The organism is Synechococcus sp. NB0720_010, assembly GCF_023078835.1.
GTDB lineage: Bacteria > Cyanobacteriota > Cyanobacteriia > PCC-6307 > Cyanobiaceae > Vulcanococcus.
Map to the genome: position 1 here is coordinate 1,830,531 of NZ_CP090898.1, position 108,894 is coordinate 1,939,424.

118 protein-coding genes and 1 tRNA gene (2 of these 119 running past the window's edge) are annotated in these 108,894 nt (G+C 64.6%); 56 read left to right on the forward strand and 63 right to left on the reverse strand.

All coding sequences use genetic code 11. From position 1 onward, the window contains the following. The 3 genes from LY254_RS09580 to LY254_RS09590 all read right to left on the reverse strand — a co-directional run. On the reverse strand, positions 1-194 hold the 5' portion of the coding sequence (locus LY254_RS09580; protein WP_247476852.1) for a cyclic nucleotide-binding and patatin-like phospholipase domain-containing protein. 1,531 nt of this gene lie to the left of the window's left edge; the window shows 194 of its 1,725 coding nt (coding positions 1-194); the start codon lies at positions 192-194; the stop codon falls past the left edge of the window. 173 nt (positions 195-367) lie between these two features. After that, on the reverse strand, positions 368-790 hold the full coding sequence (locus LY254_RS09585) for a DUF2752 domain-containing protein (protein WP_371820458.1): 423 nt from the start codon (positions 788-790) through the stop codon (positions 368-370). Then, entirely contained in the window at positions 780-1,964 is a 1,185-nt protein-coding gene (locus LY254_RS09590) for an NAD(P)H-quinone oxidoreductase subunit H (RefSeq protein ID WP_010313409.1), read from the reverse strand. Before LY254_RS09590 ends, LY254_RS09585 begins: the two co-directional genes overlap by 11 nt. Positions 1,965-2,059: 95 nt before the next feature. On the opposite strand from LY254_RS09590, the gene rsmH reads away from it, so the two are divergent. After that, positions 2,060-2,929 carry a 16S rRNA (cytosine(1402)-N(4))-methyltransferase RsmH gene (gene rsmH, locus LY254_RS09595; protein ID WP_371820541.1) on the forward strand — a complete coding sequence of 290 codons (870 nt, stop codon included), beginning with the start codon at positions 2,060-2,062 and terminating at the stop codon, positions 2,927-2,929. Here rsmH and LY254_RS09600 read toward each other — a convergent pair whose 3' ends face one another. Together LY254_RS09600 and LY254_RS09605 are read right to left on the reverse strand one after the other, a co-directional pair. Continuing rightward, positions 2,930-3,700, reverse strand: coding sequence for a hypothetical protein (locus LY254_RS09600; RefSeq protein ID WP_247476853.1), 771 nt, complete (start codon positions 3,698-3,700; stop codon positions 2,930-2,932). Between the two features lie 74 nt (positions 3,701-3,774). Next, complete coding sequence (locus tag LY254_RS09605; RefSeq protein WP_247476854.1) at positions 3,775-4,923, reverse strand: cysteine desulfurase family protein; 1,149 nt, start codon at positions 4,921-4,923, stop codon at positions 3,775-3,777. An 8-nt stretch (positions 4,924-4,931) separates the two neighbouring features. On the opposite strand from LY254_RS09605, the gene LY254_RS09610 reads away from it, so the two are divergent. The 4 genes from LY254_RS09610 to LY254_RS09625 are packed head-to-tail and all read left to right on the forward strand — an operon-like array spanning position 4,932 to position 7,162. Beyond that, positions 4,932-5,483 (forward strand): hypothetical protein, encoded by a 552-nt coding sequence (locus LY254_RS09610; RefSeq protein ID WP_247476855.1) that lies wholly within the window; start codon positions 4,932-4,934, stop codon positions 5,481-5,483. A gap of 9 nt (positions 5,484-5,492) precedes the next feature. Next, positions 5,493-6,224: a response regulator transcription factor gene (locus LY254_RS09615; RefSeq protein WP_247476856.1), complete on the forward strand. Its 732-nt coding sequence runs from the start codon at positions 5,493-5,495 to the stop codon at positions 6,222-6,224. Next, positions 6,217-6,888 carry a pseudouridine synthase gene (locus LY254_RS09620; protein ID WP_247476857.1) on the forward strand — a complete coding sequence of 224 codons (672 nt, stop codon included), beginning with the start codon at positions 6,217-6,219 and terminating at the stop codon, positions 6,886-6,888. The genes LY254_RS09615 and LY254_RS09620 overlap by 8 nt, the downstream gene beginning before the upstream one ends. Positions 6,889-6,892: 4 nt before the next feature. Next, entirely contained in the window at positions 6,893-7,162 is a 270-nt protein-coding gene (locus LY254_RS09625; RefSeq protein WP_247476858.1) for a hypothetical protein, read from the forward strand. Here the strand turns inward: LY254_RS09625 and bchM are convergent. Continuing rightward, entirely contained in the window at positions 7,133-7,858 is a 726-nt protein-coding gene (bchM, locus tag LY254_RS09630) for a magnesium protoporphyrin IX methyltransferase (RefSeq protein WP_247476860.1), read from the reverse strand. The two genes, LY254_RS09625 and bchM, sit on opposite strands and share 30 nt — an antisense overlap. Before the next feature lie 32 nt (positions 7,859-7,890). Continuing rightward, positions 7,891-9,042 carry an N-acetylglucosamine-6-phosphate deacetylase gene (locus LY254_RS09635; protein WP_247476862.1) on the reverse strand — a complete coding sequence of 384 codons (1,152 nt, stop codon included), beginning with the start codon at positions 9,040-9,042 and terminating at the stop codon, positions 7,891-7,893. Between the two features lie 32 nt (positions 9,043-9,074). On the opposite strand from LY254_RS09635, the gene purE reads away from it, so the two are divergent. Both purE and LY254_RS09645 read left to right on the forward strand, forming a co-directional pair. Continuing rightward, a complete protein-coding gene (purE, locus tag LY254_RS09640) occupies positions 9,075-9,596 on the forward strand; it encodes a 5-(carboxyamino)imidazole ribonucleotide mutase (RefSeq protein WP_010313389.1) in 522 nt (173 codons plus the stop codon). Between the two features lie 30 nt (positions 9,597-9,626). Then, positions 9,627-10,700 (forward strand): AI-2E family transporter, encoded by a 1,074-nt coding sequence (locus LY254_RS09645; protein ID WP_247476864.1) that lies wholly within the window; start codon positions 9,627-9,629, stop codon positions 10,698-10,700. Here the strand turns inward: LY254_RS09645 and cysC are convergent. Next, on the reverse strand, positions 10,687-11,328 hold the full coding sequence (gene cysC, locus LY254_RS09650) for an adenylyl-sulfate kinase (protein WP_247476865.1): 642 nt from the start codon (positions 11,326-11,328) through the stop codon (positions 10,687-10,689). The two genes, LY254_RS09645 and cysC, sit on opposite strands and share 14 nt — an antisense overlap. Before the next feature lie 50 nt (positions 11,329-11,378). Further along, entirely contained in the window at positions 11,379-11,705 is a 327-nt protein-coding gene (locus LY254_RS09655) for a translation initiation factor (RefSeq protein WP_010313383.1), read from the reverse strand. A 47-nt stretch (positions 11,706-11,752) separates the two neighbouring features. Here LY254_RS09655 and LY254_RS09660 point away from each other — a divergent pair, with 47 nt between their 5' ends. Both LY254_RS09660 and trpB read left to right on the forward strand, forming a co-directional pair. Then, positions 11,753-11,965 (forward strand): hypothetical protein, encoded by a 213-nt coding sequence (locus LY254_RS09660; protein ID WP_247476866.1) that lies wholly within the window; start codon positions 11,753-11,755, stop codon positions 11,963-11,965. 15 nt (positions 11,966-11,980) lie between these two features. Further along, positions 11,981-13,228 (forward strand): tryptophan synthase subunit beta, encoded by a 1,248-nt coding sequence (trpB, locus tag LY254_RS09665; protein ID WP_247476867.1) that lies wholly within the window; start codon positions 11,981-11,983, stop codon positions 13,226-13,228. On the opposite strand, the gene LY254_RS09670 is transcribed toward trpB, so the two are convergent. The 3 genes from LY254_RS09670 to LY254_RS09680 are packed head-to-tail and all read right to left on the reverse strand — an operon-like array spanning position 13,221 to position 16,821. Next, the gene (locus tag LY254_RS09670; RefSeq protein ID WP_010313379.1) at positions 13,221-14,207 is read right to left on the reverse strand and encodes a heat-inducible transcriptional repressor HrcA; all 987 of its coding nucleotides are present in this window, start codon (positions 14,205-14,207) and stop codon (positions 13,221-13,223) included. The genes trpB and LY254_RS09670 overlap by 8 nt on opposite strands. 38 nt (positions 14,208-14,245) lie before the next feature. Beyond that, complete coding sequence (locus LY254_RS09675; protein WP_247476868.1) at positions 14,246-16,429, reverse strand: ABC transporter transmembrane domain-containing protein; 2,184 nt, start codon at positions 16,427-16,429, stop codon at positions 14,246-14,248. A gap of 47 nt (positions 16,430-16,476) precedes the next feature. Beyond that, the gene (locus LY254_RS09680; RefSeq protein ID WP_247476869.1) at positions 16,477-16,821 is read right to left on the reverse strand and encodes a rhodanese-like domain-containing protein; all 345 of its coding nucleotides are present in this window, start codon (positions 16,819-16,821) and stop codon (positions 16,477-16,479) included. A gap of 80 nt (positions 16,822-16,901) precedes the next feature. Here LY254_RS09680 and LY254_RS09685 point away from each other — a divergent pair, with 80 nt between their 5' ends. From LY254_RS09685 to LY254_RS09725, 9 genes are all read left to right on the forward strand, one after another. Further along, positions 16,902-18,491 carry a DUF3352 domain-containing protein gene (locus LY254_RS09685; RefSeq protein WP_247476870.1) on the forward strand — a complete coding sequence of 530 codons (1,590 nt, stop codon included), beginning with the start codon at positions 16,902-16,904 and terminating at the stop codon, positions 18,489-18,491. Between the two features lie 2 nt (positions 18,492-18,493). After that, complete coding sequence (sixA, locus tag LY254_RS09690) at positions 18,494-19,054, forward strand: phosphohistidine phosphatase SixA (protein ID WP_247476871.1); 561 nt, start codon at positions 18,494-18,496, stop codon at positions 19,052-19,054. 26 nt (positions 19,055-19,080) lie between these two features. Continuing rightward, the gene (locus LY254_RS09695; protein ID WP_247476872.1) at positions 19,081-20,241 is read left to right on the forward strand and encodes a citrate synthase; all 1,161 of its coding nucleotides are present in this window, start codon (positions 19,081-19,083) and stop codon (positions 20,239-20,241) included. Positions 20,242-20,306: 65 nt separating this feature from the next. Beyond that, positions 20,307-21,425: an NADH-quinone oxidoreductase subunit NuoH gene (gene nuoH, locus LY254_RS09700; RefSeq protein WP_010313366.1), complete on the forward strand. Its 1,119-nt coding sequence runs from the start codon at positions 20,307-20,309 to the stop codon at positions 21,423-21,425. Positions 21,426-21,501: 76 nt separating this feature from the next. Next, a complete protein-coding gene (ndhI, locus tag LY254_RS09705; protein WP_247476873.1) occupies positions 21,502-22,098 on the forward strand; it encodes an NAD(P)H-quinone oxidoreductase subunit I in 597 nt (198 codons plus the stop codon). Then, complete coding sequence (locus LY254_RS09710; protein ID WP_247476874.1) at positions 22,098-22,697, forward strand: NADH-quinone oxidoreductase subunit J; 600 nt, start codon at positions 22,098-22,100, stop codon at positions 22,695-22,697. Before ndhI ends, LY254_RS09710 begins: the two co-directional genes overlap by 1 nt. Further along, complete coding sequence (gene nuoK / locus LY254_RS09715) at positions 22,697-23,026, forward strand: NADH-quinone oxidoreductase subunit NuoK (protein WP_010313359.1); 330 nt, start codon at positions 22,697-22,699, stop codon at positions 23,024-23,026. The genes LY254_RS09710 and nuoK overlap by 1 nt, the downstream gene beginning before the upstream one ends. Before the next feature lie 30 nt (positions 23,027-23,056). Next, the gene (locus LY254_RS09720) at positions 23,057-23,968 is read left to right on the forward strand and encodes an NAD(+) kinase (protein ID WP_247476876.1); all 912 of its coding nucleotides are present in this window, start codon (positions 23,057-23,059) and stop codon (positions 23,966-23,968) included. Between the two features lie 9 nt (positions 23,969-23,977). Beyond that, positions 23,978-24,481: a CYTH domain-containing protein gene (locus LY254_RS09725; protein WP_247476877.1), complete on the forward strand. Its 504-nt coding sequence runs from the start codon at positions 23,978-23,980 to the stop codon at positions 24,479-24,481. Positions 24,482-24,663: 182 nt separating this feature from the next. On the opposite strand, the gene LY254_RS09730 is transcribed toward LY254_RS09725, so the two are convergent. Continuing rightward, complete coding sequence (locus LY254_RS09730) at positions 24,664-24,933, reverse strand: response regulator transcription factor (RefSeq protein ID WP_010313351.1); 270 nt, start codon at positions 24,931-24,933, stop codon at positions 24,664-24,666. Positions 24,934-25,026: 93 nt separating this feature from the next. Between LY254_RS09730 and LY254_RS09735 the strand changes: the two genes are divergently transcribed. Further along, the gene (locus LY254_RS09735) at positions 25,027-25,911 is read left to right on the forward strand and encodes a methylenetetrahydrofolate reductase (RefSeq protein WP_247476878.1); all 885 of its coding nucleotides are present in this window, start codon (positions 25,027-25,029) and stop codon (positions 25,909-25,911) included. On the opposite strand, the gene LY254_RS09740 is transcribed toward LY254_RS09735, so the two are convergent. The 6 genes from LY254_RS09740 to LY254_RS09765 all read right to left on the reverse strand — a co-directional run bounded on the left by LY254_RS09740 (position 25,895) and on the right by LY254_RS09765 (position 33,043). Continuing rightward, positions 25,895-27,076: an NDP-sugar synthase gene (locus LY254_RS09740; protein ID WP_247476879.1), complete on the reverse strand. Its 1,182-nt coding sequence runs from the start codon at positions 27,074-27,076 to the stop codon at positions 25,895-25,897. The genes LY254_RS09735 and LY254_RS09740 overlap by 17 nt on opposite strands. A gap of 22 nt (positions 27,077-27,098) precedes the next feature. Then, on the reverse strand, positions 27,099-27,986 hold the full coding sequence (locus tag LY254_RS09745; RefSeq protein ID WP_247476880.1) for a segregation/condensation protein A: 888 nt from the start codon (positions 27,984-27,986) through the stop codon (positions 27,099-27,101). Between the two features lie 121 nt (positions 27,987-28,107). Next, complete coding sequence (locus LY254_RS09750) at positions 28,108-28,467, reverse strand: LapA family protein (protein ID WP_010313342.1); 360 nt, start codon at positions 28,465-28,467, stop codon at positions 28,108-28,110. Positions 28,468-28,554: 87 nt separating this feature from the next. Next, positions 28,555-30,159, reverse strand: coding sequence for an NAD(P)H-quinone oxidoreductase subunit 4 (locus tag LY254_RS09755; protein ID WP_247479853.1), 1,605 nt, complete (start codon positions 30,157-30,159; stop codon positions 28,555-28,557). A gap of 117 nt (positions 30,160-30,276) precedes the next feature. Next, positions 30,277-32,295: an NAD(P)H-quinone oxidoreductase subunit 5 gene (locus LY254_RS09760; RefSeq protein ID WP_247476881.1), complete on the reverse strand. Its 2,019-nt coding sequence runs from the start codon at positions 32,293-32,295 to the stop codon at positions 30,277-30,279. Between the two features lie 46 nt (positions 32,296-32,341). Further along, positions 32,342-33,043 (reverse strand): NnrU family protein, encoded by a 702-nt coding sequence (locus LY254_RS09765; protein WP_247479854.1) that lies wholly within the window; start codon positions 33,041-33,043, stop codon positions 32,342-32,344. Between the two features lie 142 nt (positions 33,044-33,185). On the opposite strand from LY254_RS09765, the gene LY254_RS09770 reads away from it, so the two are divergent. Next, the gene (locus LY254_RS09770) at positions 33,186-34,151 is read left to right on the forward strand and encodes a LysR family transcriptional regulator (protein ID WP_010313335.1); all 966 of its coding nucleotides are present in this window, start codon (positions 33,186-33,188) and stop codon (positions 34,149-34,151) included. Positions 34,152-34,157: 6 nt separating this feature from the next. Here the strand turns inward: LY254_RS09770 and LY254_RS09775 are convergent, their stop codons facing one another. Both LY254_RS09775 and ndhM read right to left on the reverse strand, forming a co-directional pair. Further along, on the reverse strand, positions 34,158-34,781 hold the full coding sequence (locus LY254_RS09775) for a DUF3172 domain-containing protein (protein ID WP_247476882.1): 624 nt from the start codon (positions 34,779-34,781) through the stop codon (positions 34,158-34,160). Beyond that, complete coding sequence (gene ndhM, locus LY254_RS09780) at positions 34,778-35,125, reverse strand: NAD(P)H-quinone oxidoreductase subunit M (protein WP_010313331.1); 348 nt, start codon at positions 35,123-35,125, stop codon at positions 34,778-34,780. The genes LY254_RS09775 and ndhM overlap by 4 nt, the downstream gene beginning before the upstream one ends. 149 nt (positions 35,126-35,274) lie before the next feature. Here ndhM and pds point away from each other — a divergent pair, with 149 nt between their 5' ends. From pds to LY254_RS09795, 3 genes are read left to right on the forward strand one after another with little or no spacing between them, the layout of a single operon-like run. Continuing rightward, a complete protein-coding gene (gene pds, locus LY254_RS09785) occupies positions 35,275-36,663 on the forward strand; it encodes a 15-cis-phytoene desaturase (RefSeq protein WP_247476883.1) in 1,389 nt (462 codons plus the stop codon). Next, a complete protein-coding gene (locus LY254_RS09790; protein WP_247476884.1) occupies positions 36,663-37,595 on the forward strand; it encodes a phytoene synthase in 933 nt (310 codons plus the stop codon). The genes pds and LY254_RS09790 overlap by 1 nt, the downstream gene beginning before the upstream one ends. 59 nt (positions 37,596-37,654) lie before the next feature. Continuing rightward, positions 37,655-39,169 (forward strand): TolC family protein, encoded by a 1,515-nt coding sequence (locus LY254_RS09795; RefSeq protein ID WP_247476885.1) that lies wholly within the window; start codon positions 37,655-37,657, stop codon positions 39,167-39,169. Here the strand turns inward: LY254_RS09795 and LY254_RS09800 are convergent. Beyond that, positions 39,147-40,274: a HAMP domain-containing protein gene (locus tag LY254_RS09800; RefSeq protein ID WP_247476886.1), complete on the reverse strand. Its 1,128-nt coding sequence runs from the start codon at positions 40,272-40,274 to the stop codon at positions 39,147-39,149. The two genes, LY254_RS09795 and LY254_RS09800, sit on opposite strands and share 23 nt — an antisense overlap. A gap of 301 nt (positions 40,275-40,575) precedes the next feature. On the opposite strand from LY254_RS09800, the gene LY254_RS09805 reads away from it, so the two are divergent. The 4 genes from LY254_RS09805 to LY254_RS09820 are packed head-to-tail and all read left to right on the forward strand — an operon-like array spanning position 40,576 to position 43,149. Next, positions 40,576-41,343 carry a MinD/ParA family protein gene (locus tag LY254_RS09805; protein WP_247476888.1) on the forward strand — a complete coding sequence of 256 codons (768 nt, stop codon included), beginning with the start codon at positions 40,576-40,578 and terminating at the stop codon, positions 41,341-41,343. An 11-nt stretch (positions 41,344-41,354) separates the two neighbouring features. Beyond that, complete coding sequence (locus LY254_RS09810) at positions 41,355-41,615, forward strand: hypothetical protein (protein ID WP_247476890.1); 261 nt, start codon at positions 41,355-41,357, stop codon at positions 41,613-41,615. Positions 41,616-41,641: 26 nt separating this feature from the next. After that, entirely contained in the window at positions 41,642-42,691 is a 1,050-nt protein-coding gene (locus LY254_RS09815; protein WP_247476891.1) for an aromatic ring-hydroxylating dioxygenase subunit alpha, read from the forward strand. Positions 42,692-42,720: 29 nt separating this feature from the next. Then, positions 42,721-43,149 (forward strand): VOC family protein, encoded by a 429-nt coding sequence (locus LY254_RS09820; protein WP_247476893.1) that lies wholly within the window; start codon positions 42,721-42,723, stop codon positions 43,147-43,149. On the opposite strand, the gene LY254_RS09825 is transcribed toward LY254_RS09820, so the two are convergent. From LY254_RS09825 to LY254_RS09845, 5 genes are read right to left on the reverse strand one after another with little or no spacing between them, the layout of a single operon-like run. Further along, positions 43,139-44,326, reverse strand: a complete 1,188-nt coding sequence (locus tag LY254_RS09825) for an MFS transporter (RefSeq protein WP_247476894.1) — start codon at positions 44,324-44,326, stop codon at positions 43,139-43,141. The genes LY254_RS09820 and LY254_RS09825 overlap by 11 nt on opposite strands. Next, a complete protein-coding gene (locus tag LY254_RS09830; protein WP_247476895.1) occupies positions 44,323-45,270 on the reverse strand; it encodes an alpha/beta fold hydrolase in 948 nt (315 codons plus the stop codon). Before LY254_RS09830 ends, LY254_RS09825 begins: the two co-directional genes overlap by 4 nt. Then, complete coding sequence (locus tag LY254_RS09835; RefSeq protein ID WP_247476896.1) at positions 45,267-45,968, reverse strand: ATP-binding cassette domain-containing protein; 702 nt, start codon at positions 45,966-45,968, stop codon at positions 45,267-45,269. Before LY254_RS09835 ends, LY254_RS09830 begins: the two co-directional genes overlap by 4 nt. Positions 45,969-45,985: 17 nt before the next feature. Continuing rightward, the gene (devC, locus tag LY254_RS09840; protein WP_247476897.1) at positions 45,986-47,182 is read right to left on the reverse strand and encodes an ABC transporter permease DevC; all 1,197 of its coding nucleotides are present in this window, start codon (positions 47,180-47,182) and stop codon (positions 45,986-45,988) included. Continuing rightward, positions 47,179-48,075 (reverse strand): HlyD family efflux transporter periplasmic adaptor subunit, encoded by an 897-nt coding sequence (locus tag LY254_RS09845; protein ID WP_247476898.1) that lies wholly within the window; start codon positions 48,073-48,075, stop codon positions 47,179-47,181. Before LY254_RS09845 ends, devC begins: the two co-directional genes overlap by 4 nt. Positions 48,076-48,183: 108 nt before the next feature. Between LY254_RS09845 and LY254_RS09850 the strand changes: the two genes are divergently transcribed. Both LY254_RS09850 and LY254_RS09855 read left to right on the forward strand, forming a co-directional pair. Then, positions 48,184-48,702: a cyclic nucleotide-binding domain-containing protein gene (locus LY254_RS09850; RefSeq protein WP_247476899.1), complete on the forward strand. Its 519-nt coding sequence runs from the start codon at positions 48,184-48,186 to the stop codon at positions 48,700-48,702. 61 nt (positions 48,703-48,763) lie between these two features. Beyond that, positions 48,764-48,940, forward strand: coding sequence for a hypothetical protein (locus LY254_RS09855; protein WP_247476901.1), 177 nt, complete (start codon positions 48,764-48,766; stop codon positions 48,938-48,940). 87 nt (positions 48,941-49,027) lie between these two features. Here LY254_RS09855 and LY254_RS09860 read toward each other — a convergent pair whose 3' ends face one another. Beyond that, positions 49,028-49,456 carry an RNA-binding protein gene (locus LY254_RS09860; protein WP_247476903.1) on the reverse strand — a complete coding sequence of 143 codons (429 nt, stop codon included), beginning with the start codon at positions 49,454-49,456 and terminating at the stop codon, positions 49,028-49,030. A 164-nt stretch (positions 49,457-49,620) separates the two neighbouring features. Next, positions 49,621-50,838: a CCA tRNA nucleotidyltransferase gene (locus LY254_RS09865; protein ID WP_247476905.1), complete on the reverse strand. Its 1,218-nt coding sequence runs from the start codon at positions 50,836-50,838 to the stop codon at positions 49,621-49,623. A gap of 28 nt (positions 50,839-50,866) precedes the next feature. On the opposite strand from LY254_RS09865, the gene LY254_RS09870 reads away from it, so the two are divergent. Genes LY254_RS09870 through LY254_RS09880 form a run of 3 tightly spaced genes read left to right on the forward strand, consistent with a single transcriptional unit; the run spans position 50,867 to position 52,385 of the window. Then, entirely contained in the window at positions 50,867-51,118 is a 252-nt protein-coding gene (locus LY254_RS09870; protein ID WP_029626020.1) for a Ycf34 family protein, read from the forward strand. Next, a complete protein-coding gene (gene tsaB / locus LY254_RS09875) occupies positions 51,115-51,747 on the forward strand; it encodes a tRNA (adenosine(37)-N6)-threonylcarbamoyltransferase complex dimerization subunit type 1 TsaB (RefSeq protein WP_247476907.1) in 633 nt (210 codons plus the stop codon). The genes LY254_RS09870 and tsaB overlap by 4 nt, the downstream gene beginning before the upstream one ends. Further along, positions 51,744-52,385 (forward strand): YdcF family protein, encoded by a 642-nt coding sequence (locus tag LY254_RS09880; RefSeq protein ID WP_247476908.1) that lies wholly within the window; start codon positions 51,744-51,746, stop codon positions 52,383-52,385. The genes tsaB and LY254_RS09880 overlap by 4 nt, the downstream gene beginning before the upstream one ends. Here LY254_RS09880 and LY254_RS09885 read toward each other — a convergent pair. The 5 genes from LY254_RS09885 to rpaB are packed head-to-tail and all read right to left on the reverse strand — an operon-like array spanning position 52,327 to position 57,132. Beyond that, positions 52,327-53,079, reverse strand: a complete 753-nt coding sequence (locus LY254_RS09885) for a 1-acyl-sn-glycerol-3-phosphate acyltransferase (protein WP_010313314.1) — start codon at positions 53,077-53,079, stop codon at positions 52,327-52,329. The two genes, LY254_RS09880 and LY254_RS09885, sit on opposite strands and share 59 nt — an antisense overlap. Beyond that, positions 53,076-53,966: an ACP S-malonyltransferase gene (gene fabD / locus LY254_RS09890; protein WP_247476910.1), complete on the reverse strand. Its 891-nt coding sequence runs from the start codon at positions 53,964-53,966 to the stop codon at positions 53,076-53,078. Before fabD ends, LY254_RS09885 begins: the two co-directional genes overlap by 4 nt. 28 nt (positions 53,967-53,994) lie before the next feature. Beyond that, positions 53,995-55,020, reverse strand: a complete 1,026-nt coding sequence (locus LY254_RS09895) for a beta-ketoacyl-ACP synthase III (protein ID WP_247476912.1) — start codon at positions 55,018-55,020, stop codon at positions 53,995-53,997. 29 nt (positions 55,021-55,049) lie between these two features. Next, entirely contained in the window at positions 55,050-56,402 is a 1,353-nt protein-coding gene (gene plsX / locus LY254_RS09900; protein WP_371820459.1) for a phosphate acyltransferase PlsX, read from the reverse strand. After that, positions 56,383-57,132, reverse strand: coding sequence for a response regulator transcription factor RpaB (gene rpaB, locus LY254_RS09905; protein ID WP_247476915.1), 750 nt, complete (start codon positions 57,130-57,132; stop codon positions 56,383-56,385). Before rpaB ends, plsX begins: the two co-directional genes overlap by 20 nt. Positions 57,133-57,256: 124 nt before the next feature. Between rpaB and radA the strand changes: the two genes are divergently transcribed. Further along, positions 57,257-58,699: a DNA repair protein RadA gene (radA, locus tag LY254_RS09910; protein WP_247476916.1), complete on the forward strand. Its 1,443-nt coding sequence runs from the start codon at positions 57,257-57,259 to the stop codon at positions 58,697-58,699. 15 nt (positions 58,700-58,714) lie between these two features. On the opposite strand, the gene LY254_RS09915 is transcribed toward radA, so the two are convergent. Continuing rightward, positions 58,715-59,236, reverse strand: a complete 522-nt coding sequence (locus LY254_RS09915; protein ID WP_010313302.1) for a photosystem I assembly protein Ycf3 — start codon at positions 59,234-59,236, stop codon at positions 58,715-58,717. Positions 59,237-59,399: 163 nt separating this feature from the next. Between LY254_RS09915 and LY254_RS09920 the strand changes: the two genes are divergently transcribed. The 3 genes from LY254_RS09920 to LY254_RS09930 are packed head-to-tail and all read left to right on the forward strand — an operon-like array spanning position 59,400 to position 63,274. Beyond that, a complete protein-coding gene (locus LY254_RS09920) occupies positions 59,400-61,688 on the forward strand; it encodes a cation-translocating P-type ATPase (protein ID WP_247479856.1) in 2,289 nt (762 codons plus the stop codon). Further along, positions 61,681-62,325, forward strand: coding sequence for a dTMP kinase (tmk, locus tag LY254_RS09925; RefSeq protein WP_247476918.1), 645 nt, complete (start codon positions 61,681-61,683; stop codon positions 62,323-62,325). Before LY254_RS09920 ends, tmk begins: the two co-directional genes overlap by 8 nt. After that, positions 62,318-63,274, forward strand: coding sequence for a DNA polymerase III subunit delta' (locus LY254_RS09930; protein WP_247476920.1), 957 nt, complete (start codon positions 62,318-62,320; stop codon positions 63,272-63,274). Before tmk ends, LY254_RS09930 begins: the two co-directional genes overlap by 8 nt. Here LY254_RS09930 and LY254_RS09935 read toward each other — a convergent pair. The 4 genes from LY254_RS09935 to LY254_RS09950 form a co-directional block, all read right to left on the reverse strand. Then, a complete protein-coding gene (locus LY254_RS09935; RefSeq protein ID WP_010313292.1) occupies positions 63,271-64,041 on the reverse strand; it encodes a response regulator transcription factor in 771 nt (256 codons plus the stop codon). The two genes, LY254_RS09930 and LY254_RS09935, sit on opposite strands and share 4 nt — an antisense overlap. A 303-nt stretch (positions 64,042-64,344) precedes the next feature. Continuing rightward, positions 64,345-64,416: transfer RNA gene (locus LY254_RS09940), tRNA-Asn, on the reverse strand. A gap of 33 nt (positions 64,417-64,449) precedes the next feature. Further along, positions 64,450-65,145, reverse strand: coding sequence for an ABC transporter ATP-binding protein (locus tag LY254_RS09945; protein WP_247476921.1), 696 nt, complete (start codon positions 65,143-65,145; stop codon positions 64,450-64,452). Continuing rightward, positions 65,138-65,365, reverse strand: coding sequence for a hypothetical protein (locus LY254_RS09950; protein WP_247476922.1), 228 nt, complete (start codon positions 65,363-65,365; stop codon positions 65,138-65,140). The genes LY254_RS09945 and LY254_RS09950 overlap by 8 nt, the downstream gene beginning before the upstream one ends. A gap of 208 nt (positions 65,366-65,573) precedes the next feature. Here LY254_RS09950 and psbD point away from each other — a divergent pair, with 208 nt between their 5' ends. Beyond that, positions 65,574-66,629 carry a photosystem II D2 protein (photosystem q(a) protein) gene (gene psbD, locus LY254_RS09955; RefSeq protein ID WP_185186856.1) on the forward strand — a complete coding sequence of 352 codons (1,056 nt, stop codon included), beginning with the start codon at positions 65,574-65,576 and terminating at the stop codon, positions 66,627-66,629. 70 nt (positions 66,630-66,699) lie between these two features. Here the strand turns inward: psbD and LY254_RS09960 are convergent, their stop codons facing one another. From LY254_RS09960 to LY254_RS09980, 5 genes are all read right to left on the reverse strand, one after another. Further along, positions 66,700-68,298, reverse strand: a complete 1,599-nt coding sequence (locus LY254_RS09960) for a multicopper oxidase family protein (protein ID WP_247476923.1) — start codon at positions 68,296-68,298, stop codon at positions 66,700-66,702. Positions 68,299-68,649: 351 nt separating this feature from the next. Continuing rightward, a complete protein-coding gene (locus tag LY254_RS09965) occupies positions 68,650-69,597 on the reverse strand; it encodes a lysylphosphatidylglycerol synthase transmembrane domain-containing protein (RefSeq protein WP_247476924.1) in 948 nt (315 codons plus the stop codon). Continuing rightward, positions 69,597-70,991: a glycosyltransferase gene (locus tag LY254_RS09970; RefSeq protein WP_247476925.1), complete on the reverse strand. Its 1,395-nt coding sequence runs from the start codon at positions 70,989-70,991 to the stop codon at positions 69,597-69,599. Before LY254_RS09970 ends, LY254_RS09965 begins: the two co-directional genes overlap by 1 nt. Beyond that, entirely contained in the window at positions 70,988-73,384 is a 2,397-nt protein-coding gene (locus tag LY254_RS09975; protein WP_247476926.1) for a glycosyltransferase family 39 protein, read from the reverse strand. The genes LY254_RS09970 and LY254_RS09975 overlap by 4 nt, the downstream gene beginning before the upstream one ends. Next, the gene (locus tag LY254_RS09980; protein ID WP_247476927.1) at positions 73,351-74,868 is read right to left on the reverse strand and encodes a glycosyltransferase family 39 protein; all 1,518 of its coding nucleotides are present in this window, start codon (positions 74,866-74,868) and stop codon (positions 73,351-73,353) included. Before LY254_RS09980 ends, LY254_RS09975 begins: the two co-directional genes overlap by 34 nt. Before the next feature lie 179 nt (positions 74,869-75,047). On the opposite strand from LY254_RS09980, the gene LY254_RS09985 reads away from it, so the two are divergent. The 4 genes from LY254_RS09985 (at position 75,048) to LY254_RS10000 (ending at position 81,609) form a co-directional block, all read left to right on the forward strand. Continuing rightward, the gene (locus tag LY254_RS09985; protein WP_247476928.1) at positions 75,048-76,835 is read left to right on the forward strand and encodes an iron uptake porin; all 1,788 of its coding nucleotides are present in this window, start codon (positions 75,048-75,050) and stop codon (positions 76,833-76,835) included. Between the two features lie 240 nt (positions 76,836-77,075). Beyond that, a complete protein-coding gene (locus LY254_RS09990) occupies positions 77,076-78,929 on the forward strand; it encodes an iron uptake porin (protein WP_247476929.1) in 1,854 nt (617 codons plus the stop codon). A 255-nt stretch (positions 78,930-79,184) separates the two neighbouring features. Next, complete coding sequence (locus LY254_RS09995) at positions 79,185-80,837, forward strand: iron uptake porin (protein WP_247476931.1); 1,653 nt, start codon at positions 79,185-79,187, stop codon at positions 80,835-80,837. Positions 80,838-80,922: 85 nt separating this feature from the next. Then, entirely contained in the window at positions 80,923-81,609 is a 687-nt protein-coding gene (locus LY254_RS10000; protein WP_247476933.1) for a J domain-containing protein, read from the forward strand. On the opposite strand, the gene ndhO is transcribed toward LY254_RS10000, so the two are convergent. Continuing rightward, on the reverse strand, positions 81,606-81,830 hold the full coding sequence (gene ndhO, locus LY254_RS10005; RefSeq protein WP_247476935.1) for an NAD(P)H-quinone oxidoreductase subunit O: 225 nt from the start codon (positions 81,828-81,830) through the stop codon (positions 81,606-81,608). The genes LY254_RS10000 and ndhO overlap by 4 nt on opposite strands. A 90-nt stretch (positions 81,831-81,920) precedes the next feature. On the opposite strand from ndhO, the gene LY254_RS10010 reads away from it, so the two are divergent. Then, the gene (locus LY254_RS10010; protein ID WP_247476937.1) at positions 81,921-82,850 is read left to right on the forward strand and encodes a TIGR01777 family oxidoreductase; all 930 of its coding nucleotides are present in this window, start codon (positions 81,921-81,923) and stop codon (positions 82,848-82,850) included. Here LY254_RS10010 and LY254_RS10015 read toward each other — a convergent pair. Genes LY254_RS10015 through LY254_RS10030 form a run of 4 tightly spaced genes read right to left on the reverse strand, consistent with a single transcriptional unit; the run spans position 82,819 to position 85,176 of the window. Beyond that, positions 82,819-83,094 (reverse strand): hypothetical protein, encoded by a 276-nt coding sequence (locus LY254_RS10015; RefSeq protein WP_247476939.1) that lies wholly within the window; start codon positions 83,092-83,094, stop codon positions 82,819-82,821. The genes LY254_RS10010 and LY254_RS10015 overlap by 32 nt on opposite strands. Next, positions 83,087-84,310, reverse strand: a complete 1,224-nt coding sequence (locus LY254_RS10020) for a lipid-A-disaccharide synthase-related protein (RefSeq protein ID WP_247476941.1) — start codon at positions 84,308-84,310, stop codon at positions 83,087-83,089. Before LY254_RS10020 ends, LY254_RS10015 begins: the two co-directional genes overlap by 8 nt. Continuing rightward, positions 84,310-84,732: a hypothetical protein gene (locus LY254_RS10025; RefSeq protein ID WP_010313241.1), complete on the reverse strand. Its 423-nt coding sequence runs from the start codon at positions 84,730-84,732 to the stop codon at positions 84,310-84,312. The genes LY254_RS10020 and LY254_RS10025 overlap by 1 nt, the downstream gene beginning before the upstream one ends. A gap of 48 nt (positions 84,733-84,780) precedes the next feature. Further along, positions 84,781-85,176 (reverse strand): iron-sulfur cluster assembly accessory protein, encoded by a 396-nt coding sequence (locus LY254_RS10030; protein WP_010313238.1) that lies wholly within the window; start codon positions 85,174-85,176, stop codon positions 84,781-84,783. A gap of 95 nt (positions 85,177-85,271) precedes the next feature. Between LY254_RS10030 and zds the strand changes: the two genes are divergently transcribed. The 3 genes from zds to LY254_RS10045 are packed head-to-tail and all read left to right on the forward strand — an operon-like array spanning position 85,272 to position 87,689. Beyond that, positions 85,272-86,747: a 9,9'-di-cis-zeta-carotene desaturase gene (gene zds, locus LY254_RS10035; RefSeq protein ID WP_247476943.1), complete on the forward strand. Its 1,476-nt coding sequence runs from the start codon at positions 85,272-85,274 to the stop codon at positions 86,745-86,747. A 5-nt stretch (positions 86,748-86,752) separates the two neighbouring features. Continuing rightward, on the forward strand, positions 86,753-87,208 hold the full coding sequence (locus LY254_RS10040) for an SRPBCC family protein (protein ID WP_247476944.1): 456 nt from the start codon (positions 86,753-86,755) through the stop codon (positions 87,206-87,208). Next, positions 87,189-87,689: a hypothetical protein gene (locus LY254_RS10045; protein ID WP_247476946.1), complete on the forward strand. Its 501-nt coding sequence runs from the start codon at positions 87,189-87,191 to the stop codon at positions 87,687-87,689. The genes LY254_RS10040 and LY254_RS10045 overlap by 20 nt, the downstream gene beginning before the upstream one ends. On the opposite strand, the gene LY254_RS10050 is transcribed toward LY254_RS10045, so the two are convergent. From LY254_RS10050 to LY254_RS10070, 5 genes are read right to left on the reverse strand one after another with little or no spacing between them, the layout of a single operon-like run. Beyond that, positions 87,679-88,464: a uroporphyrinogen-III synthase gene (locus LY254_RS10050; protein WP_247476948.1), complete on the reverse strand. Its 786-nt coding sequence runs from the start codon at positions 88,462-88,464 to the stop codon at positions 87,679-87,681. The two genes, LY254_RS10045 and LY254_RS10050, sit on opposite strands and share 11 nt — an antisense overlap. Before the next feature lie 3 nt (positions 88,465-88,467). Further along, a complete protein-coding gene (locus LY254_RS10055) occupies positions 88,468-89,661 on the reverse strand; it encodes a glycosyltransferase (protein ID WP_247476950.1) in 1,194 nt (397 codons plus the stop codon). Between the two features lie 53 nt (positions 89,662-89,714). After that, the gene (locus LY254_RS10060) at positions 89,715-91,304 is read right to left on the reverse strand and encodes a glycoside hydrolase family 3 N-terminal domain-containing protein (protein ID WP_247476952.1); all 1,590 of its coding nucleotides are present in this window, start codon (positions 91,302-91,304) and stop codon (positions 89,715-89,717) included. Then, positions 91,291-91,701, reverse strand: coding sequence for a 30S ribosome-binding factor RbfA (gene rbfA / locus LY254_RS10065; RefSeq protein ID WP_247476954.1), 411 nt, complete (start codon positions 91,699-91,701; stop codon positions 91,291-91,293). Before rbfA ends, LY254_RS10060 begins: the two co-directional genes overlap by 14 nt. Positions 91,702-91,703: 2 nt before the next feature. Continuing rightward, complete coding sequence (locus tag LY254_RS10070) at positions 91,704-91,910, reverse strand: DUF751 family protein (RefSeq protein ID WP_010313223.1); 207 nt, start codon at positions 91,908-91,910, stop codon at positions 91,704-91,706. 80 nt (positions 91,911-91,990) lie between these two features. Here LY254_RS10070 and LY254_RS10075 point away from each other — a divergent pair, with 80 nt between their 5' ends. After that, positions 91,991-92,701, forward strand: coding sequence for a glutathione S-transferase family protein (locus tag LY254_RS10075; RefSeq protein WP_247476956.1), 711 nt, complete (start codon positions 91,991-91,993; stop codon positions 92,699-92,701). On the opposite strand, the gene LY254_RS10080 is transcribed toward LY254_RS10075, so the two are convergent. Then, complete coding sequence (locus LY254_RS10080; protein ID WP_247476958.1) at positions 92,698-93,342, reverse strand: DUF6816 family protein; 645 nt, start codon at positions 93,340-93,342, stop codon at positions 92,698-92,700. The genes LY254_RS10075 and LY254_RS10080 overlap by 4 nt on opposite strands. Before the next feature lie 49 nt (positions 93,343-93,391). Here LY254_RS10080 and LY254_RS10085 point away from each other — a divergent pair, with 49 nt between their 5' ends. Beyond that, positions 93,392-93,661: a chlororespiratory reduction protein 7 gene (locus LY254_RS10085; RefSeq protein WP_247476960.1), complete on the forward strand. Its 270-nt coding sequence runs from the start codon at positions 93,392-93,394 to the stop codon at positions 93,659-93,661. Here LY254_RS10085 and LY254_RS10090 read toward each other — a convergent pair. Continuing rightward, positions 93,658-94,281: a shikimate kinase gene (locus LY254_RS10090; protein WP_247476961.1), complete on the reverse strand. Its 624-nt coding sequence runs from the start codon at positions 94,279-94,281 to the stop codon at positions 93,658-93,660. The genes LY254_RS10085 and LY254_RS10090 overlap by 4 nt on opposite strands. A gap of 58 nt (positions 94,282-94,339) precedes the next feature. On the opposite strand from LY254_RS10090, the gene LY254_RS10095 reads away from it, so the two are divergent. Further along, on the forward strand, positions 94,340-95,296 hold the full coding sequence (locus LY254_RS10095; protein ID WP_371820460.1) for a 6-carboxytetrahydropterin synthase: 957 nt from the start codon (positions 94,340-94,342) through the stop codon (positions 95,294-95,296). Beyond that, positions 95,283-95,915, forward strand: a complete 633-nt coding sequence (locus LY254_RS10100) for a dihydrofolate reductase family protein (protein ID WP_247476962.1) — start codon at positions 95,283-95,285, stop codon at positions 95,913-95,915. Before LY254_RS10095 ends, LY254_RS10100 begins: the two co-directional genes overlap by 14 nt. Here LY254_RS10100 and LY254_RS10105 read toward each other — a convergent pair. Beyond that, positions 95,900-96,229 (reverse strand): hypothetical protein, encoded by a 330-nt coding sequence (locus LY254_RS10105; protein ID WP_247476964.1) that lies wholly within the window; start codon positions 96,227-96,229, stop codon positions 95,900-95,902. The genes LY254_RS10100 and LY254_RS10105 overlap by 16 nt on opposite strands. Positions 96,230-96,343: 114 nt before the next feature. On the opposite strand from LY254_RS10105, the gene LY254_RS10110 reads away from it, so the two are divergent. Next, positions 96,344-97,528 carry a GNAT family N-acetyltransferase gene (locus LY254_RS10110; protein WP_247476965.1) on the forward strand — a complete coding sequence of 395 codons (1,185 nt, stop codon included), beginning with the start codon at positions 96,344-96,346 and terminating at the stop codon, positions 97,526-97,528. A 9-nt stretch (positions 97,529-97,537) separates the two neighbouring features. Continuing rightward, complete coding sequence (locus LY254_RS10115; RefSeq protein ID WP_247476966.1) at positions 97,538-97,924, forward strand: DUF4346 domain-containing protein; 387 nt, start codon at positions 97,538-97,540, stop codon at positions 97,922-97,924. Here LY254_RS10115 and LY254_RS10120 read toward each other — a convergent pair. Then, positions 97,921-99,528, reverse strand: coding sequence for a B12-binding domain-containing radical SAM protein (locus tag LY254_RS10120; protein WP_247476967.1), 1,608 nt, complete (start codon positions 99,526-99,528; stop codon positions 97,921-97,923). The two genes, LY254_RS10115 and LY254_RS10120, sit on opposite strands and share 4 nt — an antisense overlap. 141 nt (positions 99,529-99,669) lie before the next feature. On the opposite strand from LY254_RS10120, the gene LY254_RS10125 reads away from it, so the two are divergent. Further along, a complete protein-coding gene (locus tag LY254_RS10125; RefSeq protein WP_010313192.1) occupies positions 99,670-99,762 on the forward strand; it encodes a hypothetical protein in 93 nt (30 codons plus the stop codon). On the opposite strand, the gene LY254_RS10130 is transcribed toward LY254_RS10125, so the two are convergent. Continuing rightward, positions 99,749-100,993, reverse strand: coding sequence for an MFS transporter (locus LY254_RS10130; protein WP_247476968.1), 1,245 nt, complete (start codon positions 100,991-100,993; stop codon positions 99,749-99,751). The two genes, LY254_RS10125 and LY254_RS10130, sit on opposite strands and share 14 nt — an antisense overlap. Continuing rightward, the gene (gene rimO / locus LY254_RS10135; RefSeq protein WP_247476969.1) at positions 100,990-102,387 is read right to left on the reverse strand and encodes a 30S ribosomal protein S12 methylthiotransferase RimO; all 1,398 of its coding nucleotides are present in this window, start codon (positions 102,385-102,387) and stop codon (positions 100,990-100,992) included. The genes LY254_RS10130 and rimO overlap by 4 nt, the downstream gene beginning before the upstream one ends. Positions 102,388-102,484: 97 nt before the next feature. Between rimO and LY254_RS10140 the strand changes: the two genes are divergently transcribed. Next, positions 102,485-103,426, forward strand: coding sequence for a vitamin K epoxide reductase family protein (locus tag LY254_RS10140; RefSeq protein ID WP_247476970.1), 942 nt, complete (start codon positions 102,485-102,487; stop codon positions 103,424-103,426). Between the two features lie 3 nt (positions 103,427-103,429). On the opposite strand, the gene nadB is transcribed toward LY254_RS10140, so the two are convergent. The 3 genes from nadB to LY254_RS10155 all read right to left on the reverse strand — a co-directional run bounded on the left by nadB (position 103,430) and on the right by LY254_RS10155 (position 106,392). After that, positions 103,430-105,067, reverse strand: coding sequence for an L-aspartate oxidase (nadB, locus tag LY254_RS10145; RefSeq protein WP_247476971.1), 1,638 nt, complete (start codon positions 105,065-105,067; stop codon positions 103,430-103,432). A gap of 105 nt (positions 105,068-105,172) precedes the next feature. Then, positions 105,173-105,550: a photosystem II complex extrinsic protein PsbU gene (gene psbU, locus LY254_RS10150; RefSeq protein WP_010313181.1), complete on the reverse strand. Its 378-nt coding sequence runs from the start codon at positions 105,548-105,550 to the stop codon at positions 105,173-105,175. Between the two features lie 116 nt (positions 105,551-105,666). Next, a complete protein-coding gene (locus LY254_RS10155) occupies positions 105,667-106,392 on the reverse strand; it encodes a DUF3120 domain-containing protein (RefSeq protein WP_247476972.1) in 726 nt (241 codons plus the stop codon). A gap of 97 nt (positions 106,393-106,489) precedes the next feature. Here LY254_RS10155 and LY254_RS10160 point away from each other — a divergent pair, with 97 nt between their 5' ends. The 3 genes in view from LY254_RS10160 to LY254_RS10170 are tightly spaced (at most 47 nt apart) and all read left to right on the forward strand, a layout consistent with a single transcriptional unit that may run on beyond the window. Next, positions 106,490-107,356, forward strand: coding sequence for an undecaprenyl-diphosphate phosphatase (locus LY254_RS10160; RefSeq protein ID WP_247476973.1), 867 nt, complete (start codon positions 106,490-106,492; stop codon positions 107,354-107,356). A 44-nt stretch (positions 107,357-107,400) separates the two neighbouring features. Next, positions 107,401-108,777: a TIGR03279 family radical SAM protein gene (locus LY254_RS10165; RefSeq protein ID WP_247476974.1), complete on the forward strand. Its 1,377-nt coding sequence runs from the start codon at positions 107,401-107,403 to the stop codon at positions 108,775-108,777. A 47-nt stretch (positions 108,778-108,824) separates the two neighbouring features. Then, positions 108,825-108,894 carry the 5' portion of a TolC family protein gene (locus tag LY254_RS10170; RefSeq protein ID WP_247476975.1) on the forward strand. The gene runs 1,655 nt beyond the window's last position, so only the first 70 of its 1,725 coding nucleotides appear in the window; the start codon lies at positions 108,825-108,827; its stop codon lies off the right edge, out of view.

The window sequence follows — 108,894 nt, forward strand, 5'->3', positions numbered from 1 at the left end:
CGTGAGTTGGATAATTCATAAAGGCTGATAATGCCTTCCAGTACGACATAGGCTTTTCCGCCTGTGTCGCCCTGTTGAAAGATCAACTCATCGGGTTCGAAATGCTCGACTTTGAACAGTTCGCCTTTGATGTCGGACGGATCAATGCAGTCAAAGAACGGTGAGATACTGACCAGCTTCTCGATGATTCTCATGCGGGTCAGGCTTGGCCTTCTGCCTACCGTATGAAGGCAGTCGTGGCTCGTCAAGGAGAGCGCCTTACAGTCTGCTGGTCCTCGCGAAAGATTCCGTTTAGAGATTGTGTGAGGTTGGTGAGTCTATGCGCTCTATCTGTGTCGGCCTCACCTCTGATTGCTGTTAATAGCAACTAACTCAAGAGCGGGAAGTGAAGCCATGCGGGTGCTGCCATGTCTCCAATGTTGACGACAATGCGCATGAGCCAGTAGGCAAGCAAACCGACGGCGAAGCTCCCCAGGGGCCAGGCCGGGATCCCCCGCGGCAGCAGGCGCCTTTGGCGGATCGAGAACACGGACCAAGCCAGTAGGGCCCCCGCCACCACTGGGCCAAAAGCATGGAGCTGCAGGGCCCCATCAAGATTGCCGGTCAAGCTGGCGGCGGTGGCGCGGGTCAGATAGCAGGTCGGGCAGGGAACGCCCGTGAGTGCCCGCAGCGGACAGCTCCAGCCGGGCAGGCCCGGGTGCAGGCCCTTCAGCCAGAGCGCGCCGGTGAGTCCGGCAGGCAGCAGATAGCCGCTGAGTTGAATCCGTTGAAGAAACCGATTAGCGGTCAACCGAGCCCATGATCACGTCGATCGAGCCCAGGATCGCCATGATGTCTGCCACTTTGGCCCCCTTGAGGATGTGGGGAAGGATCTGCAGGTTGGTGAAGTCGGCCGCGCGGATCTTGAAGCGCCAGGGGGTCACATCGTTGTTGCCCTGCAGGAAAACACCGATCTCTCCCTTGCCTGATTCCAGACGGGTGTAGAGCTCGCCGTTGGGGATTTTGAAGGTGGGCGCCACTTTCTTGGCCACGATCTGATAGTCGAAGCCAGCGAATTCACTGCCCTTGCCCTCGGCCATGCGGCGGGCTTCCAGGTTTTCGGTCGGGCCGCCCGGGATCATTTCGCAGGCCTGCCTCAGGATCTTGAGGGACTGGCGCATCTCCTCGATGCGCACGCGGTAGCGGGCGAAGCAGTCGCCTTCCTTCTCCCAGGCCACGTTCCAGTCGAAGTCGTCGTAGCACTCGTAGTGGTCGACCTTGCGCAGGTCCCAGGGCACCCCGGAGGCGCGCAGCATTGGGCCCGACAGGCTCCAGTTGATCGCCTGCTCGCGGGTGATCGTGCCGAGACCCTCAATCCGCTTGCGGAAGATCGGGTTGTTGGTGATCAGCTTTTCGTATTCATCAATCTTGGGGCCGAACCAGTCGCAGAAGTCCAGGCACTTGTCCAGCCAGCCGTAGGGCAGGTCTGCGGCTACACCACCAATACGGAAGTAGTTGTTGTTGATCAGACGCTGACCGGTGGCTGCTTCCCAGAGGTCGTAGATCATCTCCCGCTCGCGGAAGATGTAGAAGAACGGCGTCTGGGCGCCCACGTCCGCAAGAAAGGGGCCAAGCCAGAGCAGGTGGTTGGCGATGCGGTTGAGCTCAAGCATCAACACGCGGATGTAGCTGGCCCGCTTGGGCACCGGCACGTCGGCCAGGCGCTCCGGGGCGTTGACCACGATCGCCTCGTAGAACATTCCGGCCGCATAGTCCATGCGGCTGACGTAGGGCACGAACATCACGTTCGTGCGGTTCTCGGCAATCTTTTCCATGCCGCGGTGGAGGTAGCCGATGACCGGCTCGCAATCCACCACGTCCTCCCCATCGAGGGTCACCACAAGCCGCAACACCCCGTGCATCGAGGGGTGGTGGGGCCCGAAGTTGACCACCATCGGCTCCGTGCGCGTTTCCAGCTGCGTCATGGGGCCGAGGAAGAGGGCTCGCTGGCGGGATCTTAGGAAGGAAGGGCCCGTTGCTTACACCTCCGCTGGGACAGGCCTTTGATCACGTGCCTGTGCTGGCCGCGCAGGTCTTGGCCAGTTTCACTGCGCTGGAACCCCTTTTGCAGGAGCGCGGTGGTGGCCTGCTGATCGATTGCACCCTCGGCGGGGGCGGCCACAGCGCCCTGTTGCTCGAGGCGCACCCCAGCTTGAGGCTCGTGGGCTTGGACCAGGACCCCACGGCTCGCCAGGCTGCGGCGGAGCGCCTGGAGCCCTTTGGAGACCGGGTCAGCATCGTCGCGACCAACTTTGCGGACTACCAGCCCCAGGAGCCGGCCCTGGTGGTCATGGCGGACCTGGGGGTGAGCAGCCCCCAGTTGGATGTGGCGGAGCGGGGCTTCAGCTTTCGCCAGGACGGTCCCCTGGACATGCGCATGAACCCGCAGGCCGGTGAGACCGCGGCGGAGCTCATCGAGCGCCTAGAGGAGACGGAACTGGCGGATTTGATCTACGCCTATGGAGAGGAGCGGCTCTCCCGCCGCATCGCCCGCAAGATCAAGCAGCACCTCGCTGAACAGGGGCCCTTCGCCGGCACCGATGCCCTGGCCTACCTGGTGGCGGGTTGCTACGCCCCCAAGGCGCGCCGCGGACGGATCCATCCCGCGACCCGCAGCTTCCAGGCCCTGCGCATCGCCGTCAACGACGAACTGGGGGCCCTGGATCGCCTGCTCCAGCAAGCCCCCGACTGGTTAGAGCCCGGCGGCCTGATGGGGGTGATCAGTTTTCACTCCCTTGAGGATCGCCGCGTCAAAACCGCCTTCAGCAGCGACGAGCGGCTGCAACGGGTGACCCGAAAACCAGAAACGGCTGGAGAGGAGGAGCAGAGCTCCAACCCTCGCAGCCGTTCCGCAAAATGGCGCGTCGCTAGGCGGCGCGATCTGAGCTGATCAGTTGTTGTTCATGATCCCGGTGTGGTCCTGGCTGCCGAACAGCTGGCGGTAGGCCGCGGTGCTTACGCAGATCAGCACCGGAGCCAGCACCAGCAGGCCACCGGCGTTGAACAGGTAGGCGACGCCAGCGACGACGCTCTCGACGATCACGAACCAGAGCACGGTCCACCAGCTGGGGTTGACCCCGTCGATGCCGGCCTGCAGGGTTTCGACCGGGCGCTTAGTGCCATAAAGCGACATCGGCACCAGGAACTGCTGGGTCACGACCAGCCAGATCTTGAAGATCGCAAAGGCGATCACGGGGATCCAGAACAGCACGGTGTTGACCTTGCCGAGGCCGAAGCCGATGCCCCAGGCGACGGCGCCCACGACCGCCAGCACGATCACCAGCAGCAGGCTGGAGCCGAAGAGGCGGCCGCTGGCATCGCTATCCCAGCGGGTGAAGCTGCTGAAGCTGGGTTTCTGGCCTTCGAGGCTGGTCCAGGCACCGCGGGTCAGCCCCACGGCGGCCCAGAGGGCCACGATGATGTAGCCGATGATTCCGACCACCAGGCCGATCTTGGTGGCGACGGGATGAAGCAGGGCCGGAGCGCCAAGGGCCAGGTGCAGCAGGCCGCTGGTGATCAGGCCGATGAAGGGGGCCATGATCACGAGCACCAGCACCTGGAACAGCACGAAGGGCCAGGGGGCGCGGCAGAAGGCCTGCCAGCCATCCTCAATCGCTCGCAGGATCGAGAGCTTGTTGGTGCCTGGGGTGGGCAATCCCATCGAAAAAGCAGGTGTTTGGCCGGAAAGTAGCGACCGCGACAGCGCCTGCCTACCAATGTTGAGCTTTTGAAGCGCTAGGCCCGGCGAAGGGTCTTGAGCGTTTCCTCCAGGACGTCCCCCGCCCGCTCCACATCGGCGCCGCTACTCGAGCGCCCCAGGCTGAAGCGCACCGAGGCGGCGGCCTCCAGGCGGCTGCGGCCCAGGGCTTGGAGCACGTGGGAGGGTTCGCCCGCGGCGCAGGCGGAGCCGCTGCTGACCGCCAGGCTGCGGCGCAGGGCCTGATGCAGAGCGTTGCCCTCGACGCCCTCGATGCTGATGTTGAGGTTGTGGGGCAGGCAGGGGGCTCCGGCGCCGTTGCGTTGGATGCCGCCCAGGGCCTGGCAGCGCTCCCAGAGGGCATCCCGCAGCCCGGCGAGCCGCAGCCCCCGCGCCTCGCGATCCGCCTCGGCCAGCTGCACGGCCTTGGCGAGGCCGACGATCAAGGGCACCGGCAGGGTGCCCGCCCGCAGGCCGCGCTCTTGGCTGCCCCCGTGCTGTTGCGGCGCGAGATCGACCCCAGGGGCGATGGCCAGGGCGCCGATGCCTTTGGGGCCATAGAGCTTGTGACCGCTGAAGCTGAGCAGGTCGATGCCGAGCGCGCGCGGCTGCAGGGGCAGATGGCCGACTGCCTGGGCGCCATCGCAGTGGAACAGCACCTGCTGCTGGCGGCAGAGCTGGCCGATGGCCTCGAGCGGCTGGAGAACGCCGATCTCGTTATTGGCGGCCATGACGCTGACGAGCAGTGTCTCCGGGCTCAGGGCGGCCTCGAGCTGCTGCAGGTCGATCAGTCCATTGGCCTGGGGGGCCAGGCAGACCAGCTCAAAGCCATGCCCCGCCAGATAACGCATCGGATCGAGCACGGCCCGGTGTTCGGTCGCCAGGCAGATCAGGCGCCGGCGGGTGCCGCCGCGACGCAACTCCGCCTCCGCCACCCCCTTGATCGCCAGGTTGTTGGCTTCGCTGGCACCGCTGCAGAAGATCAGCTCTTCAGCCGTCAGACCCAGGGCGCCGGCGATGGCGGTCCTGGACTGCTGGACCACCGCAGCAGCGGTCAGCCCGGGTCGATGCAGGCGACTGGCGGGGTTGGCGAACGCGTCGCTCCACCAGGGCGCCATCGCTTCCACCACCGCCGGATCGCAGGGGGTGGTGGATTGATAGTCGAGATAGGTGACGCCGGAGGCCATGGACGCCCATGCTGGCAACCATGCTGCCGAACTCGGGCGCCATGGGCCGTCGCATTCCACTGCTGTCGTTGCTGCTGGGCGCCGCCGCCGCTGCAGGGCTGGGCGCCCAGGCCCAGGAGGTGCGCGATGGCGTTTTCTTCAAGCCCTCGGAGCAGCGCCCGGCCGATCTGGTGGTGCTGCGGGAATGGGGAACGATCGAAGGGGGGCACCTGATTGGGGTGCACGGCGTGAAGCCCGATCCCAATGACCCCACGGCGCGAACCATCGTCGTCTGGGTGGAATCCCCGACCGGGGTGGAGCTGGCCGTGGACAACCTGCGCTGCAGTGCCAGTGCGCCCATGCGCCTGACCAAGCGCCGCAACGAACTCTTGATCAAGGAGCTCAACCCCGGCGGCCAGGTCACCGAGGCCAACCGCTTGGATCACAAGATCTGGTGGGCCGCCTGTTTCCCCGAGCAGGCCGGTAAGGATCCCGCCACCCTCGCGGCCCTGGCTAAGCATTTGGGCTACTCCGGCCAGCTGATCGAGCAGCAGCAGGTCCTGCCTGGAAACCCTCGATAGATTGCGGCGATGAGCCTCGAACCTGATACCCAACAAGACGTCACGCCAGCGGCACCAGCCCGTTTGCTGTTGGTGGATGACGAACCGGGGTTGCGCACGGCCGTGCAGGCCTACCTCGAAGACGAGGGTTTTGTCGTCACGACAGCCGTCGATGGAGAGGACGGTTGGGCTAAGGCCCAGGAGCTGCTGCCCGATGTGGTGATCAGCGACGTGATGATGCCCCGCCTGGATGGCTACGGCCTGCTGCGCAAGCTGCGGGAGGACGAGCGCCTGGGCGGCACCCCCGTCATTTTCTTGACGGCCAAGGGCATGACGGCCGATCGCATCGAGGGCTTCCAGGCCGGCTGCGACGACTACATCCCCAAGCCGTTTGACCCCGACGAGCTGGTGGCCCGGGTGCACAACGTGGTCAAGCGTCAGGAGCGCCTGTTGACCGAGGCCGCCCGCTTCGCCGATGCGGACATCGGGCAGATGGCCAAGCAGATCACCGAGATCCGCTCCCTGCTGGCCACCGGTGGCAGCAAGCAGCCCACTGCGGCGGTGAAGCATGAGTTCACCCCCCGGGAGGCCTCGGTGCTGCAGCTGGTGGCGGAGGGAATGATGAACAAGGAGATCGCCCGGCGTCTGGAGACCTCGATCCGTAACGTCGAGAAGTACGTCAGCCGGCTGTTCACCAAGACCGGCACCGCCAGCCGCACGGAGCTGGTGCGCTACGCCCTCGAAAACGGCCTGGTTGAGTAGGGCCTGGCTGCCGGCGGCCCTCAACCGCGGTCACCGCTACCGGGACCGGGTCCAGGCGGCCGCCCAGAGCACGGTTGGCTATTACGCCGAGCGCTATGGCCATTCCGATCCGTCGGTGTGGAGGGAGCGCCTGGCCGCCGGTGAGATCTGGTGCAACGGCCAGCAGCTCCGGGCCGATGCAGCGTTGGCAGCCGGGGATCAGTTGATCTGGCATCGGCCCCCCTGGGAGGAGGCCGCCGTGCCGGTGCTGAGTCAGCGCGCGGTCGTCTTCGATGACGGTGATCTGCTGGTGCTGAACAAACCCAGTGGCCTGCCGGTGTTGCCCGCCGGTGGATTCCTGGAGCACACCCTGCTGACGCAGCTCCAGGCCTGGGCGCCCGAGGCTCGGCCCGTGCATCGCCTGGGGCGATTCACTTCGGGCCTGCTGGTCTGCGCGCGGCAGCGCGAGACCCGGGCGCAGCTCAGTGCCCAGCTGCGGGAGCGCACCGCAGCATCAGCCGTCGTCTCGTGGGGTCGGTGTTGTGTATATGAGACAGGCGGCCGACTGGCGCTGCGGCGAGAGCCGAGCGATCACGGTTCCCATTGGCCGGCGGCCCCATGTGCTGCTGGGGCAGTTGTGGTGCGCGGCCCTCCCGGGCGATCCCTCAGCCCTGGAGTCCCGTAGTGCCTTGACCCTGCTCGAGCGCCGGCCGGTGGGCTGTTTGGTGGAGGTGGAGATTGCGACGGGACGGCCCCACCAGATCCGGATTCACACCGCCGCCTTGGGCGCTCCACTGCTGGGGGATCCCCTGTATCTGCCGGGCGGAGCGGCGCGCCCTGAGGTGCTGCCCGGAGCCGGTGGCTACCAGCTCCATGCCCATCGCCTGCTTTTGGAGCCGAGGGGTTTGGCGCTGGAGGCGCCCCTGCCCTCAGGCCTTCTCGAAGGCCAGCAGCCGTGAGAAATAGAAGGGGGCTTTGTTCAGGCTGCGGCGCTTGAGCACGAAGCCCGCCGCTTCAGCGGCCTGGACAATTCCCTTCTCGCGCAGGGTGTAGGCGCGGGTGGTTTTGCTGGGTCCAGGGAAGAGCTGGCCGATCTTCTTGAGCACCGCCAACACCGGTGTGTAGGGGGCAAAGCTGACGATCAGGTGCTTCTCGGCCATGGAGGCGAGGTGGCGCACCATGTCCTCGGCGGGTTCCTGGGGGTAGTGGATGAAGACATCCAGGCAGACCACGGTGTCGTAGCTGCCGCTCAGGCTCTCCAGGTCGGAGGCCAGGTAGCTGACGCGCCCTGGGGCGATGCCGGCTTCATTGGCCCGGCGCTCGGCTTCCTGGACCATGGCCCCCGAGAGGTCGGAGGCGGCAATTGAGCCGGCGCCCAGCTGCGCCAGCGGCAAGGTCAGGCTGCCGACGCCACAGCCGGCATCACAGAAGCTGCGGCCGCCCAGGTTCCCCTGCTCTTGGAGCCAGGCCAGCACGTTGTCGACGGTCTTTTGGTGGCCGATGCGGATGTTCCGCTGCACCTTGTTGACGTCACTGGACTCGCTGTAGATGCGGTTCCAGCGATCGAAACCGGTGGTTTCGAAGTAGCCCTTCACCTCTTGCTTCTCGGCCTGCTTCTCGGCGGCCTTGTCGTTGAGGAGCTGATCGGCGGGCATTCGGCGCAGGGGGGAGGTGGGGCGGATCCTATTCAGGCGGCCCGGCTCCAGCGCAGCTCAGCACTGGTCCCGCTCCAGCGCAGGGTTTCGCCGAGGGGCAGGGCCTGCAGTTGCTCCCGCACGCGGGTTGGCGCACCCAGCAGGCGCCGGGGCAGGACGGTGGCCGCGGCGATGGCGCGATCGGCATCGCCACTCCAACGGGCCAGGCGCCTGACCGCCTCGAGCAGGGGCAGGGTGACCCCGGCCAAGGTGCCGTCTTCGAGTCGGCAGCTCCCCTGTTCGACGATCAGGGTGCGCTCATCCCAGCGGTGCAGCCCGTCGGCCAGGCCATAGGGAGCGAGGGCATCGCTCACCAGCACGACCTGCTCGGGTGCCAGCCGCTGCAGCAGGACCGCCATGGTCGGATCCACATGGACGCCATCGGCGATCAAGCCCAGGGCCACGTCCCCGCGTCGGACGGCGGCGCCAATCGGTCCAGGACTGCGGTGCTGCAGTCCTGCCATCGCATTGAAGCTGTGGGTGAGCATCCCCACCCCCTGATCGAAGGCATGGGAGGCCTGCTCCGCCGTGGCCTCGCTGTGCCCGAGGCTGACCACAATCCCTCGGCTGCGCAGGGCGGCAATCACCGCATCGGAACCCGGTAATTCCGGCGCCAGGGTCACCAGGGCGATGTCCTCTTCGAAGCCGCCGATGCGGGCATCGAGGGCCTCCAGGCTGGGGGTTGCGAGGTGCTCGGCCGGGTGGGCTCCGCGTTTGCCATGGGCGAGAAACGGGCCCTCCAGGTGCGCCCCCAGCAGCCGGCAGCGGCCGCGTTGGTGCTCTGCGCGCGCGTCCCTCAGCACCCCCAGGGCTTGGCGCAGGGGGGCGACCCCGCAGGTGACCAGCGTGGGACTGATGGCTTCAACCCCATCGCGCCAGAGCAGCTCGAGCAGCTCCAGCAATTTGGGCAGATCGCTGGGTTGCAATTCGGGGAAGGCCAGTCCCAGGCCACCGTTGATTTGCAGATCGATGCCGGCGGGACTGAGCCAGTCGCCAGACCAGTTCTCACCAGCGGCGGCGCTTCCCTGGGGCAGCGGCTGGATGGCGGCGATCTGCTCCTGGGCGAGGCCAATGCGCCAGAGCCCCGGCTCTCCAGGCAGGCGAACGTGGCTCAGCCAGCGCATTCGATGCGAGAACGGAACCATGTCATCCTCGCTGCGAATGCTGAAACGTGCCGATGTCTGACGCTGCGCTGGTGGCCGTGGTGATGGGGAGCGACTCTGATCTGCCCACCATGCAGCCCGCCGTGGAGATGCTCAACCGCCTCGGGGTGCCCGTGGAGGTCCGCGTGCTCTCGGCGCACCGCACGCCCATGGAGATGGTGGAGTTCGCCCAAGCCGCCGCCGGCCGCGGTTTCAAGGTGATCATCGCCGGGGCCGGCGGGGCGGCTCACCTGCCCGGGATGGTGGCGTCCCTGACGGTCTTGCCGGTGATCGGCGTTCCGGTCCAGACCCGGGCCCTCTCCGGGGTGGATTCCCTGCATTCGATCGTGCAGATGCCCGCTGGTATTCCCGTGGCCACCGTGGCGATCGGCAACGGGGCGAACGCTGGCCTGCTCGCCGCGCAAATTTTGGCGACGGCCGATGGGGCCCTCTCCGCTCGCCTGGCGGAGTACCGCCAGTCCCTCCACGATCAGGTGGTGGCCAAGGACGCCCGCTTGCTGGAGCTGGGCAGTGCCGCTTACTTGGCACAGATGTGATCGGTTGGGGCGGTGTTGTTGGGGTGACCCATGCTTGAACGTCTGGTTCTGCCGCCCTGGTTGCGCCTGAGCCTGGCGCTGCCGCTGTTGGCCTTGAACCTGTGGGTTCTGCGGCAACTGCTTCTGCCGCTGGCCCCCTTCCCCGCCCTGTTCGTCGGGGCTGCGCTGATTGCGTTCCTGCTGGATCTCCCCACCCGTTGGTTGGCTCGCCGTGGCCTCCCCCGCGGGTTGGCGGTGTTGCTGGTGGTCGGCCTGTCCCTGACCCTGTTGGTCTTGGCTGCCCTCTGGTTGGTGCCCCGCCTGATTGAGCAGCTGGGTGAGCTGATCAATTCCCTGCCCTCTTGGTTGGTTGAGGCGGAGGGCGTGCTGGATCGCCTGGAGGTCTGGGCTGCCGATCGGGGATTGCCGACGGAATTCACGGACCTCAGCAGCACCCTGTTCGCCCGGGCCAGTCAGCTGGCCAGCCAGCTCAGCCAACGGGCCCTCGGGATCCTGGGGGCCACCGTCGGTTTGACGGTCAATGTGGTGATCGTGGCGGTCCTGGCCCTGTTCCTGTTGCTGGGCGGCGACCCGATCGTGGCGGGCTTGGCCCGCTGGCTTCCCGAGGGAACGCGGGCGTTGGTCACCGGCACCTTGAACCGCACCTTCCGGGGGTACTTCGCCGGGCAGGTGCTGCTGGCCTTGATCCTCAGCGCCCTGCAGATCGTGGTGTTCACCCTGCTGGGGATTCCCTATGGGGTGCTGTTCGCGGTGGCGATCGGCTTCACCACCCTGGTGCCCTATGCCAGCGCCCTGACAATTGTCTTGGTGAGTGTGTTGCTGGCCTTGGATGACCCCCGCACCGGCATCGAGGTGCTGGTGGCGGCCATCAGCGTCGGTCAGGTGGTGGATCAGGTGATCCAGCCCCGCTTGATGGGCAGCATCGTTGGTCTGCAGCCCGCTTGGCTCCTGGTCTCCCTGCCCGTTGGCGCCCGCGTGGGCAGCTTGATGGGCTTCGGCGACCTGCTGGGCCTGTTGCTGGCGGTTCCGGTCGCCAGCTGCTTGAAAACCTTTTTGGATGCCTGGGGGCAGCAGCCTGCCCCCGACGTGATCACTGGGGAATGACGCCCGCTTCCCGCAGGTGGTTGATCACCAGCTCCACGCAGGCCTCGAGGCTCTGGCTACCGGTGTCCACCCGCAGTTCGGGCTTTTCAGGGGCCTCGTAGGGGCTGGAGATGCCGGTGAATTCCTTGATTTCACCCGCGCGGGCTTTGGCGTAGAGCCCCTTGGTGTCGCGCTCTTCGCAAACGCTCAGATCCGCGGCGCAGTGGATCTCGACAAAGTCGCCGTTCTCCACCAGGGAGCGGGCGCGGTCCCTGTCCGCCTTGAAGGGGGAGACAAAGGCCGTCAGCACCACCACGCCGGCGTCCAGGAACAGCTTGCTGACCTCGCCAATCCGGCGAATGTTCTCCTCGCGATCGGCATCGGAGAAGCCCAGGTCCTTGCAGAGCCCATGGCGGATGTTGTCGCCGTCCAGCACGTAGCAGGCCAGGCCGCGCTCAAACAGCGCCTGGTTGACCGCGTTGGCGAGGGTGCTCTTGCCGGAACCACTCAGGCCGGTGAACCAGAGGATGGCGCTGCGATGGCCGCGCTGCTCAGCCCGGGCGGCGCGATCCACCGATGCGTGGTGCCAGGCGATGTTGGTGGAGGCGCCCTTGTTGGTGAGCTCTCCGTAGGTGGGAGATGCGGTCATGGCGGGCCTTGGAGCAATGTCGGGCCATTGTCGCCGCCGACCGCTCCGGCTCAGCCGCCCGCTTGCTTGGGCCGGTAGCCCGCTTTCTCTAGGGCCGCCAGGGCGGCGCTCACCTGGTCTCCCTGTAGTTCGATCACTCCATCCTTCACCGTCCCGCCTGTTCCGGCGGCGGCCTTGAGCTGTTTCAGCAGGGCCTTGAGATCGCTTTCGGCGGCCTCCAGCCCCGTGATGGCCGTCACCATCTTTCCGCCCTTGCCGGCCTTTGTGCGCTGCACTCGCACGCGCTGTTGGGCCTTGGCCGTCGATTCCGCAGGGGCACTGCTGGCCCGTTGCAGGCTTTCAGGCCGTGTGAATTCTTGCCAGCCTCCCTTCGGCATCGCTTTGGATGTGTCTTGGTTCCAGTTCAGCGCAACGGAGGTCCGCGATGGATTTGCCGGCCGTTCAGGTGGAGGTCTGGCGCCTGGGTCTCCAGGGGCAACCCGCCCAGGAGGTCTGCCGTCCTGGCCCAAGTGGCGCTGCCTTGTCCACCTCCGTGAGCGGCAGTGATCCCTGCACTGCAGGCGGTCAGCGCATCCGCATCGATCAGCCCGCCGGCTGGCCAGTCCTGCCGCCCCCGCCAGTTCCTAACCTTGACTGACTCCGCGCGCACCTGGTGACCAGCACCGTTCCTTCGATGACGTCGGCATTGGCGCTGGAGTCACGGCCCAACAGCCTGGGTCGCTACGGCCAATTTGGCGGTCAGTACGTTCCCGAGACCCTGATCCCTGCCCTGGCGGAACTGGAGCGGGCCGCTGCAGAAGCCTGGCAGGATCCCGCGTTCACGGAGCGGCTCAATCACCTGCTGCGCAACTACGTCGGCCGGCCGAACCCCCTCTACGAAGCGGAACGGCTGAGCGAGCACTACCGCCGCGCCGAGGGCGGCCCGCGCATTTGGTTGAAGCGCGAAGACCTCAATCACACCGGCGCCCACAAGATCAACAACGCCCTGGGCCAGGCACTCCTGGCCCTGCGGATGGGCAAAAAGCGGATCATTGCCGAAACCGGTGCGGGCCAGCACGGTGTGGCCACCGCCACGGTCTGTGCGCGCTTTGGCCTCGAGTGCGTCGTCTACATGGGCGCCGAGGACATGCGCCGTCAGGCCCTGAACGTCTTCCGGATGCGTCTGCTGGGGGCAACGGTTCAGCCCGTCACCGCTGGCACCGCCACCTTGAAGGACGCCACCAGTGAGGCGATCCGCGATTGGGTCACCAACGTCGAGACGACCCACTACATCCTGGGTTCCGTCGCAGGCCCCCATCCCTTCCCGATGCTGGTGCGCGATTTCCATGCCGTGATCGGCGAGGAGACCAAGCGCCAGTGCCATGAAGCCTTTGGCCGTAACCCCGATGTCCTGGTGGCCTGCGTTGGTGGGGGCTCCAATGCCATGGGTCTGTTCCACCCCTTTGTCCAGGACACCGACGTCCGCTTGATCGGCGTGGAAGCGGCCGGCGATGGCGTTCCCACCGGTCGCCATGCCGCCACCATTACCGAGGGTCGCGTCGGTGTGTTGCACGGGGCGATGAGCCTGCTGCTCCAGGACGAGGAGGGGCAGGTGCAGGAGGCGCACTCCATCAGTGCCGGCTTGGATTACCCCGGTGTGGGCCCTGAGCACAGCTATCTCAAGACCATCGGCCGGGCTGAGTACGGCGCCGTTACGGATGCGGAGGCCCTCGATGCCCTGCAGCTGCTCTGCCAGCTGGAGGGCATCATCCCGGCCTTGGAGACCGCCCACGCCTTTGCCTGGCTCGACAAGCTCTGCCCCACCCTGGCCCCAGGGACCGAGGTGGTGCTCAACCTCTCCGGCCGCGGCGACAAGGACGTCAACACGGTTGCCGACCGCCTGGGCAGCGCCCTCAGCTGAGCAGCCGATCGAGGTAGCCCGCGACGCTCTCCACCGCTGAACGAGCGGTGGAGTAGGCCATGCGCATCGGGCCGATCAGGGCGACGTGGCCGTCGTTGCCGTAGCTGGCTTGCACCACTGCGCAGTCCTGCAGGGCGGGATGGGGGTGCTCTGAGCCAATCCAGACCCCGCCCCTGCCGCTGGCGGCCTTGCTGCGCAGAACCTGTTGGGGCTCCAGCTCCACAAGTTGCAGCAGCGGTTTCAGGCTGGAGCTGCGTTGGAATTCCGGTTGGCCAAGCAGTCCCGCCACCCCGAGGCTGACGGCGCCTTCGCTGCTGTTGCCCCGGGCCAGGTTGTGGCTGCTGAGGCCCTGCCGCAGCAATTCGCCGCTGCTTCCCAGTTGGCTGGGGAGTGCCTTCCAGTTCAGGCGACCAGTACCCCCCTGGAGTTGATCGCTGGCCCAGCGCTCCAGGGCTGGCACCTGGGCACCCAGTTCCTCGGGCATCCGCAGGTTGAGACAACTGGCGGCGGCCCCCTTTTCCACGAGCAGCACCAGTAACCGGTCGTCGCTTGGGACCAGCCGGACCGTCTCGAGGCGTCCCCCCATCTCCTGGGGCCGGGTGATCAGGCTCATCAGGCCCGTGAGGTCGGCCAGGCGGCGGGCGAGCTGCAGCAGCAGGTCATCCAAGGCGGCCCATTGCAGGCTCAACCCCGTGAGCTCACGGTTGAGTTGATTGGCGGCGGCACCGGGGGCGGGCAGGAGGCAGTCCACGTAGTGGCGATACCCCAGTTGGCTCGGAACGCGGCCGGCGGAGGTGTGCGGTTGGGTGAGCAGGCCCCGCTGCTCCAGGGCTCCCATGGCGGAGCGCACCGTGGCGGGGCTGGCCTGGAGGTCAAAGCGCCGCACCAGGGTTTGGCTGCCCACGGGCTCCGTGGTGTCGACGTAGTGCTGCACCGTCGCCTGAAGCACCTGCTGTTGCCGTCGGGGCAGGGGCTGCAAAACGGTGCACTGATGCCGCTTTGCGGATGCTACGGGGCCTAAACGCTGGCGCGGGCTGAATGCAGGAAAAAGCGGCGGTAGTCCGGGTCCTGATCGAGCAAATCCAGGAAGCGATCCCGGTCGAGCCGCAGCAGCAGTCCGTCTCCCCGCGCCCGCACGGTGACGGCCCGGGGGTGGTCCTCGATCAGGCCTGCGTCGCCGAAGAAGTCCCCCTCCTCCACCAGCCCCTGTTTGATCGGAGTCCCGCCCCAGAGATCGTTCTGCAGCACCTCCAAGGTGCCGGCCACCACCACATAGAAGGCGTCCGGGGCGTCCCCTTCGCGGAAGACCTCCTCGCCATGGCGGATCCGATCGCTGACGAATTCCGAGGCCAGCCAACGCAGCAGCTTGGGATCGACGCCGTGGAACAGGGGGATGGTGGCCAGGCGCTCGGGCGTGATCCGGACCCGTTGCCCCAGCTCCAGGTTGAAGCCGCTCATCTGCCGGTGCCAGAAGGAGGCATAGAGCCCGCCAGCGGCCAACAGATCGTTGTGGTGGCCGAGCTCCACCACTTGGCCTTGATCGATCACGGCGATCTGGTCCATGGCCGCAGCGGCCCGCAGCCTGTGCAGCACGGAGACCACCGTGCGGCCCTCGCTCAAGCGACGCAGGGTGGTGTTGATTGCTTCTTCGGTGCTGGGGTCGAGGGCGCTGGTGGCTTCATCCAGCAGCAAGAGCTGGGGGTTGCGAACGATCGCCCGGGCAATGGCAATCCGTTGCTTCTGGCCACCGGAGAGGCGACCGCCACCGGAACCGACCGCGGTCTGGAGGCCGTTGGGTAGGGACTGAATCAGTTCCCCGAGCTCGGCGGCTAGGGCTGCATCGAGGACCTCCTGATCGGACGCATCGAGCCGGCCTAGGCGGATGTTGTCCGCGATCGAGAGATCGAACAGGACGGTCTCCTGGGGGACCAACGCCACCTGCTCAAGCCAGGCGCCCCGGTCGGTGGTGCTCAGGGGCACGCCATCGACCCGCAGGCCACCGCGCTGGGGCTCGATTTGCCGCAGGAGCAGTCGAAGCACGGTGCTTTTCCCGCCGCCGCTGGGGCCAACCAGGGCGAGGGAGCTGTTGGCGGGGATCGTCAGGTTGAGTCCGTCCAGGCCGCCACCACCCGGGTAGCGGAACTGCACCTGCTCGATCCTCAGCTCCTGCCGCAAGGCCGGGGGGCTGGGTTCAATCCCTCGGGCCAGCGCCGGCCGTTGCTCGGAGCGCTTGGCGGCGGGCAGCTGCTGCTCCAGCAGGTTCAGGGCCGTCGTGGCGGCCTGGAGTGGCAGCAGGGAGGCGCCCAGCTGCCACATGCCGCTGACCATGGCCGTGGCGATCCCCAGGGCGGAGACCAGCTGGCCCACCGTGAGTTGCCCCTGCAGCACCAACCAGGTGCCCAGGGCAAAGACGCTCACCAGCGTGAGCATGGCGGAAGCGGTCAGGGCGGCCTGTTGCAGGCCCGACATCGCTCCGACCCGCTGGGCCCAGCGCATCAGGTCCCGGTTGCGACGGTTGAATTCCGAGCGGGTGGTGCTGCGCAAACCGAACAGGTCCACCAACTCCCGGCTGCGCAGCCGTTCGCCGGCGTAGCTCAGCAGCCGTCCGGCCTGCTCGACCCGAGCCTCTTCCCGCCTGGCCAGGGCCGGGGTGAAGGCCACCTGGCTCACGAGCAGCAGCGGCGTGAGCACCACGGCGACCAGGGCGAGCCGCCAATCGCTGGTGAACAGCAGCAGCACCCCCAGCAAGAGCTGCGCCACCGTCCAGGTGAAGAGGGGGAGCTGGCTGACGACCGCGTTTTCCAGGGTGGGAATCTGCAGCGCCAGCAAGCCCTGTTCCCCTCCCTCGGCGCGGCCATCGGTGGGGTTCGGTTGCTCCAGTAGATGACCGAAGAGCCGCTGGCGAAAGCTCGTGCCCAGTTGGCTACCGAGGGCGGCAAACAACTTGATCGAGAAGCCGTTGCAGACCACCGCCAGCAGGAGCCAGGCGCAGGGCAGCAGCACCAGCACCGCCACCGGTGGCCCGCCGCTGGGGTTGCCAATCACCTGGTCGATCACCAGCTGCAGCAGCACAGGGATGCCCACCATCAGCAGCGGATCGGGCAACACCGTGAGGATCGCCAGGACCGCCTTCAGCCGTTGATTGCCGAAGTAGCGCCACAGTCGTAGGGGCAGCAGCAGCGGAAACATCGGCCGGCTCATCCAGCCAACCGATAGCAATCACAGCGGCGTTTGACCGCCTGGTCGCCTCAGTACCGCGGCACCATTGGGTCGGCTGAGACGCTCCAGGCATCGATTCCGCCCTGCAGGTTCAGCACCTGTTCGTAGCCCTGGGCTTCCATCAGCCAACAGGCGAATTGCCAGCTGCGGATCCCGGCGTGACAGAGCACAACCACGGGTTGATCCCGGTTGATCAAGCTCGAGATCTGCTCAATCCAGGTCTCCGATTGACTCAGGGGGAGATGGATCACCGGTTGCTGCAGTCGAGCCAGGTCCAATTCCAGGGCCTCGCGCACATCCACCAGCTGCAACGCCTCACCGGCGTCGAGCCGATGCTTCAGTTCTGTGGCGCTGATGCTTGCGGGATTGGGCATCACGGAACCCTACCGGCGGTCACGGGGGTGCCAAAGATCGCCTTGATGCATAAAGATGAGGCCAATCCTGTAAGCGACGCATGAAGGCCCGCCCCTTCTTGGCGGCACTGCTGGCGGTGGCGTTGGCGATGCTGAGCTTTGGCTTGGCGGGTTGGTGGCTCCTCCTGCAGCGCAGTCCCCTTGCGTTGCAACACCAGGCCCTCTCCATGCCGCTGGCGGCGCGGTTTGTTCCGCGGACGGCGCCCCTGAGCCTGCACTGGTTGGTGGGCCCGGATGAGCCGGCTGCCTACGCCCGGGCCGTTGCTCCCCCCCGTCAGCGCCGTCAGGCCGCGGCGGCCGCTGATCGCCTGCGGGACGGGGCCTTTGCCGCTGCGGGCCTGGACTACGCCTCGGAGCTCTCCCCCTGGCTGGGGGATGAAAGCAGCTTTGCCCTCTTGACCCCCCCTGGAAGTGGGGAGGCACCCGGTTGGGTGCTGGCGCTGCGCAGCCGTGACAACGAAGGGGCCCGCCGTTTCCTGCAGCGCTTCTGGCAGACCCGAAGCCTTGCTGGGACCGATCTGCAGATCACCAGTTATCGCGGCATGGGGCTGATCAGCGGTCGCGGCGCCCTCTTGGGCCAGGACCCGCAACCCCTGGCGACGGCCCTGATCAACGACGATTTGGTGCTGATTGCCTCGGGTCGGGGCGTGCTCGAACAGGCGCTCGATGTCTCCCAAATCGATGAACTGAACCAAGCGGCCAGTGCGCCCCTGCAAAAGGCCCTGCAGCGACTTGGAGAGGGGGTGGCGCTGCTGACGGCCCGCCCCGAGGCCATGGAGCAGTGGCTCGGCTTGCCCGTTGGGGATGAGTCGGCGGCGGTGGAATTGGTGCTGGCCTTGGCCCCCCAAGGGTCGGGGCTTCAGGTGGATGGCCTGGCCCAGTTGCGTGATGCGCTCCCCAGCCTGGGTCCGGTCAACACGGAGCTGTTGCGCCAGGTGCAGGTCGCTGCCGACAGCCTTGCCTTCTTGACCAATCCCGCTGAGCTCCTCGCCGCCGAGGACGCCAATGTTTGGAGCAACCTGCTTGGCCCGTCCCTGACCCAGGCCCTCAAGCGGGATCAAGGTCCCCTGCCGGCCCTGGTGGCCGCGGCGGATTCGGGGCCCTTGCTTTGGGCCCATCAGAGCGAAGGCTGGTTGCTGGGCACCCGCGGGGATCGTCCGTCGGCCGAGACCCTGCAGCCGGCCCTTGAGGCCGATGGATACAGCGCCTCCCCGCTGGAGAGCCGCGGGCAAACCCTTCAGGCCTGGACGCGCCTCGAGTCCAAGCCGGTCAAGGGCAATCCCGACCAGCTCCAGGCCCAGCTCGCAGGTGCCCGCTCCAGCCAAGGTGGTTTCGCCTGGTGGGGCCAAGGCCTGGCGATCCTCAACCAGCAGTACGAAGGCCGTCGTGCACCCCAGGAGCGCCTCGATCAGCTGGAGCTCTTGGGCTCACCCCAGGCCCCCTTTCAGTGGTCGATGGACGCCCAGGCTGCCCAGGGTCTGCTCAGTCGCTGGAAGCTCTGGCGCTTGGTGGGCACGCTCTCCAGCTCCTCCCTGACCCCCAGGGTGGACGGGGTGGCCTTGAGCCTGGAGCCTGATGCCCCCGACCAACGCAGCTTGAGGCTGCGGGGGCTGCTGCAACTGCACGCCTGACCATGGCCAGCCGCAAGCTTGAGTTGCTGTTGGTGCGCCACGGCATCGCTGAAGAGCGCAGTGAGGGCGTCGATGACGCCCAGCGCAGCCTCACGCCGGAGGGGCGTGAGCGCACCACTCAGCAGCTGGAGCGCCTGCTGGAGTTGGAGTTGGACTGTGATCTGGTGCTCAGCAGTCCGCTGGTGCGGGCCCGCCAGACAGCTGAATTGATCGTGAGCGCAGGGCTGGCGCCAGAACTGGAGTTGGCGGCGGCCTTGGCTCCCCTGGCGGACCCCCTGCCCCTGCTCGAGCGCTGGCTCGGCCCCCTCTCCCCGCGGCCCGGTTGGAAGCGCCTGGCCTTGGTGGGCCATGAGCCGGACCTGAGCACCTTGGCGGCGCTGTTTATTGGAGTGCCGATGGCCCGAGCCCCCCAGGCGATCCGGCTCAAGAAAGCCGGTGCCTTGCTGCTGCAGTGGCCGATCGCCCCAGGCGCTGACTTGCTCGGATCGGCCCGCTTGGAGATGGTCCTGCCGCCTCGGGTACTGCTCGGTCGGCGACAGTCGCGCAGCGAGGGCGGGCCTTAGGTTGCGGTTGACGCAACCCCGATTCCATGGCTGAGGAGGCAACCCCAACGGCAGCGACTCCGGCGTATCGCCCGGGTCTGGAAGGGGTGCCGGCCACGCAGTCGGCGGTGTGCGACATCGATGGACAAAAGGGGCTGCTGACTTACCGCGGCTACCGGGTGGATCAGCTGGCCCAGCAGAGCACCTTCCTGGAGACCGCCTATCTGCTGATCTGGGGTGAGCTCCCCGACGCTGAGCAGCTGGCGGCGTTTGAGCAGGAGGTTCAGATGCACCGCCGGGTGAGCTTCCGCATCCGGGACATGATGAAGTGCTTCCCGGCCAGCGGCCATCCGATGGACGCACTGCAGAGCAGTGCGGCCTCTCTGGGTCTCTTTTATTCCCGCCGCGCCCTCGACAACCCTGAATACATCTATTCAGCGGTGGTGCGCCTGATCGCCAAGATCCCGACGATGGTGGCGGCGTTTCAGCTGATTCGCAAAGGGCAGGACCCGATTCAGCCCAGGGATGACCTGCCCTATGCGGCCAACTTCCTGTACATGCTCACTGAGCGTGAACCGGATCCCCTGGCGGCGCGCATCTTTGATGCCTGCTTGATCCTGCATGCCGAGCACAGCCTGAACGCCAGCACCTTCAGCGCGCGGGTGACGGCCAGCACCTTGACCGATCCCTACGCCGTGGTGGCCTCGGCTGTGGGGACCCTGGCGGGTCCCCTCCATGGCGGCGCGAATGAAGACGTCTTGGCGATGCTTGAAACCATCGGCTCCGCCGATCAGGTCAGGCCCTGGCTGGATCAGGCGATTGCCGAGAAGCGCAAGATCATGGGCTTCGGCCACCGCGAGTACAAGGTCAAGGACCCCCGGGCGGTGATCCTGCAGAAACTGGCGGAAGAGCTCTTCGATCAGTTCGGCCACGACCCCCTCTACGACCTGGCCCGCGAATTGGAAGCCGCGGCAGCCGAGCGCCTGGGCCCGAAGGGGATCTATCCGAACGTCGACTTCTATTCCGGCTTGGTCTACCGAAAACTGGGCATTCCCCAGGACCTATTCACCCCGATCTTTGCGATCGCGCGCACCGCAGGCTGGCTGGCCCACTGGAAAGAACAGCTCGGTGCCAACCGCATCTACCGGCCCACGCAGATCTACACCGGCTCCAGCGGCCGCGATTGGCAGCCGATCGAAGGCCGTTAAGGGCTGCGCCGGCCTAAGTTGCCCCCATCAACAGACCACCCATGGTGATCGCCAATCCCGCTGTCGTGAGTGCCGGGCTCGACCTTGAGGCCAGCTTCACGGACGTGCTGCAGGGCTTCGGCTTGTCGCCGGGGATGGCCCACCTGCTCTGGCTGCCGCTGCCGATGCTGGTGGTCCTGGTGGCTGCCGTCGTTGGCGTGTTGGTCAACGTCTGGCTCGAGCGGAAGATCTCGGCGGCCGTTCAGCAGCGGATCGGCCCCGAATACGCCGGTGCCCTGGGCATCCTTCAGCCCCTCGCGGACGGCCTGAAGCTGCTGTTCAAAGAGGACATCATTCCGGCCCGAGCCGACGGCCTGCTCTTCACCCTGGGCCCGGTGCTGGTGCTGGTGCCGGTGATCCTGAGCTGGTTGGTCGTGCCCTTCGGCCAGCACCTGCTGATCAGCAACGTCGGCGTCGGCATCTTTCTCTGGATTTCCCTGAGCAGCATCCAGCCCATTGGCTTGCTGATGGCTGGCTACGCCTCCAATAACAAGTACTCCCTGCTCGGTGGCTTGCGGGCCGCCGCCCAGTCGATCTCCTACGAGATTCCCCTCGCCTTGGCGGTGCTGGCCGTGGTGATGATGAGCAACTCCCTCAGCACGGTTGACATCGTCAACCAGCAAACCGGCGCCGGGATCCTCAGCTGGAACATCTGGCGCCAGCCCGTCGGTTTCGTGATCTTCTGGATCTGCGCCCTGGCCGAATGTGAGCGCCTTCCCTTCGACTTGCCGGAGGCTGAAGAGGAGTTGGTGGCTGGCTACCAGACCGAATACGCCGGCATGAAGTTCGCCCTCTTTTATCTGGGCAGCTACATCAACCTGGTGCTCTCCGCCCTGCTGGTGGCGGTGCTCTACCTGGGTGGCTGGGGCTTCCCGCTTCCCGTCGAGTGGGTGGTGAACCTGACGGGTCAGCCGATCGACGCTCCCCTGGTGCAGGTGATCACCGCCACCACCGGAATCGTGATGACGGTCCTGAAGGCCTACCTGCTGGTGTTCTTCGCGATCTTGCTGCGCTGGACCGTTCCCCGGGTGCGCATTGACCAGTTGCTGGACCTGGGTTGGAAGTTCCTGTTGCCGGTCGCCCTGGTCAACCTGCTGGTGACCGCTGGTCTGAAGCTCGCGTTCCCGGCCTTCTTCGGCGGTTAATTCCCCACCGCCACCCCCCTTTGCCAGGTCGCCAGGCCATCATGGTGCCGGCGCCACCGCCCCTTCCCACCACTCCATGTTCGGGTTCCTCAAGAAAGTCGGTGACTACACCCGCGATGCGGTGGGTGCGGCCAACTACCTCGCCCAGGGGCTTTCGGTCACCTTTGACCACCTTCAGCGCAGGCCGATCACGGTTCAGTACCCCTACGAAAAACTGATTCCGTCGGAGCGCTACCGAGGCCGAATCCACTACGAGTTCGACAAGTGCATCGCCTGTGAGGTGTGTGTGCGCGTCTGCCCGATCAACCTGCCGGTGGTGGATTGGGTGATGAATAAAGCCACCAAGAAAAAGGAACTGCGCAACTACTCCATCGACTTCGGGGTGTGCATCTTCTGCGGCAACTGCGTCGAGTACTGCCCGACCAACTGCCTCTCGATGACCGAGGAGTACGAGCTGGCGGCCTTCGATCGCCACAGCCTGAACTACGACAACGTCGCCCTCGGCCGTCTCCCCACCAGCGTCACCAGCGACCCAGCGGTCTTGCCCCTGCGGGAGCTGGCCTATCTGCCGAAAGGGGAGATGGATCCCCATGGCGTGGATTCCAATCGTCCGCGGGCCGGCAAACTGCCCGCTGACGTCCTCAAGACCCTGCCGAAGGAGGAGAACGCCTGATGACCATTGCTTCCTCCACGCAGTTCATCTGCTTTGTCTTCCTCTCAGCAGCGGTCGCCATTGGCGCCCTTGGCGTGGTCCTGCTGCCGAGCATCGTCTATTCCGCCTTTCTGCTGGGCGGCGTGTTCCTCTCGGTTGCCGGTCTCTATCTGCTGCTGAATGCCAGTTTCGTGGCGGCCGCCCAGGTGCTCGTCTACGTCGGTGCGGTCAACGTCCTGATCCTGTTCGCGATCATGCTCGTGAACAAGAAGGAAGACCTGGCGGCGATCCCTGGCCTGGCCGTGCGTCGCTTCCTCTCTGGTGCAGTGTGCGCTGGTTTGTTTGCCCTGCTGCTGCGGGTGGCCTTCACGACCCCCTGGGCCCTGCCCGGCCCGACCCCCATTGGCGAAGAGGCCACCATTCGCATCGGTGAGCACCTCTTCAGCGACTACCTGCTGCCATTCGAGCTGGCGTCAGTCCTGCTGTTGATGGCGATGATTGGCGCGATCGTCCTGGCCCGCCGCGATGTCTTCAGCACCGATGTGGTCACCGGCGAACCCGCTGATCAGGGTTTGATCGAGAAATCCCGCACGCCCCTGCTCCTGGAGAAAACCAACTGATGTCCATCGAGCTGCCCACCACCGTTCCTCTCCAGGGCTATCTCGCCTTGGCCGCCATCCTGTTTTGCACGGGTGTCTGGGGACTGATCAACAGCCGCAACGCCGTGCGGGTGCTGATGAGCATCGAGCTGATGCTTAATGCGGTGAATATCAACCTGATGGCCTTCTCCAGCTACCTCGATGGCCAGCTGATTCGCGGACAGGTCTTTGCGATTTTCGTCATCACCGTGGCGGCTGCTGAGGCTGCCGTTGGCCTTGCGATCCTTCTCTCTCTGTATCGGAACCGTGAAACGGTGGATATGGAGCGTTTCAACTTGCTGCGTTGGTAGCCAGGCTGGGCGCGAGCTCAGCTCTGGCTTATGCGCCTTGAGACCGTTTGGTTGATCCATCGAGCGGCCAGCCAGGCTGCCCTGCGCCAAGCCCGGCGTTGTGCCCAGATCTTGCGCGATCAAGGCGTCAAGGTCGCCGTGGCCATGAGTGGGGCCAGTGCGAACCCCTTCCCCGGACTCTTGGCGGATGAGGGGAGTCCGCCCGATTTGGCCGTGGTGCTGGGCGGAGACGGAACGGTCCTTGGGGCTGCGCGGCACCTGGCGTCCCTGGATGTGCCGATCCTCTCGTTCAACGTCGGCGGTCATTTCGGCTTTTTGACCCAGGAGCGCAAGCTGCTGGGCCATGGCCATGAAGCCGAGGGTTCCTTCGATCTCTGGCAGCGACTTCGGGACGATCGCTTTGCCCTCGAGCGGCGCATGATGCTCGAGGCGCGCACCGACAGCAGCGACACGGTGCATACGGCCCTCAATGACCTCTACCTGAGGCCCGGGATCGATGAGGTCACCCCCACCTGTGTCCTGGAGTTGGAGATTGATGGGGAGGTGGTCGATCAGTTCCGGGGGGATGGCTTGATCATGTCGACCGCGACTGGCTCAACGGGGTATTCGATGGCTGCCGGCGGCCCGATCTTGCATCCCGGTGTTGAGGCGATTGTGGTGAACCCGATCTGTCCGATGAGCCTCTCCAGCCGTCCGTTGGTGGTTCCCCCCCGGGCGCAGTTGGCGGTCTGGCCGCTGGGTCCCTCCAACAGTCGGGTGCGCCTCTGGAAGGACGGGGCCTTCGCGGCGGTGCTGGAGCCCGGGGATCGCTGTGATGTGCGCCGCTCCCCCCATCACGCCTTGATGGTGTTGCTGGAGCAGAGCCCCTCCTACTACCGCACCTTGACCCATAAGTTGCATTGGGCCGGCAGTTTGACGGCCGCCGAGCCGTCTCCCAACTAGAGCAAGCCCATGGCCCTCGAGATTGAACGCCGCTTTCTGGTCGCCGGTCAGCAGTGGCGCTCCGTGGTGTCTTGGCAGCGGGACTTCGCCCAGGGGTACCTGCCGAACTCCTCCCAGGCGATGACCTCGCGGGTCCGCCTGGCTGGCGTCGATGAGGCCTGGCTGACGCTCAAATTTCCCGCCGGCGGAATCGCCCGGCAAGAGTTTGAGTACGCGATTCCGGCGGCCGATGCTTCGGCGTTGCTCGAGCGCTGCGAAGCCCAGCTGATCAAGCGTCGCTTCGGCTTGGATTTACCGGGTGGGGACTGGGTTCTGGATGTCTTTGCAGGGGAGAACGCCCCCTTGGTGCTGGCCGAAGTGGAACTTGAGCGGGCCGATCAGGCCGTGGAGATCCCGGATTGGTGCGTGCGGGAGATCACCGGGCTGGGCCAATTCAGCAATGCGGCCTTGGCAAGCCATCCCTGGGCCCGCTGGAGCGAGGCGGAGCGGACCCCCTGGCTGGAGCACAGCTGAGCTGCCTTAGGATTTGCTTAAGGATTGACCAGGTTGTTCGTTGCTCGGCCTTTACGACCAAGACGGAGTGCTCCGCTGCTGTGGGCTGGATCAGGCCGAGTGCCTCGCCTACGCCGAGCTCTTTGCCCTGGGCGAGGGTGCCTTCAGTATTGAGCCGCTGTTCGCGGCGGGGGAGTCGGGAGCTAGTCCTCGTCCCCAGGCAGGTTGCAGCAATTGAAGCCGTCGCGGCAGATCTTGCCGTGATCCATCGCCCAATTCAGTAGCGCCACGCGGTTCTTGGCGCCCGTTTTGGTGAAGACGTTGCTGACGTGGTTGTCCACGGTGCGTTTGCTGATCATCAGGTTCTCGCCAATCTCCTGATTGGTGAGGCCTTGGGCGACGAGTTGGATGATCTCCAGTTCGCGCTCGGAGAGGTCCATGGGGGAATGGCCGAGGCTGCTTCGATCAGTCATCCATGCCCCGAGACGCCTTGTCACTGTAGGCAGCCGATCCCATCTGGGCATGGCAGCGATGGTTAATGATGGGCCCTGTTAAGCAAGGTTGTTTTGCGGCTACAGCAGGCGCTTGAGGCGGGCCAGTTTGCCCTGACGGCAGAGGTGATGCCCCCCCGTGGCGGGGAGATCAAGCGGACCCTTGAGCACGCCGCGTTGCTGAAGGACTGGGTGCACGCCGTGAACGTCACCGATGGCAGCCGCGCCGTCATGCGGATGAGCAGCCTGGCGGTCTGTCGGCTGTTGCTAGACGCCGGTGTCGAGCCGGTCTGGCAGCAGGCCTGCCGGGACCGCAATCGCATTGGTCTGCAGGCCGATCTGCTGGGGGCCCATGCCCTGGGGATCAGAAATATCCTCTGTCTGACGGGGGACCCGGTTCGGGCGGGAGATCAACCGCAGGCCCGGCCGGTCAACGAGTTGGAGTCGGTGCGCTTGCTCAAACAGGTGGCGGCCTTTAACCGCGGTGAGGATCCGGTGGATGGCCCCCTGCCGGATGGTCCAACGGACCTGTTCGCCGGTGCAGCGGCCGATCCGCAAAGCCCCAGTTGGAGTGGCCTGAGCAGCCGAATCCGCCGGAAGCAGCAGGCGGGGGCTCGATTCGTGCAGACCCAGATGGTGATGGATGAGGACTGCCTGAAGCGTTTCGTCGATGAGATCACCGCACCCTTAGGACTGCCGGTACTGGCGGGGGTGTTTCTCCTGAAATCGGCGAAAAACGCCGCCTTCATTAACCGCGTCGTTCCCGGAGCCTGTATTCCTCAAGCGATCATTGATCGACTGGCCGCCGCGAGCAATCCAGCGGACGAGGGAATCACCATCGCCGCGGAACAGGTCCGTCGCTACGCCCAAACCTGTCAGGGGGTTCACCTGATGGCCGTGAAGGCCGAGGAGCGCATTCCCCTGGTCCTGGAGAGGGCGGGATTCAGCTCGCGCTGCTGATCGCTAGATCGGTGCCGAGCAGGTCGGCCATGGCCTTCTGTTGCGCAGAGGGCTTGGCGTAGTCCTGGCGACGGGCGTCGGTGATCAGCCAGTCCAGGGCTGCTTCTTGGAGATCGAAGTGGTCGCCATTGCGGTCTACGCAGTAACGACCAAAGACCAACTTCTCGACCAAACGAACGCCGGGTCCGATGCGGGAGTAGTCAAAGATGATCGAGTTATCGATCGTGGCGCCTTCGCAGATGTGGCAGCTCGGTCCGATCATCGCGGGGCCAATGATTGTGGCGCCGTCTTCGATCTTGGTCATGCCGCCGACGTAAATCGGTCCCTCGACATGGATCTTGTCCCAGTTGGCTGCCACGTTGAGGCCGGCATAGATGCCCGGACGGATTTCCTTGCCGGGGATTTGAACCTGGCGCACTTCGCCCTGCAGAACACTGCGGATGGCCTGCCAGTAGTCGGGGACTTTGCCGATATCGACCCACTCGAAGTCCATCGGCAGGGCGTAGAACGGTGCGCCGTTGGCTACCAGCTGGGGGAAGAGGTCAGAGCCGATGTCGAAGGGAACACCCTCGGGGACAAAATCGAGAACTTCCGGCTCGAAGATGTAGATGCCGGTGTTGATCATGTCGCTGGCGGCTTCTTCCACAGAGGGCTTCTCTTGGAAGGAACGCACCCGGCCGTCGTCATCGGTCACCACGACGCCGTAGCTGCTGACCTGGTCCCGGGGAACGCGCTTGGTGATCAAGCTCGCCATCGCCCCTTTGGCCTTGTGGCGCTTCACGGCTTCGCTGAGATCGAGGTCGATCAGCGCATCTCCGCAGAGCACCACGAAGGTGTCATCAAAGAAGTGTTGGAAGGTCTGAATTTTTTTGAGGCCACCGGCGGAGCCAACAGCATCACCAATGAGCTCGCCGTCTTCAATCCGTCCTTCAAAGCTGTAGGCGATTTCAACGCCAAAGCGTTGACCATCGCGGAAATAGTTCTCGATCTCCTCAGCCAGGTGGGAGACATTCACCATGATTTCGGTGAACCCGTGCTCCCGCAAAAGCTCCAGCAGAAACTCCATCACGGGTTTCTGAAGGATGGGGATCATCGGCTTCGGGATCGTGTGAGTAATGGGTCTCACACGGGTTCCCTTGCCCGCGGCCAGGATCATCGCCTTCATCGCGCCACCCTACGCAAAAGACTTAGGCCGCAATGGGTTCACGAGCCGGCCCCCGAGCTGACCCCAGTTCAGAGGGCAGCGGTAGTTGCACCGATTCCCGCTCATCGAGCAGCCGCTTGAGTTGCAGGGGCCCGAACAAGCCGCCCTGCTGCTCCAACTCCACTTTTCCTTGGGAGCAGAGGAACAGCAGCGCCCAAAACACCCCCACCCGATCGCTGTCCAGATCCTCTGGTGCGACGGCAGCCCAGGCCTCCACGAGACCCTCAAAACCCGTCCACTCCAGGGATTGGGGCCACTGCAGCAGGAATTGACTCAGGGCGGCAGTGGTTTCCGGCAGTTTCTCGCGGTGTGCGAGGGCGGCGACCTGCTCGATCGCGGCCCGGTCGCTGTAGCGGCGGCTGCGTTGGCGGTTGCGGACTTGTCCCTCTTCCTGCTCGAGGCGCTCGGCGATGTCCTCGAGTTGCCGGATCAGTTCGCCCAGGGTCACCGGGCGCTGCAGCGGTGGCGGGGCTACGGGGCGCCGCAGCAGATGGCGCTCCGGTTTGCGGGGGAGCTCCAGCCCAGGGGTGAGGAGCCAACCCTGCCCCTCGGCATCGAAGTCAAAGTCATACCCCTCGTCTAGGTCGGGTTCAGGGGGGAAGGTCTGGGCCTCGAGGACTTCCGCCTTCAGGCTGACCAGCACGGAGGCGGCGAGGAAGGCTTCGCTGGTTTCGGCGAGGTCCTGTTCGTAGCTGCCGCCGCGTCCCTTGTTGAGGGCCGCCACGAGCTTGGGCACTTCAATGCGCTGCCGCAGCTGATCGAGAAAGCCGTCCACGACAGCGATGACATCGACGTCCCAGGGGTCGAGATCACCCCGCTCAGCGGCGTCCTGCAACAGCCGGATCGCAAGCCTGGCGCCACCTTCGGCCACGGTTTCTTGCGGACTGGACTGAAGGTACCGGCTTGAAGCGGGTTAAGCCAGTGCCCAAGAGCGATCTGAGCCCATTCTTTTCATGGGCTTCTTGGCCAATCTTGCGCCCCTAGGCGTGCAATTAAGCGGCCTCGCCCTGGGCGGAGCTTTCGCCAGCGGCTGGGAGCAGGCCCAGCTGGGCATCCACAGTGGCGCGGTAGCGCTGCACGTCTTCCTCAAGCTCGCGAATGCGCACCTGTTGTGCTTCGTACTCGCCTGGATCGGTCTGGCTTTCAACCCGCTTGACCACACCGGTCCAGACGGCAAAGACCCAGGCGGCGGTTGCGCCGACACCGCCCACCACCAGCAGCAGTGCGGCCAGGGGCATGGTGGTGGTCAGCCCGGGCAGAAAGCGCACGGTGGTGGGCGCGGTGTTCTCCAGGGTGAACATCACAGTGGCCAGACCAAAACTGAAGATCAGCAGGAAGTTCAGCTGCTTCATGGCTGCGAGGGGCCGCTGTTGAGCTGTTTTTGAGATTACGAAGATCTTGCACGCGCAGCCGCTGAGAGGCTGCGCTTCGTAATGGTCCTAGGTCAGGGCTGGTGCCTGCAAGGGTGCCTGGCGAATCAGACCGGCTCCGGCAGGAGCGGTCAGGGCCTTCATCGCACTCTCGTTTCGGGCCACCAACTGCTCCATCGACGCCTTGTAGCTGTCGGTCATCAGGCGTGGGTAGAGGCCAATGCCGATGATCGGAACCAGCAGGCAACCGATGATGTAGATCTCCCGCGGCTCGGCATCCACCAGGTTGGTGTGGTCGACGAGCTCGGCCTTCTCCTTCCCGTAGAAGATCTCCCGCAACATCGAGAGCAGGTAGATCGGAGTCAGGATCACGCCAATGGCCGCCAGGCCATCGATGGCCACCCGGAAGGGAAGGGTGTAGGCGTCGTCGGTGGCGAAGCCGACGAAGACCATCAGCTCGCTGACGAAGCCGCTCATCCCCGGAAGGGCCAAGGAAGCGAGGGAGCAGACCGTCCAGAGCGCAAACATCTTGCGCATCTTCTGGCCAACACCACCCATCTCGTCGAGCTGGAGGGTGTGGGTTCGGTCGTAGGTGGCACCCACCAGGAAGAACAGGGAGGCGCCGATCAGGCCGTGGCTGATCATCTGCAGCATCGCCCCGCTGGAGCCCAGCGCACTGAAACTGCCGATGCCGATCAGCACAAAGCCCATGTGGCTGATCGAGCTGTAGGCGATTTTGCGTTTGAGGTTGCGTTGGGCGAAGGAGGTCAGGGCGGCGTAAATGATGTTCACCACGCCCAGAACGACCAGCAGTGGCGCGAAGACCGCATGCCCATCCGGAAGGATCTGGCAGTTGAAACGCAGCAGGGCGTAGCCGCCCATCTTCAGCAAAATCCCGGCCAGCAGCATGTGGACCGGGGCCGTCGCTTCGCCGTGGGCATCCGGGAGCCAGGTATGCAGCGGAACGATGGGGAGCTTGACGCCAAAGGCGATCAGTAGGCCCGCATAGGCCAGGAGTTGGAACTTCAAGGAGAAGCCCTTGGCCATCAAGTCGCTGTACTCAAAGCTGGTGGTCCCGCCGTAGAAGGCCATGGCCAGGCCCGCCAGGAGGATGAACAGCGAACTGCCAGCGGTGTAGAGGATGAACTTGGTGGCGGCGTACTGGCGTTTTTTCCCGCCCCAGATCGCCAAGAGCAGATAGACCGGCAGCAGCTCCAGCTCCCAGGCCAGGAAGAACAGCAGCATGTCCTGGACAGCGAAGACGGCGATCTGGCCGCCATCCATCGCCAGCAGCAGGAAATAGAAAAGGCGGGGCTTGAAGCTCACGGGCCAGGCCGCCAGCACGGCCAGGGCCGTAATGAAGCTGGTCAGCAGGATCAGCGGCATGGAGATCCCGTCGGCTCCAACCGACCAGGACAGCCCCACTTGCGGGAGCCAGCTGACCCGCTCCACCAATTGCAGATTCGGGTCGCTGGGGTCGTACCCGGTCAGATACGCCCCAACGGTGATCAAAAAGGTGATCAGGGCCACGCCCAGGGCAAACCAGCGGACCTGTTTGCCATCCCCCTTGTCAGGGATAAACGGAATGCAGAGGGCCGCTGCAATCGGGAACAGGATCGAGGCGCTGAGCCACGGGAATGCCGAGCTGCTCGCCTGTTCCGTCGCTACGGCCAGGGTTGAGACGAAGTCCAGGATCACCGAAAGCGAATCGCTTTAGGCGGAGTGTAGAAATGCTCACCGTGACGCGCCCCTGGGAGTGGGCGATGTCACACAGAGCGTTGTGCGAGGGCCTCAGCCCAGGGCTCCGAAGAGCACCACCAGGGCGATCACCCCTCCGAAAACGATCAGCGCATAGAACTGCGCACGGCCGGTCTCGAAGTATTTGAGGCCCTCTCCACTGCCCAGGGTGACCAGGCCGGTGAGGTTCACGACCCCATCAACCACCTTGGAGTCCACCTCCAGCACCGAGCGCGCCAGTTTGCGGCTGCCCTGAACGAAGAGCTTGTCGTTGATGTCGTCCAGGTACCACTTGTTCGCCAGGAAGGCATTGATGCTGGGGAAACGACCCGCCACTGCAGTCGCAAGGTCCAGCTTGCGCAGGGCGTAGGCCAGGACGGCCACGCTGATGCCGATCACCGAGATCGTCACGGAGGCTCCGGCTAAGGGCAGGAATTCAGACCAGCTGAAGTGTTCTGCCACCTCGGCGGCTTCCTGGGGATCGAGGAGGGTGCCGAACCGGCTGTTCCAGGGCACACCCAAGAGACCCACCAAGACCGAGGGGACCGCCAGGACGGCTAAGGGCATGGCCATCTGCCAGCCGGATTCATGGGGATGATCGGCGTGGGCATGGTGTTCGCCATGCTCCTCACCGTGCTCGTCCGCGCCTTTGCCGGCAGCGGCCATCAGCTGGGCTTGCATCGCCTTGTCGTTGCCGCGGAACTCCCCTTCAAAGGTCAGGAAGTAGAGCCGGAACATGTAGAAGGCGGTCATCCCGGCGGTGACAAAGCCCGCGGCCCAGAGGATCGGGAAGCTGCCAAAGGCTTGGCCGAGGATTTCGTCCTTGCTCCAGAAACCAGCCAGGGGCGGGATACCGCTGATGGCCAGGCAGCCGATAAAGAAGGTGCTGCTGGTGACGGGCATGTACTTGCGCAGCCCGCCCATCAAACGCATGTCCTGGGCCAGGACTGCCTCGTGGCCGACCACCTCTTCCATGGCGTGGATCACTGAGCCAGAGCCCAGGAAAAGCATGGCCTTAAAGAAGGCGTGAGTCACCAGGTGGAACATGCCCGCCACCGGGGCGCCACAACCCATGGCCAGCATCATGTAGCCCAGTTGGCTGACGGTGCTGTAGGCCAGGCCCTTCTTCAGATCCATCTGGGTGAGGGCGATCGAGGCCCCCAGGAAGAGCGTGATTGTGCCGATCACGGCCACCACGACCTGCACCTCTGGGAAGGGCACGTAGACCGGTTGCAGGCGCGCCACCAGGAAGACACCCGCCGCCACCATCGTTGCGGCATGGATCAGGGCTGAGATGGGGGTTGGGCCCTCCATCGCGTCCGGCAGCCAAACGTGCAGCGGGAACTGGGCCGACTTGGCCATCGGACCCATGAAGACCAGTAGGCAGAGCAGGATCGCGATGCCGTTGGAGACGCTGCCGGCGCTGATGGCCTCTTGCAGGCGCACCCCGATCTCTTCAAAGCCGAAGCTGCCGGTGGCCCAGAACAGGCCGAGGATGCCCAGCAGCAGGCCGAAGTCACCGACGCGGTTCACCACAAAGGCTTTCTGGGCGGCATTGGCGGCGCCATCGCGGTCGTACCAGAAGCCCACCAGCAGGTAGGAGCACATGCCCACCAGCTCCCAGAAGACATAGATCTGGAGCAGGTTGGGGCTGATCACCAGGCCCAGCATCGAGCTGCTGAAGAGGGCGAGGTAGGTGAAAAAGCGGACATAGCCCTTGTCGTGGGCCATGTAGCCATCGGAGTAGATCATCACCAGCACGGCGATGGTCGTCACCAGCGAGAGCATGACGGCGCCGAGCGCGTCGACGCGGAAGCCCATCTCCAAGGTGAAGGCCCCGGCGCTGGCCCAGTCGAAGAGCACCTCTGTGGCCCCGGCGCCCGCCAGCTGCTGGGCGAGAACGGCGTAACTCAAGACCGCCGCGGCTCCGACACAGCTGATCAACAGCAGTGCAACCGGTTTGCGCAGGCGGTTGACCGTGCGGTTAAAGCTGATCAGCCCCAGGCCAACGATCGCGGCCCCGATCAGCGGGAGCACCGGGATGAGCCAGGCGAGTTCGGCGGGCGACGGCATCCGGCACTCAGGGAATCAGGGCGAGTGTAGGCAGCCCCGTGGGCGCTTATCCCAGCCAGTGCGCGAGCCCTAATCGACTGAAGCCTGTCGCGGCAAGCCCGATGTAGCGGTGGGCCCACCAGAAGACGCCAACGGCGATGGCGATGCCCAGTTGGGCGGGCCTGAGGAATTCAGAGGCCACCAGCTGTTGACGTCCATCCAGCACCGCGCGGAAGGGAACGATGGAGGTGCTGGCCCTGAGCTCCTCAAAGGCTTCGCCAAAACGGTTGCTGAGACGGCGATCACCGTTCCAAACGGCAAAGAGATGGTGGGCAATCAAGCCAAGGCAGGTCGCGACCATGAAGCTGCTGCCAATCCAGAGCAGATGGGTGCAGCACCAGAGGATCTGGCCAATGGCCTGGGGGTGGCGGCTGATGCGAATGATGCCGGTGGCGTACATGCGCACCTGGGGCTTGAGGACCGCCGGGATCTCCAGCAGGTTGTAGGTCGCTGGGTAGAGGAAGAGAAAGGAGATGGCTGTTCCGACCCAGACCAGGGGCACGATCCAGGCCTGGTCCTGGAGATTCCAGAGCCGGATCCCGTCGTAGCGGTGGGCGAGGAAGTAACCGATCACCACCACGGCAGAGGGAATGCTGACGGCGGCAAACAACAGCCGCCAGGCCCGCTCACCAATGCGCTCAGCCCCCCAGTACCGCAGAGAGGCCCCGCCGCTGTGGATGACGGCGAAGACCAGGAGTAGAGCCAGCATCACCAGGCTGCTGTGGTGGAGGTGGCTGGCGCTGCTCAAGGCTCAGGGTTGCTTCAGATCCAGTGGATTCTGGCCAAGCGCATGAACCCGCTGTTCGATCGACCTAGAGTTTTGATCCCCCCGCTGAACCGCAGCGCCCTGCATGGCTGATCTGCCGTTCACTCTTGATCAGCTGCGCATCCTGCGGGCGATCGCCAGCGAGGGCAGCTTTAAAAAGGCCGCCGACAGCCTCTACGTCACCCAGCCGGCGGTCTCCCTGCAGATCCAAAACCTGGAGAAGCAGCTCAATGTCTCCCTGTTTGACCGGGGGGGACGCAAGGCCCAGTTGACCGAGGCCGGTCACCTGCTGCTGAGCTACTGCGACCGGATCCTGAGTCAGTGCCAAGAGGCCTGTCGCGCCCTGGATGACCTTCACAACCTCAAAGGCGGCTCCTTGATTGTTGGTGCGAGCCAGACCACCGGCACCTATTTGATGCCGCGGATGATCGGCCTATTCCGCCAGAAATACCCCGAGGTGGCGGTTCAGTTGCAGGTGCACAGCACCCGCCGCACCGGCTGGAGCGTGGCCAACGGCCAGATCGACCTGGCGATCATCGGCGGCGAGCTGCCCAGCGAGCTCAATGAACTGCTGCAGGTCATCCCCTATGCCAGCGATGAGCTGGCCCTGGTGCTTCCCACCAAGCACCCCTTGGCCCGCCTGCCGGAGCTCAGCAAGGACGACCTGTACAGGTTGGGCTTTGTCTCCCTGGATGCCCAGTCGACCACGCGCAAGATGGTGGACCAACTGCTGGCGCGCTCGGGCCTGGACGTCTCGCGCCTGAAGATTGAGATGGAGCTCAACTCGTTTGAGGCCATCAAGAACGCCGTGCAGAGCGGACTGGGTGCTGCGTTCCTGCCGGTGGTTTCGATCGAGCGGGAACTGGCGGCGGGCAACCTGCACCGTCCTGCCCTGGCGGATCTCTCCGTGCGCCGGCAGCTCAAGTTGATTACCCACCCGGCGCGCTACTGCTCGCGGGCCGCCGATGCCTTCCGCAAGGAAATCCTGCCGGTCTTTGCCAGCCCCGATAGCCCCCTGCGCCGGCCCATGCCGGAACCAGTAGAGGCCTAGGAGGCCTCAGAACTGGTCGGCTTCAGGGGTGATGCCGGCGGCGTCATCGGCAACGCCCTTGGTGATGAATTTGTTCTCCGTGATGTCCGTCTGATAGACGCAGCGCACGATCGGCTGGTCTTTCACCGAGCCGATGTAGGCGAAGGTGTTCATCCGCTGTTTGCACTGGCGCATCTGCTCAGCGGTGACAGCCCCTTCCTTCTGCAGGACGCTCCAGTTCTCCCTTCTGATCACGCAGCCCGGCCGCAGTGCCGGTTGGGTGACGAAGCTCGAGCTGGGGTTCATGGTCGTGTAGAGCTCGATGTCCATCACGAAGGCACTGGCGCCCCACTGCCGGCAGAACTCCGGATCGGGGACGGCCATGTCCAGCTGCTGGGAGCTGGCGATGTTGCCCTGGTCCCCTTGGGTGTTACTGGAGATGCCGGTCCCGATGCCGATGCCGACCACCAGGACACCACCGAGCACGGCCACCGTGCCCACGTTGAACTGAAAGCCCCCGCCACCACCAGGGGCGCCACCACCACCTGAGCCAGGTCCCCGGGGCCGGCCGCCACCGCGGCGCGGGTCCCCATAGCTCTCACGGCCGTAACCCTCGTCGTAGCTGCTGCGGCCGTAGCGGGAGCGGGTCATGGCTGCTCGGGGCTTTGGGGAAGACCCATCGAGTAGTTCAGGACTCGGCAGTCGGGGTTGTAGCTGAGCTGACCGGCCTGGAGCAGGGTGCGGATGGTTCCCTCGAGCTCCGATCCGATCCGGCGCAGGTTGTAGTCGTTGAGATCGTTGCCGGCGTTGGCCTGCACGAGTTCTTGGAAGCGCTGCTGCACGACCTCTTGGGCCGCCGTGTTCCAGAGAAATTCGTTGTCCGGATCCAGGTCCAGGGTGAGCTGCTGATCGTCAGGGACCAGTTGACCGTTCTCCACCCGTGCCGTGAAGAGGCGCACGTGGCGAGTGGTGGATTTGATCAGGGTGTCGGCCATGGCGAGGCAATCTGCTGACCGGCGAACCCGAAGGCCGGCGTCAAGACTTTAAGAAGCGCCTGGCGGGTCTGGTCAAGCCGGCTTGGGACTGGAGGGACTCAGCCCTGGGCACGGGCCCTTTAAGGTTGCGTGCTGATTCCCTGTTTTTCATGCGCGTCGCCATTGCTGGTGCTGGCTTGGCCGGGTTGGCCTGTGCCAAGTACCTCTGCGACGCCGGACACACCCCTGTGGTGGTGGAAGCCCGCGATGTACTGGGCGGCAAGGTGGCCGCCTGGCAGGACGATGAGGGTGATTGGTATGAGACCGGTCTGCACATTTTTTTTGGTGCCTACCGGAATATGCGTCAGCTCTTCAAGGAGCTGAACATCGAGGACCGGCTCCAGTGGAAGAGCCACTCGATGATCTTCAACCAAAAGGAGACCCCGGGTACCTACAGCCGCTTCGATTTCCCGGATATTCCGGCTCCGCTCAACGGCGTGGCCGCCATCTTGGGCAACAACGACATGTTGTCCTGGCCCGAGAAGATCTCCTTCGGCATGGGCCTGGTGCCGGCGATGTTGCGCGGGCAGCAGTACGTCGAAGAGTGCGACCAGTACTCCTGGACCGAGTGGCTACGGATTCACAACATCCCTGAGCGGGTGAACGATGAGGTCTTCATCGCCATGGCGAAGGCGCTGAACTTCATCGATCCCGACGAGATCTCCAGCACGGTTGTGCTGACGGCTCTGAATCGCTTCCTGCAGGAAAGCGACGGATCCAAGATGGCCTTCCTCGATGGCAACCCTCCCCAGCGGCTCTGTCAGCCGATCGTCGACTACGTCACGGCCCGGGGCGGTGAGGTGCATCTCGATTCCCCCCTGCGGGAGATCGAACTCAATGCCGATGGCAGCGTCAGCGGCTTCCGCATCGGTGGCATCAAGGGCAAGGAGGGCTTCACCCTCGAGGCCGATGCCTATGTCAGTGCCCTGCCGGTCGATCCCTTCAAGCTGCTCCTGCCGGAGCCTTGGAAGCAGATGCCCTACTTCCAGAAGCTGGATGGCCTCAATGGTGTCCCGGTGATCAACATCCACCTCTGGTTTGACCGCAAGCTCACGGACATCGACCACCTGCTCTTCAGCCGTAGCCCTCTGTTGAGTGTCTATGCCGACATGAGCAACACCTGTAAGGAGTACGAGGATCCCAACCGCTCGATGCTCGAGCTGGTGTTTGCTCCGGCCAAGGATTGGATCGGCCGCAGTGATGAGGAGATCGTGGCGGCCACCATGGAGGAGCTGAAGCGTCTCTTCCCGATGCACTTCACGGGCGACTACCAGGCCAAGCTGCGCAAGTCGATCGTGGTCAAGACCCCGCTGTCGGTCTACAAGACCGTTCCCGGTTGCCAGAAACTGCGTCCGGATCAGACCTCGCCGATCCCGAACTTCTTCCTGGCCGGTGACTACACGATGCAGCGCTACCTGGCCTCAATGGAAGGCGCGGTGCTGAGCGGCAAGCTCTGCGCCCAGGCGGTCAGCCAGGCCAAAGCGGCAGTGGCTGCTTGATGGCGGCAGTGACAGCAACGGCTGATCTCTCCACCATTCCTTCCCTCGAGGAAGCTTTTGAAGCCTGCCGCCAGGAAACTGCGGAGTGGGCGAAGACCTTTTATCTGGGAACCCTGCTGATGCCCCCGGCCAAGCGCCGGGCCATCTGGGCGATTTACGTCTGGTGCCGGCGCACCGACGAGCTGATGGACAGCCCTGAGGCCATGGCCCGTCCTGTCGCAGAGCTTGCAGAACGTCTCGATCGTTGGGAGGAGCGCACCCGGGCGTTCTTCAAGGGCGAAATCCATGATGGCCTCGATCGCGTCATGGTCGACACCCTCGAGCGCTATCCCCAGCCGCTCCAGCCCTATCTGGACATGATCGAGGGGATGCGGATGGATCTGACGACGACGCGCTACGCGACCTTCGACGACCTCAAGCTCTATTGCTACCGCGTTGCAGGCACCGTCGGTCTGATGACGCAGGAGGTGATGGGCGTTGATCCGGCCTACACCTCCGCCCCTTGGAGTGATCCCCCGGACACCAGTGATGCGGCCGTTGCTTTGGGCATCGCCAACCAGCTGACGAACATTCTTCGGGATGTGGGTGAAGACCGGGGCCGCGGTCGGATCTACCTGCCCCAAGAGGATCTGCAGCGCTTTGGCTACAGCGAGGAGGAGTTGCTCGCTGGAACCCTCAACGACAGTTGGCGTGAGCTGATGCGCTTCCAGGTGGACCGTGCCCGTGAGTGGTTCGCCCGCTCAGAAGCCGGTGTGCGTTGGCTCGCCCCGGATGCCCGTTGGCCGGTCTGGGCCTCGTTGCGCCTCTACCGCGGCATCTTGGATGTCATTGAAGAGCTCGATTACGACGTCTTCAACCACCGCGCCTATGTGCCCCGCACGGGCAAGTTCCTGGACCTGCCCAAATCCTTTGTGATTGCTCAGGCGCGATGATGATGAGTCCGATGCGACGCCTCCTATCCCGCTTAGCACACCTCTGCGTCAGCGGTTGTGTGGCTGCACCGCTGTTGTCGGCATGGGGGGCGGAGCCCATCACCTTGCCCTCTGGCAAAGAGGTTGAAGGCTTGGGCGCCGGTTGGCCCGCGCGGCAGGCCACGGCGTTTCTCGATGCGGCTCCGATTCCCGCTGAGTTGCTCCAGAACCTGGATATGGCAACGGCGGTTCGCCTGGCCAATCAGCGCAATCCGGTGGTTCGGCAGAACTTTGATGATTTGCTGGTTACGCAAAATTCGCTTGGTGCTGCCTACGCCACCTGGTGGCCGGTGATCAATGTTGATCTCAACGGTGGCCTCTATGGCGAGACCGCTTACTACAACTACCAAGGCGCTGTGAGCGGGGTTGGTAATCCCTATGGCGGCACAGCAACGGCATTTAACGGCAGCTACTTCCAGAGCTTGAGCCAATTTGATGTCACATGGAATTTGTTCGATCCGGCAAGAACTCCGGCCATCTGGAAGAACAAATATCTGGTGCGGCAGGCCGTGGATTCCTATGTGATTGCACGCCGCGATAACCGTTTGCGTACGCAACAAGCCTTCATTGAGCTTCAGCGCGCGATGGCGCGAATCGAGACGAGTCGCGAGCTCGTTTCTAATGACAAGAGGTTGCTAGGGCTTGCGCAAGCGCGCGTTGCTCTTGGCGTGTCCTCCAAGTTGGAGATCGCCAAACAGACCACAGTTTTGAAGACCGATGAAGTTAATCTGGCTAATTCAGTAATTGATTCCGAAGTGGCCCAGGCCGATTTGGCTGAGCTATTGAGTGAATCTCGCGCCTCCATTCTTCGCCCTTCTAACCAGTTGGTGCCGTTGGGTTCGTGGACATCCGGCCTGGATGAAACCATCCAAGCGGCGATGCAATATCGCAAGGTGATTGAACAGCAGTTGATGAATGTCGAGATCAATCAAGCCCAGGCACAGATTGATTTGTCTGTTTATCGCCCCACGGTTGCCTTGGTGAATTCGCTCTATTGGACCAAGGGTGTTGGCTATACGGCTGTGGGACCTCCTTGGGTCGCGGATGCCCAATCGGATCTGTGGAACGGATCCTCGTTGTTGCAACTCACCTTTCGGGGTTTTGATGGCGGTCAGGCCCGCATGACGGCACAGGCATCGATGAAGCGCGCAAAGGCGGCAGAAGCCGCCACGCTGCAGGCTGTGAATCAGGTGAGGCGGGATGTCCAGGCTTACTACGCCCAAGTGGTGCAAGGTCGCGAAGCGGTGCTGTTGGCTTCACAGCGCACCAATGCGGCCAGTAGTGCCTTGCGCCTGCAGTCGGTACGTTTCAGTGCCGGTTACGGCACCATCACCGATGTGGTGCAGGCACAGCAGGATCTCACTCAGGCGGTTGCTGATTACATCGCGCAGTTGGCGGATTACAACGTGTCCTTGGTGAGTTTGGCCCGATCTAGTGGAATGACCTATGAGCCCGACCCGCAACTCGAGAAGCAGCTCGGTAATCCGCTCTCTCGCCTGCGCTTGCCCTCGCTTACGCGGCCGGTGGTGAATTGATCCCGCGTGCTTGACGGCGAGTGCGCATCGCCTTAGCTCGCGAGCTGAGCTCATTGAAATGAGGGTCGTCGGTGATTGAGCGAACCTGACCGTGGAGTTCACGCTCGTTGATATTGATTTCCAGGGTTTGGATTCTTTCCTTGAAGCGGTCTTCGCGATCACCCACGGCCTCTGCCATTTGATTAAAGGCTTCCACCAGTCGCCCCAGCGCGTCGTCGCCGCTGTAAGCCAGCTTTAGGCGTGAATCGCCACCAGCAATGGCATTGGCGCCATCAGCGAGTTTGCGCAGTTCTTTCTTGATTCCCTCTCCAATCTTCCATGCTGCGATCGCGCAGCCTGCAATCAAGAGTCCCGTTCCAATTAATAGGAAGGCAATCAGCTCAGTGGCTTCTTTGCGCAGTGGCGCCCAGGCGTTTTCGAGCTCACCATTGCTGATCTGCACTACTGCCAGCCAATTCCAAAGAGGAAATCCGGCAACAAACACCCTGGATTCCTTGCTGTTCAGCTTTCGCTCGATGACCTCGTTCTTGAACTCCTTGGGAATTCCGCCCGACTGCATCAAGACGGTTTTGAGAACTTCGCAGGTTTGAGGTGTTGGTGTGGCGTAGTTGCAGAAGAGGCCTCCATTGGCACTGCGAGCAAAAAAGGCCACCCTGTGCTCTCGATAGGGCAACAGTTGACTGCTGGTTTGCAGGATGATCGACCCGGCATCGCTGGGCAGGCTTACTCCCAGCGCCAGGCGTGGCGGAGCTCCTTGATTGGAGAGGGCTTGCACCCGCGACATCTGCCAGGCATCGCCCCACTTCATCATGGTGTTGATGCCTGGATTGGTTTGATTCGCCTCGTTGATCAGTCCTTCGAGGTTCTTGGCAGCAGGTTTGGGTACGGTCCAGCCACGCGGCAATGCCTTGCCCTCGCTGGTGATGCCCGCCAGCCGTCTCCAGGTTCCGTCAGAACCTTTCAGAAATACGGAGGTTGACTCTTCGGGGCTGCGGAGTGGCTTCCAGAGCACCTGGGTGACACGCTCGGCGATTTCCGCCTTCGGCAGCGCTGTCCCTTTCCAGAGGAGTGTGCCCTTGGCATCCACACTCAGGGACTGCTGCAATTCAGTGGAGAGGGTGTTCACATCCCGTTCGAGTCCCTTGGCCAAGCGGTCGGTCGCGAGTGTCACGAACTCGCTGGCCGTTCTCATGTTGTTGAAATTGACCTCGTCAAATAGGCGCCCAAGATCGACCTTGGCGACCCTGGCCAAATCCATGATTGAGGCGGTTGAGAGCCCCAGAAAGAGTCCCAGGCCCACCAAGGGTCCGGTGACACCCAGGACCAGAAGGCGCACGGAGAGTCGCATGGATGGGCCTGGATCGGGCAGCTACTCCTAACATCCGTTCTGGACTTCCTCGGCGCCCATGACCCGGATTCTTGCCATTCACTCGTTTCGTGGCGGCACTGGGAAGTCGAACCTCACGGCCAATTTGGCGACCGCGATTGCCTTGAAGGGCAAAAAAGTAGCGATCTTCGACACAGATTTGGCCTCGCCAGGGGTGCATGTTCTGTTTGGTTGCTCACCGCAGCCAGGACAGTGCACCCTCAACGATCACCTGCAGGGATCAGAAAGCATCCACGACTGTGCGCATGACGTGACGCCTGAGCAGGTCAGGCAAGCCCATGGTCGGCTCTGGTTGGTGCCGGCGGCGATGGAAAGCGATCGCATCGCTCGCTTGCTGCGGGAGGGCTATGAGGTTGAGAAGCTCAATGATGCCTTCTTTGAGCTTTCTGATCATCTCCATCTTGACTACGTTCTGGTGGATACTCACCCGGGTATCAATGAGGAAACATTGTTATCGGCTGCGATTGCTGACTGTCTGCTGATGATCATGCGACCCGACTCGCAGGACTACCTCGGGACGGCGGTCGCCATCGAAGTGGCAGAGCGCTTGGATGTTCCGGCGATCCGAATGGTGGTGAACAAACTCCCGGAACATTTCGATCAGCTGCAAGTCAAAGAACGCGTTGCTTCCAGCTACGACGTTCCCATCGGTGCAGTACTACCCCTGAGTGACGATCTGTTGACGCTGGCCAGCGGCGGCCTGGCCTTGCTGACCTTCCCAACCCATCAGTGGAGCCAGGGTGTGCAAGAGCTCGCCGATGAGTTGATGCTGCGGGTGCTGGCATAGGGCTAAATCTGGTGACTGATCTCACGTCGTTGCCCCAGGGGCCACTCACCATGAGCGCCCTGGTGGCTTTAGAGCCGGCTGGACTGCGTCGTTTGTTGAAGGGAGGGTTAAGACGCGGTTTGCATCGCGATGAGCTCGAGGCACTGCTCCAGGACGAGTGGCAGCTCAGCTGGGACTCTCCAGAGGCACGTGCTCTGCTTCAAGCGTTGTGTGATCGATCCTGGTTGCAGGCTTCCCCGGATGGGATGCTCTGGAAGACTCGTCTGGGCTGAACACCCTCTGAACGCGGCTAACTCCTATGCAGCTCCTCGATGCCTGGTACGTGGTGGCGCTGTCATCTGCAGTGGTGGCAGATCGTCCAACGGCCGTTCAGTTTCACGGTCAAAACTTTGTGCTCTGGCGTGATACGGACGGTCAGGTTGGGGTCCTTCCCGACCGTTGCCCCCATAAGGGTGCTTCTCTGAGCAGTGGCTCGATTCGAAACGGCCAGATCAGCTGCGGTTACCACGGTTGGTGCTTTGGCCGTCATGGACAGTGTTCGTCGATTCCTGCTCAGCACACCGGCGAGCCGATGCCCCACAGGGCACAAACCCGTGCCATTCCTGCTCGTGAGGCCTATGGGTTTGTTTGGATCTGGTGGGCCCGTGACCCGTTGGCATCCCTAGAGAACCTGCCTCCTTTGCCAGAGGTTGGACCGCTTCCTGAGGATGCCGACCCCACTTGGCGCCATCTGGAAGGTGAAGTGGTCTGGCAGGCCAACTGGCTGCGGGTTCTTGAAGCCTTCATGGATCTCACCCATGCGCCATTTGTACATTCCGGCAGCTTTGGCGCCATGGCCGCCGATCAACTGATGCCAGAGGAGCATTGGGTGAGAGGCGACAGCCTTTATGAGCGCGTGTTGGCGCCTCGGGATCGTCACTACAGGGCGGATCAGGGCCGTGGCCTTCGCGCTTGGTTCAACAGTGATGCCAAGGAATCACCGGATGACACCAGTGCTGGAGCTGGGGTTCAACACATTCAGCTTTGGCTGGCCAATGTCTCGCTGGTGAGGGTGGTCTTTGGCGATTTCCAGATCTCCCTTTGTACGGCCCATGTGCCGATGGCTGATGGTCAGACGAGAAACCTGTGGAGGCATTTCCGCTCGTTTCTGCGCACTCCCCTTGCTGACGGCAACGCTCGCGGCCGCGTTGACCGCTTTATGGCTGAGGATCAGAGGGTGGTGGAGACCCTCACCCCGTTGCATCCCGATCTCGAGGGGCGTGGCGATTTGCTCTTGGCTAGTGATGCCATGACCCTCGGCTTGCGCAAATTGCTTCGGGAGAAACGCTCCGCCGGGCTGCTGCTCTGATCTGAATCAATCCTGATGCTGCACGTGCCATGACAACAACCTCTTCCACTGCTCTGCCCATCGAAGCGCTGGATCATGTGGCGCTCACCGTTCGTGATCCCCAGCGCTCCATGGCCTGGTATCAGGAGGTGCTCGGATTCCAGAGTGCTGCCATGGAGGGCTTGGATTCGGGGCCCCCATTCATTTTGCGCGTGGCTCCAGGTTGTTATTTGAACCTTTTCCCTGCTGATTCGGATCAGCCTGCTGGATCACCAGATCACAACACTCTGGCGATGCGTCATGTGGCCTTTCGTGTCACCTATCGCTGCATGGCTGAGGTGGAGGCCGAATTACAGAGCCGTCAGCAGGCCGTGATGGCCTTTGATTACGGACCACGCTGTCGCTCTCTGTTCATCACCGATCCCGATGGACACCAGCTTGAGCTGATCGGCTACGGAGACGGCGTGTTTACGGCCTGAGGGGCGCCGTGTGCTTGTTGCTTCTGAGACCTGGAGCACTGATGAGCAGGGCTGCAGCGGTTAGCACCAAAGCGGCCTGCACTTGAAAGGTGCTTGCTGATCCGGTTTTGGCGTAGAGCTGTCCTGCCATCAAGGGACCCAGGAGTTGGGTGAGGCTCACGGCGGCTTGGGTCAGTCCGCCGAGGGCTCCCTGCTGATGCTCCTGAACGTGTTGCGACATCAGCGAGCGCAGTCCAGGGGTGCTGATGCCAACACCAGCTGCAAAGAGCAGTTGGGTGGCATAGAGCTCTCGACCTTGCTGAATCCCTGCCACACCAAACATCGCAACGGCAACGAGCAGTAACCCCGCCACCGAGAGGCGTTCCGCTTTGAAACGCTTGAGAAGCTTCGGCAGGAAGGCCCCCTGGATCACGGCAGCGACCACGCCCACGTAACAGAGAACGAGGCCAGCAGCTTGCGGCCCCCAGTTGAATCGGGTTTTGGCATCGAGCACGAAGATGCCCGTGAAAGCAGAGAATCCCAGATAGAAGAGGGCGTAGACAGCCAAGAGTCGCTGGAGCTCCCTTTGTTGAGGGCTGAAAAGTTTTAGCGGTGCCAGGGAACGCTCGTCCTCTGCCTTACTGCGCCGCGACTCCTGCAGTTGGCTCAGGAGGAGCCCAAGATTGGCGAGGCTGAACACAGCTGCTGCGAAGAATGGGGCTCGAGGATCCATCGACCCCAGCAAGCCCCCCAACGCAGGGCCGGCCACAAAGCCCAGTCCCAGGGAGGCTCCAAGAGCTCCGAAGCTCACGGTGCGCTGATCTCCGGGTTCAACAGAGTCGGCCACAATCGCTTGGGCCACAGCAAAGACCCCAGCGAAGGCTCCATTGATGGCTTGCCAGATCATCAAGGATGTGAGGTCATTGGCCAGCGCTGAACCCAGCAGCGCAATGGTTGAGACCGCAACAGCTACCGCCAGAACAGGTTTGCGGCCATAGCGATCAGAGCAGTGTCCAATAATTGGCGCGCCTAAGAGTTGAAAACCTGCATAAATTGCGGTGACCTGGGTAATCGCAATGGCGTTGAATGTGCCCGTGAGGTTGCCCACAAGGAAAGGCAAAACCGGCAAAAGCAGGCCAAAGCTGGCGGCATCCACGGCCACCACGAGGCACAGGGCGATCAAGGCGCGGCGATTCATGGCGTGGGGGATTCCATCCCTCGGTTCTCGTGCTGCTGCAAGGCCTGAGCCAGCAAGGGATTGACCACCTCTGGTGCCTCGTCATGGGGGCAGTGCCCCAGACCAGGTAGTTCCTCGATGCTGCGCACGCAGTCGAAACGCTCCCATCGCCGGGCTTCCTCGATCGGCTCCCAGGGGTCGCGTTGTCCCCAGAGCATGGCGACCGGTGCGTTCAGCTTGGCCAGAATTTCAGGTGCGATTTTGTCGTCGAACAGGTTGATGAAGCCTCTAAATGCTTCGCTGGCCCCCTCGCTGAGGGCCGGCTCCAGAAGGATCTGCACCAGTTCGTCATCAACGTTGCCTCCGGAGGGATAGGCCTGAAGCAGCACCTTGCGGATCACCCCCGGGCGGCAAAGGCTCTTGAACAGAGGGGTCGTAATCCAGCGCTTTCGTACCACCTGCTTCAGCAGAGGTCGTCCCCAGCGGCGCAAGGGTGGTTGCTCAGCGAGCCGTTTGTCATCCAGGGCTCGTTGGGCACAGTCAATGAGCACCACACCCTGGACGGGGCGTTGTTGCTGCTCCAGCTTCTCTGCGGCTGCCAAGGCCACAACGCCGCCAATGGAATTCCCCACCAGTTGAACCGGCCCACCGATGTGCTGAACAACGAAATCAGCCACCTGTTGGGCCCACAGCTCAATCCCGTAGCGAATGGCGTGCGCGTCGGCTGGCTCATCCCGCAGCCGCGATCTGGGTTTCGCACTGCCTCCAAAACCAATCAGGTCGATGGCATAAACGGTCCGGTTCGCTTGCAGCGCGGACACGTTGTGCCGCCAGTGCTCCTTGCAGGCTCCGAATCCATGGATCAGCAGCACGGGTGTTCCTGATGCTGTTGACGGGCAGGCCAGATAGCTCACCTCCATGCCCTCCCAGGTCCAGGTCTGCAGCCAGTCAGAGGGATACGTCATGGTGTTTGTTGCCAGGGTTCGACTTTGCCGTCCTCGATCTGCCAGATGCGATCGGCTTCCTTCAGCAATCGCAAGTCATGGGTCACTAGCAGAACGGCACTGCCGCGGTTGCGGCAGAGCTCCCCGAGCAGTTCGACCACGTCCTGGCCCGACTGGCTGTCGAGCGAAGCTGTGGGTTCATCGGCAAGGATCAATTCAGGTTGAGGCGCCAGGGCGCGGGCAATGGCGACCCGTTGGCGTTGTCCACCAGATAGCTCTTCGGGGTAATGGTGCAGGCGATGGCTGAGCCCCACCGCTTCGAGCAGGTCGCAGGCGCGTGCTTCCCTTCGCTGAGGGTTCGGTTCGCTGAGTTGCAGGAGCAGTTGCACGTTCTGAAGCACTGTCAGTGAGGAGACGAGGTTGTGGCTTTGAAAGATGAAGCCGATGCGACGTCTGATCGCGACCCGTTGCCGTTCACCGGCACCCTTCAGTTCTTGCCCAAGAACCTGCAGCGATCCCTCCTCCACAGATCTCAACGCTCCTACCAGCGTGAGGAGAGTGCTCTTGCCGCTGCCGGAAGGTCCAACCAGCAAGGTCACTTCCCCTGCATGGACCTCAAAGTTGAGGCCGTGAAGAATCTCGCTGCGCAGTTCTCCTTCCCCGTAGTGGTGGCGTAGCTCTCGACTGACGATGACAGGTTGGAGTTGGGAGGCAGTCATTGCGGGGATAGCTGTGCTCAGAACACCGATGCGGGATCTGCATCTTTCAGGCGCCTAATCGCGATCGCGGAGGAAAGGGCGCAAACGGTCAAGGTGAGAATGCCAACCAGGGCTGTTTTTCCCGACGTCATTTCAATCCTGATGCCTGATGCTGAGGTCAAAAAGGCATACATTCCGGCGCTGATGAGCGTGGCCGGGATAAACGCTGAAACCCCAAGAAGGAAAGCCTCCTGCACGACAAGGATCAGGATGAAATTGTTAGCGAATCCCATGGCCTTCAGCGTTGCGTATTCCTTAAGGTGGTCGCTGACATCGGTGTAGAGAACCTGATAGACAACCACTCCGCCCACGAGTAGGCCCATGATTGTTCCAAAGCCAAAGATCACGCCGAAGGAGGAGGCTGTGTTCCAGTAATTCCGCTCCTGCTCGATCAGTTCTTCTTTGGTAAGCACCTGTAGCTCGGAGCCGAACATCTGCTTGAGGTTGAGCTGGATTCTCCCCAGGTCAGCATTGGGGCTCAATCGAATGAGGCCCAGGGAAATTTCCCCAGTATTGATTTGTCTATAGGCCAGTTGAATGGCTGTGCTGTCACTGCTGATTAGGTTGCTGTCGGCGGCAAACGTAGACCCCAGCTTGAAAAGTCCAACAGCTCGGAATGTTTTGGAGAAATCCGAGAGGATTAGCTCTTGCATGCCATTGCTGGCAATGGCGGCAGCGATAGGGCCGCAATTGCGGTTCCCAAGGGCATCAAAGAGCACATAATTTTGGGTCTTGAGCAGGTGGCTTTGCGCCAAGACTGGCTCAAGGTTGAGGACTCGTTGATCAGGGTCGTAACCAATGACTCGCAGGCTGGTGGGTTTGACGCCACCAAGCTTCTGGACATTGACGTTTGCTACGTAGAGCGGAATCGTGCTGGCAACACCCTCAACCCCAAGGGCGTTGTATAGCTGGGACTGGGGAAATTGCTGGAAGTTTCCACTGTTCAGAGTCGCAGGGCTAATCAGAACAAGATCTGTGTCCAGAGCTTCGTAAAAGGTGGTTGCACTGCTGAGCAATCCAGATTGGAAGCCGAGCTGCATGTACATCAGCAGCGCGGCAAATCCGATGCCGGTGACCGCCACGAGGTAGCGGACTGGTTGCCGTTTCAGCTGCAGCCAGGCAAGCGGCAGGTCGGCCAGGTTCAGGCCATCAATAGCCTGACGCCAGTTGATCATGGATTAAAACGCACTGTGACGTTCAATCCGGCGAGATTGGCTAGGCCACGCTGCTGTTCTGGATCGAGGTCAAGTTTGACCAGCACCACGCGGGCATTCACATCGTTGTTGGAGTCGGTCGCGAAGAGGTCGCGATCGGACACTTTGCCAATAATTGAGCTCAGCCGGGCTTGACGTTCGCCCGCAAAGCCTCCGGTCTCCGCCTTGATGCTGGCGCCTTGACCAATGCGAAGCCGCGCAACATCGGTTTGAAAGACCTGTGCCCATACCTGCATCCGGCCGGTGCGGCCGATCACAGCCAGACCGTTTGTGGTCTCTTTCATCCCAGGCCAGCTGTAGATGCGGATCAGTCGGCCATCAAGGGGAGAGCGGATTTCTGCTGATTGCAGCTGCCGTTGGGTTTCATCGAGGGCTGCCCTGGCGCCTCCGATGTCGGCTTCCTTGGTGATGATGCTGGCTGTGGTGCGGGCCAATTCCTCCTCGGAGATCGCGCCATCGGCATACAGCTGTTTTCCGCGGCTCTGGCTCACCTTGAGGTACGGCAGCAAGGCTTTGGTGGAATTCAGCTTGGCCTGGGCCTGCTTCACAGCGGCCTCGAGCTGGGGGTAGCTGCTCAGTCGGGCCATGAGTTCACCCTTGCTCAGCTCGGCACCTTCATCGACGAACCATTGATCCACCACCTCGTTCCCACCGGAGATCCCTGAGGGCACAGAAAGGGTCACAAAGCCTCCGTAGGGGGTCAGGCGACCCAGGGCTGTGACCTGTTGGATGAGAGGGGCTGGGGGCTTGGGCTTGGGCTTGGGTTTGAACGTCTGCCAGCCGACAAGGCCAGCGGCAACAACCGCTACGGCCATCAGCACACGTGGTTGCCGCAGGCGGTCGACGGCGCTCATCCCGGATGGGTGCTTGGGATGAAGGCCTGCCATGGTCGGTTTTGGCTCGAGCAACTGTAGGGGGCAATGCCCCTACGATCTGGTCAGTTTTGGCGGCTTGTGGGGTCGATGCAGCGGATCACTGTCCCGTCTGGTGATTACGTCTACAAGGTGGACGATCCGAGTTCCAGCATCTTTGTCGTGAAGACAGGGAAGGTGGAGATCACAACCACCTATCCCGAAACCGGTGCAGGGGTGGATGCCTCCCACGGTCCCGGTCACATCTTTGGGGAAGTGGAAGTCATCGATGGACGGGCGCGCTCATCCAGCGCCAGGGCCGTGGTGACTACGGACCTGATGCGGATCGAGCGGGAGGAGTTGATGGATTTGCTCTACGAGCACCCAGAAAAGAGTTTGCTGATCGGCAAAAGTGCTTTTGAGCGCTTGAAAGAGCTCTACAGCGAAGAGTCACTGGATTCTGATCTAGCCCGTTTGCGTGAAGAGCTGGAGATCTCGATCCGTGATGCTGTGGTGGCCCATGAATCGCGTGTCGTTAAAAGCCACAACGGCATGGCTGCGATTGGGGTCCCGATTGTCCTGATGATTGCTTTGGCCGTGGGCGCCTACTGGTTTTTCCATCGCTCTTGAGCACGCACCTCATGCCCGCGCTTGAATCAACCGACTCTGTTGAGCACTATCCCCGCCGCTGATGAAGCAAATCCCCAACGCTGAAGACAAGAAAGCTGCCTTGGATGCGTTTCGTGAGCAGATGGCTCACGAGGTGGAGGAGGGCATCGAGCACCATGAAGCCTCGATGACGAAGATGGGCTTCCTGTTCCTCGGCATCTTCATTGCGGTGATCGCAATAGCAGCGCTGCTGCCTTGAGTTGAGGTCTTGGCGAAAAAAATCCCCGGAGGGCGATTCGCCGGCTCCGGGGCTCTAGTGACTTTCTGAAATTGCGAAGAGTGCTGATCAGACCGCAGCCTTTTGGTTGTCCAGCAGACCCTTGAGCTTGGCCAGTTCGCCAGCCCAGCGGGGGTCGGGAGCACCCTCTTCCACGGTGTCGCGGTGGACGACCTTGTTGACGGCCTTGCGGGCCACGGCGGGGCCAGCGCCGCCGCCGGGACGGCGATCATTGCCACCGCGGCGGTCATCACGGCGCTCGGAGCGCTCGATGCGGAGGGCGTTGCCGCCGAACTCACGGCCATTGAGCTGCTCGATCACCGCATCAGCGACCTTCTCGTCGTTGACGTTGGCGAAACCGAAACCGCGGCCAGCGCCGGTTTCACGGTCCTGAACAGCCTTGAAGCGGACGCCTTCACCAACGCTGGAGAACAGAGCCTCGAGCTCCTTGTTATCGAAGCTCTGGGGCAGGTTGCCAACGTAAAGACGAACGCTCATGGGACGAGAGAGAGAAGAAAAAGGTTTTGGTTCTGGCTGGTCGGGGGTGAATCACGAAGCGGCTGCACCGAACCCGACAGCGGAGTTCAATCGGCGACCTACGGCGTAATGCTGTGCCCTAACTGGCTGAATTCAGGTCGTTGATAACGCCTTTCACTGTGAAGTTAATCACGGCGGGTGTCCCTCTCCAGCCATTGGCGCGCACGTTCGAGGGCTTCCGCTGTGCCATCAAGGCGGCCAAAGGCCTGCTCCAGCATCAAGAACTGCAGTAGGGATCCCAGTTGGGGGGAGGCTTTCAGGCCTAATTCCTGCTGCAGTTGATCACCATTGATGGCCGGTCTTGGATGAAAAAGCCGGTCCTCAGGGTCTCGCCAGCGCCGCAGCCAGGCCTTGGCCGCTGGGGCGGGCCAGTGCAGCAGCAGGGCTGGCAGATCGCTGCTGAGGTCGCGGTGGAGTTGCAGTCGCTCCGCTTCCTCGAGGGCCTCGGCGTGTTCGGCGGGGTTTTGGGCCCCCAGCCGCTGCTGCCAATGGCGCAGGCGCTGCACCCGCTGTTGCAGCTTGCGGCTGCTCTTGAGCTGCTGCAGGCCTGGGCCATCCAGAACCGCGGCCATGCGAGCCAACGGCAAGGCCTCCTGGCACTCCTGCTCGCTGAGGCCCCTGCTTGAGGCCTGCTCGGCCGTGAGCGGCGTCAGGGGAGCCAGGGCAGGGCAGGGGGCCAGCAGCCCCCAATCCAGGCAGCGCTGCAGTCCCTGCTGCCCCTGGGGGCTTTGGCAGAGCTTCTCCAGTTCCGCCAGGACGCGCTCCCCGGCCACGCTGCTGAGGCGCTCCCTGTGCCGCTGAATCCAACCCGCGGTGGTGTCATCCAGCTCAAACTCCAGCTCGCTCGCCAGGCGGACCCCCCGCAGCAGGCGCAGGGGGTCATCCAGCAGGTTGCGTTCCGCCAGGGCCACCAGCTGACGGCGCTGCAGATGCTCCAGGCCCCCATGGGGGTCCACCAGCTGGTCCCGTTGGGCCAGCGGCAGGGCCATGGCATTGACGCTGTAGTCCCGGCGCTTTAGGTCGTCAGCGAGGCTCTGGCCTTCGCGGCGCGCCAGATCCACGCTCCAGCCGCGGATTACCAGCCGGCCGATGTCACGCTCGGCGTCCAGCACCACAGGACTGCCGCCAAAGCGCTTGCTGAGCGTCTTGCATAGGGCGATGGCGCCGTCCGCCACCACCAGGTCGAGGTCGGGGGCCGGACCCAGGCGGTTCAACAGGGCATCGCGGACCGCTCCCCCCACCAAGGCGGCATCGGCGGGAAAGGCGGAGAGGGGGACCGGCCAGTCCTCAGCGCGCAGGACACTCCAGGCCACTGCCGCTGCAGAACCGCCAGAGCCGGGCACAATGAGCCCATCTGCGCTGACGCTGGAGATGTGCATCTGCGTGGACTGCCGCTGGGTCGACCAGTGCCAGGCCTACCACGCAGTGGAGCGTCAGCACGGCGCTGCCCATCTCTGCGCAGCGCCGCAGTTCATCCCCAGCGAACCCAAGATTCACGTTCAGGTCAGGGAGCTGGGCTCCACGGACGTGGGCGTTGAGTGGGACGTGCGCGCCTGCGGCAGTTTTGAGCTCGAGCGGGGCCGCTGGCAGCGGCTCTGTCCTGGGGAGTTACTGCCCACATGAGCGAACCCTCCTTGCTGCTGGCGTTGCACAGCTCAAGCGAAACCCTGGGGGTCGGTCTCTGCGATCTCCAGCAGGAGGGCGCGCCTCCCCAATGCGCCAGCTTCCCCTTGGGGCGTCAGCTCTCCAATGCATTGCTCCCCTGCGTGGAGGAGCTGCTGCCCGCCGAGCGTTGGCCTCAGTTGGCTCGGATTGTGGTCGCTACCGGTCCCGGAGGCTTTACCGGAACACGCCTCAGTGTGGTCCTGGCGCGCACCTTGGCCCAGCAGCTGCAGATTCCCCTGCACGGTTTCAGCAGCTTTTTGCTGATCGCACGTCGCCTGGCGGCGTCCGGGGCCTTCCAGCCGGATCAGCCCCAGTTCTGGTTGCAGCAAACCCTGCCGCGCCGGGGGATTGTGGCGGGGGCCTACCGCTTGGATGCCTCAGCCCTGGGGGGGATCGACGAATGCGTGGAACCGCGTCTGTTTAAGCCCGATGAGGCCGGGCCGGGCGGTGTCGAGGCCCACGTTGAGGCGGAGGCCGATGTGCTGCAGCTGCTGACCCTGGGGCGGCTGGCCCATGCAGCGGCAATGCCCGGGCCCTGGAGCACGGTGCTGCCGCTCTATCCCACCAGCCCGGTGGAGGGCGGATGACCCAGGCCCATCGTCAGACCGAATCCCGGCCCCGCAGGAGGCGCCGTCGCCCCCGTCGCCGCGGCAGGGCTCGGCGCCTGCTGCTGCTGGCAGCCTTGTGCGCGGTTGCTTGGAGTAGCCGAGGACTGGTCTTCCCGGCGCTGCCTCCACCGCAGTTGGTGCTGGTCCTCGGCGGCGATGTGGAGCGGGAGCGGGTTGGGGCCGAGGTCGCCAAGCGCGATGGCCTGCCGGTCATGGTCAGCGGCGGCAGTAATCCGGAGTACGCCCACTGGTTATTCCGCGGTCGCGGCCTCGATGACACGCGAGTCCTGCTGGATTACCGGGCCACCGACACCCTGAGCAACTTCACCTCTGTGGTGGATGACCTCAAGCGCTCCAAGATCCGCCACGTGGTCCTGGTAACCAGCAGTGACCACATGGACCGGGCCCTGATGGTGGGACGCGTTGTGGCGGGGAGCCGCGGGATCGGGCTGACGCCGTTGGCCGTGCCCTGCGGTGAGCGCTGTGTCCCTGAGGACTGGCGCAAGGTCTGGGGTGATGGGCTGCGGGCGGCCCTCTGGGTGGTGAGTGGCCGGGACCTCAGGGACTGGGCGGCAGAGCGTTTTGGTCCGCTGCTGGAGGAAGTGCGGGGTCGCTGATCAGGCCTTGATCCAGCAGGGCATTGATCTGGGCCTGGCAGGCGGCCGTGGCTTGATCGAGATCCGCCCGCTTGCGGCTGGCCGGCGGCGGGATCGGCGTGCCAATGCGGATGTGGACGGGCAGTAAGCGCGCCGTGCGTGAGCCGGTGCCCAGGGCGCGGTGACTGTTGATGATCGCGACGGGCAGCAGGGGGACGCCGGCGCGGGCGGCCAGTAGGGCCGCACCGGGCTGGGGGTTGTTGACCCGGCCGTCGGCCTGGCGGGTGCCATCAATAAAAACGCCGGTGGCCCAGCCCTGATCGAGGCGATCGGTGGCGGTGCGGATGGCTTCGCGGTCGCTGGCGCCGCGGGAGACCGGATAGGCCCCGCAGGCGCGGATGATCGGTCCCAGCAGTGGAATCTTGAACAGTTCTGCCTTGGCCATGAAGGCCACGGGGCGCCCCAGGGCATGCCCGAGCAGGGGTGGATCGAGGTGCGAGCCGTGGTTGGCCACCACCACCAGGGCGCCTTCCATCGGCACATGGGCGTTGCCGGCGGTGCGCCCGCGGAACAGCAGCCGGTAGATCGGGAACACCAGCAGATAGCTCACCAGGCGGTAGGTGAGGCTCGGCCGCGGGGTGCGGATCAGGGCCGGTGGTTCGGCGGGTTTGCGGCGGCGGAGGACGCGTTTGACCGCCTTGACGGGGCGATTCACAGCCCCAGGTCGGCGGCGGTGGCGATCTGCGCGTTGGTGATGCCTTCGGTGCTGCGTTTGATCAGGCCGCTGAGGACGTTCCCCGGTCCGATCTCCACGGCGGTGCTGATGCCGGCGGCGGTCATGGCCTCCATCGTTTCGCGCCAGCGCACCCCTGTGGTCATCTGACTGCGCAGGCGTGCCTTGAGCGCCGCACCGCTGGTCTCAGGGGTGGGGTCGGTGTTGCTCAGGACCGGGATCGAGGCGTCGGCGAAGCTGACCTCCTCCAGGGTGGCGGCGAAGGCCGAGGCGGCCTGCTCCATGAAAGGCGAGTGGAAGGCGCCACTGACCGCCAGGGGGATCGCTCGCTTGCACTTCAGCTGGCTGCTGACGCTGTTGACGGCCTCAGGGCTGCCTGAGAGGACCACCTGGGCACTGCTGTTGTCGTTGGCAATCACCACGCCTTCGGTGGCATGGACCAGGGCTTCGAGTTCGCCGCGGTCAAAGCCCATGACGGCGGTCATCGCGCCGCCGCCGGCGGCGGCCATCAGCTCGCTGCGGGTCTTCATCAGCTGGATACCCGTTGCGGCATCGAACACGCCGGCCGCATAGAGGGCCACCAGTTCGCCGAGGCTGTGGCCAGCCACCAGGTTGGCGCTTCGGCCCTGGGCCTTCAGGCCATCCACCAGCAGGCTTTCCACCACAAACAGTGCGGGTTGGGTGTTGCGGGTGTCGCCCAGATCGCTGAGCTCGCCCTCGGCTTCGCCGTTGCAGATCGCCAGCAGGTCGCGGCCCAGCAGGGTGGATGCGGCCTCAAAACGCTCCTTGGCTCCTGGGAGTTCCAGGACCCCCGCGGCCATGCCCACCTTCTGAGAGCCCTGTCCAGGGAAAACCCAGGCGTTACCCATGGCCGCGCATTGAAGTGACCGGGGGAGCCTACGCGGGGCCCTTCCAGCGCAACAGGGCTCCGCCCCAGCTCAGTCCAGCGCCAAAGCCACTGCTGGCGATCAGGTCACCGGGTTGAACGCGGCCATCCTTGACGGCCTCGTCCAGCATCAAGGGAATGGTGGCGGCAGAGGTGTTGCCGTAGTTGCTCAGGTTGCTGAGCACCCGCTCGTGGGGAATCTTGAAGCGATCGGCCACCGCATCGAGGATGCGCTGGTTGGCCTGGTGCAGCAGCAGCCAGTTGAGTTGCTCTGCTTCGGTTCCGGTGTCCTCCAGTAGCTCCTTCAGGACGGCGGGGACTTCGCGCACGGCGAACTTGTAGACCTCCTGGCCGTTCATCCGCAGGGGCTCAAAGCCACCCTGCTGGGCACTGACCCCGTCGAGGACCGGGTGATGGCTGTCGGTCTGAGCGAGGGTTAGGCAGCCATTGCGACTGCCATCGGAGCGCATCTGGAAGCCCAGCAGGCCGTCCTGGTCGGCGGGGCAGGCTTCGACGGCCACGGCAGCGGCGGCATCACCGAAGAGCACGCAGGTGGTGCGGTCGTCCCAGTCCACCCATCGGCTGAGCTGATCGGCGCCGATCACCAGGGCCCGGCGCATGGCACCGCTGCGCAGGTATTGGCCGGCGGTGATCAGGGCAAAGAGGAAGCCACTGCAGGCGGCGGTGAGGTCAAAGGCCACCGCGTTTTTGGCGCCGAGGGCACCTTGAACCCGGGGGGCTGTGCCAAAGAGATCGTCGGGGCTGGAGGTGGCCATCAGGATCAGGTCCAGATCCTCCGGTTGCCAACCGGCATGCTCCAGGGCGGCCTCAGCTGCGCGCGTCGCAATGACGGTCAGGGGTTCATCGGCATTGCAGATGCGCCGTGCGCCGATGCCCGTGCGGGTGCGGATCCACTCGTCGCTGGTGTCGACTCGGGTGCTGAGTTGTTCGTTGCTAACCCGGTTCACTGGCACAGCACTGCCGCACCCCACCAGGGCCATGCCCCAGGGGGTCCCGGCTTTGGCAGCGCTGGTCATATGGCCTGGCCCGAGACGGTGGGGGTCAGTCAACCACAGGCAATGGTTTCGTTTTCGGCTTCGCTGAGGCGGTGCAGGTCGTCCATCACGCCGTGGTTTGCAGCGGAATGGGCGATGCGCAGGGCGCTGACCACCGAGAGCGCTTTGCTGCTGCCGTGGCCGATGACGCAGACCCCATTGACCCCGAGGAGCAGTGCGCCGCCGTGTTCGGCATGGTCGAGGCGTTTCTTGATCCGCCGCAGGTTGCTCATCAAGAAGGCGGAGCCGACCTTGCCGCGCCGGCCGCGGGGGAGTTCGGCCTTGAGCACATCCAACAGGACACTGCCCACGCTTTCCAGGAACTTCAACAGCACGTTGCCGGTGAAGCCGTCGCAGACGACCACATCAAAGTCACCGGAGAGGACGTCGCGGCCCTCGCAGTTGCCGGCAAAGCGGAAGCGGGTTTCAGCCGCCATCAGGGGATAGGTCTTGAGGGCCTGGTCGTTGCCCTTGCACTCCTCCTCGCCGATGTTCAGCAGGCCGATGCGGGGCTCTTGGACCTGCAGGACATCGCGGCTGTAGATGTTCCCCAGGAGAGCCCACTGGTGCAGGTAGCTGGGCTTGGCGTCCATGTTGGCGCCGACATCGAGCACCAGCACCTGCTGAGCGGGATCTTTGGTGGGGAAGAGGGCGCCAATGGCCGGGCGATCGATGCCCTTGAGCCGTCCCAGCCGGAAGATGGCTGAGGCCATCACCGCCCCGGAGTTGCCGGCGGAGTAGACGGCCGTGGCCTCTCCGGCTTTCACCAGATCCATGGCCATGTTGATGCTGGCGTCACGCTTCTTGCGCACCACCGTGGCCTCTTCGTTCATGCCCACCGAAGGGCCACTGGGAACCAGTGCAATCAGGCCCTTTTGTTGCGCTTCGCTCAGTTCCTCGCCCAGCTCGAGTTCGGCAACGGCCGCCTCCACAGCGGCGGTTTCAGCTACGAACTTCACTCGCACGGGCAGCAGGCGGACGGCCCGCAGGCAGCCTTCGAGGATCGGACCGGGGGCATAGTCGCCGCCCATGCCGTCAACGGCGACCCAGAGCCGATCGGCATCGTTGATGGCTTCACCATCGACACCACCCACGCCCTGCTGCAGGCGCCGGAGGGGGTCAAAGACCAGGGGCTGTAGCACCGTATTGGCGGCTGCACCGGCAGCTCCAGCCGCCGTTCCCGCCGTGGTGACGACGGAGCCCGCCATCGAGCCCGCTGCCGTGCCGGCTGCGGAGGCTGAACCCACCAAGCTGGTCACGGCCGCATTGCGGCGATACCAAATCACCAGCCGCCGTATGGCTTTCGGGCGGTTTCGGCGGTTTGAGGCGCCTTGGCCCGTCGCGTCAGTTGGATTCTGGGGCAACGGCTTCAACGATGCGTTGGAACAGATAGCCGGTGCCGCGAGCCGTGAGGATCAGCTCGGGGTTGGCCGGATCGTCTTCCAGTTTGGAGCGCAGCCGGGAGATATGAACATCCACCACCCGGGTATCCACATGGCGCTCCGGGGTATAACCCCAGACCTCCTTGAGGATTTCGCCGCGGCTGAAGGGTTCGCCGCTGCGGCCCACCAGCAGCTCCAGCAGGCTGAATTCCATGCCGGTCAGGCGAATGCGCTCATCGCCGCGGAAGACTTGGCGCTTGTTGGTGTCGATCCGGATTTCGTTGATTTGGATGACGCCTGAATTGGGGATCCCGGCAGCGCCCTCCTTATCGATCCGGCGCAGCACGCAGCGGATGCGGGCTTCGAGCTCTTTGGGGCTGAAGGGTTTGACGACGTAGTCGTCGGCACCGAGCTCGAGGCCAGTGATGCGGTCGGCCACGTCCCCGAGGGCCGTCAACATCACGATCGGAACGTCGGATTCCTTGCGCAGTTCCTGGCAGACGCCGTAGCCGTCCAGCTTGGGCATCATCACGTCCAGCACCACCAGGTCCGGGTTGGTGTTGCGGAAGGCCTCCAGTGCCTCTTGGCCGTCGCAGGCGGTGACCACCTGGTAGCCAATCATCGAGAGGCGTGTTTCCAGGATGCGGCGGATGCTGGCCTCGTCATCCACGACCAGAATCGTTTCCTTGGCTGGAGCGGAGGAGGCCGTCATTGCGCCAGTCTGGGTGGCCGTAACTAAGTGATTAGACCTACTGAAGAGGTCTGGCGGGGTTCGTGATCGACGAAACCCCACATTCGTCATACACCGTCTTCATCCCTCTGCCCGATTCAGGCCTTTGGCACGCACCACCAGCACCTACGTCTGCCAGAGCTGCGGAGCCCAGACCCGGCAGTTTTTTGGCCGCTGCTCCAGTTGCGGCAGCTGGAACAGCCTGGTGGAGCAGTCCGCCCCCGCCAGCGACAACCGTCGCCGCCGGCCGGTGGTGGCCAGTGAGGCCGATGCTCCGATGCCCGCCGCGCCGCGCCGCTCCGAGCCCATCGCGGCCGTTGGCGATCGCCCCTTGCAGCGCCTGGCCAGTGGCTACAGCGAGTTTGACCGCGTTCTTGGCGGCGGATTGGTGCCGGGTTCACTGGTGCTGTTGGGCGGTGACCCCGGCATCGGCAAGAGCACGCTGCTGCTGCAGAGCGCCCAGGCGATGGCGGCCCGCCATTCCGTTCTCTATGTGAGTGCGGAGGAGTCGGCCCAGCAGGTGAAGCTCCGCTGGCGCCGGCTGGCGGAGGAGCAAGGGGAGCTCCCTCCTCCAAAAGAAGACGCTGCTGGGCTGCAGCTCCTGGCGGAGACAGACCTGGAGTTGGTTCTGCAGGAGCTGGAGGCGCTGCGGCCGGCCGTGGCTGTGATCGACAGCATCCAGGCACTGCACGACGGCGAACTGGGCAGTGCCCCAGGATCCGTGGCCCAGGTGCGGGAATGTGCCGCCGCCCTAGCGCGGATCGCCAAGCGTCAGAACACGGCGCTTTTGCTGGTGGGCCATGTCACCAAAGAAGGCATGTTGGCGGGACCGAAGGTGCTGGAGCACCTGGTGGATGCGGTCCTGACCTTTGAGGGGGATCGTTTCGCAAGCCATCGCTTGCTGCGGGCGGTGAAAAACCGCTTTGGCGCAACCCATGAATTGGGGGTGTTTGAGATGCGCGGCCAGGGCCTGGCCCAGGTGCTCAACCCCAGCGAGCTGTTTTTGGGCAGCGATGAACCCAGCGCAGGAACGGCGACGATCGTGGCCTGCGAGGGCACCCGGCCACTGGTGGTGGAACTGCAGTCCCTGGTCAGCACCACCAGTTACGCCAGCCCCCGCCGCACCGCCACAGGAATCGGCACCAACCGGCTCCACCAGATCCTGGCGGTCCTGGAGAAGCACCTGGGGCTGCCCCTCTCCCGCTTCGACTGCTACTTGGCCGTGGCCGGTGGCTTGGACGTGGAGGAGCCCGCGGCTGATCTGGGCGTGGCGGCCGCTGTGGTGGCGAGCTACCGCGATCTGACCCTGCCTCCGGGCACGGTTCTAGTGGGTGAGTTGGGTCTGGGCGGCCAGTTGCGTCCCGTGGGGCAGCTGGAGCAGCGCCTGCAGGAGGCGGCTCGCTTGGGCTTCAACCGGGCTGTGGTCCCCAAGGGCTCCGGCTTGGGTCGGCTGGCGGCCGGCTTGGACCTACAACTTCACGAGGCGGGGAGCGTCGCTGAAGCCCTGGTGGCGGCCCTGGGGGTGAACCCCGCCGATGACAGGGCTTAATCCCCCAACGTCGACTCAGAAGTAGACGTCAACGCTGCCGCGGCCGCTGGTCTTGAGCCAGTTCTGGGCTTCGATGTAGTTGTTGGGTGCCAGACGGATGGCCTTGCCCCAGAAGTCCGCCGCCAGATCAAAGCGGCGATCGGCTTCATCCCTCTCGCCCTGCTCTTCGGCGATGGAGCCCAGGTGGTGGTGAATCACCGCCATGTTGTTCAGCGCCTGGGGCATCTTGCCGTTGAGATCCAGGGCCTGGCCGTAGTGCTCGAGAGCCTTTTCGTGCTCGCCATTGCTGGCAAACACCAGGGCCATGTTGTAGAGGATGAAGGCCTTGTCGTTGGGGTCTTCCTCAAGCTTGAGCGCTTCGGCGTAGTTGTCCAGCGCTTCGGCGTATTCACCGTCCGCCTGGGCGCTCATGCCATCGCGGTAGTACGCAAACGCTTCTTTGGCCCGTTGGTTGGTGGGCAGCACCTTGAGGATCAGGTCCGCCATCACCGTGAAGCTCTTGTCGATGAAGTTGTCGTTGCGCTGGGAGCGGGGCACGGCTTGCACCTGAGCTTCGTCGCCCCATCCTGACTTGTGCCCTGCGGATCAGGGGAGAACCGTGAGAACTCCCTAGCCTGGGGCTCCTCTCTGTGTCTTCGTGTCTCCAGAGCTCGAGCCAGCAGCCCAGCCGGTGGCGCCGCTCTTGCTGGATGTGGAGGGCATGAAGTGCGGCGGTTGTGTCCGCGCGGTGGAACAGCGCTTGCTGGCCCAACCCGGAGTGCGGCAGGCCAGCGTGAATTTGCTCAACCGGACGGCCTGGGTGGGACTGGACCCCGACGTCCAGGAACCAGCCCAGCCCTTAATTGAGGCCCTGGCGGCGATGGGCTACTCCGCCGCGTTGCGGAGCCTCGATGACGAGGACCGGCCCTTGAGCCTGGCGCAGCGGCAGCAACAGTTCAGTTGGTGGCAGCGCTGGCGCCAGCTGATGGTGGCGCTTCTGCTGCTCGTGTTCTCGGTCTTCGGGCACCTGGCGGAAGCCGGTCAGCTGCCCCTTGCCCCCCTGGCGGACATTCGCCTGCATGCGCTGGTGGCGACCGCGGCTCTGCTGCTGCCGGGGCGCCCGATCTTGGTTCAGGGTTGGCGTTCCGCCTGGGCCGGTGCCCCGGGAATGGACACCCTGGTGGGCTTGGGGATGGGCAGTGCCTACCTCGCGAGCCTGGTGGCCTTGCTCTGGCCGGCGGTTGGCTGGCAGTGCTTCTTCAACGAGCCGGTGATGCTGCTGGGCTTCGTTTTGATGGGGCGTTTCCTCGAGGAGCGGGCACGCTTTCGCACCGGACGGGCGCTGCAGGAGTTGGCCCGTTTGCAACCGGATCAGGCTCTGCTGGTGTTGGGCAGTGGCGCTCAGGTGCGGCTCGAGCCGGTGCGCGTCGGCGCCCTGCGCCCGGGGGATCGCCTGCGGCTGCTGCCGGGGGATCGGGTCCCGGTGGACAGCCGCGTGCTCGAGGGCAAGTCGAGCTTGGATGTCTCCAGCCTGACCGGTGAACCCCTGCCGTTGCTGGCGGGTGTCGGTCAGGAGCTCGCGGCGGGTTCCTTGAATCTGCAGGCGACCCTGGAGCTTGAGGTGCTGCGCCCCGGCCGCGAGAGCGCCGTGGCGCGAATCATTGCTTTGGTGGAAAGCGCTCAGGCCCGCAAGGCGCCGATTCAAACCCTCACCGATCGGGTGGCGGGGCGCTTCAGCGTCGTGGTGATGCTGTTGGCCCTGGGCACGTTCTTGTTCTGGTGGTTGATTGGCGCCCAGCTCTGGCCGCACGTCTTAAGCGCTGCACCGGCACTCCACCAGCACGGCGGGCACCGCAGCCTGGGCTTGGCGGCTGAAACACCGTTTGTCCTGGGACTTCAGCTCAGCATCGCGGTCCTGGTGGTGGCCTGCCCTTGCGCCTTGGGACTGGCGACGCCAACGGCCATCACCGTGGGGAGTGGCCGGGCCGCGCGTTCGGGGGTGCTGTTTCGCGGTGGCGATGTGATCGAGGCGGCCTCCCGTCTGGGCACGCTCTTCTTTGACAAGACGGGGACGCTGACGGTCGGTCGCCCCACGGTGCGGGCCGTGATGCTGGCTGACCCTGGCGGCAGCGAATCGACCCTGATTCAGCTGGCGGCCAGCCTGGAGGCGCAGACCCGTCACCCTCTGGCCCATGCCCTGTTGCAGCGGGCGCAGCAGCTGGAGCTCCCGCTGCTCGAGGTGAGCGAAGCCAGCACCCTGGCTGGCGATGGCGTGCAAGCCCAGGTCACGGGCCATGGCCTGGCTCGGGTGGGACGACCAGCCTGGTTGCTCCAGGAGGGAGTGGAGATGGCCGAGGAGCATCGGCTGTGGTGGAGCGCGCAGGAAGAGCAGGGTGCGACGGTTGTGGCGGTCGCCACAAGTCAGTTGCAGGGCCTGATCGCCCTGGATGATCAGCCGCGTGGGGATGCTCCAGAGGCCCTGGCCCAGCTGCGCTCCATGGGACTGCGGTTGGGGTTGTTGAGCGGCGACCGCCAGGCGCCTGTGCGGCACCTGGCCAGCCAGTTGGGCTTGCCGCAAGAGGAGTTGGCCTGGGAACTGCTGCCGCAGCAGAAGCTGGAGCGGATCGATCAGGCACGTTCGGCCTCGAGCGGACCGGTGGGGATGGTGGGAGATGGCATTAATGACGCACCGGCCTTGGCCGCGGCAGACCTGGGTATAGCCGTTGGAACGGGAACCCAGATCGCCATCGATACCGCTGATTTGGTGGTGCTCGGCGAACGCCTGGAGGCGATCCCGATGGCGCTACGGCTCGCGCGTCAAACCATGGCCAAGGTGAGGCAAAACCTGATTTGGGCCTTTGGCTACAACCTGGTGGTGTTGCCCATCGCCGCCGGGGTGCTCCTGCCAGGCTTTGGCGTCGTGCTGTCACCCCCGCTGGCAGCTCTGTTGATGGCAATGAGCTCAATCACTGTTGTCGTGAACGCACTGTTGTTGGGGCGCCATGACTAGGCGGGGTCGTTTTCTGGTCCTGGAGGGCATCGACGGCTGTGGCAAGACCACCCAGATCGAAGCCCTGAAGCAGTGGTTGCCCAGCAGCGGCTTGATGCCGGAGGGGGCGCAGTTGCTGGTGACCCGAGAGCCAGGTGGCACGGCCTTGGGCCAGGCCCTGCGCCAACTGCTGCTGCATCCGCCTGGGGACGCCGCCCCGGAGTCCACGGCGGAGTTGCTCCTCTACGCGGCCGATCGCGCTCAGCACGTTCAGCAGCGCATCGCTCCGGCCCTGGAGGCCGGCCACTGGGTGCTGAGCGATCGCTTTGTGGGGTCGACGGCGGCCTATCAGGGCTACGGCCGCGGCCTCTCCTTGGCGTTGATTGAGCAGCTGGCTGGAATCGCGACCGCCGGGCTGGAACCCGATCTCACGGCCTTGCTGGAGATCCCCTTGGCGGAGTCCCTGCGCCGCCGAGGCCATCGCCCGGCCGATCGCATCGAAGCCAGCGGCGAGGCCTTCCTGGCCCGGGTCTGTGCTGGTTTCACGGCCTTGGCCCAGCAATACGGCTGGTGCCGCATTGAGGCCAGCCAATCGCCAGAGGCAGTCAGCGCAGCCCTGCAGGCCGCCATCCAAGCCACCTGCACCAGCGATGGCTGAGCTGTTTGACGATCTGCTGGGGCAGCCCCAGGCGGTGGCCCTTCTGACTGCGGGACTGCAGCACCAGCGTCTGGCTCCGGCCTATCTCTTTTGCGGTCCCGACGGAGTGGGTCGTCGTCTGGCGGCATTGCGCTTCCTGGAGGGAGTGATTGCTGGGCTGGATGGCTCCCCTTCGGTGAGGCGTCGGCTGCAGGACGGCAACCATCCCGATTTGCTGTGGGTGGAGCCCACCTACTCCGACAAGGGTCAGCTGGTGCCGGCATCCCAGGCGGAGGCCTCCGGCGTGAGTCGCAAGGCGCCCCCCCAGTTGCGCCTCGAGCAGGTCCGGGCCGTGTCGCAGTTTTTGGCCCGCCGACCGGTGGAGTCCCCCCGCTGCCTGGTGGTGATGGAGACCGTGGAGGCGATGGCCGAGGGCGCTGCCAATGCCCTGCTGAAGACCCTGGAGGAGCCCGGCGACGGGATGTTGATCCTGCTGACGGCCTCTCCGGATCGGCTGCTCAGCACGATTCGCTCCCGCTGCCAGTCGATCGCCTTCGCGCGGCTTGAACCCCAATTGCTGGAGGCGGTGCTGCAGCGCCATGGCCACGGGGGAATGGCCCAGGCCGGTGACCCGCCGGAGCTGCTGGAACTCGCGGCCGGCTCCCCAGGTGCCCTGCTGGAGCAACGGGCCCAATGGCAGGCCTTGCCGGAGGGCTTGGCCGAGCGTTGCAGCGCTTTTTCAGGCGGCGATGCAGCGCAGACCCCGCTGGTGGCCCTCTCCTTGGCCCGGGACCTGTGTGAGGCTCTGGATGTGGAGCAGCAGCTCTGGTTGTTGAACTGGTGGCAGCTGCGTCTCTGGCGTCAACGCCAGGATTCAGTCCCCTTGAAGCGCCTGGAGCAGCTCAGGGGGCAGCTGCGCAGCTACGTGCAACCGCGCTTGGCCTGGGAGGTGGCGTTGCTGTCGCTTTAGGCGGCCGTGCGCCGGTTGTCGCGGGCCTGCTGCACCAGTTGGGCCAGCTCCTCTTGATGGTCTCCGCTGGGGAGCTCTAGGCAGTAGCCAGCGCCGTAGACGGTCTTGATGAAGCGAGGTTTGCGGGGATCGGGCTCGAGCTTGGTGCGCAGGTGACGGACGTGGACGCGGATCGTTTCGATGTCGTCGTCGGGCTCGTAGCCCCAGACCTCTTTGAGAATCAGTGAGGGGGCCACGGTCTGGCCATGGCGCTGCAGCAGGCAGTGGAGCAGTTCGAACTCCAGGTGCGTCAGCCGCACGGGCTCGTCAAACCAGATCGCCTCAAAGCGCTCGGGGACGAGTGTCAGGCAGCCGTAGTTGAGGATTTCGTTGTGCTTGGTCGAGAGCGGCGCGCGATCGGAGCGGCGCAGGAGCGCTTTGATCCGCACCAGGAGCTCTTCGAGGTCAAACGGCTTCGCGAGGTAGTCGTCTGCACCGGAGTTGAAGCCGCTGACCTTGTCTTTGGTGCTCCCTAGGGCGGTGAGCATCAGCACCGGGATGCGGGAGGTGCGCTCATCGCGCCGGAGTCGCTGGCAGAGGGTCAGACCGTCGACCTTGGGCAGCATCAGATCCAGCAGGACCAGATCGGGGGTGTACTGCAGGGCCAGTGCTTGGCCTTTGATGCCGTCCTCGGCCCGCTGCACGTCGAAGCCGCTGTGCTCCAGGTGTCCGGCCACAAGCTCGCGCATGTCGCCGTCGTCTTCGATCAGCAGGATGCAGGGCTTCATGACTGGCTCCTCGGTAAACGGGGTCGCGGTTGCAGTGAAGGGCCGAAGTTCACCGTCGGTATTCTCCGCGGCTTTTTGTGCTTCTGCACAACATTGCTTCGCCTTGGCTTTGGCCTCTCGGCCAGCTGGCTTCAGTGCTGGAGACGGATCTGGGTAAATCGCCTCGGATCGCTCGGGTCTGAATCTTCAGCTTTTCTTTCGTCTTCTGGGTTGCGATTCCGGGTCGTTTGTTGTGAAGCGATTGCTGGCTTGAGATCAATGGCCAGCAAAAAGCCCCAGCCATGGGGCTGGGGCTTTGAGAAACTCCCCGGGCGGGATTCGAACCTGCGACCAATCGATTAACAGTCGACCGCTCTACCGCTGAGCTACCGAGGAATGATCCCTGTCGGGACCCGAAGAACATACCTTTCAGCCCTTCCTCGTCGCAAGGGGCCTGAGCTGGTTCTGGAGGGTTGTGCCGGCTTGCCAGGGACCGATGCTGCCCCGTTCCATCAGCGCGGCACCGTCGCACCAGTTCAGTTCCTCCAGTCGGTGCGTGATCCAGAGGGCGGTGATGGGTTGCTCGCCGCGGTGGCAGAGCTGATGGATCAGGTTGATGACTTCCTGTTGGCTGGTCTCATCGAGTAGGGCGGTGGGCTCGTCGAGCAGCAGCAGCTGGGCGTCGCTCGCCAGCGCTCCGGCGATCGCCAGGCGTTGCTTCTGGCCCCCACTGAGGCTGTGGATGGGGCGTTGGCGAAAGCCCCCAAGGCCCACCTGCTGGAGTGCATGGGTGACGCGCTCCAGCCGTTCGCTGCTCGGCAGATGGCTGGGAAGCGAGAGCTCGATGTCGCTGCCGCAGCTGGGCAGCAGCAGCTGGTGATCGGGGTTTTGGAACACCAAGGCCGGCTTGAGGGGGCGCTGCAGTTGGCCCTCGCTTGGCTCCAGCAGGCCGGCGATCAAGCGCAGCAGCGTGCTTTTGCCGCAGCCATTGCCGCCCACCAGCATCCAGAGGCCCGGGCGAGGAATGGAGAAGCTGCAGTGGTTGAGGGCGCGATGGCCGGTCGGCCAGGTGAAACCCAGTCGATCGGCCAGGAGAGCGGGCTGCCCTCCGCCTGCCTCAGCCATCGAAGCTGAAGCCAGGGCGCTTGCTGCCGCCACCGAGGCTGGATTTTTCGTAGGTCTGAACGGCCACGACCTCACTGGTCAGCAGGCTGATGCGCTTGCTCTCTTCTTTTTCGCAGGTCAGCTCCAGCAGGCGGGGCTGGCCGGACTCCATGGCCTGTTTGATCTGGTTGTAGAGATCCTGCGCGGCGCTTTGCTCCTTGCGCTGGACCGCGACGGGCATCGGGCTCAGCTTCAACGAGAGCTCAATTACAAACACAGGAGCAGAGTTTCAAGCAGGCTCCACTCTGGCGAACCGGCGCACCGGCTGCTGTTGGCCTGAGTACATCTACTCATTCGCTCCTTGGTCGCGATGGAAATTGCCCCAGGGCTCGCCGCCAGCTGCGCGTTACCCGTACAGTGCGCGTGTAACGCTTCATGAAGCCGCTCTCATGACGATCGCTGTAGGGCGCGCGCCGCAGCGGGGATGGTTCGACGTCCTCGATGACTGGCTCAAGCGCGACCGCTTCGTTTTTGTCGGGTGGTCGGGTCTGCTCCTGTTCCCCACTGCCTATCTGGCACTGGGTGGCTGGCTGACCGGCACCACCTTTGTCACCTCCTGGTACACCCACGGCATTGCCAGCTCCTATCTGGAGGGCTGCAACTTCCTCACCGCTGCGGTGAGCAGCCCGGCTGATGCCATGGGCCACTCTCTCCTTCTGCTCTGGGGCCCAGAAGCCCAGGGCGATTTCGTGCGCTGGTGCCAGCTCGGCGGCCTGTGGACCTTCGTGGCCCTGCACGGCGCCTTCTCCCTGATCGGCTTCATGCTGCGTCAGTTCGAGATTGCCCGTCTGGTCGGCATTCGTCCCTACAACGCCATCGCCTTCTCCGGCCCGATTGCGGTGTTCGTCAGTGTTTTCCTGATGTACCCCCTCGGCCAGAGCAGCTGGTTCTTCGCTCCGAGCTTCGGCGTGGCAGCGATCTTCCGCTTCCTGCTGTTCCTCCAGGGCTTCCACAACTGGACCCTGAACCCCTTCCACATGATGGGCGTGGCCGGCATCCTCGGCGGCGCTCTGCTGTGCGCCATCCACGGCGCCACGGTGGAGAACACGCTGTTTGAGGACAGCGAGCAGGCCAACACCTTCAAGGCGTTTGAGCCCACACAGGAAGAAGAGACCTATTCGATGGTCACCGCCAACCGCTTCTGGAGCCAGATCTTCGGGATCGCGTTCTCCAACAAGCGCTGGCTGCACTTCTTCATGCTGTTCGTGCCCGTCATGGGCCTCTGGACCAGCTCCATCGGCATCATTGGCCTGGCCCTCAACCTGCGTGCCTACGACTTCGTGTCGCAGGAGATCCGCGCTGCTGAGGACCCCGAGTTCGAGACCTTCTACACGAAGAACATTCTTCTGAACGAAGGCCTGCGCGCCTGGATGGCCCCCGCGGACCAACCGCACGAAAACTTCGTCTTCCCTGAAGAGGTTCTGCCCCGCGGCAACGCCCTCTGATTCAAATGGTTTGACATCTCACGCCTGGCGTGGACACCCTGCGCCCCTTCGGGGGCGCTTTTTTATTGCCCTAATCGAAGGTCAGCTGTTCATGGACAAAGCCGCTGGGGTCCCACCAACCCAGATCGGCTGAGCGATAGGCCAGCACGTTGAACATGCCGCGCATGTGGTGATAGCTGATGTGGCAGTGGAAGGCCCAGATGCCTGGGTGGATGGCATCAAAGGCAATGCGGCAGCTGCCGCCCTTGGGCACCAGCACGGTGTCGCGCATCGGACCGGAGAACGGCTGCCCGTTGATTTCGATCACCTGGAATTCATGGCCATGCAGGTGCATCGGATGGCCCATCGGGGTTTCGTTGCTGAAGACCATCTCCACCCGTTGTCCCTCCTCGACCCAGTAGGGATCGCGGTAGGGATAAAAGCGATCGTTGAGGCCCCAGCGGTACTGCGGGGCGGGGCCGGTGAGCGCCACGGGAATGGTGTTGTCCGCCGGTTTCTTGGGGAGGGGTTGCTGTGCCTTGAGTTGCTTGTCCTGGGTGAAGTCCAGGCGTCCGGTCCACTGCTGGGTTTGCGGGGCCAGGTTCGGGATCGCCTGTCCGGGCGCTGTACGTAGGACGACGCCACAGCGCAGGTTGCTCTGCTCGCCGCAGGCCAGCAGCGGGAAAACCCCCGGCGTCTCCGGCAGGCGGATCCGCAGGGTGAGCCGTTGGGCGATGGCCAGCTGGAACACCGAACCGCGGATCGGCTCCACCGGGTTGGCGTCGGTGCGCAGGAGTTCTCCCTCCAGCTCGCCGAGGTCCAGGAAGAAGTTCATGAAGGCGCTGGCGGCGATCCAGCGAATGGCCACGGTCTCCCCGGGTCGGGCCTCGATCACCTGGGGTGCGTCCAGGCTGCGCTCGTTGGCCAGCAGGGCGTCATAGACCACATCCGGCAGCATCAAGCGCCCGGGTTTGCGCTGCCAGCTGAAGCTCTCGGCTGCTGCATCCCATTGCTGCGTAAGCAGGGGCCGAGGCTGCTGCCAATCAAAGTTTTGGAGCGAGCGGGCCATGGCGGTGTCGCCGCCCCGCTTGCCGGAGACGATGTTGCTGAGGATGGTGTTGGCCGGTGTGAAGCTGAAATCCCTCAGGGTGACCGTGACGGTTTGGTCCGCCCATTGCTCCTGTTCCTCGCTGAGGATCACGAAGGGCTCAGCGACAAAGCTCTGGGTTTGCAAGCCGTAGTGGGAATGCATCCAGAAGGTGCCGTCCTGCTGGAGCGGGTAATGGATGCGTTGGCGCTCCCCCGGCGGGATGGGGGGTTGGGTGACATAGGGCACCCCATCCATCGGATTGGGAAGGATCAGACCATGCCAATGAATGGTGGTGGGAACCGGCAGTCGGTTTACCAGCTCCAGATTGACGCCGGCCTCCCGGCTGGTGGTGTACCCCCGTTCCCCAGTGACCTGTCGAATGCAGCCCCGCTCCACTTGTCGCCCCAGCACGGTGATGGGTGCGGTGGTGATTTCCAGAACGGTGGTGGCTGGATTGGTGGGCACCTGGAAGGTGGCCTGGCCGATGAATCGGCTCCAACTGCTCTTGGCTTTGGCCTGGGCTTGCTTGAGCAGCTCCAGTGCCGTGCCCCCAAAGGCGGCCCCCAGCAGTCCGAGCTGGAGTAAGGCGCGACGACGCATTCGCAGCTGCTGTGCTGCTGGTTCTCTAGCCAGGGCGGGCGGTGTTGTCGCATCCGCAACGCCGTTCTTGGGTCAGCCTCGATAGGATTTGCGAGATCCGTTAGCAGTGATGTGGCGGCGCAGAACCCTTCGGGCGGAAGCGTTGCCGGATGCATTGCCGGCTAACAACAACCCCCACAGGAGGAGGTGCCCGTGTCCCACAGTTGTAAGAAGCAGGGTCTGCTGATCGCGGAGAACGCCGGCTGATTTCGGCGCCTCGTTCCTAGATCAAACGGTTCCGCGTCAGAGCGGACCCGGCGAGAGCCCCCGGTTCCTTTCGAGGAATCGGGGGCATCGTTTTGACTGGTGCCCTCAGCGTGATTGCGCGGCTCGGCTGAGATCCGGTTGGCGCATCAGCGCCAGGACTCCGACTAGGCAGGGGATGGCGAGGGTGCAGAGACGAAGCAGCAGCGTCACCGCCAGGGCCTGGGAGCGATCGGCCCCGTAGAGCATCGCCAGGCCAATCGAGGTGGCCTCACTGGTGCCCAAACCTGCCGGCAGCAGCGAGATCACCCCGCCGAGGCCGGTCGCGGTGCGGATCACGGCGGTTTGGTGCAGGCTCAGCTCAACGCCCAGGGCGTGATACAGCGCCACCAGCAGGCCTGCCTCGATCATCCAGCAGACGCAGGCCAGCAGGGTGCCGGCGATCAGGGGCTTGGGTTTCATCAACTGGCGCATCCGGCCCATGGCCAGCAGCGCTTCCCGCAGCAGCCGAATCAGGCCGTTCCAGCGTTGATGCAGGGGCAAACTCTCGAGCCAATGCTCCAGGCGCCGCAGGACCCGCGGGTGGGTCAACACCCAGCCACCGACCCCGAGGACCGCCAGGCCAATCAGCATGGCGATCCAGACCTGCTCCCCAAGGCCCCAGCTGAGCACCAGTAGCGCACTGGCGAGATCCGCCAGGCGCTCGGCCAAGGTGATGCCCACACCCACGGTCAGCGGGAAGCCGTGGCGCCGCTGCAGCCAGAGGCCGCGCACCGCCTCGCCGCTGCGGCCGGGGGCTGCAATCAAGGCCAGGCCTGCGGCGTAGATCTTTGCGGCGGGTTTCAGGGACAGGGGAAAGCCCAGTTGGCGCAGGTAATAGGACCAGCGCCCGATCAGCACCAGATGGCTACCCAGGCAGATGGCGGGCGCCAGGATCCACCAGCGCCAGTGCAGTTGCCCCAGGGTCGCGCTGACCTCCTGGATTCCAAAGGCCGTGGTCAGTCCGAGGTAAATCGCTAGGGCTGCGACCAACCCAAAGAGCCAACGGCGCCGCATCAGGGAATGAACCGCAACTTGCGGGCGGCATAGAGACACATCTGACCCAGGATCAGGCCTTCTTTGACGTGGGCGATGTTCGAGCTCCCGTAGCTGCGCTCTTGGTAGCGAACTGGGACCTCCACGATCTTCAGGTTCAACTTGCTGGCGCCAAACAGCAGGTCAAAGTCTCCAAAGGGGTCGAAGTCACCGAAGTAACTGCGACCGGCCTTGAGCCGTTCGTAGTCGTCCTTCCAGATCACCTTCGTGCCGCAGAGGGTGTCCTTGAGCCGTTGACGCAGCAACCAGGAGAAGGCGGCGGCAAAAAAGCGGTTGGCTGCCGTGTTCAGCGGTGGCATCGCCTCCCAGCTGCGGGGGTAGACCAGGCGGCAGCCGTTGACGAACTCCCCGCGTCCATCGGCCATGGCCTGGGCGAAGCGCGGCAGATCCTCCGGCCTGACGGTCAGATCGGCATCGAGGATCATCAGCACATCCCCCTCGGCCTGATCAAAGCCCAGCCAGACCGCATCGGCTTTGCCCTTGCCGGTCTGGCGGAATTTCTTCAGGCGCATCGGGCCTTGGTAGGTCGCGCAGACCCGCTCGATCTCCTCCCAGGTGTTGTCGGAGGAATGCCCCTCGACAAAGATCACCTCGGTGAAGCGGCCCAGTTCCGGCAACCGCTCAATCGCCGGTGCGATGTTTCCGGCTTCGTTGCGGGCCGGGATGACCACGCTGACGCTGGGGTTCTGGCGCTGCTGACGGGCCGGCCGGGCCACCATCCAATGGGTCAGCCCCAGGTTGTCGATCAGCGGCAGTTGGCTCAGCCAACGGTTCGCCAAGGGGGTGATCAAGGGAATCTGGCGCGGGACCAAGCAGCGCTGGCCCTCTTTGAGCACCTCCCAGCTCGCAAGATCCAGCAGGTTGCGGACGTCGTTGGGGGTCAGCCAGCTCTCGGGCGGTTGCGGTTGCCGTTGACCCAGGCGCTCGGCGGTCTTCAGTAGCGGTTGCCAGAGCCAATTGTGGAAACTCACCACCAGGCGTGTACGCGGGTGGCAAAAGGCCTCGAGCCGCTCCAGCACTCCTTGCACGTCCTGCAGCGTGTTCAGGGTGTTCGGCAGCAGGATCACATCGAACGGCTGGGTTTCGCCGATGGACGCCGGGGTCATCGTCTCGGCGTTGGTCGCCAGGATCCGGAGCTCCGGGTGCCGCTCGCGGGCAACAGCGGCGACATCTGGATCCAGCTCGATGCCCACCCCATGGGCCGGTTGCAGATGGGCCAGCAGATCGCCGCTGCCGCAGCCCACCTCCAGCACCCGCAGGCCCGGTGGCACCAGCAGTTGGTGCAGACGCTCCAGGTCGGCGTAATAGGTGCGGTTGCGCTGGCGGAAGTGGATCTGCTGGCTCGGGGCGGTCATGAACGAAGCAGGTGGAGGGTCTGGGGCAGATCCAGGCGCAGGGCACTGGCCACGATGCGCAGGGTGCGCAGGGTGGAGTTGTTGGGGCTCATCTTCGCTGCTTGATCCAGCGCGACCTGCGCTTGGGCGGGCCGAAAGCGATAAAGCTCCACGACTCCAAGCCCCAGCAGTGCATTCGGATTGGAGGGATCCAGGGCCTTGATCTGGGTCAAGGTCTGCGCCGCATCGTCGGCGTGGCGCTGCAGGGCCTGGGCTAGAGCCAGGCTGTAGAGGTCGTTCAGGTCACCGGGATCGTCCTGGAGCCGGGCCCGCAGGATCGTCTCGGCGTCGCTCAAATAGACCTGCTCCGGGTCGCTTTGGTTGAGCTGTCCGACCTTGGAGAAGAGGCTGTCCAGTTCGCCGCGGCGCAGTTGTCCCCCCAGCTGACGCAGCAGGGCGACGCGGTTGGCCGTGCGTTCACCGGGATCGCCCTGCCTGGGTTGGAGCAGCACTGCTTGATCGGCCGGCAGCTGGACGGCCTGCCGCTGGCCATTGGCCTTCAGCAGTTGCAGCTCAGCGCTCCAGGCCCCGTCGCTGTTGGCACCGTCACTCAGGGCCAGCTGTTGCTGAACTTCGAGGCATCCCTTGGGTAAGCGCAGCAGGCCCTGGCCCAGGGCCTGGTCGGCTTCGAGCCGTTGCTCCCCTTGGCGCAGGGTCAGCAGCAGCTTGGATCCCTGCAGGGTGGCGCTGGGCCCTGAGACCCGGACATCCAGGCCACCTGGAATCGCCGTGATCGAGCCGCTGAGCTTGGCCGGGCAGCTGATCGCTGCGGTGCGCACGCTCAGTTGCTTGCGGCGCAGCAGTTGCGCCTGGCTGCCATCGGGCAGGGGCCAGCTGCCCACCTGCTCGAAGTGGGGCGAGTTCTGCAGCAGTTCGCTTTGGCGGGCCTGCCGCTCATCGCTCATCACCCCCTGGTCTCCGCCTTTGCGGAGGAACCAGTCGAAGTTGCTGAGTTCTTCCTCCAGTCGCTCCTTGGGGGCCACGGTCTGGCGGGCGGCCAGGCGGAACTGCTGGCGCCGTCCCTCGGCTTCGAGGTTGAAGGCGTTGAGGCCTTCACTGTCCGGGAGCACCGCCAGGGTCGAGAGCTGATTGGGGCTGGTGCTGCGGACGCGGGCCACGATCGCCTCGATGGGCCAGCCCCCCTGGGGGTTGGGGCGGTGGGGCGGAAAGCTGCTGAGCTTGGGTCCCCAGCCGAATTGGCTCCAGAGCGCCCCCAGCAGCGCGACCAGCACCAGCGCCCCCTGCCAAAGGGGTGCCCAGCGGCGCTCGACGCTGGCGACGATCAAGGCCAAGGCAATGGCCAGCTGCGGCAGCAGGGGCAGGACGAAGCGGAAGTCCTTGCTGGTCATCAGGATGCAGATCAGCAGTCCCCCCAGGGGAAAGCTCAGCCACCAGATCAGCCAGGTCTTGTCTGGGTGGAGTTGCGGTCTGCGCTCCACCAGCGCGATGACTCCGCCCACCAGCACCAGCGCCGTCAGGCTGCTGCCCAGCATTGCCGGCAGCAATTTCAGGTAGTAGAGCCAACCCTCCAGGCTGTTGGCCTCCAGGCCGTCCTGGTAGGCGACCCCCCACTGGCGGGCCTTGTTGATGGTGCTCAGGATGGTCAGCCAGTTCTGGCTGAACCAGGGCCAGACCAGGAGCCAGGCGATGACGCTGGCCGTGGCGCCGTGCAGCAAAGGCCGCCATTGGCCGCGCCGCGCCGCGCGCAGGCCCCCGATCAGGAACAGCAGCAGGGGGAGCCAGAGCAGCACCAAGCCCGTCGGCCGGGTCAGGGCCACCAGCCCCAGTCCGATTCCGCTGAGGACGGTCCAGAGCCAGCGACGGCCGGCTACAAACCAGCGCCGCTGGCTCAGGATCCACCAGCTGCCGGTCATGACCGCCGTCAGGCTCAGGTCGATCAGGTAGTCGGTGCGTTGATTCAGCAGGGCCGGGGCTGTCGCCACAAACAGGGCGGCCCAGAGCCCCGCGTGGCGGCTGTGCAGTTGCCGGCCTTGGCCGTAGCAGCTCAGCAGCAGGATCCCGTTGAAGACGGCGCCGGAGGCCATAGCACTGCTGAAGCTCGGGCCGAGCAGCTGCAGAACGGGTGCACTGAGCACGTAGGTCAGCGGGCCGCGGTAGCTGGGGGCCTGGGCCCAGAGGCTGTGCCACCAGTCCCCGCTCCAGGGGGCCGGCTGGCTCAGGACCTGCCAGACCCCCAGGGCACGGCTGAGGTGATCGCCTTGGTCCCAGGCCGGCGGGGCCTGGTGCTGCTGAATCCAAAGGCCGTCCAGCAGCAGGCAGAGCAGCCACAGGGCCAGCAGCAGCAGGCCATCGCGCCGGTTCAGTTGCCGCTGGGGCTGCGTACCAAGGTCCATGGGGCCAGATCATCGCCCGAGGCCAGGGGGATCAGCTCGCGATTGGCGGAATCCTGCAGGGCCGCTGTCTCAATCCAGGCCAAGCGGCCTGGCTCCAGCGCCGCCGCGCTCTCCACCTTTGCTCCCAACTGTGGTGTCCCCAGGGCCAGCAGGATCAGCTGGGCATGGGCCTCGCCGCTCAGGGGGCTGCCGCTGATGACCGCGACCGGTTCTGCGGCCAGCAGCGGTTGGATCGCGCCATCGCTGAGGGCCTGGCGCAGCGCTGGAGAACGATCGCTGAACAGGCCCCCCTGCACCAGCAGGCTCAGGGCCAGCCAGGGGCCGATCAACACGGCGGCCAGGACGCGTTTCGGGGTCCGTTGCTGGGGCAGCATCGCCCAGCTCAGGCCCAGGGCCAGGGCCGCCAGACCCAGCAGCGCTGGCGCCAGGGGCGGGATCTCGACTTGGAGCAGGTTTCCGGGGAGCAGCACCAGCGCCCCGGCCAGGCAGAGCAACAGCCCAAGGCCCGCGACGCTCCAGGCGATGGCCCGCGGCCGGGCGATGCCGGATTGCGCGAACAGCCGCAGGCCGCTGGCGGCCCAGATCGCCAGAAAGGGCGTGAGCTGCAGGCCGTAGTAGGGCGTCTTGGTGCGGAAGCAACTCAGCAGCAGCAGTAGACCGAGCGGATAGATCAGCAGCAGCAGCCCCTGCTCCGAGCGCCAGCGCCTCATGCCCCAGACCAGCCCGGCGAGTGCCACCAGGCTCCAGGGCGCGCAGTTGGCTGGGATGTTCCAGAAGTAATAGAGGGGACCGGCGCTGTAGACGTCGCTTTCCGAGAGGAACAGCAGCTTGTCCAGCAGTCCTCCGACGACGCCAGCCCCGTAGTGCTGCAGGCTCAGGCCTAGCCAGAGCCCGACGGGCAGCCAGCCCAGCAGAAGCCCGGACCAGAAGGCGGCTGAGCGCAGCAGGACACGCCGCCGCAACAGCAGGAAGGGCAGCAGGGCCAGCACCGGTAGGGCGACCATGAAGCCCTTGATCAAAAAGGCGGGTCCCAGCCAGGCCCCCGCGGCGAAGCTCCAGCCGCGGGACCGTTTGTCTGCTCGAAGCAGGGCCAGGCCCCCCAGCAGTTCGAGCGCCAGTAGGGGCATGTCCTGGCTGGCCAGGTGGGCGTAGTTAATAAAAAGTGGTGTGAGCGCCAGCACGGCGGCACTGAGCCAGCCCAGTCCTGGGCCCAGCAGGCGATGGGCCAGGCCTGCGGTGAACACCAGAGCCAGGGCAGCCGCGAGCAGGGAGGGCAGGTGCGCGGCCCAGCTGCTGGCACCGAAAAGCTGCTGGCTGCTGGCGATCAGCCACTGCAAACCGACCGTGCGATCAAACAGCGGTTGATCCCACCAGAGGGGCGCGAGCCACTGGCCGCTCTCTTGGATCCAGCGGGCCTGGAGGGCGTAGTAGCCCTCGTCATGGGCCAGGTAGCTGCGGGGCGCAATGCTCAGCAGCAGCGGCATAAACGGCAAAGTGCGCCAGCACAAAAAGAGTGCGTTGGTATACGAAAACAACCCTGCTTTGTATCTCTTGTTACTAGTCATTGCAGGTTGTGGCACACCCGATGTTTCTGGCTAGGGGGTCGGTTCCACATCATCGCCGGGGGCCTTGTGCCCTTCTCCTCGTTTTGGTGTGAGGACCAATGAAACTGTTCCAGAAGCTTCTTCTGGCGCCTGCAGCTCTGGGCCTTCTGGCTCCCGTTGCTGCAAACGCCGCTGACGTCAACATCGCTGGCCTGAGCCAGTACGGCACCGAAGAGCAGGTGACTTCGATCACCCAGTTCTCCGACGTGCAGCCCACCGACTGGGCCTATCAGGCACTGAGCAACCTGATCGAGCGCTACGGCTGCGTCGCTGGCTACCCCAACGGCACCTACCGCGGCAACCGTGCGATGACCCGCTATGAAGCGGCCGCACTGCTGAACGCTTGCCTCGACCGGATCACTGAGGTGACCGACGAGCTGAAGCGCCTGATGAAGGAATTCGAGCGTGAGCTGGCTGTGCTCCGCGGCCGCGTGGACGGCCTCGAGGCCCGCGTGGGCGAACTGGAAGCAACCCAGTTCTCCACCACCACCAAGCTGCGTGGTCTGGCCACCTTCGTGGTGGGCGGTAACAGCTTCAGCGGCACCCAGTACGGCAATCCTGTCAACACTGTGACCCTGCCTGGTGGTGTGGGTGGCTTCGGCACTGCTCCGGGAATCGTCACTCCAACTGCTTCTTCTGGGTTGACCGCTGACGGCCTGCCTATGAATCCCAACCAGGCAAATGCTGTCCTGGGGATTCCTAACTCTCAGTCGAACCGTCGCACCCTTGGCGCAACGACTTTTAACTACGACGTCCGCCTGATTCTGGACTCCAGCTTCACGGGCAGCGATCTTCTTCGCACCGTCCTGCGTGCCGGCAACTTCCTCGGGGCTAACGGCTCTGCTTACGGACAAGGTTTGACCTTCCTCGAAACTGCGTTTGAGGAGCCCGCTGGTGACAACGTTGTCGGCATCAACCGACTTTTTTATAACTTCCCAGTTGGGAAGAGCTTCAGTGTCACGGTCGGTCCGCGAGTCCGCGTTGATGATGCTGGCATGCTCGGCATGTGGCCCAGCGTCTATCCCGCTGACACGGTCCTCGACTTCTTCACTTATGCAGGCTCGCCTGGCGCTTACAACCTGAATGGTTTCGGCGGTGGTGCTGGTCTCACCTACAGCGACGTTCTCGGTGCCAAGGGCGTGACCCTCAGCACCAACTACGTCTCCTCTAACGCTGGTGACGGCAACCCCAATAACGGCGGACTCATGACTGAGGGGTCCTCCTCGGCATCCGTTACTCAGTTGGCCTATACCGGGGGTAAGTTCCCCGTGATTGGTGGTAGCGCCTGGGGTCTGGCAGCTGCATACACCTATGCCCAAAACATGGGTCTTCCTTCAGGCACGATTCTCGCTACGAGGTTCGGAACTGCAGGTAGCAATAACAGTGTCGGTATCAGCGGATACTGGGTCCCCGAGAACACCGGTTGGATTCCTTCGGTCAGCACTGGTTGGGGCACCACCGCTAGTGAGTCATCGACCATCTGGAACAACACCAAATGGGCTCGAAGCAACTCTTGGTACCTTGGTCTCCAGTGGCCTGACACCTTCGTGAAGGGCAATGACCTTGGCATGGCCGTTGGTCAGGCTCCCTTCATGACGACCAACGGTGGTGGTAACAGCACCGATGGTTATGCCAAGGTCGCGGGTACTAACGGCAACCTCGACTCCAACTACATGTGGGAGTGGTGGTACAAGTTCCAGGTGACCGACAACATCACCGTGACCCCGGCTCTGTACTACATCCAGAACTACGACGGTCAGATCGGCAAGATCAACATCAGCAATGGCCAATACAATGCTTCCAGCAATGTGTTCGGCGGCCTGCTGAAGACCACCTTCAAGTTCTGATCCAGAACGCTTAGCGGCCACTCCTCACGCACTTGGCCTCTTCGACCCCGGCTTCGGCCGGGGTTTTTTCATGGCAATTGATCTTTGAGCGCTACAGCACATTGCGGGCCCATGAGGGGTGTGTCTCGATACAGGGCGGAGCAGTGACTGGCACATTCCCTGTTCATGGGAATCCGTTTGTCGGCCATTTTGTGCTCGCGATCACATTTGGTCGTATTCCTCGTTTTGGTGTGAGGACCAATGAAACTGTTCCAGAAGCTTCTTCTGGCGCCTGCAGCTCTGGGCCTTCTGGCTCCTGTTGCTGCAAACGCCGCTGATGTCAACATCGCTGGCCTGAGCCAGTACGGCACCGAAGAGCAGGTGACTTCGATCACCCAGTTCTCCGACGTGCAGCCCACCGACTGGGCTTATCAGGCACTGAGCAACCTGATCGAGCGCTACGGCTGCGTCGCTGGCTACCCCAACGGCACTTACCGCGGCAACCGTGCGATGACCCGCTATGAAGCGGCCGCACTGCTGAACGCTTGCCTCGACCGGATCACTGAGGTGACCGACGAGCTGAAGCGCCTGATGAAGGAATTCGAGCGTGAGCTGGCTGTGCTCCGCGGCCGCGTGGACGGCCTCGAAGCCCGCGTGGGCGAACTGGAAGCAACCCAGTTCTCCACCACCACCAAGCTGCGTGGTCAGGCCACCTTCGTGCTGGGCGCCAACAGCTTTGGCGGTACTCAGTACGGCAACCAGGTCAATCTCAAGCTTCCCGGAGCTGCCGGCCGTTTGATCAACGCCGTCCCTGGTGGCGTTCAGGTTGATCCTCGTGCCTTCGGCGCAACCGCAACCGTCAACGGTGCGCAAGTTGACGCTGGCAATGCACTGATTGGTATCAATCAGGGCGCTCTCGCCGAGATCGGTACTCCTCAGTACAACAAGGCCAACTACGGCGCGACCGTCTTCAACTACGACGTTCGTCTGAACTTCGACACCAGCTTCACCGGCAAGGACCTGCTCCGCACCACCCTGCGTAGCGGCAACTTCTTCGGCAACGGCACCACCGGCATCAGCCCCTACGGCATCGGTCTCACCTTCCTGGAGGTGGCCACCAACTCCGCCAACGTTGCGAACACGGTTGAAGTCAACCGCTTGTTCTACAACTTCCCCGTCGGCAAGAGCTTCAGCGTGACCGCTGGCGCCCTGGTCCGCATGGACGACGCTGGCATGCTCGGCATGTGGCCCAGCGTTTACCCCGCTGACACCGTCCTCGACTTCTTCACCTACGCCGGTGCACCTGGCGCTTACAACACCGGTGGTGGCCTCGGCTCCGGTGCTGGTTTCACCTACAACGACGTGCTCGGTGCCAAGGGCGTGACCCTCAGCACCAACTATGTGTCGGCTAACGGCAATGTTGGTAACCCCAACGTTGGCGGCGGCGGCATCATGACCGAGGGCTCCAGCAGCACCTCTGTGACCCAGCTGGGCTTCACCGGTGACAAGGCTCCCCTGGTTGGTGGTAGCGCATGGGGCTTCGCGGCCGCCTACGCCTACAGCCAGAACATGGCTCTGCCCGTCGGCACTCCTCTGGCTCTGACCACCGGCGTTGGCGCGCTGGGTCAAGGTGTCTCCAGCAACAACGTTGGCCTCAGTGGCTACTGGGTGCCTGAGAACACCGGTTGGATTCCTTCCGTCAGCACCGGTTGGGGCATCACCAGCTTCAACCTGAACACACCCAAGAACAATGTTCTGGGTCTGAATACCACCCGGAACCCTCAGGCCAACTCCTGGTATGTGGGTCTGCAGTGGCCTGACACCTTCGTGAAGGGCAACGATCTGGGTATGGCCGTTGGTCAGGCTCCGTTCATCACCAAGAACGCCGGTGGCAACACCTCCAGCCTCTCGGGTATCAACGGAAACCTCGACTCCAACTACATGTGGGAGTGGTGGTACAAGTTCCAGGTCACCGACAACATCACCGTGACCCCCGCTCTGTACTACATCAACAACTACGGCGGTCAGCTCGGCAAGATCAACATCTCGAATGGCTCTTATAGCGCCAAGAACGATGTGTTCGGCGGCCTGCTGAAGACCACCTTCAAGTTCTGATCCAGAACAACTGGGGCTCTCTCCTCACACTTATGAGCCCCACTTTCTTCTCACACACTGTCCTCAAAGACCTCGATCAACCCCGGCAATCGCCGGGGTTTTTTATTGGCTGGATCCCAGGATGTGAGCGCTGCTGTCCAGTGGCGTTGCATTTGATACCTCGCCGCGTGCCCTCTGCTGATGCGCCGCTCTGGTCGGCGAATAGGGTTGCGCTTCGTCCCCTTAATTGGGGCTCCTCGTTTGGTGTGAGGACCAATGAAACTGTTCCAGAAGCTTCTTCTGGCGCCTGCGGCTCTGGGCCTTCTGGCTCCTGTTGCTGCAAACGCCGCTGATGTCAACATCGCCGGCCTGAGCGCTTACAGCAGCCAGGACCAGGTCACCTCGATCACCCAGTTCTCCGATGTGCAGCCCACCGACTGGGCCTATCAGGCACTGAGCAACCTGATCGAGCGCTACGGCTGCGTCGCTGGCTACCCCAACGGCACCTACCGCGGCAACCGTGCGATGACCCGCTATGAAGCGGCCGCACTGCTGAACGCTTGCCTCGACCGGATCACTGAGGTGACCGACGAGCTGAAGCGCCTGATGAAGGAATTCGAGCATGAGCTCGCCATCACCCGGGGCCGTGTCGATGGCCTTGAGGCCAAGGTTGGTGAACTGCAGGCGACCCAGTTCTCCACCACCACCAAGTTGCGTGGCTACAGTCGATTCGTTGTTGGTGCGAATAGCTTCACCGGCACGAATACGGCCGCTGGTGATGCAGGAACTCCCTACACAACGGCGTTTAAAAAAGCCACCGTTGGTGCCACCACGTTTAACTACGACCAGCGCCTCTATCTCGATACCAGCTTCACCGGTAAGGACCTGCTCCGCACCCTCTTGCGTGCTGGTAATTTCCAAGAAAGCGCCTACAACTACGGTCTGCTCAAGCTGGATCCGGCCTTCCAGGAACAGGCTGGTGCCAACGTTGTTGGCGTGAACCGTCTCTTCTACGCCTTCCCTGTGGGAGAGAAGCTCAAGTTCAACGTGGGTGCTCGGGTTCGTATTGACGACCCCGGCATGCTCGCCATCGGCGTTCCCTCGGTCTACAAGCCGGGTCTGCTGGACTTCTTCACCCGCGCGGGCTCCCCTGGCGTCTACAACAAGAGCGGTTTCGGCGCCGGCTTCGGTGGCACCTACAAAAAGCTGCTTGGCATCAAGGGCCTCGCCATCAGCAGCAACTACGTCTCCGCTGATGGGTCCGACGGCAACCCCAGCACCGGCGGCATCATGACCAATGGCTCCAACAGCGTCTCGGTGACGCAGTTGGGTTACCTGGGTCAGAACACCCCGCTGATCGGCGGCAACTACGCCATCGCGGCGGCCTACACCTACGCCCAGAACTCCAAGCTGCACCGCGCCACTCCCTACGGCTTTGACGTCGGCCGCACCGGCGCCAACAACAGTTATGGCGTCAGCGGTTACTGGATCCCCGAGAACACCGGTTGGATCCCGACCGTGAGCCTCGGCTGGGGTTCCACCAACGCCGAGAACGCCACCTTCCGCGGTATCCCCTACCGCACCGATAACTGGGCCAAGACTCAGTCCTGGATGGTTGGCCTGCAGTGGAACGATGCGCTGCGCAAGGGCAACAAGGCCGGCATGGCCGTCGGTCAGGCCCCCTACGTGAGCGACAACGGCGGCGGCTCTATCGGCACCGTCGCTGGCGCTAGCACCCCGATGGACTCCAACACCATGTGGGAGTGGTGGTACGAGTACCAGGTCTCCGACAACATCTCGGTCAAGCCAGCGCTGTACTACATCAACAACCTCGACGGTCAGTACGGCAAGTACAACACCAGCAGCGGTGCCTACAACGCCAAGGACAACGTCTTTGGCGGCCTGGTGATGACCACCTTCCGCTTCTGATTGTCCTCAGATCACCCCGGGCCCTCCGCCTTTGGCGGGGGGCTTTTTGCTGTTTAAGGATGGGTGCAGCTCTGGCCTGAGATGCATGCCCCAGTCCGCCCGCGATCCCTATGCGGTGCTCGGTGTGGCGGCTTCAGCCAGTGGCGCGGAGATCAAGGCGGCCTACCGGGCTTTGGTCAAACAGCACCACCCCGATGCCGGGGGAGATGAAGAGGTGATCCTGGCGATCAATGCGGCCTGGGAGGTCCTGCGGGATCGGGAGCGCCGCGCTGAACACGACCGCCACCGCGTCGTCAGCAGCCATGAATCCACGGTGCGCTCCGCAGCGGCGGGTCGGGCGGCCCGCAAGGCCACGGCGGAATCAGCCCGCGGTGATGAGGCCCTGCTGCTCTGGTTGCAGACGGTCTACGGCCCCATCGACCGCTTGCTGGGTCAGGTGATCAATCCCTTCCCCGCTGAATTCAAGGCGCTCTCGGCCGACCCCTACGACGACCAGCTGATGGAGGCCTTCTGCAGCTACCTCGAGCAGAGCCAGGCCAAGCTCGAGAAGGTGGAGACGCTCTATCGCTCCATGGCCGCACCGGCCTCAGCCCAGGGATTCAGCCTCAGCGTTTATCACTGCCTCTCCCAGGTCAAGGACGCCGTGGTCGAACTGGAGCGCTACACCATGGGCTACGTGGACAACTACCTCCACGACGGCCGCGAGATGTTGCGGGAAGCCAAGCACCGGCGAACCAGGCTGCAGGCGGAGCGCCGGCGACTGGACCTTTAGTTGAAGGCTTCCAGCTGATCCAGCCGCAGCCAGACATCGGGCACCGGACGGCGATAGCGCAGTTGGGCGTAGTCCCCCTTCACCAGCAGCACCTCAGCCGGACCCTCGAAGAGGTAGTCCGGTGCGGTGGTGTCGCTGGCCTTGGACTCGAGGCTGCCGCCGTAGGCCGCGCGATTCACCTTCACCAGGGCGCCTTTCTTGATGGCGGTCGCTTCGGCCATGGCAACGAGGTCGGGTAGCCGCCAGGCTAGTTCCCGCTCGGAGATCCAGAGGGTCCCTAGCCTTGGCCCCAGTTCAAGGGCTCGTGGCGCGTGCGGATTCTGCTGGTGGGGTGCAGTGGTTTTGTCGGCCGGGCCCTGGTGCCGCAGCTGCTCGCGGCGGGCCATCAATTGGTGCTGCTCAGCCGCTCCAGCGCACCTCTGGCGGCCGTGCGGTCCCCCCAACTGCAGCGTCTTCAGGCGGACCCCGCTCAGGCGGCCACCTGGCAGTTGCCCGCGGTGCAAGAGGCCCTGGCCTCCAGTGAGGCGGTGATCAACCTGGCGGGTGAGCCCATCGCCGAGAAACGTTGGAGCGACGCCCACCGGGCCCTGCTCAGCAGCAGCCGCATCCACACCACCCGTGCCCTGGTGGCTGCCATGCAGGCGCTCCCCGAAGGCCAGCGCCCCCAGACCCTGATCAGTGGCTCGGCCATCGGCTACTACGGCACCAGCGAGACCGGGCGCTTCAGCGAAACCAGCCCCGCGGGCAGTGACTTCCTGGCCGGGCTCTGCCAGGCCTGGGAGAAGGAAGCCGAGGCGGCCTCAAGCTTTGCTCGCGTGGTGGTTCTGCGAATCGGGATTGTCCTCGGCGCCGACGGCGGTGCCCTGGGCAAGATGCTGCCGGTCTTCCGGATGGGCTTTGGCGGACCGATTGGCAACGGCCAGCAGTGGATGAGCTGGATCACCCGCCAGGACCTCTGCCGCCTGATCGCCGAGGCCCTGGCCAATCCCGCCTATCAGGGTGCCTACAACGCCGTGGCCCCAGCCCCCTGCAGCATGGCCCGCTTCGCGGCGGCCCTCGGTCAGGCCCTCGGGCGCCCCAGCCTGCTGCCGGTGCCAGCGCCGATCCTGCAGCTGCTGCTCGGCGATGGAGCCAAGGTGGTGCTCGAGGGTCAGCAGGTCCTGCCGGAGCGCCTGCAGCAGCAGGGTTTTGTCTTTGAAGACGGGGAGCTCAGCGCTGCTCTCGAGCGCGCCACCACTTGAGCGCCCAGCCCAGGATCCCGCTGAGGATCGCCGCTCCCATCAGCAGTCCGATGGCTGGGGTGAAGAGCGGCTCCCAGAGGCTCTGAAACAGGTTCAGGGGCCCCTCAATGCCGCGGCTGTGGCAGACCACCGCCACACCAAACCAGATGGCGCCGGCGATCACCACGAAGACGTCCGCCACCAGCACCGCATCCAGATAGCCCTTGAGGCGTTGGCCGGTGCTGGGTGGGGTCGCTTCAGCCATGGCGCTGCGCCAGACGCTCCAACAAATCAGCGCTCATCTTGGCGGCACCGCCGCCGCTGCCGATCCGCTCCTCGCCAAGCTGCCGCAGTTCCTCATGCCAGCGCTGATCGCTCAGTAGTCGGTTCAGCAGTTGCTCCAGTAGCTCAGCGGTGCCCCGCAGTTGCGCCTCGCTTCCCCCACTGCCGGGGGCACAGAACAGTCCCGGCCCCAGTAGACGCCGCTGGGCCTCCGCGAAGTTCTCAGTGAATTGCGGACCCTCTCCGACGAGCTGCAGCACCGGCTTGCCCAGCCCTACGCATTGCTCGGCAGCGGTTCCGGTCATCGAGAGCAGCAGGTCGCACTGTTGGATCACGGCGGCGAAGCGCCCCCACTCCAGTTGCAGGTGCAGGGGGCCCCGCTGCAGGCTGCAGCGGCTGCTGCTCTCGAGCTCCAGACGCCAGCCCAGGCGACTGGCCAGGGGGGCGACCTCCTGGGGCGTCAGTTTGCCCACCAGGGCTGCGTGTAATCCCAGCCGCTGCGGCGGACGCAGGGCTTCAGGCAGGCGCTCGAGCACCCGCAGCATCAGCTCCAGGTTGTGCAGGGCCTCCGGCAGGCGGCTGCCGGGCAGCAGCCCTAGCCGCTGGCGCGGGGCACCGGCGAGGCCTTCGCTGGCGCCCAGGGCTCCATCAAAGAAGGGGTTGCCAAAAAACTGCACCGGCCGCTGCAGCTGTTCACTGAGGTCGCTTGCGGTCAGCTGATCGCGGCTGTAGATCGCCAGCGAGCGCTTGGACTTCAGGCAGCCTCCGCAGGGCCAGGGCAGCTGCAGGCGTCCCTCGTAGTGACTGGAGTAGGCCACCAGGTACGTCGCCATCGGCCTGCGGCTCAACCAGGCCGCCAGCACTGGGATGACATCGCCCACCACCAGGATCAGGTCGTAGCGATGGCCAATCCGCAGCAATAGCAGCAGCCGGCTGAGCAGGTAGAGCACCTGCCCTTGCACGACCTCGGTGATGCGTCCGATCAGGCTGGTGTAGCCCAGGCCTCCAGTGCTGTATTCGCGGGTCTTGCCGCGCGTGGTGATGCCCGCCTGGACGTAGGCCTGGCCGTGGCCCACCAGGGGCAGCGCTTCAACGCTGCAGCCCTGCTGTTGGAGAGCCGTGCCGATCAGGGCACCGCTGAGGTCTTCGCCGTGGCCGTTGCTCAGCAGCAGAACGCGCCGCTGACCCTGCTGATCCATCAACCGTGCAGCCAAGCTTTGACCTTCTGCAGGGCCTGCCAGTCGGGGCGACGGGCCAGGCCATCGGCGATGGAGTTGTCCAGTTCTTCGCCGATCTCAGGGGCCATCAGCCGCACGCGCTGCACCAGTTCGATGTGCTCTCGAACGCCTTTGACGTTGTTCTCGAGCATCGCCAGGCTCAAGTTGATCCGGGCCTGGGGGTCCTGGGGGTTGAGCTTGACCGCCATCCGGGCCGAGCGCAGGGCCGTTTGCGCCTGGTTGTCCAGCAGTTGCAGCCAGGCCAGGCAGGTCCAGCCCGCAGACAGCCGAGGGTCCTGTTGGGTGATCTCCTGGAAACTGGCGATCACCTCAGACAGCGGAGCGCCCTCGTTGTAGCTCTTCAGGGCCTGCTCAAACAGAGAGGGCGCGTCAGTGGCGGTCATGGCGGAGGGCGTGCCGTTTCGTGAGCTCAGATTCGCACCCGAGGGGGATCAGACCGCGAAGGAGCTGCCGCAGCCGCAGGTTTGGGTGGCGTTGGGGTTGGTGAAGTTGAAGCCCCCACCGATGAGCGCGCTGGAGAAGTCCAGCTGCATTCCATAGATGTAGAGGAGGCTCTTGGGGTCGCTCACCACGGTGAAGCTGGGGGCGCCGCTGGGCTCGTAGATGTAGCGCTCATCGTCCTCGCGGATCTCGCTGCCATCGATGAAATCCATCGTGTAGCTCATGCCGCTGCAGCCGCCGGAGCGCACGCCGACGCGGAGCACCTTCCCCTCCCCTTGGGCCGGAAGCAGGGTCGCCAGCTGCTTCATCGCCGGCTCGGTGATCAGGATTCCCTTGCCGTCCTTGCCGGTGTGGGTCGCGACTGGAGTGGCGGTCTCGCTGGTCATCGGGGCCATGCCTATGCCCCCACTGTATGGAGGCTCTCCTCCCCCTGCCGAGACGCCCGTCTCCATAGAGTCACCCCATTCGTGGGAGAACAAGGGTGCGGGTCGCCATCGTGGGTGCGGGTCTGGCCGGATTGGCGGCGGCGGTGGATCTGGTGGAGGCTGGCCACCAGGTGGACCTCTATGAGGCGCGCCCGTTCATGGGCGGCAAGGTCGGCAGCTGGGTGGATGACGGCGGCAACCACATTGAGATGGGCCTGCACGTCTTCTTCTTTAACTACGCCAATCTCTTCGCCCTGCTGCGCAAGGTGGGGGCGATCGACAATCTGCTGCCCAAGGACCACACCCACCTGTTCGTCAATTCGGGTGGGGATCTGCGGGAGCTGGATTTCCGCTTTGCCCTCGGCGCGCCCTTCAATGGCCTGAAGGCCTTCTTCACCACGCCGCAGCTCGACTGGCTGGACAAGCTGCGCAATGCCCTGGCCCTGGGCACCAGCCCGATCGTCCGCGGCCTGGTGGATTACGAGGGGGCGATGAAGGTGATTCGCGACCTCGATCGCATCAGCTTCCAGCAGTGGTTCCTGGGCCATGGCGGCAGCGAGCAGAGCATTCGCCGGATGTGGAATCCGATCGCCTATGCCCTGGGCTTCATCGACTGTGAGGCGATCTCGGCCCGCTGCATGCTGACCATCTTCATGATGTTCGCGGCCAAAACCGAGGCCTCCAAGCTCAACCTGCTCAAGGGCTCGCCCCACCGCTGGCTCACCGGCCCGATCCTCGAGTACATCCAGGAGCGGGGCGCGCGTTTGCATCTGCGCCACCGGGTGACCGAGGTCCAGTTTGAAGAGGTCGCCGGCGAGACCCGCGTTACCGGCTTGACCCTCGGCACCCCTGACGGTGATCTCAAGGTCGAGGCCGACACCTACCTGGCGGCCTGCGATGTCCCTGGTATTCAGCGGATGGTGCCTGAGTCCTGGCGCCGTTGGCCTCTGTTCGACAACCTCTACAAGCTCGAGGCGGTGCCGGTCGCCACGGTTCAACTCCGCTACGACGGCTGGGTGACCGAACTGGGTGATTCCCCCATGGCCGAGGCCGCCCGCCGGGATGTGGCCCGTCCCGCCGGTTTGGACAACCTGCTCTACACAGCGGATGCGGACTTCAGCTGCTTCGCCGACCTGGCCCTGGCCAGTCCGGTGGATTACCGCAAGGAGGGGGTGGGTTCCCTGCTGCAGTGCGTCCTGACCCCCGGCGATCCCTGGATTCCCAAGAAAACAGAGGAGATCGTCGCGGCGACCGACGCCCAGGTCCGGCGCCTGTTCCCCTCGGCTAAAAACCTGAACCTGGTCTGGAGCAACGTCGTCAAGTTGGCCCAGTCCCTCTACCGCGAGGCCCCGGGGATGGAGCCCTACCGCCCGGACCAGAGCACGCCGGTCACCAACTTCTTCATGGCCGGTAGTTACACCAAGCAGGACTACATCGATTCGATGGAAGGCGCCACCATGAGTGGGCGTCTTGCCGCTGCCGCGATCCTGGGTCGTCAGGCGGAGCTGGCCACCAATGCATCCGTTGCCTAGAGACCATGGGCCGTTGGCTTGAACACAGCGTCACCACTGAGGTGAAGGCCCCCGCCGAGCGGGTCTGGGCGGTCTGGAGTGACCTGGAGGCTATGCCCCGTTGGATGAACTGGATTGAGTCCGTCACCACCGAAGCCGGGGACCCCGATCTCACCGACTGGACCCTGGCGGCCCAGGGATTTCGCTTCCATTGGAAGGCGCGGATTACCGAGCGCGTGGAGGCCCAGCAGCTCCATTGGGAATCCGTCGGCGGCCTGCCCACCAAGGGGGCCGTTCGCTTCTATCCCCAGGGCGGCGAGACCACGGCCGTGAAGCTCAGCGTCAGTTACGAGCTGCCGGGGGTGTTGGCGCCGCTGATGGATGCCTCCATCCTGGGGGGGATCGTGACCAAGGAGCTCCAGGCCAACCTGGATCGCTTCCGCGATCTCGTCCAGAGCGGCTATGGCCAAGAGGCGCACTAACCCACTGACTGCGGTCCTGCCTGTGCTGCTGGCTTTGGCGGCCTGCGGCACAGGTGAGAGCAGCACGGCGCCCTCTGCCCCGGGAACGGCGATTCCCCCCGCCCGCGCCTCAGAGCCGACGCCGCTCACCCCATCGCCGGGCTTCATCGCGATGCCGAGCGCCCAGCAGGTGGTTCAGGCCCAACCCCATGGCCGCATTGACCCCTTCGCGCCGGTCACGGCTGCGCCGGCGAGCACCCCAAGCGAGACCCCCGAGGCGGATCTGCAGCTCACGGGCCTGATCGGCAGTGGCCGCAGCGCCCAGGCCTTGGTCTCCCTAGGTGGCCAGAGCGGCACGGTCTGTATCGGCCGCCAGGGCCTCTGCCCGGGCTCCGGTCTGCCGGCCCTGCTGCCCCCGGGCTGGACCGTGACGGGTATTGATTTAGGGCGCGGTCAGCTGCGCCTGAACCAGGCCGGTCAGCAGCGGGTGCTCAGTCTTTAAGGGCGAGGGAACAGGCGGCCACGAGCCCATCGAGGTCATGGGGGTTGGCCTCCGCATCAACGCGCCCCAGGAGCGCCTGGAGTGTTTTTGAGGTTTGCGGGCCAATCGAAATCAGTCGCACCCGCTCCAGCGGCTCCCTCCAGTTCTCGCCGAACTGCTGCTCCAGCAGTTGGATGGTGTGTTGCACGGTCTTGCCGCTGCTGAAGGTGATGGCATCGACTCGTCCCTCGGCCAGGGCCGTGGCGGTGGCCGCAGGCAGCGCTTCGGGGCAGCGCGATTCGTAGGCCGCCACTTCCACCACCCGTGCTCCGGCCTCGCCAAAGGCTTCCGCCAGCAGGGTCCGTCCACCGCTCTGGACCCGCGGCAGCAGCAGCCGGAGGCCCCAGCCGGAGACAGGGAAATGCTCAATCAGGCTGTCGGCGACGAAGGCCGGCGGCACGAAATCAGCGGCCGCCCCCAGCTCATCGAGGCGCGCCGCTGTTTTGCGGCCGACCGCGGCGATCTTGAGGCTGCTGGGCCGCCGGGCCAGGCTGCTGCCCTGGCGCTGCAGCCGCTGCTCCACGGCATCGACCCCATTGCTGCTGGAGACGATCAGCCAGTGGAACTCCTCGAGCTCCGCCAGGGCGTCATCGAGGGGGCCCCACTCATCGGGTGGGCCAATCACCAGGGCAGGGAGATCGAGGACGCTGGCTCCCGCCTGCTCGAAGAGCTGCCGGGCCGTCCCCAGTTGCTGCTCAGCCCGAGTGACCGCGATGGTGCGTCCCTGGAGCGCCATCCCTCAGCCCTCGAGCTTGACCAGTTCTCCGGCTTGCTTGTGCAGCCGCTGGGCCTCCTGGGTGCGTCCCTGGTCAATCAGCAGTTGGATCGCCTCACGGAAGCTGCCGCGGGAACCATCGATGTCGCCGCCCAGCAAGAGGGCGACGGCCAGGTTCTGGTGGGTTTCGGCATGGCCGGGATTGACCCGTTTGGCTTCGCGGTAGGCCTCCAGGGCCCCGGCGAGATTGCCCTGTTTGCGGCGGATCAGGCCGAGGTTGTACCAGCCCAGTCCGATCTCAGGGGCGACGCGGGTGGCGCGGGCGCTGAGGGCTTCCGCCTCCTCCAGCTGTCCGAGCTGCAGCAGCAGGGCCGACAGGTTCAGCTGGGCCGCCAGGTTCAGCCGCGGTGCCAGGGGGATCTCCAGGGCTTGGCGGTAGTAGCGCTCCGCTTGCTGGGGGTCGCGGCTGGCTTCCGCGAGGGCCAGGTGCAGCAGCAGCTCGTAGCGCTCCGGTTGGGCTTCGCTTGGGCAGTTCGCCAGGCCCTCCTGCAGCAGCTTCAGGCCCCGCTCGAGGTTGCCTTCGGCGACCTCCAGGCTGCCCAACTTGGCGCAGGCATAGGGGTCGCCGGGACGGCTCTGCAGCTCGGCCTCCATCGCCTGGCGCAACCGCTCGGGTTTGTTGCCTTGAGCCAAGAGCTCTGGGCGGTAGCCGTCGTGATCGATGGCGGGCTCGGAGCAGTCGGCGATGCGCCACTGCGGCTCTTCCTTGAGCAGTTCTGCCACGCTGTCGTCAATCATCGAGTGATAGGCCCGGCTCCAGCAGATGCGCGGATGGCGGCGGAAGAGCCGACTGACGTTGGAGTAGGGCGACTGGATCGCGCCGCGCTCATGGCGCAGCAGGTTGATCACCAGCACATCCGGTTGCGCCATGAGGGCCCGCAGGGGCTTCCAGGCCTCCGGTTTGAGCCGTTCATCGGCGTCCAGCACCAGCACCCAGTCGCCTTGCACCATCTCGAGCGCTTGGTTGCGGGCGGGGGCAAAGTCCCCGGGCCACTCGATCGCCTCCACCCGGGCACCGGCGGCCTGGGCCAAGGCGACGGTGTTGTCCTTGGAGCCGGTGTCCACCACCACCAGCTCATCGGCAAAGCCTTGGACGGACCGCAGGCAGTCCTCGATTTGTCCGGCTTCATCCCGAACGATCATCGAGAGGCTGAGCATGGTGGGTGCCGGCGGCCGCAGAAGACGGCCCGAGGCTAGTGGCAGTGGCTCGCTTAGTCGGTAAAGCCGCCCTCCAGCGCCGCCTCGGGCAACCCCAGGGCCGCGAGCACCTGAGCCTGGGCCTGGGGCATCTGCGCCGGGCTGTAGGCGGCGGGTAGATCCGGCGGCAGGAGGTGTTCGAGGGCCTGCCAGAGGTAGGGACTGCCGTAGACCGCCAGAGCAGCCAGGCGCTGGGCCGCCAGCAGTTGTCGCACCACCTGGGGCCAGGGTTCATCGCCGCCGGCACTGCCGCGGAAGGGATTCCCCCGCACCAGCAGTTGCAGCAGGACCGGGCCGTCCGGCAGGCGATCCAAAGCCAGAGGTGCCTCGGGGTCTGGGTTCCAGGGGCTGGGGCTACGGGCGTCGATCAGCCGTGCCTCGTAGCCAAGGGCGGCGGGCCGCAGCAGGGCCGGGGCCACCAGGGGCAGCTGCGGCGCGTTGAGTTGGTTGTCCAGTCGGATCAGGTTCAGCCCCGGTCCGGGGGGCAGCTGGCCCGGTCCTTGGCGAATCAGGCTGAGGGCAAGCAGTTCAGCGCTCAGCTGCCGCTCGCCCGGGCTGATCAGCTGCTCCAGCGGTTCCTGGGCAGGCGAGCAGCGGGCCAGGGCCTCCCGGCGTCGCTGGAGGCTGGCGTCCACGTGCGCTTGGCTGATCCGGCCGCTCTGGACCGCGTCGACCAGTCCATCGAGCGCCTCCTGGGCATTGGCGGGCATCAGGATCAGATCAGCCCCCGCTTCAAAGGCCAGAACGGCCGCTTCGGCGCTGCCGTGGTGCTGGCTGATCGCCTCCATCACCAGCGCGTCGGTTACCACCAGGCCTTGGAAGCCCAGGTCCCCCCGCAGCAGCTGAGTCAGGACGGCCTTAGACAGGGTGGCCGGGCGCTTCGGGTCCAGGGCCGGCAGGCGCAGGTGGGCGGTCATGACCGAGGCGACCCCAGCGGCAATCGCCTGTTGAAACGGCGGGAGTTCGATCTGATCCAGCCGCCCTCGGTCGTGGGGCAGCTCGGGTAATTCCAGGTGGGAGTCGCAGCTGGTGTCGCCATGGCCGGGGAAGTGCTTGGCGCAGGCCAGTACCCCTTCGTCCTGGCAGCCCCGCACAAACGCCGCCGCCAGGGCCCCGGCCGTGCGCGCTGTTTCCCCCCAGGCCCGCACGTTGATGACCGGGTTGCTTGGGTTGTTGTTGACGTCGCAGACCGGCCCCAGGACCCAGTTCAACCCCAGCAGTCGCGCCTGCCGGCCGGTGCAGCGGCCGTAGCCCTCGGCCAGGGCCTCGGCCCGTTGCGGCTTCCGCTGATGCAGCCCACCCAGGGCCAGGGGAGGAGCGAGCCAACTGGCCCCTTCAAAGCGCTGGCCGACCCCCTCCTCCACATCGGCGCAGAGCAGCAGGGGTTCGGCGGCCCAGCCTTGAAGTTGCTCACAGCGCAGCCGCAGCTCTTCGGCGCTGCCCCCCAGCAGGATCACCCCGCCAACGCCTTCACCCAGGAGCTGGCGCAGTTCTGCGTTGCTCAGTTCCCAGCGGGGATAGCGGCGTTGATGGTCCCGGGCATGGCCGCTGCCGCGAACCACCAGCAGGCTCGCCAGCTGCCGCCGGAGCTCAGAAGCCTCCATCCTCCTGTTGGCCGGTGCCTTCAGGAACCTCGCCGCGCTCTTGGCGCTTCTCCTCGAGTTGGTTGAGCAGACCGAGCACCGAGGTGCCCTTTTCGATGCCGCGATCCAACTGGAAGATCACCTCTGGGGTGCGGCGCATGTTCAGGCGACGGCCGAGCTCCCCTTTGACGTAGTTCGAAGCCGAGCGCAGGCCCTCGAGGGCTTGCTGCTGCACCTCGGCGCTGCCGTAGACGCTGACAAAAATCTTGCAGTGCTGGAGATCGCCGGCGACATCCACATTGGTGATGCTCACCATCCCCAGGCTGACCCGCTCGTCCTTGATGCCGGTGACGAGGAGTTCACTGACCTCCCGCCGGATCAGAGCGGCCACGCGTTCTACGCGACGACCTTGCGCCATGGCTATGCGATGACCTCTGGAGTCACCATGGCACGCAGGATCAGGGTCAGGCTCAGCAGACCGCTCACCAGGGCGCCGATCAGGGCGACGGCTGTCACGGGATTGCTGCGGCGCTGGGCCAGGGGTTCCAGGACGGAGTTGGCGACGCCAAGCCCGAACGCGATCAGATAGCGCGGGTAGCGCGTGACGTTCAGAAAAAAGTCCCGCATGGGGGCTGGGGCGCTGATCAAAGAGTGCTGGCTACTCTGCCGCCAAAGGGGCACTCGCTGCCGCGCGATCCGATCGATTGATGCTGGAGCTCCATCAGTTCCGCCATTCCGCCTTCTGCGAGAAGGTCCGTTTGCTGCTCGCCTTCAAGCAGCTGAGCTTCACCCCCATTGAGGTCACGCCCGGTGTTGGTCAGGTGGACCTCTACCGGCTGTCGGGGCAGCGCCAGGTGCCGGTCCTGGTGGATGGCAGTGAAGTGATTGCCGATTCCACGGCCATCGCCCTGCACCTGGAGCAGAAGCACCCCGATCCGGCGCTGCTGCCCAGTGATCCGGCCCAGCGGGCCCAGGTGATGCTGCTGGAGGACTGGGCCGACACGGCCCTCGCGGCAGGTGCGCGCATGGCCCTGGTGCAGGCCGCCGCCATCGATCCGGTGCTCCGCGATGGCCTGCTGCCGGAGGCCACCCCGTCGCCCTTGCGTTCCTTGGTGGGTGCCCTGCCGGGCGGGGTGCTGAGCGGTGTGGGTCAGGTGCTCGATCAGCAGGTGCTGCAGCAACTGCGCAGCAGCCTTGAGCAGCTCACGGCCCTGGTGCAGGCCCAGCCCTACCTGGTGGGTGATCAGCTGAGCCTGGCCGATCTGGCCGTGATCGCCCAGCTGTCCTTGATCAAGTTCCCCAGCTCCGCCGGGAGCCCCCTGGCGGGACGCGGGGTGGCGGGGCTGGCCGACGATCCCCGTCTGGAATCCCTCTGGCTCTGGCGCGATCGCCTCGGCCTGCAGCTGGGACGTCCCTAGGGCTGGCGCTCGAGCAGCAGCGTTCCACTCCAGCTGCGCTGGGCCTCGGCCCGGAGGCCATCGGCGGGGGAGCCGTAGCTGACCTGCCATTGCCTGGCTTCGATGCGATCGGCATCGATCCGGGCGTAGCGGCTGAGGGTCTCCACTTGGCTGACCCGCGGGTCGCCGGGGCCATGCAGCACCTGCAGGCTGAGTTCATCCGCCAGAAACTGCTCCTGGGGTTGCTGCTCGCTGCGGCGGCCGATGACGGTGGACTCCAACGACTGATCCCCGCTCAAATCCGCCAATTGACGGTTGGGGTTCTGCGGATCGTTGCGAACCCGCTGCAGCTGATCGCCCAGCAGGGCGCGACCGACGGACCCGGCATTGAAGGCGCGATCGCCAACGATCCGCCCGGCGTCATCTTTGACGAAGCGCACGGCGTACTGAATCTCAGGCTCCGCGCCGCTGAGATCGCGGCTGGTGGCGCTCCAGTCCCCTTCAAACCAGGCGGGGTAGATCAGATCGCGTCGCCCAGGCCGCGGCAGCGGCGCCGGCAGACTCCACTGCGGCCAGTTCTCCAGGCGTTGTTCCAGGGTTGAGGCCGCCACAGCGGGGAGGCTTCCGCTCAGCAGCACCAGCAGGATCAGGGCGAGCGGCATCGCTGGGCACGTGGCAGGCTGCCTTTGATCCTGCCGCCTGGACGGCCTGATGTCCGATCCCCTGATCCGCGAGCTGGATCACTACGTGGTGCTGGAGCCAGGGGCCCCCCAGCAACTGCTCACAGCCGAGGAGACCTTGGCTTGGTTGGAGCGCCAACTGCACTCCCTCGAGGCCATTCCCGAGGACCTCTCAGGCCTGGGCTCGACGACGGATCAGGCCCAGCGGCTGCTGGAGACGGCCTGTGAGTTGGAGCTTCAGCCGGGGATCACGGTGCAGTGGTTTGCGATCCGCCTGGAGCCACCTGGGGCGTCTAGTTAGTTGATGGAGGTTCCCACCTCGCCGGCGTCACTGGTGACCTGCAGTTGACCCAGGGGTGGTGCTGTGCGCTCCTTGATGATCGAGGGCAGCGCCTCAAGGATTTGCTGGGCCACCTGCTCGGCCGGACGTCCGTCCTGAAGGATCTGTAGATCGGCCTGGGCGTAGAGGGGGCGGCGCTCGGCCATCAGGTTGGCGAGGCGTTCGGCGCGGTCCTCCGCTTCCATCAGGGGCCGGGGAGTTGGGTCGGCCTCGAGGCGCGCCAGCAGGATCGCGTCGGGGGCATCCAGCCAGATCACGACCCCTTGGTGCAGCTCGCCCCAGTTGGCCGGCTGGGTCACGACACCGCCGCCGGTTGCCACCACGAGGGAATGCCAGGAGGCGATTTGGTTGAGCACCGCTGACTCCAGGGCGCGAAAGCCAGCCTCGCCCTCGCCGGCGAAAATCTCGGGAATGGAGCGCCCCGCCACCTGTTCCAGGCTGGTGTCGGCGTCCAGGAAGCGGTAGTCCAGGGCCTCGGCGAGGTGCCGGCCCACGCTGCTTTTGCCGCTGCCCATCATCCCCACCAGATAGAGGTTCAGGCCCTCCAGTCGCTGCCGCAGCTGGACTCGGGTGTCCTCCATCGGTTCGCCATCGCAAGCACCAACATTCTTAAGATGCGACCAACCGTTACTCGCTGTCATGACTCCGCCAGTGATGGCGGCGCCTCCGGCGAGCCCGGTGTCCGTCGTCTCCTCTGCCCCCCACGGTCAGGGCCGGCCCTGCGTGATCACGCGCCGGGCCACCTTCAGCTCCAGCCATCGCTATTGGCTGCCTGAGTTGAGTCCGGAGCAGAACGCAGCCCAGTTCGGACCCTGCAGCCTGGCCCCGGGCCACGGCCACAACTATGAGTTGATCGTCGCCATGGGTGGCGGGCTCGATGCCAACGGCATGGTGCTCAACCTCTCGGACGTGAAGCACGCCATTCGCGAGCAGGTCACCGCCCAGCTCGACTTCCGCAGCCTGAACGAGGCCTGGCCGGAATTCGATTTGAGCCGTCCCGAGGGGATCCTGCCCACCACCGAGGCCCTGGTTCTGGCCATCTGGAAGCGCCTGGCGCCCCACCTGCCCCTGATGGGGCTCCGTCTTTACGAAACCGACAAGCTCTGGGCCGATGTGCTCGGCGATTCCATGGAAGCCTTCCTAACAATCCGCACCCACTTCGCGGCAGCCCACCGCCTGGCCCGACCGGAGCTGAGCTTCGAGGAGAACACCGCGATCTACGGCAAGTGCGCTCGGCCCCATGGCCACGGCCACAACTACCTGCTGGACATCACCGTTCGGGGTGCCATTGACCCCCGCACCGGCATGGTCTGCGACCTCTCGGCCCTGCAGACAGCGGTGGATGAGCTGGTGGTGGAGCCCTTTGACCACACCTTCTTGAACAAGGACGTCGAGCACTTCTCCAGCACGGTTCCCACGGCGGAGAACATTGCACTGCATATCGCCGATCTGCTCCAGGCCCCCGTGGCGGCCCTGGGGGCTTCGCTCCACAAGATCCGTCTTCAGGAGAGCCCGAACAACGCCGCTGAGGTGTTCGCAGAGGTGCCCCAGCTGGGCATGAACCCCCAGGCCCTCGAAGCCCTTGCCGGCGCCTGAGCTTCGGCTGGTTCTGGCGATCAGCCTGGACGGCCGGCTCGCCCCCGCCGCTGGTGGTGCGGCCCAACTCGGAGGAACGGGAGACCGCCGTGTCCTGGAGGAGGCCCTGGCTTGGGCGGATGGTGCCCTGGTCGGCGGCAGGACCATCCGCCAACACGGCTGCACCTGCCTGATTCGTGATGCCGACCTGCTGGAGCAGCGTCAGCAGCAGGGGCGGCCGCCCCAACCCGCCGCCCTGGTGGTGAGTCGCCAGCTCAGCTGGGATGCAGACCTGCGCCTGTTCCAGCAGCCCCTACAGCGCTGGCTTCTGGGCCCAGGGGAGGCGGCCCCCTCAGGTTTTGACAGGTCCTTGCCGCTGCAGAACTGGCCGGTAACCTTGGCGGCCTTGGCCGCCGCTGGTTTGGAGCGCCTGCTTGTCCTGGGGGGGGCTGAGTTGGCCACGCAGCTGCTGGCCGAGGGACTCGTGGATGAGTTGCAGTTGACCCTGGTGCCTCAACTGCTGGGCGGCCCCCATGCCTGGCTTCAGTCCGATGGGGCCCTGGAGGCCAGTGCCTGGACGCTCCAGGAGCAGCGCTGCTTGGGCGGTGACGAGCTGCTTGTGCGTTACCGGCGCGCCTGAGCCTTGAGGCTGTTGAAGCGCTCGGCCAGGTCCCGCAGCGGCAGCTTGCCAAAGGTCTCCGGCGAGAGCCCCAGCATCCGTCCCGCGCAGCGCTTGACCACCACCTCGAGGTCATCGCCAAAGCGTCCGGCGAGCAACTCGCTGATCACCCCCAGGCTGCGGCCGCTGGATTGGGTTTCAGCTACGAGGCAGCGGCTGGTGGGGGCGGCCAGGGCCTGGCAGGCGGGGGTGAGCCGCTCGATCAGGCTTCTGTTGCCCATGGCACTCCAGCGCAGGCAGGCCTCGCTGATCTTGGCTTCGACCTGCGGGCGCATCAGGTTGAGCACGGGGCTGAGCAATCCGGCTTGGCTGGGTGCGCTGAGGGCGCCGATGGTCAGGGCCGTAGCCGTTAGCGTTCTGCCCGCTGCCCGCCCCCTGGTTCTGAGCTGATGGCCGAGCTCACTGTTCGCTGGCACCGTTCGATTGAAGAGATCCCCGAGGCGCATTGGCAGGCCCTCACGGAGGCGGCTGGGCTCCCCTTCTACTCCTGGCGCTGGCTGGCTGGCCTGGAGCGCTCCGGAAGTGTCGCGCCTCGCCAGGGTTGGCAGCCCTGTCACCTGAGCCTCTGGCGCGGGGAGCAGTTGATCGCCGTCGCTCCGCTGTACCTCAAGGGCCACAGCTACGGCGAGTTCGTCTTCGATCAGTCCTTTGCGGAATTGGCCGCCCAGCTGGGCCAGCGCTACTACCCGAAGTTGCTGGGCATGAGCCCTTTAAGCCCCGTGGTGGGCTATCGCTTTTTCACCGCCGCCGGCGAGGACGCCCAGCAGGTCACCGCCCTGTTGATGCAGTGCATTGATCGTTTCTGCGCTGAGAACCAGATCTTCAGCTGCAACTTTCTCTATGCCGATCCCCAGTGGCAGGCCTTTGCGGAGTCGGCGGGCTGCGCCACTTGGCTGAACCAGCAGAGCCTGTGGAGCAACCAGAGCTACGGCTGCTTTGATGACTACCTTGCGAGCTTCAACGCCAACCAACGCCGCAACATCAAGCGCGAGCGCAAGGCCGTGGAGCGCGCCGGGATCACGGTGACGGCCTTGGCGGGGGAGGAGCTGCCGGCCGCAATGCTCGAGCGGATGCACCACTTCTATGCCCAGCACTGCGCTCGTTGGGGACCTTGGGGAAGCAAATACCTCACAGAAGCCTTTTTTGATGAGGCGGCGGCGGAGCTGCGGGAACACCTGGTGCTGTTCAGCGCCCATCGGGGCGATCCCCACGATCCGGTGGCGATGTCCCTCTGCGTGCACTCCGGGGAGCACCTATGGGGCCGCTACTGGGGTAGTGACGAGGAGATCGACAACCTCCATTTCGAGGTCTGCTATTACGCCCCGATCCAGTGGGCCATTGAGCGCGGCATTCAGCGTTTTGACCCTGGTGCGGGCGGCAGTCACAAGCGCCGCCGCGGTTTTGTCGCCCGCTCCCATGCCTCCCTGCACCGCTGGTACCACGAACCCTTTGATGCCATCGCCCGGCGCTGGTTGCCGGAGGCCAATCGCGAACAGCTCAGTCAGATTGAGGCGGTGAATGCCGAGCTCCCCTTCACGGGGGCGACGCGATCCCTGACGGATTCCGCTGCGTAGCATCCGCCCATGAGCCCGTTTTCGCTAGAGCAGCGCCGCAGCCTCGATGAGGGGCTCTCCCAGCGCTTCATTGCCCTGGATCCCGCCGGTTATTTCCTGATCAAGATCGACCGCGAGGCGGGCGAGTTGATCGCGGAGCACTACAGCAATGCGATTGACGAGCGCGGACTAGCCACCGATCCCGACACCGGTGAGGTGATCAGCTGCAAAGGCGCGGGTCCCCGCGCTGCCGTGGCTGTCTATCGCGGCCGCAGCGCCAAGGAGTTGGGCATGGCGCTGACGGAAGGGGAGGGTCCCCATCCCTTGAGTTGCCTGGATCACGCCCTTTATCTGGGCCGCGAATTGCAGAAGGCGGAGCTGGCCCTTGAGAGCGGCGAAACCTACATCCAGGACTAGGCCGGCTGCAGTTCCCGCGTTGGCGTCGAAGGGCTGTTGGGGGGCTCTGGCGGCAGGGCGGCCAACTGCTCTTGGATCTCCTGGGTGACCACCGCGCGGTACTCCATGAAGTGTTCGTTGTGGGCGAGCACCACCAGGAACTGCTCGAGCACCGCAGGGTTCTTCTGGGCCACCTCCAGCAGGGACCGCCAGAAGCGCAGGCGAGTGTTGCGCTTCACGCCCTGACGCCAGAGCACGATCAACAGGGCTCGCACATCGGTCCAGGCGGGCAGGGTGGCTTTGCCAAAGGTGGAGGGCACGAATTCCTGCCAGCGCGGCTTGCCCATCTTCAGGTAGTAGTGCTTGACCCGGTCGATGTAGGCGTGGGGCTCATAGAGGCGACAGAAGGCGTCGACGTACTCGTTGGCGATGTCGCGAATCGGCCGGGTGGGCACGAAGTTCAGCAGGTTGGTCTGGTTGACCCCCTTGGCGTCGGCCTTCTCTTGGATCAGCCTGCCTTCCTTCTCCAGCCGGTGCCAGAGCCCGGTGTTGGGTAGGGCCTGAAGCATCCCCATCATTGCCGCGGGAATCCCGGTGCGGGTCACGAACTCGACGATCCGATCGCCGGCTCCGGTCTTCTCGCCGTCGAAACCGATGATGAATCCGGCCATGACCCGCAGGCCGTAGGAGTTGATCCGGTCCACGGCTTCCTCGAGGGAGCTGCGGGTGTTTTGGTGTTTGCCGGCCACCGAGAGGCTGGCCTCATCGGGGGTCTCAATGCCAAGGAAGACCGAGTCGAAGCGGCACTCGGCCATCATCTGCATCAGCTCTTCATCCGCCGCCAGGTCAACGGAGGCTTCGGTGGCAAAGCTGAAGGGGTAGCCCCGCTCGATCTGCCATTGCTTCAGGGCCGGGAGCAGCAACTTGGCGTTGCGCTTGTTGCCGATGAAGTTGTCATCCACCAGGAAGATGGAGCGGCGCCAGCCCAGGTCGTAGAGGGACTGGAGTTCGGCGATCAGCTGCTCAGGGGTCTTGGTCCTGGGCTTGCGGCCATAGAGAACGATGATGTCGCAGAACTCGCATTGGAACGGGCAGCCCCTGGAGAACTGCACGCTCATCGAGTCGTAGGCGTCGAGCTTGAGCAGGTCAAAGCGCGGCACTGGCGTGCTCGTGACGTCCGGCTTTTCACCGTTGGCACTGAAGCGTCCGCCGGCTTCGCCCTTCTCGATCGCCTCGATGAACATCGGCAGGGTGATTTCACCCTCATCGAGCACCTTGAAATCCGCCAGGCCCAGTTCGGGAGCGTCAGGGGTGGAGCTCGCGAAGGGACCGCCGACGGCAACGGGAAGACCCCGCTCCTTGGCCTTGGCGATCTGCGCGGCCATGTCGGCCTTCTGCACGATCATCCCGGAGATGACCACCAGCTCAGCCCATTCCCAGTCGGCCTCGCTGACCTCTTCAACGTTGCGGTCCACCAGCTTCATGGGCCAGTGCTGGGGCAGCAGCGCCGCCACGGTCACCATCCCTAGGGGTGGCAGCAGAACCTTGCGGTTCACGAGCTCGAGAATTTTCTCGTAGCTCCAAAAGGTCTTGGGAAACTCGGGGTAGATGAACAGAGTGTTCATGCCGTTCGGTGGTCTCCAGTGAGATGCGTGGAACGGCTGCCCCCTAGGGGACATCCGATGAGTTGGCGATCAGCCTAGGCCGAGTGACCAGGGGGCGGGCTGGTTTCTGCTCTAATAGCGCACAGTTGAACGCACCGAACCATGGGCCCCGTGATCTATCTCGCACTGGTCGGCGGTGGTTTGGTGGCCGCTGCAGCCATCTCCTTCGTGCTGCGCGGCATCAAGCTGGTCTGAGCCGCATCCTGCGGTTCCGCAGGAGCTCCCAGACCCCGAGGGCAGCCCCAAGGCTGCCAAGCACGGCCAGGCAGCTCCAGAGGCCTCCAGGCAGCGTTTCCGTGAGAAGCGCTGCCGCAAGACCACTGAGTCCTCCACCCCCCAAAAAGGCAATCTGACCAAGGCCTGCCATTCGTCCCCGGAGCACCTGGGGAGCATGCACTTGGATGATCAGATTGGTCCCCGCCAGAAGGCTTGCGGTGCCTGCTCCGATCAGGAAGGCCATGGCCAAGCCCCAGGCGAGTGCCCCTTGGTGCGCTAGCCCCAGTTGGGCCAGTGCCGTCAGCAGGGTGGTGCTACCCAGGAGCCAACCCGGGCGCGCGCTGATTGCAGCGGCGTTGCGCTGCAGTAGGACCCCGCCGCAGATGCTGCCGCAGGCCAGAACGCTGGTGAACAGCCCCAGGGCCATTGGGCTTGGTCCCAGGAGCTCAAGGGCCATCAGTGGCGCCAGCCCAGGGTGGAAGAAGCCCACTAGGCAGGCCGCGGCGGTGAAGCTGAGGACGTGGCGCAGGCTGACGCCGCACTCGCGCCAGGCCGTTAGCAGGTTGGCCGCTTGGCCGCCCTGACTGCGGCGTTCCCGCTCGCGATGGGGTGCCATCAGCCAGAGCAGGGTGAGGATCGGAAAGAGATAGGTGGCCGCATCCAGGCTGAGGGCCAGGGTGGGTCCGGTGGCCGCCAGCAGTAGTCCCCCCAGGGGCGGTCCCACCAATTTGCCGACGTTGAAGATCACCGAGAAGCTGGCGAGGTAGGGACCGAGTTGTTCGGGTTCGTCCACCAGCAGGGCGACGTATTTGTTGCGGGCCGTCAGCTCGTAGGTGCTCGCAATTCCGATGCCCAGGGTGCTGAGCAGAAGCAGCAGGTCTTGCTTGGGACCCACCGTTAAGGGAATGGCGATGGCACCGAGCACCGCTGCGGCGAGCAGGGCCCATTGGGCGCGGATCAGGACCCGCTCACTGCCGAGTCGATCGGTGAGTACCCCGGCCGGGCCGCTGATGACCAGGGTCGGCAGTGTCAGGACGGCGAAGTTGAGCGCCAACAGAAACGGGTTGCCGGCACCCTCCATCAGCAACCAGCCTTTGGCGGTCAGCCCGGCAAAGGAGCCGGCGGTGCTGATCCCTGAGGCCAGTAAAAACGTGGTGCGTTGATGCCGCGTGAGGCGTCCTTGAAGACGCTTCAGTCCCTGTTGAATCAAGACTGAGCCCGCTGCATCGAGAGGGCGTCTTGGACCATGGCCTTGGCTCCCACCACCTCACCAATCAGGTCGTAGGTGTCCGCGGCGGTGATGCGCACCTGGACCATCGTTCCGGGGGCAGCGCAGAGCCCGCCTTCACCGGGCATCACCCGCACTTCGCCATCCACTTCGGGGGCAAAGCGGGCGCAGCGACCAATCATTTCGCCACTGCTGGGGTTCTCCTGTTCGATCAGGACATCCACGATCCGCCCCACCCAAGCGGCGTTGCGCTCGGCGGCGATGGGCTGTTGCAGTGCCATCAGGCGGTCCTTGCGCTCAGCGGCGATCTCTGCGGGCACCTGGTTGGGCAGCTCGGCCGCGGGGGTCCCCTCCTCGGGCGAGAAGGTGAAGACCCCCACGTGGTCGAAGCGTTGCTCGGCCACGAAATCCAGGAGGTGCTGGAACTGCTCTTCGGTTTCGCCCGGGTAGCCGACGATGAAGGTGGTGCGCAGAACGGCGTCCGGGAGTTGCTCGCGAATGCGCGCCAGCACACCGTTGGTGACATCGGCCTGCCAGGGGCGATTCATCGCCCGCAGGACATCCGGGTGGCTGTGCTGCAGCGGTAGATCCAGATAGGGCAGCACGTTGGGGACGTCCCGGTAGGCCGCCAGCACCTCAGAGGTGAGCCCCGTGGGGTAGGCGTAGTGCACGCGGATCCAGGGAATCTCTACCTCGCCGAGGGCGCGCAGCAGCTCGGCTAACTGGGGCTTGCCGGCGAGATCAAGGCCGTAATTCGTCGTGATCTGGCTGATCAGGACCAACTCCTGCACGCCCTGGGATGCCAGTTGGCGCGCTTCGGCAACGATGCTCTCGATCGTGCGGGAGCGCTGGTCGCCGCGCAGGTGGGGAATGATGCAGAAGGCGCAGCGGTAGTCGCAGCCCTCGGCCACCTTCAGGTAGGCGACCGCCTCGCTGGTGGTCCGGTAGCGGGGCAGGTTCTCGTCGCCCACGAAGGTGGGGTTGGCGCTGACCTGATTCACCCGCTCGCCGGCTTCGACGCGCTCGAGCACGCTGACGATGTGTTGGTAGTCGCCGGTGCCAACGATGGCCTTGGCTTCCGGCAGGCTCTCGAGCAGTTCCTCTTGGAAGTGCTGGGCGAGGCAGCCGGCAATGATCAACTCCTTGCCCTGCTCGGCCAGTTCCACCAGGGTGCGAACGGACTCTTCCCGGGCGTCCTGAATGAAGCTGCAGGTGTTGACGACCACGACGTTGGCGTCGGCTTCATCGGCGCTGACCCCGTAGCCGGCCTCCGCCAGCAGGCCGAGCATGTGCTCGGTGTCGACGCGGTTCTTCTCGCAGCCGAGATGCGCGAACGCCACCGTTTTTCCAGTATTAGGTCGGGCGCTATCGGTCATGGAGGAGCTCAAGAAGGTCGGCCGCTCGCTGGCCAATCCCTAACCCTACTGATCAGGATCCCTGCCACAATTCCTCCAACGTCAGGAGTCCTGCGCCGTGAGTTCATCGCGCCTGAGTGAACGTCTTGGAAGCCAGCGCCGGCGCGGCGATGGCGGCAAGCGTTGGGTGCGGGTCGTGATGGCCGTTCTGGCCACCATCGGTGTGATTGACACCGGCTCGATCACCCTGAGCAAGTGGGGCTTGATCGGCAATCTCAGCTGCAGCTCGACCGGCCTGTTTGGCTGCAATGGCTGCGAGAAGGTGCTCTCCAGTGCTTGGGGTTCGCTGTTTGGGCAGCCCCTGGCCCTCTTTGGACTGCTGGGTTACGGCGCGGTCCTGTTGATGGCCGTCGTTCCCCTCGTGCTGCAAGGGGAGTTGCGGGTGAGCCTGGGCCAGCGCAGCTGGTGGGGATTGTTCCTTCTGAGCACCGGCATGGCGGTGTTCAGCGCGGTGTTGCTGGGGGTGATGGCCTTTGGCATCCGCGATTGCTGCCCCTTCTGCATCCTCTCGGCCGGTCTGAGTTCAGCGCTGTTTGTCCTCAGCCTGATTGGCGGTGATTGGGAGGACCGCGGCCAGCTGATCTTCAGCGGCGTCATTACGGCCCTGTTGGTGGGCGTCATTGGTTTGGGTTGGGCGGCCTCCGTGGGGCGTCCGGTGGTGGATTCCGCTCCAGGTGTCTCCCCTCCGGTGCGCAGTGAAAGTGGGCCGGCACAAATCGCCTTGGCTGAACATCTGACCGCCAGTGGCGCGAAGGTTTACACCGCTTACTGGTGCCCCCACTGCCATGAGCAGAAGGAGCTCTTTGGTCGCCAGGCTGCCGAAAAGCTGACGGTGATCGAGTGCGCTCCCGATGGCCGCAATAGCCAGCGCGAGTTGTGCGAGGCCAAGAAGATCGAGGGCTATCCCACCTGGGAGATCAATGGCCAGCTCGATTCCGGTGCTAAGCCCCTGGCCAAATTGGCCGAGGCCAGCGGCTACAACGGACCGCCCCTTCAGTAAGCGTTAGTCCGCCAGGGCCTCAGTGCTGATGCTGAGTCCCTTTCGCTGCACGCTGTGGCGCCGCCAGAAGGGCTGCCTGGCTGGGGCGTCGACGCGGAAGTGACCGCCGCGACTTTCGGTTCTGAAGAGCGCTGACTCCATCAGGAGGGCCGCCACTGTGGCCCGTTGCTTCAGGTCATGGGCCTTGGCTAGCCAACGGACCTGCTCTTGAGACAGCTGCAGAGCTTGGTCGTGCCCCAGTGTTTGGACGGTCTGCAGGAGGGGTTGCCCGCTGAGCGCGCCCTCAAGCTGCTGGCAGGCCTGGTAGCCCGCGAGCAGTTCGTGTCCGTTGCGCTCCACACCGGCCCGCCGCCAGCAGAGGCGTCGTAGCTCCTCGGTCTGCAGCTCGATCGCCTCGACGCTGATGGGCGGATGGTTCGTCATGGCCTTGCCAGGTAAGGGCTCTGGCCTGGCGGATGGGGCTGGGGACAGCTCGATGTCCCGCAGTTGCCTGGCGTAGACCAGGCATTCCATCAGGGAATTGCTGGCCAGGCGGTTGGCGCCATGGACGCCGCTGCTGGCGACTTCCCCAACGGCATAGAGGCCAGGGATGGTGGTGGCTGAGCGCGCATCGGTGCGCAGGCCCCCCATGCAGTAATGCGCTGCGGGCGCGACGGGGATGGGGGCTTCGGTGGGTTCAAGGCCCAACTCGCGGCAGCGCCCCAGGATCGTCGGGAACTGCCGCTCCAGCTTGCTGGTCCCGACGGGCCGCAGGTCGAGCCAGAGGTGAGGGGTCTGCCGCTCCCGCATCCGCTGGACCAGGGCCCGGCTGACGGTATCCCGCGGCGCGAGATCTCCGCCGCTGAGTTGACTGACGGGGCTCTCCCCTTGGTCGTCGACCAGTCGCGCGCCCTCGCCGCGCACCGCCTCTGAGATCAGGAAGTGGGGGGCCCCCGGCAGCATCAAGGCCGTCGGGTGGAACTGAACAAACTCGAGATCGCGGACTGCTGCGCCGGCCCGCCAGGCCATGGCAATGCCGTCACCGCTGGCCTGTTTGGGGTTGGTGGTGTTGGCGAAGAGGTGCGCCGCCCCGCCGGTGGCCAGCACCACCGCCCGGGATTGGAGCCACTGCACCGTGCCGTCCACCAGCACTTGCAGGCCTCGGCAGTGGCCGTTGCTGATCCAAAGCTGGAGCGCAAGACCCCCTTGGATCCGCTGCAGGCCCGGCCGCTGCAGCACCTTGCGCTCCAGGGCATCCACGAGTGCTCCACCGGTGCGGTCCTGGGCATGCAGGACCCGCCGGTGGCTGTGGGCGGCCTCCAGGGTGGTGCTCAGTCCGCCTTCATGGCGGTCAAAGTCCATGCCCAGCTCCAGGAGCCGCTCGACGCAGGCCGGCGCCTCGCGCACGAGTAACTCGACCGCAGGTCGATCGCAGAGATCCCCGCCCGCCTTGAGGGTGTCCTGGAGATGGCTCGCGAAGCTGTCCTCAGGTCGCGTGACCGCAGCAATGCCCCCCTGGGCCCAGCGACTCGCCGAGCGGGGGGCGCGATCTTTGCTCAGCAGCAGGACGCTGAGACCCTCCGGTAATTCGAGGGCGGCCATCAGGCCTGCGGCACCCCCGCCCACCACGATTACGTCCCAATTGGAGGGAATGGACGGCATCAGGCCAGGACTACTGAGGCAACAAAAAAGCCGTCGGGATGGCCCGACGGCGGTCACCGGCTGCGGAATCTAGACCTCAGCTGAGCGCTTGAAACGCTCAGGCAATCAACGGTATTGGCCGTCGTTGATCCGATCGAAGCCTTCGTTGAGGGCGATGGACGCCGGGGTGACGGTGAAGTTGCCCTTGTACTTCTCAACAAGTTCCTTCTGGCGATCGGTCAGGTCGAGGCTGAACAGGTCGTCAACACTGTTGTAGGGGCCACCCAGCACGATCTTGCCGGCCAGGGTGGGGTACATCCCTGGGAAGGCTTGGAAGCGACGGACCGAGCAGTTGTTCAGGTCGATCTTGTCGCCGCGCTCTGAAATCTTGTCGTCTGCGACGTTGCGCAGCGAATCGGCCTGAGCGGCGGGGGCGATGATCAGGCTGAGGAGCAGGCCGGCCATCAGCACTCCACTCATGAGCCACGAAACCAGCCGTTTCATTGATAACTCCGTCTGAACGGGAACCACAGGGAGAGGGCTGCTAGGCAGCCAGCCCTGCAAACCTACAAGCAGCGGTCCTCGCGGCTGTGCCCTTGCGTTGAGGCTTTTGCAGTTCTTCAGATCAGCCCACTCCAGTGGGGTGACCAAAGGGCTGCAGCGAGGAAAAGTCCATCCACAGCAAGGGTTGTCGCCATGGCGGCCGCGGCGACTCTCCAGGCGCCATCGGGATGGTGCCAATAACGGCGGCAGAGGTTTAACAGCCCCACACCCGCCAGCAGGGTGACCCCCAGGGGCATGGGCTCCAGCACTCCAAGGGCCGCCTGATGCAGCAGGGCGGTGGCCTGATCGATGGGTGCGTTGAGCACTTCGGTCCAATGGCGCATGACACCGGTCACGGCCATCACACCGTCGGTGGCGGCGGTCCCGACCAAGGAGGCCAGGTAGAAGCTGGCCGCGAGGCGCCAGCGGGTGCCGAGCCCCCCGAGGGCCAGGGGCAGTGCGAAGGCCTCAATTGGCAGATGCCAGAGGGGATGCAGGCGGCACCAGCCCCAAAACAGACATCCCCCAAGCCAGCTGCCGCTGAAGCCCACCAGCAAGCTGCCGGTGCTGCTCAACCGTTGGTTGGGGTGCTCCGACAGGGCGATCCCCAGGAACAGCAAGGGGGCAGTAAAGAGAGCCGCAGAAAAGGGTGCCAGGCGCACCCAGGGGGCCTGAAGGAAGACCGGCAGGGCCACCAGTAGGCAGCCCGACAGCCAAAGCCCCCAGCCTTTTGCCTCGGAGCCACGGCTTGGCGTTGCCTGGGTCAGCGTCCCTGTGGTGAGGCTGGGCTGCACCCCGAGCACAACGCCTGTAACGAAAGGTATCCAACCTTAAAGGGTGCGCGGCTTCTCAAGGCCTCCCCCCGCGCATAGGGTCTGGCCTGATCCTTGCTGCCCTGCCGTGACCACCCTTCCCCCCACTGAGTCGCTGGGGGTCTTGGAGGCCTGTTGGCGTTTTTTGGTTCTCGGTGTGGTGCAGGGCCTGACGGAGTTCTTGCCCATCAGCAGCACGGCGCACCTGAAGGTGGTGCCGGTGGTCCTGCTCGGCTGGGATGATCCCGGCGTGGCGGTGACCGCGGTGATCCAGCTGGGAAGCATCGCTGCGGTGATTGGCTTCTTCCGCGATGACCTCAAACAGGTGATCCAGGCCTCCTGGCAGGCCTGGCGTGCACGGCGCTGGGAGACCCCTGAGGCGCGCTTGGGGCAGGCGATTCTTTGGGGCACCCTGCCGATCCTGGTGGCGGGCCTGGGGATCAAGCTCTTTGTTCCGGACTTTGATCAGTCCCCGCTGCGCAGCCCCACCTCCATCGGGATCGTCTCGATCGTGATGGGCCTGCTGCTGGGGCTGGCGGAGCGTTGGGGCAGCCGTCGCCGCGTTCTCGGCGATGTCGAGCTACGGGACGGCTGGCTGGTGGGCCTGGCCCAAACCTTGGCCCTGATCCCCGGGGTCTCCCGTTCGGGCAGCACCCTGACGGCCGCGCTGTTTGACGGCTGGAAGCGATCGGAAGCCGCCCGCTTTTCCTTCTTGCTTGGGATTCCGGCCATCAGCCTGGCCGGTTTGGTGGAGCTCAAGGATGCGTTTTCACAGCCAGCGGCCGGCGGGGCCCTGCCGCTGCTGGTGGGGATTGCCTCTTCGGCGGTGGTGTCTTGGCTGGCGATTGCCTGGTTGCTGCGTTTTCTGCAGAACCACAGCACCTGGTGGTTCGTCGGCTACCGCGTCTTTTTTGGTCTGGGGGTGATTCTTTGGGCTGCCCGCAGCGTCGCCTGATCCAGCTGCGTCTCAGACTGAAGGCAGGTGTGCAGTAGCGGTCGGTGTGGAATGAGCCTTCGGCCGGGGTGGTCCTGGCCGAGACAAATGGAGAGGCCAGGCTTCCCGCTCCCGCGGTGGTGGATCGCGTCGAGCCGGACTCCATTGGCGATGAGTTGGGGATCCAACCGGGTGACCGCCTGCTGAGCATCAATGGGGTGCGGCCCAGGGATTTGATTGACCTGCAGTTTTTGGTCGGAGAGGAAGAGCTCTGCCTGGAGGTGCAGGACCCCGATGGCAGCGTGCATCGGGTGGAGCTGGAGAAGGATGCCGATGAGGGCCTCGGTCTGGCTTTCACCGAGGCGCTGTTCGATGGCTTGAAGCAGTGCAATAACGCCTGCCCTTTTTGCTTCATCGACCAGCAGCCCCCAGGCCATCGCCGCAGTCTTTACGTCAAAGATGACGACTACCGGCTGAGCTTTCTCTACGGCTCCTACCTCACCCTGACGAACCTCTCGGCCGCCGATTGGGAGCGGATCGAGCAGCAGCGCCTCTCGCCCCTGTTCGTCTCGGTGCACGCCACCAACCCGGAGCTTCGCTCCCAGCTGCTGGTGAACCCCAGGGCGGCGTTGTTGCTGGAGCAGTTGGCTTGGTTCCAGAAGCGGCAGCTGCAGATCCATGCCCAGGTGGTGGTCTGCCCGGGCCGCAATGACGGCGAGGCGCTGGAGCAGACCCTCAGGGATCTCTCAGATTTCGCCGGTGGGGAGTGGCCAGCGGTGCTCTCTGCCGCCGTGGTCCCCGTGGGCTTGACGCGTTATCGGCCCGATGGGGATGGCTTGGTGCCGGTGGACCGGGCTTGCGCACAGCGGGTGATCGCCCAGGTGGAGGCCTTGCAGGAGGGATTCCGGGAGCGTTTCGGTAGCCGTTTCGCGTGGCTCTCTGATGAGTGGTACCTGATGGCGGGCTATCCCCTGCCGGATCGGGCCGATTACGAGGACCTGCCCCAAGAGGGGAATGGGGTGGGGAGTATTCGCTCTTTTCTGGAGGCGATGGATGAGGCCACCAGCGATCTGCCGGCTGCCCTGGCGGCCCCCAGGCGGGTGAGTTGGGTGGTGGGGCAGTTGGTGGCTGAGGCCCTGCAGCCGGCGGTGGACCGTCTGAACCAGGTCGAAGGCTTGGAGGTGCTGCTGAAGGGCCTGCCCAGTCCCTACTGGGGTCAGGATCAGGTCGTGACGGGGTTGCTCACCGGTTCAGACCTGCTCGAGGGCCTGGAGGGCGCGGAGCTGGGTGATGAATTGCTGTTGCCTGCTGTAATGCTGCGTCAGGGTGAACCAATCTTTTTAGACGACCAACCCTTTGAGGCCGTTGCGGCGCAACTGAAGTCCCCTGTGCGCCTGGTGCATGGGGCGGACGACATCGTGGCCGCCTGCCTGGGCGAATAACGAACCGCTGATTAAAGTTCCGGCAGAATTATTTCCAAGGAATTCGAGTGGGCCGCTTTTTTCGCTCAATCGCTGCGGCCACCGGTTTCTCCCTGTCCCTTGCGACTCCGCTGGCCG

Excerpts from the sequence above, each read along its gene's own strand:
- LY254_RS09995 (WP_247476931.1), top strand. The coding sequence starts at position 79,185 with ATGAAACTGTTCCAGAAGCTTCTTCTGGCGCCTGCGGCTCTGGGCCTT.
- cysC (WP_247476865.1), bottom strand. The coding sequence starts at position 11,328 with ATGACCGCATCTCCCACCTACGGAGAGCTCACCAACAAGGGCGCCTCC.
- tmk (WP_247476918.1), top strand. The coding sequence starts at position 61,681 with ATGACTAGGCGGGGTCGTTTTCTGGTCCTGGAGGGCATCGACGGCTGT.
- LY254_RS10090 (WP_247476961.1), bottom strand. The coding sequence starts at position 94,281 with ATGGAGGACACCCGAGTCCAGCTGCGGCAGCGACTGGAGGGCCTGAAC.
- LY254_RS10125 (WP_010313192.1), top strand. The coding sequence starts at position 99,670 with ATGGGCCCCGTGATCTATCTCGCACTGGTCGGCGGTGGTTTGGTGGCC.
- LY254_RS09770 (WP_010313335.1), top strand. The coding sequence starts at position 33,186 with ATGGCTGATCTGCCGTTCACTCTTGATCAGCTGCGCATCCTGCGGGCG.
- LY254_RS09835 (WP_247476896.1), bottom strand. The coding sequence starts at position 45,968 with ATGACTGCCTCCCAACTCCAACCTGTCATCGTCAGTCGAGAGCTACGC.
- LY254_RS09860 (WP_247476903.1), bottom strand. The coding sequence starts at position 49,456 with ATGAGCGTTCGTCTTTACGTTGGCAACCTGCCCCAGAGCTTCGATAAC.
- LY254_RS09600 (WP_247476853.1), bottom strand. The coding sequence starts at position 3,700 with ATGGGATTGCCCACCCCAGGCACCAACAAGCTCTCGATCCTGCGAGCG.
- LY254_RS10050 (WP_247476948.1), bottom strand. The coding sequence starts at position 88,464 with ATGGCGCTCCAGGGACGCACCATCGCGGTCACTCGGGCTGAGCAGCAA.
- LY254_RS09895 (WP_247476912.1), bottom strand. The coding sequence starts at position 55,020 with ATGACCAGCGCTGCCAAAGCCGGGACCCCCTGGGGCATGGCCCTGGTG.
- LY254_RS09815 (WP_247476891.1), top strand. The coding sequence starts at position 41,642 with ATGCAGCTCCTCGATGCCTGGTACGTGGTGGCGCTGTCATCTGCAGTG.
- LY254_RS09740 (WP_247476879.1), bottom strand. The coding sequence starts at position 27,076 with ATGAAGGCGATGATCCTGGCCGCGGGCAAGGGAACCCGTGTGAGACCC.
- LY254_RS10025 (WP_010313241.1), bottom strand. The coding sequence starts at position 84,732 with ATGACCGCCACTGACGCGCCCTCTCTGTTTGAGCAGGCCCTGAAGAGC.
- ndhM (WP_010313331.1), bottom strand. The coding sequence starts at position 35,125 with ATGGCCGACACCCTGATCAAATCCACCACTCGCCACGTGCGCCTCTTC.
- LY254_RS10000 (WP_247476933.1), top strand. The coding sequence starts at position 80,923 with ATGCCCCAGTCCGCCCGCGATCCCTATGCGGTGCTCGGTGTGGCGGCT.
- bchM (WP_247476860.1), bottom strand. The coding sequence starts at position 7,858 with ATGCCCGCCGATCAGCTCCTCAACGACAAGGCCGCCGAGAAGCAGGCC.
- LY254_RS09775 (WP_247476882.1), bottom strand. The coding sequence starts at position 34,781 with ATGACCCGCTCCCGCTACGGCCGCAGCAGCTACGACGAGGGTTACGGC.
- LY254_RS10020 (WP_247476941.1), bottom strand. The coding sequence starts at position 84,310 with ATGGATCAGCAGGGTCAGCGGCGCGTTCTGCTGCTGAGCAACGGCCAC.
- LY254_RS09605 (WP_247476854.1), bottom strand. The coding sequence starts at position 4,923 with ATGGCCTCCGGCGTCACCTATCTCGACTATCAATCCACCACCCCCTGC.
- LY254_RS09635 (WP_247476862.1), bottom strand. The coding sequence starts at position 9,042 with ATGGTTCCGTTCTCGCATCGAATGCGCTGGCTGAGCCACGTTCGCCTG.
- LY254_RS10110 (WP_247476965.1), top strand. The coding sequence starts at position 96,344 with ATGGCCGAGCTCACTGTTCGCTGGCACCGTTCGATTGAAGAGATCCCC.
- LY254_RS09615 (WP_247476856.1), top strand. The coding sequence starts at position 5,493 with ATGAGCCTCGAACCTGATACCCAACAAGACGTCACGCCAGCGGCACCA.
- rimO (WP_247476969.1), bottom strand. The coding sequence starts at position 102,387 with ATGACCGATAGCGCCCGACCTAATACTGGAAAAACGGTGGCGTTCGCG.
- fabD (WP_247476910.1), bottom strand. The coding sequence starts at position 53,966 with ATGGGTAACGCCTGGGTTTTCCCTGGACAGGGCTCTCAGAAGGTGGGC.
- LY254_RS09830 (WP_247476895.1), bottom strand. The coding sequence starts at position 45,270 with ATGACGTATCCCTCTGACTGGCTGCAGACCTGGACCTGGGAGGGCATG.
- LY254_RS09680 (WP_247476869.1), bottom strand. The coding sequence starts at position 16,821 with ATGCCCAATCCCGCAAGCATCAGCGCCACAGAACTGAAGCATCGGCTC.
- LY254_RS09930 (WP_247476920.1), top strand. The coding sequence starts at position 62,318 with ATGGCTGAGCTGTTTGACGATCTGCTGGGGCAGCCCCAGGCGGTGGCC.
- LY254_RS10030 (WP_010313238.1), bottom strand. The coding sequence starts at position 85,176 with ATGACCAGCGAGACCGCCACTCCAGTCGCGACCCACACCGGCAAGGAC.
- nuoK (WP_010313359.1), top strand. The coding sequence starts at position 22,697 with ATGTCCATCGAGCTGCCCACCACCGTTCCTCTCCAGGGCTATCTCGCC.
- LY254_RS09985 (WP_247476928.1), top strand. The coding sequence starts at position 75,048 with ATGAAACTGTTCCAGAAGCTTCTTCTGGCGCCTGCAGCTCTGGGCCTT.
- rbfA (WP_247476954.1), bottom strand. The coding sequence starts at position 91,701 with ATGGCGCAAGGTCGTCGCGTAGAACGCGTGGCCGCTCTGATCCGGCGG.
- LY254_RS09970 (WP_247476925.1), bottom strand. The coding sequence starts at position 70,991 with ATGACCGCCCCGAGCCAGCAGATCCACTTCCGCCAGCGCAACCGCACC.
- LY254_RS10075 (WP_247476956.1), top strand. The coding sequence starts at position 91,991 with ATGCTGGAGCTCCATCAGTTCCGCCATTCCGCCTTCTGCGAGAAGGTC.
- LY254_RS10105 (WP_247476964.1), bottom strand. The coding sequence starts at position 96,229 with ATGCGCCCGCAGGTCGAAGCCAAGATCAGCGAGGCCTGCCTGCGCTGG.
- rpaB (WP_247476915.1), bottom strand. The coding sequence starts at position 57,132 with ATGACGGCCTCCTCCGCTCCAGCCAAGGAAACGATTCTGGTCGTGGAT.
- LY254_RS09960 (WP_247476923.1), bottom strand. The coding sequence starts at position 68,298 with ATGCGTCGTCGCGCCTTACTCCAGCTCGGACTGCTGGGGGCCGCCTTT.
- LY254_RS09870 (WP_029626020.1), top strand. The coding sequence starts at position 50,867 with ATGTGCATCTGCGTGGACTGCCGCTGGGTCGACCAGTGCCAGGCCTAC.
- tsaB (WP_247476907.1), top strand. The coding sequence starts at position 51,115 with ATGAGCGAACCCTCCTTGCTGCTGGCGTTGCACAGCTCAAGCGAAACC.
- LY254_RS10115 (WP_247476966.1), top strand. The coding sequence starts at position 97,538 with ATGAGCCCGTTTTCGCTAGAGCAGCGCCGCAGCCTCGATGAGGGGCTC.
- LY254_RS09805 (WP_247476888.1), top strand. The coding sequence starts at position 40,576 with ATGACCCGGATTCTTGCCATTCACTCGTTTCGTGGCGGCACTGGGAAG.
- LY254_RS09880 (WP_247476908.1), top strand. The coding sequence starts at position 51,744 with ATGACCCAGGCCCATCGTCAGACCGAATCCCGGCCCCGCAGGAGGCGC.
- LY254_RS10055 (WP_247476950.1), bottom strand. The coding sequence starts at position 89,661 with ATGCTCAGCCTCTCGATGATCGTTCGGGATGAAGCCGGACAAATCGAG.
- devC (WP_247476897.1), bottom strand. The coding sequence starts at position 47,182 with ATGATCAACTGGCGTCAGGCTATTGATGGCCTGAACCTGGCCGACCTG.
- ndhO (WP_247476935.1), bottom strand. The coding sequence starts at position 81,830 with ATGGCCGAAGCGACCGCCATCAAGAAAGGCGCCCTGGTGAAGGTGAAT.
- LY254_RS09990 (WP_247476929.1), top strand. The coding sequence starts at position 77,076 with ATGAAACTGTTCCAGAAGCTTCTTCTGGCGCCTGCAGCTCTGGGCCTT.
- LY254_RS09720 (WP_247476876.1), top strand. The coding sequence starts at position 23,057 with ATGCGCCTTGAGACCGTTTGGTTGATCCATCGAGCGGCCAGCCAGGCT.
- LY254_RS09685 (WP_247476870.1), top strand. The coding sequence starts at position 16,902 with ATGAAGGCCCGCCCCTTCTTGGCGGCACTGCTGGCGGTGGCGTTGGCG.
- LY254_RS10040 (WP_247476944.1), top strand. The coding sequence starts at position 86,753 with ATGGGCCGTTGGCTTGAACACAGCGTCACCACTGAGGTGAAGGCCCCC.
- LY254_RS09765 (WP_247479854.1), bottom strand. The coding sequence starts at position 33,043 with ATGCTGGCTCTACTCCTGGTCTTCGCCGTCATCCACAGCGGCGGGGCC.
- sixA (WP_247476871.1), top strand. The coding sequence starts at position 18,494 with ATGGCCAGCCGCAAGCTTGAGTTGCTGTTGGTGCGCCACGGCATCGCT.
- nadB (WP_247476971.1), bottom strand. The coding sequence starts at position 105,067 with ATGCCGTCCATTCCCTCCAATTGGGACGTAATCGTGGTGGGCGGGGGT.
- LY254_RS10095 (WP_371820460.1), top strand. The coding sequence starts at position 94,340 with ATGACTCCGCCAGTGATGGCGGCGCCTCCGGCGAGCCCGGTGTCCGTC.
- LY254_RS10060 (WP_247476952.1), bottom strand. The coding sequence starts at position 91,304 with ATGGAGGCTTCTGAGCTCCGGCGGCAGCTGGCGAGCCTGCTGGTGGTT.
- LY254_RS10120 (WP_247476967.1), bottom strand. The coding sequence starts at position 99,528 with ATGAACACTCTGTTCATCTACCCCGAGTTTCCCAAGACCTTTTGGAGC.
- LY254_RS10045 (WP_247476946.1), top strand. The coding sequence starts at position 87,189 with ATGGCCAAGAGGCGCACTAACCCACTGACTGCGGTCCTGCCTGTGCTG.
- LY254_RS09845 (WP_247476898.1), bottom strand. The coding sequence starts at position 48,075 with ATGAGCGCCGTCGACCGCCTGCGGCAACCACGTGTGCTGATGGCCGTA.
- LY254_RS09750 (WP_010313342.1), bottom strand. The coding sequence starts at position 28,467 with ATGAAGCAGCTGAACTTCCTGCTGATCTTCAGTTTTGGTCTGGCCACT.
- LY254_RS09975 (WP_247476926.1), bottom strand. The coding sequence starts at position 73,384 with ATGGACCTTGGTACGCAGCCCCAGCGGCAACTGAACCGGCGCGATGGC.
- LY254_RS09790 (WP_247476884.1), top strand. The coding sequence starts at position 36,663 with ATGGCGGCAGTGACAGCAACGGCTGATCTCTCCACCATTCCTTCCCTC.
- pds (WP_247476883.1), top strand. The coding sequence starts at position 35,275 with ATGCGCGTCGCCATTGCTGGTGCTGGCTTGGCCGGGTTGGCCTGTGCC.
- psbU (WP_010313181.1), bottom strand. The coding sequence starts at position 105,550 with ATGAAACGGCTGGTTTCGTGGCTCATGAGTGGAGTGCTGATGGCCGGC.
- LY254_RS09660 (WP_247476866.1), top strand. The coding sequence starts at position 11,753 with ATGGATTTGCCGGCCGTTCAGGTGGAGGTCTGGCGCCTGGGTCTCCAG.
- LY254_RS09920 (WP_247479856.1), top strand. The coding sequence starts at position 59,400 with ATGAAGTGCGGCGGTTGTGTCCGCGCGGTGGAACAGCGCTTGCTGGCC.
- LY254_RS09710 (WP_247476874.1), top strand. The coding sequence starts at position 22,098 with ATGACCATTGCTTCCTCCACGCAGTTCATCTGCTTTGTCTTCCTCTCA.
- ndhI (WP_247476873.1), top strand. The coding sequence starts at position 21,502 with ATGTTCGGGTTCCTCAAGAAAGTCGGTGACTACACCCGCGATGCGGTG.
- LY254_RS10085 (WP_247476960.1), top strand. The coding sequence starts at position 93,392 with ATGTCCGATCCCCTGATCCGCGAGCTGGATCACTACGTGGTGCTGGAG.
- LY254_RS09825 (WP_247476894.1), bottom strand. The coding sequence starts at position 44,326 with ATGAATCGCCGCGCCTTGATCGCCCTGTGCCTCGTGGTGGCCGTGGAT.
- LY254_RS09950 (WP_247476922.1), bottom strand. The coding sequence starts at position 65,365 with ATGCCCGTCGCGGTCCAGCGCAAGGAGCAAAGCGCCGCGCAGGATCTC.
- LY254_RS10070 (WP_010313223.1), bottom strand. The coding sequence starts at position 91,910 with ATGCGGGACTTTTTTCTGAACGTCACGCGCTACCCGCGCTATCTGATC.
- LY254_RS09945 (WP_247476921.1), bottom strand. The coding sequence starts at position 65,145 with ATGGCTGAGGCAGGCGGAGGGCAGCCCGCTCTCCTGGCCGATCGACTG.
- LY254_RS09695 (WP_247476872.1), top strand. The coding sequence starts at position 19,081 with ATGGCTGAGGAGGCAACCCCAACGGCAGCGACTCCGGCGTATCGCCCG.
- LY254_RS09675 (WP_247476868.1), bottom strand. The coding sequence starts at position 16,429 with ATGAGCCGGCCGATGTTTCCGCTGCTGCTGCCCCTACGACTGTGGCGC.
- LY254_RS09935 (WP_010313292.1), bottom strand. The coding sequence starts at position 64,041 with ATGAAGCCCTGCATCCTGCTGATCGAAGACGACGGCGACATGCGCGAG.
- LY254_RS10080 (WP_247476958.1), bottom strand. The coding sequence starts at position 93,342 with ATGCCGCTCGCCCTGATCCTGCTGGTGCTGCTGAGCGGAAGCCTCCCC.
- LY254_RS09730 (WP_010313351.1), bottom strand. The coding sequence starts at position 24,933 with ATGACTGATCGAAGCAGCCTCGGCCATTCCCCCATGGACCTCTCCGAG.
- LY254_RS09610 (WP_247476855.1), top strand. The coding sequence starts at position 4,932 with ATGCTGGCAACCATGCTGCCGAACTCGGGCGCCATGGGCCGTCGCATT.
- LY254_RS09655 (WP_010313383.1), bottom strand. The coding sequence starts at position 11,705 with ATGCCGAAGGGAGGCTGGCAAGAATTCACACGGCCTGAAAGCCTGCAA.
- LY254_RS09855 (WP_247476901.1), top strand. The coding sequence starts at position 48,764 with ATGAAGCAAATCCCCAACGCTGAAGACAAGAAAGCTGCCTTGGATGCG.
- purE (WP_010313389.1), top strand. The coding sequence starts at position 9,075 with ATGTCTGACGCTGCGCTGGTGGCCGTGGTGATGGGGAGCGACTCTGAT.
- psbD (WP_185186856.1), top strand. The coding sequence starts at position 65,574 with ATGACGATCGCTGTAGGGCGCGCGCCGCAGCGGGGATGGTTCGACGTC.
- LY254_RS09645 (WP_247476864.1), top strand. The coding sequence starts at position 9,627 with ATGCTTGAACGTCTGGTTCTGCCGCCCTGGTTGCGCCTGAGCCTGGCG.
- LY254_RS09850 (WP_247476899.1), top strand. The coding sequence starts at position 48,184 with ATGCAGCGGATCACTGTCCCGTCTGGTGATTACGTCTACAAGGTGGAC.
- LY254_RS10015 (WP_247476939.1), bottom strand. The coding sequence starts at position 83,094 with ATGGCTGAAGCGACCCCACCCAGCACCGGCCAACGCCTCAAGGGCTAT.
- LY254_RS09760 (WP_247476881.1), bottom strand. The coding sequence starts at position 32,295 with ATGCCGTCGCCCGCCGAACTCGCCTGGCTCATCCCGGTGCTCCCGCTG.
- LY254_RS09965 (WP_247476924.1), bottom strand. The coding sequence starts at position 69,597 with ATGCGGCGCCGTTGGCTCTTTGGGTTGGTCGCAGCCCTAGCGATTTAC.
- LY254_RS09590 (WP_010313409.1), bottom strand. The coding sequence starts at position 1,964 with ATGACGCAGCTGGAAACGCGCACGGAGCCGATGGTGGTCAACTTCGGG.
- LY254_RS09820 (WP_247476893.1), top strand. The coding sequence starts at position 42,721 with ATGACAACAACCTCTTCCACTGCTCTGCCCATCGAAGCGCTGGATCAT.
- LY254_RS09725 (WP_247476877.1), top strand. The coding sequence starts at position 23,978 with ATGGCCCTCGAGATTGAACGCCGCTTTCTGGTCGCCGGTCAGCAGTGG.
- LY254_RS09980 (WP_247476927.1), bottom strand. The coding sequence starts at position 74,868 with ATGCCGCTGCTGCTGAGCATTGCGCCCCGCAGCTACCTGGCCCATGAC.